110 protein-coding genes, 2 tRNA genes and 2 pseudogenes (1 of these 114 cut by a window edge) are annotated in these 111601 nt (G+C 64.1%); 49 read left to right on the top strand and 65 right to left on the bottom strand.

Annotated elements, in window-relative coordinates:
- Positions 1-357, top strand: the end of a protein-coding gene (locus U4Y90_RS25400; RefSeq protein ID WP_321798702.1) for an MFS transporter. The gene continues 885 nt to the left of window position 1, outside the view; only the last 357 of its 1242 coding nucleotides appear in the window; its start codon lies beyond the left edge, outside the window; its stop codon occupies positions 355-357.
- A 724-nt stretch (positions 358-1081) separates the two neighbouring features.
- On the opposite strand, the gene U4Y90_RS25395 is transcribed toward U4Y90_RS25400, so the two are convergent.
- The 6 genes from U4Y90_RS25395 to U4Y90_RS25370 all read right to left on the bottom strand — a co-directional run bounded on the left by U4Y90_RS25395 (position 1082) and on the right by U4Y90_RS25370 (position 7057).
- Complete coding sequence (locus tag U4Y90_RS25395; protein WP_321798701.1) at positions 1082-2074, bottom strand: asparaginase; 993 nt, start codon at positions 2072-2074, stop codon at positions 1082-1084.
- Positions 2075-2116: 42 nt separating this feature from the next.
- The gene (locus U4Y90_RS25390) at positions 2117-3043 is read right to left on the bottom strand and encodes a CysB family HTH-type transcriptional regulator (protein WP_321798699.1); all 927 of its coding nucleotides are present in this window, start codon (positions 3041-3043) and stop codon (positions 2117-2119) included.
- 33 nt (positions 3044-3076) lie between these two features.
- On the bottom strand, positions 3077-4135 hold the full coding sequence (locus tag U4Y90_RS25385; RefSeq protein ID WP_321798698.1) for a sulfate ABC transporter ATP-binding protein: 1059 nt from the start codon (positions 4133-4135) through the stop codon (positions 3077-3079).
- A gap of 15 nt (positions 4136-4150) precedes the next feature.
- Entirely contained in the window at positions 4151-5047 is an 897-nt protein-coding gene (cysW, locus tag U4Y90_RS25380; RefSeq protein ID WP_321798697.1) for a sulfate ABC transporter permease subunit CysW, read from the bottom strand.
- Positions 5044-5928: a sulfate ABC transporter permease subunit CysT gene (gene cysT / locus U4Y90_RS25375; protein ID WP_321798695.1), complete on the bottom strand. Its 885-nt coding sequence runs from the start codon at positions 5926-5928 to the stop codon at positions 5044-5046. Before cysT ends, cysW begins: the two co-directional genes overlap by 4 nt.
- A 94-nt stretch (positions 5929-6022) precedes the next feature.
- The gene (locus U4Y90_RS25370; RefSeq protein ID WP_321798694.1) at positions 6023-7057 is read right to left on the bottom strand and encodes a sulfate ABC transporter substrate-binding protein; all 1035 of its coding nucleotides are present in this window, start codon (positions 7055-7057) and stop codon (positions 6023-6025) included.
- A gap of 212 nt (positions 7058-7269) precedes the next feature.
- Between U4Y90_RS25370 and lexA the strand changes: the two are divergent.
- The 3 genes and pseudogenes from lexA to U4Y90_RS25355 all read left to right on the top strand — a co-directional run bounded on the left by lexA (position 7270) and on the right by U4Y90_RS25355 (position 9230).
- Positions 7270-7993, top strand: a pseudogene (lexA, locus tag U4Y90_RS25365) (transcriptional repressor LexA).
- 205 nt (positions 7994-8198) lie between these two features.
- Positions 8199-8525 (top strand): hypothetical protein, encoded by a 327-nt coding sequence (locus tag U4Y90_RS25360; RefSeq protein WP_321798693.1) that lies wholly within the window; start codon positions 8199-8201, stop codon positions 8523-8525.
- A 102-nt stretch (positions 8526-8627) separates the two neighbouring features.
- Positions 8628-9230, top strand: a complete 603-nt coding sequence (locus U4Y90_RS25355; RefSeq protein ID WP_321798692.1) for a DUF2939 domain-containing protein — start codon at positions 8628-8630, stop codon at positions 9228-9230.
- 18 nt (positions 9231-9248) lie between these two features.
- On the opposite strand, the gene U4Y90_RS25350 is transcribed toward U4Y90_RS25355, so the two are convergent.
- Positions 9249-9758: a universal stress protein gene (locus U4Y90_RS25350; RefSeq protein ID WP_321798687.1), complete on the bottom strand. Its 510-nt coding sequence runs from the start codon at positions 9756-9758 to the stop codon at positions 9249-9251.
- A gap of 334 nt (positions 9759-10092) precedes the next feature.
- On the opposite strand from U4Y90_RS25350, the gene nodI reads away from it, so the two are divergent.
- Positions 10093-11055 (top strand): nodulation factor ABC transporter ATP-binding protein NodI, encoded by a 963-nt coding sequence (gene nodI / locus U4Y90_RS25345; protein WP_321798685.1) that lies wholly within the window; start codon positions 10093-10095, stop codon positions 11053-11055.
- 4 nt (positions 11056-11059) lie between these two features.
- Positions 11060-11905, top strand: coding sequence for an ABC transporter permease (locus U4Y90_RS25340; protein ID WP_321798683.1), 846 nt, complete (start codon positions 11060-11062; stop codon positions 11903-11905).
- A gap of 61 nt (positions 11906-11966) precedes the next feature.
- Here the strand turns inward: U4Y90_RS25340 and gnd are convergent, their stop codons facing one another.
- From gnd to U4Y90_RS25325, 3 genes are all read right to left on the bottom strand, one after another.
- Positions 11967-12947: a phosphogluconate dehydrogenase (NAD(+)-dependent, decarboxylating) gene (gnd, locus tag U4Y90_RS25335; protein ID WP_321798682.1), complete on the bottom strand. Its 981-nt coding sequence runs from the start codon at positions 12945-12947 to the stop codon at positions 11967-11969.
- A 6-nt stretch (positions 12948-12953) separates the two neighbouring features.
- A complete protein-coding gene (tkt, locus tag U4Y90_RS25330; protein WP_321798680.1) occupies positions 12954-15047 on the bottom strand; it encodes a transketolase in 2094 nt (697 codons plus the stop codon).
- A gap of 322 nt (positions 15048-15369) precedes the next feature.
- A complete protein-coding gene (locus U4Y90_RS25325) occupies positions 15370-16422 on the bottom strand; it encodes an NADP(H)-dependent aldo-keto reductase (protein ID WP_321798678.1) in 1053 nt (350 codons plus the stop codon).
- Between the two features lie 177 nt (positions 16423-16599).
- Between U4Y90_RS25325 and U4Y90_RS25320 the strand changes: the two genes are divergently transcribed.
- The 5 genes from U4Y90_RS25320 to U4Y90_RS25300 all read left to right on the top strand — a co-directional run bounded on the left by U4Y90_RS25320 (position 16600) and on the right by U4Y90_RS25300 (position 19710).
- Positions 16600-18024 (top strand): MFS transporter, encoded by a 1425-nt coding sequence (locus U4Y90_RS25320; RefSeq protein ID WP_321798676.1) that lies wholly within the window; start codon positions 16600-16602, stop codon positions 18022-18024.
- 54 nt (positions 18025-18078) lie between these two features.
- On the top strand, positions 18079-18276 hold the full coding sequence (locus tag U4Y90_RS25315; RefSeq protein ID WP_321798674.1) for a hypothetical protein: 198 nt from the start codon (positions 18079-18081) through the stop codon (positions 18274-18276).
- 191 nt (positions 18277-18467) lie between these two features.
- Entirely contained in the window at positions 18468-18857 is a 390-nt protein-coding gene (locus tag U4Y90_RS25310) for a hypothetical protein (RefSeq protein ID WP_321798672.1), read from the top strand.
- A gap of 4 nt (positions 18858-18861) precedes the next feature.
- Entirely contained in the window at positions 18862-19212 is a 351-nt protein-coding gene (locus tag U4Y90_RS25305) for a hypothetical protein (RefSeq protein ID WP_321798670.1), read from the top strand.
- 36 nt (positions 19213-19248) lie between these two features.
- Positions 19249-19710: a lytic transglycosylase domain-containing protein gene (locus tag U4Y90_RS25300; protein WP_321798668.1), complete on the top strand. Its 462-nt coding sequence runs from the start codon at positions 19249-19251 to the stop codon at positions 19708-19710.
- 29 nt (positions 19711-19739) lie between these two features.
- On the opposite strand, the gene U4Y90_RS25295 is transcribed toward U4Y90_RS25300, so the two are convergent.
- Positions 19740-20477, bottom strand: coding sequence for an SDR family oxidoreductase (locus tag U4Y90_RS25295; protein ID WP_321798666.1), 738 nt, complete (start codon positions 20475-20477; stop codon positions 19740-19742).
- A 233-nt stretch (positions 20478-20710) separates the two neighbouring features.
- Here U4Y90_RS25295 and U4Y90_RS25290 point away from each other — a divergent pair, with 233 nt between their 5' ends.
- Positions 20711-21742, top strand: coding sequence for a methyltransferase (locus U4Y90_RS25290; RefSeq protein ID WP_321798664.1), 1032 nt, complete (start codon positions 20711-20713; stop codon positions 21740-21742).
- Between the two features lie 22 nt (positions 21743-21764).
- Here U4Y90_RS25290 and U4Y90_RS25285 read toward each other — a convergent pair whose 3' ends face one another.
- The 3 genes from U4Y90_RS25285 to U4Y90_RS25275 all read right to left on the bottom strand — a co-directional run bounded on the left by U4Y90_RS25285 (position 21765) and on the right by U4Y90_RS25275 (position 22812).
- Positions 21765-21968: a hypothetical protein gene (locus tag U4Y90_RS25285; RefSeq protein ID WP_321798719.1), complete on the bottom strand. Its 204-nt coding sequence runs from the start codon at positions 21966-21968 to the stop codon at positions 21765-21767.
- Between the two features lie 114 nt (positions 21969-22082).
- Entirely contained in the window at positions 22083-22478 is a 396-nt protein-coding gene (locus U4Y90_RS25280; RefSeq protein ID WP_321798662.1) for a DUF5594 family protein, read from the bottom strand.
- A 31-nt stretch (positions 22479-22509) separates the two neighbouring features.
- Positions 22510-22812 (bottom strand): hypothetical protein, encoded by a 303-nt coding sequence (locus U4Y90_RS25275; RefSeq protein ID WP_321798660.1) that lies wholly within the window; start codon positions 22810-22812, stop codon positions 22510-22512.
- 183 nt (positions 22813-22995) lie between these two features.
- Here U4Y90_RS25275 and dusA point away from each other — a divergent pair, with 183 nt between their 5' ends.
- The 4 genes from dusA to U4Y90_RS25255 all read left to right on the top strand — a co-directional run bounded on the left by dusA (position 22996) and on the right by U4Y90_RS25255 (position 25075).
- A complete protein-coding gene (dusA, locus tag U4Y90_RS25270) occupies positions 22996-24000 on the top strand; it encodes a tRNA dihydrouridine(20/20a) synthase DusA (protein ID WP_321798658.1) in 1005 nt (334 codons plus the stop codon).
- Positions 24001-24118: 118 nt separating this feature from the next.
- Positions 24119-24194: transfer RNA gene (locus U4Y90_RS25265), tRNA-His, on the top strand.
- 109 nt (positions 24195-24303) lie between these two features.
- Positions 24304-24540, top strand: coding sequence for a hypothetical protein (locus U4Y90_RS25260; protein ID WP_321798656.1), 237 nt, complete (start codon positions 24304-24306; stop codon positions 24538-24540).
- Positions 24541-24649: 109 nt separating this feature from the next.
- The gene (locus U4Y90_RS25255; RefSeq protein WP_321798654.1) at positions 24650-25075 is read left to right on the top strand and encodes a hypothetical protein; all 426 of its coding nucleotides are present in this window, start codon (positions 24650-24652) and stop codon (positions 25073-25075) included.
- A 49-nt stretch (positions 25076-25124) separates the two neighbouring features.
- On the opposite strand, the gene U4Y90_RS25250 is transcribed toward U4Y90_RS25255, so the two are convergent.
- The 6 genes from U4Y90_RS25250 to U4Y90_RS25225 all read right to left on the bottom strand — a co-directional run bounded on the left by U4Y90_RS25250 (position 25125) and on the right by U4Y90_RS25225 (position 28492).
- Complete coding sequence (locus tag U4Y90_RS25250) at positions 25125-26234, bottom strand: enoyl-CoA hydratase/isomerase family protein (protein ID WP_321798652.1); 1110 nt, start codon at positions 26232-26234, stop codon at positions 25125-25127.
- Complete coding sequence (locus U4Y90_RS25245) at positions 26231-26926, bottom strand: TetR/AcrR family transcriptional regulator (protein ID WP_321798717.1); 696 nt, start codon at positions 26924-26926, stop codon at positions 26231-26233. Before U4Y90_RS25245 ends, U4Y90_RS25250 begins: the two co-directional genes overlap by 4 nt.
- Positions 26927-26975: 49 nt before the next feature.
- Complete coding sequence (locus U4Y90_RS25240; protein WP_321798650.1) at positions 26976-27158, bottom strand: hypothetical protein; 183 nt, start codon at positions 27156-27158, stop codon at positions 26976-26978.
- A 217-nt stretch (positions 27159-27375) separates the two neighbouring features.
- Positions 27376-27660 carry a DUF1488 domain-containing protein gene (locus U4Y90_RS25235; protein WP_321798648.1) on the bottom strand — a complete coding sequence of 95 codons (285 nt, stop codon included), beginning with the start codon at positions 27658-27660 and terminating at the stop codon, positions 27376-27378.
- Positions 27661-27872: 212 nt separating this feature from the next.
- Complete coding sequence (locus tag U4Y90_RS25230; RefSeq protein ID WP_321798716.1) at positions 27873-28226, bottom strand: hypothetical protein; 354 nt, start codon at positions 28224-28226, stop codon at positions 27873-27875.
- Positions 28226-28492 (bottom strand): hypothetical protein, encoded by a 267-nt coding sequence (locus tag U4Y90_RS25225; protein ID WP_321798646.1) that lies wholly within the window; start codon positions 28490-28492, stop codon positions 28226-28228. Before U4Y90_RS25225 ends, U4Y90_RS25230 begins: the two co-directional genes overlap by 1 nt.
- Before the next feature lie 305 nt (positions 28493-28797).
- Between U4Y90_RS25225 and U4Y90_RS25220 the strand changes: the two genes are divergently transcribed.
- Positions 28798-29181 (top strand): hypothetical protein, encoded by a 384-nt coding sequence (locus U4Y90_RS25220; RefSeq protein WP_321798644.1) that lies wholly within the window; start codon positions 28798-28800, stop codon positions 29179-29181.
- 7 nt (positions 29182-29188) lie between these two features.
- Here the strand turns inward: U4Y90_RS25220 and U4Y90_RS25215 are convergent, their stop codons facing one another.
- From U4Y90_RS25215 to U4Y90_RS25205, 3 genes are all read right to left on the bottom strand, one after another.
- Positions 29189-29527, bottom strand: coding sequence for a DMT family transporter (locus tag U4Y90_RS25215; RefSeq protein WP_321798642.1), 339 nt, complete (start codon positions 29525-29527; stop codon positions 29189-29191).
- A gap of 41 nt (positions 29528-29568) precedes the next feature.
- Complete coding sequence (locus U4Y90_RS25210; RefSeq protein WP_321798640.1) at positions 29569-30066, bottom strand: heme-degrading domain-containing protein; 498 nt, start codon at positions 30064-30066, stop codon at positions 29569-29571.
- A 208-nt stretch (positions 30067-30274) separates the two neighbouring features.
- Positions 30275-30351 (bottom strand) — tRNA-Met (locus U4Y90_RS25205).
- Positions 30352-30546: 195 nt separating this feature from the next.
- Between U4Y90_RS25205 and U4Y90_RS25200 the strand changes: the two genes are divergently transcribed.
- From U4Y90_RS25200 to U4Y90_RS25190, 3 genes are all read left to right on the top strand, one after another.
- A complete protein-coding gene (locus tag U4Y90_RS25200; RefSeq protein WP_321798638.1) occupies positions 30547-30927 on the top strand; it encodes a DUF2946 domain-containing protein in 381 nt (126 codons plus the stop codon).
- 115 nt (positions 30928-31042) lie between these two features.
- Positions 31043-31405 carry a copper resistance protein CopC gene (locus tag U4Y90_RS25195; protein ID WP_321798636.1) on the top strand — a complete coding sequence of 121 codons (363 nt, stop codon included), beginning with the start codon at positions 31043-31045 and terminating at the stop codon, positions 31403-31405.
- Between the two features lie 7 nt (positions 31406-31412).
- The gene (locus tag U4Y90_RS25190) at positions 31413-31844 is read left to right on the top strand and encodes a copper chaperone PCu(A)C (protein WP_321798634.1); all 432 of its coding nucleotides are present in this window, start codon (positions 31413-31415) and stop codon (positions 31842-31844) included.
- An 80-nt stretch (positions 31845-31924) separates the two neighbouring features.
- Here U4Y90_RS25190 and U4Y90_RS25185 read toward each other — a convergent pair whose 3' ends face one another.
- Positions 31925-34468, bottom strand: coding sequence for a penicillin-binding protein 1A (locus tag U4Y90_RS25185; RefSeq protein ID WP_321798632.1), 2544 nt, complete (start codon positions 34466-34468; stop codon positions 31925-31927).
- A gap of 473 nt (positions 34469-34941) precedes the next feature.
- On the opposite strand from U4Y90_RS25185, the pseudogene U4Y90_RS36190 reads away from it, so the two are divergent.
- The 3 genes and pseudogenes from U4Y90_RS36190 to U4Y90_RS25170 form a co-directional block, all read left to right on the top strand.
- Positions 34942-35170: pseudogene (locus U4Y90_RS36190) on the top strand (plasmid mobilization protein); the annotation flags it as partial.
- Positions 35171-35569: 399 nt separating this feature from the next.
- The gene (locus tag U4Y90_RS25175) at positions 35570-36250 is read left to right on the top strand and encodes a PspA/IM30 family protein (RefSeq protein ID WP_321798628.1); all 681 of its coding nucleotides are present in this window, start codon (positions 35570-35572) and stop codon (positions 36248-36250) included.
- Positions 36251-36397: 147 nt separating this feature from the next.
- Positions 36398-37618, top strand: a complete 1221-nt coding sequence (locus tag U4Y90_RS25170) for a tetratricopeptide repeat protein (protein WP_321798626.1) — start codon at positions 36398-36400, stop codon at positions 37616-37618.
- A 345-nt stretch (positions 37619-37963) separates the two neighbouring features.
- Here the strand turns inward: U4Y90_RS25170 and glgX are convergent, their stop codons facing one another.
- The gene (glgX, locus tag U4Y90_RS25165; protein WP_321798624.1) at positions 37964-40174 is read right to left on the bottom strand and encodes a glycogen debranching protein GlgX; all 2211 of its coding nucleotides are present in this window, start codon (positions 40172-40174) and stop codon (positions 37964-37966) included.
- A gap of 256 nt (positions 40175-40430) precedes the next feature.
- Between glgX and U4Y90_RS25160 the strand changes: the two genes are divergently transcribed.
- The 4 genes from U4Y90_RS25160 (at position 40431) to U4Y90_RS25145 (ending at position 43728) form a co-directional block, all read left to right on the top strand.
- Positions 40431-41816 carry a DUF2252 domain-containing protein gene (locus U4Y90_RS25160; RefSeq protein ID WP_321798622.1) on the top strand — a complete coding sequence of 462 codons (1386 nt, stop codon included), beginning with the start codon at positions 40431-40433 and terminating at the stop codon, positions 41814-41816.
- A gap of 163 nt (positions 41817-41979) precedes the next feature.
- A complete protein-coding gene (gene mscL / locus U4Y90_RS25155) occupies positions 41980-42423 on the top strand; it encodes a large conductance mechanosensitive channel protein MscL (RefSeq protein ID WP_321798620.1) in 444 nt (147 codons plus the stop codon).
- Between the two features lie 321 nt (positions 42424-42744).
- A complete protein-coding gene (locus U4Y90_RS25150) occupies positions 42745-43236 on the top strand; it encodes a hypothetical protein (RefSeq protein WP_061149898.1) in 492 nt (163 codons plus the stop codon).
- 282 nt (positions 43237-43518) lie between these two features.
- Positions 43519-43728 carry a dodecin gene (locus U4Y90_RS25145; RefSeq protein ID WP_321798617.1) on the top strand — a complete coding sequence of 70 codons (210 nt, stop codon included), beginning with the start codon at positions 43519-43521 and terminating at the stop codon, positions 43726-43728.
- Between the two features lie 84 nt (positions 43729-43812).
- Here the strand turns inward: U4Y90_RS25145 and U4Y90_RS25140 are convergent, their stop codons facing one another.
- The 4 genes from U4Y90_RS25140 to U4Y90_RS25125 all read right to left on the bottom strand — a co-directional run bounded on the left by U4Y90_RS25140 (position 43813) and on the right by U4Y90_RS25125 (position 48643).
- Positions 43813-44898: a BMP family ABC transporter substrate-binding protein gene (locus tag U4Y90_RS25140; protein WP_321798616.1), complete on the bottom strand. Its 1086-nt coding sequence runs from the start codon at positions 44896-44898 to the stop codon at positions 43813-43815.
- Between the two features lie 110 nt (positions 44899-45008).
- Positions 45009-45938 carry an ABC transporter permease gene (locus U4Y90_RS25135; RefSeq protein WP_321798615.1) on the bottom strand — a complete coding sequence of 310 codons (930 nt, stop codon included), beginning with the start codon at positions 45936-45938 and terminating at the stop codon, positions 45009-45011.
- A 16-nt stretch (positions 45939-45954) separates the two neighbouring features.
- Positions 45955-47061, bottom strand: coding sequence for an ABC transporter permease (locus U4Y90_RS25130; protein WP_321798613.1), 1107 nt, complete (start codon positions 47059-47061; stop codon positions 45955-45957).
- Positions 47062-47068: 7 nt separating this feature from the next.
- Positions 47069-48643: an ABC transporter ATP-binding protein gene (locus U4Y90_RS25125; RefSeq protein ID WP_321798611.1), complete on the bottom strand. Its 1575-nt coding sequence runs from the start codon at positions 48641-48643 to the stop codon at positions 47069-47071.
- 270 nt (positions 48644-48913) lie between these two features.
- On the opposite strand from U4Y90_RS25125, the gene U4Y90_RS25120 reads away from it, so the two are divergent.
- Positions 48914-49846 carry a LysR substrate-binding domain-containing protein gene (locus U4Y90_RS25120; protein WP_008349998.1) on the top strand — a complete coding sequence of 311 codons (933 nt, stop codon included), beginning with the start codon at positions 48914-48916 and terminating at the stop codon, positions 49844-49846.
- 691 nt (positions 49847-50537) lie between these two features.
- On the opposite strand, the gene U4Y90_RS25115 is transcribed toward U4Y90_RS25120, so the two are convergent.
- Positions 50538-51920 (bottom strand): FAD-containing oxidoreductase, encoded by a 1383-nt coding sequence (locus U4Y90_RS25115; protein WP_321798608.1) that lies wholly within the window; start codon positions 51918-51920, stop codon positions 50538-50540.
- Positions 51921-52170: 250 nt separating this feature from the next.
- On the opposite strand from U4Y90_RS25115, the gene U4Y90_RS25110 reads away from it, so the two are divergent.
- Together U4Y90_RS25110 and U4Y90_RS25105 are read left to right on the top strand one after the other, a co-directional pair.
- The gene (locus U4Y90_RS25110; RefSeq protein ID WP_321798606.1) at positions 52171-53484 is read left to right on the top strand and encodes a cation:proton antiporter; all 1314 of its coding nucleotides are present in this window, start codon (positions 52171-52173) and stop codon (positions 53482-53484) included.
- 30 nt (positions 53485-53514) lie between these two features.
- On the top strand, positions 53515-54093 hold the full coding sequence (locus U4Y90_RS25105; protein WP_321798605.1) for an ATP-binding protein: 579 nt from the start codon (positions 53515-53517) through the stop codon (positions 54091-54093).
- On the opposite strand, the gene U4Y90_RS25100 is transcribed toward U4Y90_RS25105, so the two are convergent.
- From U4Y90_RS25100 to U4Y90_RS25090, 3 genes are all read right to left on the bottom strand, one after another.
- Entirely contained in the window at positions 54090-55199 is a 1110-nt protein-coding gene (locus U4Y90_RS25100; RefSeq protein ID WP_321798603.1) for a saccharopine dehydrogenase family protein, read from the bottom strand. The two genes, U4Y90_RS25105 and U4Y90_RS25100, sit on opposite strands and share 4 nt — an antisense overlap.
- Before the next feature lie 148 nt (positions 55200-55347).
- Positions 55348-55803, bottom strand: a complete 456-nt coding sequence (locus U4Y90_RS25095) for an Lrp/AsnC family transcriptional regulator (protein WP_187604671.1) — start codon at positions 55801-55803, stop codon at positions 55348-55350.
- A 112-nt stretch (positions 55804-55915) separates the two neighbouring features.
- On the bottom strand, positions 55916-56806 hold the full coding sequence (locus U4Y90_RS25090) for a LysR family transcriptional regulator (protein WP_321798601.1): 891 nt from the start codon (positions 56804-56806) through the stop codon (positions 55916-55918).
- Positions 56807-56969: 163 nt separating this feature from the next.
- Between U4Y90_RS25090 and U4Y90_RS25085 the strand changes: the two genes are divergently transcribed.
- Both U4Y90_RS25085 and U4Y90_RS25080 read left to right on the top strand, forming a co-directional pair.
- On the top strand, positions 56970-57488 hold the full coding sequence (locus U4Y90_RS25085; protein WP_321798599.1) for a Spy/CpxP family protein refolding chaperone: 519 nt from the start codon (positions 56970-56972) through the stop codon (positions 57486-57488).
- Positions 57489-57607: 119 nt separating this feature from the next.
- Positions 57608-58036, top strand: coding sequence for a PGDYG domain-containing protein (locus tag U4Y90_RS25080; RefSeq protein WP_321798598.1), 429 nt, complete (start codon positions 57608-57610; stop codon positions 58034-58036).
- 7 nt (positions 58037-58043) lie between these two features.
- Here U4Y90_RS25080 and U4Y90_RS25075 read toward each other — a convergent pair whose 3' ends face one another.
- From U4Y90_RS25075 to U4Y90_RS25040, 8 genes are all read right to left on the bottom strand, one after another.
- Positions 58044-58409 (bottom strand): DUF3022 domain-containing protein, encoded by a 366-nt coding sequence (locus U4Y90_RS25075; protein WP_321798596.1) that lies wholly within the window; start codon positions 58407-58409, stop codon positions 58044-58046.
- 42 nt (positions 58410-58451) lie between these two features.
- Complete coding sequence (locus U4Y90_RS25070) at positions 58452-59243, bottom strand: YhfC family glutamic-type intramembrane protease (protein ID WP_321798594.1); 792 nt, start codon at positions 59241-59243, stop codon at positions 58452-58454.
- A complete protein-coding gene (locus tag U4Y90_RS25065; RefSeq protein ID WP_321798592.1) occupies positions 59244-60323 on the bottom strand; it encodes a LacI family DNA-binding transcriptional regulator in 1080 nt (359 codons plus the stop codon).
- Positions 60324-60426: 103 nt separating this feature from the next.
- Positions 60427-61395, bottom strand: coding sequence for a D-glycerate dehydrogenase (locus U4Y90_RS25060; RefSeq protein WP_321798590.1), 969 nt, complete (start codon positions 61393-61395; stop codon positions 60427-60429).
- 80 nt (positions 61396-61475) lie between these two features.
- Positions 61476-62759 (bottom strand): MFS transporter, encoded by a 1284-nt coding sequence (locus U4Y90_RS25055; RefSeq protein WP_321798588.1) that lies wholly within the window; start codon positions 62757-62759, stop codon positions 61476-61478.
- Positions 62760-62803: 44 nt separating this feature from the next.
- The gene (locus tag U4Y90_RS25050) at positions 62804-63805 is read right to left on the bottom strand and encodes a sugar kinase (protein ID WP_321798587.1); all 1002 of its coding nucleotides are present in this window, start codon (positions 63803-63805) and stop codon (positions 62804-62806) included.
- 44 nt (positions 63806-63849) lie between these two features.
- Positions 63850-64671, bottom strand: a complete 822-nt coding sequence (locus U4Y90_RS25045) for a sugar phosphate isomerase/epimerase family protein (RefSeq protein ID WP_321798585.1) — start codon at positions 64669-64671, stop codon at positions 63850-63852.
- Between the two features lie 139 nt (positions 64672-64810).
- Complete coding sequence (locus U4Y90_RS25040) at positions 64811-65701, bottom strand: LysR family transcriptional regulator (RefSeq protein WP_321798584.1); 891 nt, start codon at positions 65699-65701, stop codon at positions 64811-64813.
- Positions 65702-65816: 115 nt separating this feature from the next.
- Between U4Y90_RS25040 and U4Y90_RS25035 the strand changes: the two genes are divergently transcribed.
- The 4 genes from U4Y90_RS25035 (at position 65817) to U4Y90_RS25020 (ending at position 71578) form a co-directional block, all read left to right on the top strand.
- Positions 65817-66890, top strand: coding sequence for a YeiH family protein (locus tag U4Y90_RS25035; protein ID WP_321798583.1), 1074 nt, complete (start codon positions 65817-65819; stop codon positions 66888-66890).
- A gap of 67 nt (positions 66891-66957) precedes the next feature.
- Positions 66958-69888, top strand: a complete 2931-nt coding sequence (locus U4Y90_RS25030; protein WP_321798581.1) for a molybdopterin oxidoreductase family protein — start codon at positions 66958-66960, stop codon at positions 69886-69888.
- An 11-nt stretch (positions 69889-69899) separates the two neighbouring features.
- Positions 69900-70619, top strand: a complete 720-nt coding sequence (locus U4Y90_RS25025) for a 4Fe-4S dicluster domain-containing protein (protein WP_321798580.1) — start codon at positions 69900-69902, stop codon at positions 70617-70619.
- Between the two features lie 20 nt (positions 70620-70639).
- Entirely contained in the window at positions 70640-71578 is a 939-nt protein-coding gene (locus tag U4Y90_RS25020) for a dimethyl sulfoxide reductase anchor subunit family protein (RefSeq protein ID WP_321798578.1), read from the top strand.
- Between the two features lie 38 nt (positions 71579-71616).
- Here U4Y90_RS25020 and U4Y90_RS25015 read toward each other — a convergent pair whose 3' ends face one another.
- Entirely contained in the window at positions 71617-72858 is a 1242-nt protein-coding gene (locus U4Y90_RS25015; RefSeq protein ID WP_321798577.1) for a cystathionine gamma-synthase family protein, read from the bottom strand.
- Between the two features lie 188 nt (positions 72859-73046).
- Here U4Y90_RS25015 and U4Y90_RS25010 point away from each other — a divergent pair, with 188 nt between their 5' ends.
- From U4Y90_RS25010 to U4Y90_RS24980, 7 genes are all read left to right on the top strand, one after another.
- Positions 73047-73781, top strand: coding sequence for a glutathione S-transferase (locus tag U4Y90_RS25010; protein WP_321798576.1), 735 nt, complete (start codon positions 73047-73049; stop codon positions 73779-73781).
- A gap of 26 nt (positions 73782-73807) precedes the next feature.
- Positions 73808-74611, top strand: coding sequence for an aldo/keto reductase (locus U4Y90_RS25005; RefSeq protein ID WP_321798575.1), 804 nt, complete (start codon positions 73808-73810; stop codon positions 74609-74611).
- A gap of 236 nt (positions 74612-74847) precedes the next feature.
- Positions 74848-76584 carry a ClcB-like voltage-gated chloride channel protein gene (locus tag U4Y90_RS25000; RefSeq protein WP_321798573.1) on the top strand — a complete coding sequence of 579 codons (1737 nt, stop codon included), beginning with the start codon at positions 74848-74850 and terminating at the stop codon, positions 76582-76584.
- A 228-nt stretch (positions 76585-76812) separates the two neighbouring features.
- The gene (locus U4Y90_RS24995) at positions 76813-77079 is read left to right on the top strand and encodes a hypothetical protein (RefSeq protein ID WP_321798572.1); all 267 of its coding nucleotides are present in this window, start codon (positions 76813-76815) and stop codon (positions 77077-77079) included.
- Between the two features lie 34 nt (positions 77080-77113).
- Positions 77114-77356 carry a DUF2795 domain-containing protein gene (locus U4Y90_RS24990; protein WP_321798570.1) on the top strand — a complete coding sequence of 81 codons (243 nt, stop codon included), beginning with the start codon at positions 77114-77116 and terminating at the stop codon, positions 77354-77356.
- Between the two features lie 526 nt (positions 77357-77882).
- Positions 77883-78266, top strand: coding sequence for a DUF2946 domain-containing protein (locus U4Y90_RS24985; RefSeq protein WP_321798569.1), 384 nt, complete (start codon positions 77883-77885; stop codon positions 78264-78266).
- 100 nt (positions 78267-78366) lie between these two features.
- Positions 78367-80514: a TonB-dependent receptor gene (locus U4Y90_RS24980; RefSeq protein ID WP_321798567.1), complete on the top strand. Its 2148-nt coding sequence runs from the start codon at positions 78367-78369 to the stop codon at positions 80512-80514.
- Between the two features lie 15 nt (positions 80515-80529).
- Here the strand turns inward: U4Y90_RS24980 and U4Y90_RS24975 are convergent, their stop codons facing one another.
- Positions 80530-82911: an AsmA family protein gene (locus U4Y90_RS24975; RefSeq protein WP_321798566.1), complete on the bottom strand. Its 2382-nt coding sequence runs from the start codon at positions 82909-82911 to the stop codon at positions 80530-80532.
- Positions 82912-83037: 126 nt separating this feature from the next.
- Here U4Y90_RS24975 and U4Y90_RS24970 point away from each other — a divergent pair, with 126 nt between their 5' ends.
- Together U4Y90_RS24970 and U4Y90_RS24965 are read left to right on the top strand one after the other, a co-directional pair.
- Entirely contained in the window at positions 83038-83727 is a 690-nt protein-coding gene (locus tag U4Y90_RS24970) for an ATP-binding cassette domain-containing protein (RefSeq protein WP_321798565.1), read from the top strand.
- A complete protein-coding gene (locus U4Y90_RS24965) occupies positions 83724-84539 on the top strand; it encodes an ABC transporter permease (protein WP_321798564.1) in 816 nt (271 codons plus the stop codon). The genes U4Y90_RS24970 and U4Y90_RS24965 overlap by 4 nt, the downstream gene beginning before the upstream one ends.
- Positions 84540-84549: 10 nt before the next feature.
- On the opposite strand, the gene U4Y90_RS24960 is transcribed toward U4Y90_RS24965, so the two are convergent.
- The 9 genes from U4Y90_RS24960 to U4Y90_RS24920 all read right to left on the bottom strand — a co-directional run bounded on the left by U4Y90_RS24960 (position 84550) and on the right by U4Y90_RS24920 (position 95299).
- A complete protein-coding gene (locus U4Y90_RS24960) occupies positions 84550-85023 on the bottom strand; it encodes a VOC family protein (protein ID WP_321798562.1) in 474 nt (157 codons plus the stop codon).
- 50 nt (positions 85024-85073) lie between these two features.
- The gene (locus U4Y90_RS24955; protein ID WP_321798561.1) at positions 85074-85541 is read right to left on the bottom strand and encodes a VOC family protein; all 468 of its coding nucleotides are present in this window, start codon (positions 85539-85541) and stop codon (positions 85074-85076) included.
- A gap of 131 nt (positions 85542-85672) precedes the next feature.
- Positions 85673-87610, bottom strand: coding sequence for a response regulator (locus U4Y90_RS24950; RefSeq protein WP_321798559.1), 1938 nt, complete (start codon positions 87608-87610; stop codon positions 85673-85675).
- Positions 87611-87684: 74 nt separating this feature from the next.
- Positions 87685-88149 (bottom strand): response regulator, encoded by a 465-nt coding sequence (locus U4Y90_RS24945; RefSeq protein ID WP_321798557.1) that lies wholly within the window; start codon positions 88147-88149, stop codon positions 87685-87687.
- Complete coding sequence (locus U4Y90_RS24940) at positions 88142-90514, bottom strand: ATP-binding protein (protein ID WP_321798555.1); 2373 nt, start codon at positions 90512-90514, stop codon at positions 88142-88144. Before U4Y90_RS24940 ends, U4Y90_RS24945 begins: the two co-directional genes overlap by 8 nt.
- Positions 90511-91137, bottom strand: coding sequence for a biliverdin-producing heme oxygenase (locus tag U4Y90_RS24935; protein WP_321798554.1), 627 nt, complete (start codon positions 91135-91137; stop codon positions 90511-90513). Before U4Y90_RS24935 ends, U4Y90_RS24940 begins: the two co-directional genes overlap by 4 nt.
- A gap of 203 nt (positions 91138-91340) precedes the next feature.
- Entirely contained in the window at positions 91341-91655 is a 315-nt protein-coding gene (locus tag U4Y90_RS24930) for a hypothetical protein (RefSeq protein ID WP_321798552.1), read from the bottom strand.
- 21 nt (positions 91656-91676) lie between these two features.
- Entirely contained in the window at positions 91677-94373 is a 2697-nt protein-coding gene (gene ligD / locus U4Y90_RS24925) for a DNA ligase D (protein ID WP_321798550.1), read from the bottom strand.
- A 17-nt stretch (positions 94374-94390) separates the two neighbouring features.
- Positions 94391-95299 carry a Ku protein gene (locus tag U4Y90_RS24920; RefSeq protein ID WP_321798549.1) on the bottom strand — a complete coding sequence of 303 codons (909 nt, stop codon included), beginning with the start codon at positions 95297-95299 and terminating at the stop codon, positions 94391-94393.
- 29 nt (positions 95300-95328) lie between these two features.
- Between U4Y90_RS24920 and U4Y90_RS24915 the strand changes: the two genes are divergently transcribed.
- Positions 95329-95493, top strand: coding sequence for a hypothetical protein (locus tag U4Y90_RS24915; protein ID WP_321798547.1), 165 nt, complete (start codon positions 95329-95331; stop codon positions 95491-95493).
- Between the two features lie 112 nt (positions 95494-95605).
- On the opposite strand, the gene U4Y90_RS24910 is transcribed toward U4Y90_RS24915, so the two are convergent.
- Both U4Y90_RS24910 and U4Y90_RS24905 read right to left on the bottom strand, forming a co-directional pair.
- Positions 95606-96157, bottom strand: coding sequence for a DUF6013 family protein (locus U4Y90_RS24910; RefSeq protein ID WP_321798545.1), 552 nt, complete (start codon positions 96155-96157; stop codon positions 95606-95608).
- A 155-nt stretch (positions 96158-96312) separates the two neighbouring features.
- Positions 96313-97329 carry a zinc-binding alcohol dehydrogenase family protein gene (locus tag U4Y90_RS24905; RefSeq protein WP_321798543.1) on the bottom strand — a complete coding sequence of 339 codons (1017 nt, stop codon included), beginning with the start codon at positions 97327-97329 and terminating at the stop codon, positions 96313-96315.
- 105 nt (positions 97330-97434) lie between these two features.
- On the opposite strand from U4Y90_RS24905, the gene U4Y90_RS24900 reads away from it, so the two are divergent.
- On the top strand, positions 97435-98391 hold the full coding sequence (locus U4Y90_RS24900; protein ID WP_321798541.1) for a LysR family transcriptional regulator: 957 nt from the start codon (positions 97435-97437) through the stop codon (positions 98389-98391).
- A 47-nt stretch (positions 98392-98438) separates the two neighbouring features.
- The gene (serB, locus tag U4Y90_RS24895) at positions 98439-99278 is read left to right on the top strand and encodes a phosphoserine phosphatase SerB (protein WP_321798539.1); all 840 of its coding nucleotides are present in this window, start codon (positions 98439-98441) and stop codon (positions 99276-99278) included.
- Positions 99279-99324: 46 nt separating this feature from the next.
- Here serB and U4Y90_RS24890 read toward each other — a convergent pair whose 3' ends face one another.
- The 9 genes from U4Y90_RS24890 to U4Y90_RS24850 form a co-directional block, all read right to left on the bottom strand.
- The gene (locus U4Y90_RS24890) at positions 99325-100524 is read right to left on the bottom strand and encodes a cystathionine beta-lyase (protein ID WP_321798537.1); all 1200 of its coding nucleotides are present in this window, start codon (positions 100522-100524) and stop codon (positions 99325-99327) included.
- A 69-nt stretch (positions 100525-100593) separates the two neighbouring features.
- Entirely contained in the window at positions 100594-101253 is a 660-nt protein-coding gene (locus tag U4Y90_RS24885; protein WP_415749410.1) for a hypothetical protein, read from the bottom strand.
- Positions 101254-101267: 14 nt separating this feature from the next.
- Positions 101268-102452, bottom strand: a complete 1185-nt coding sequence (bktB, locus tag U4Y90_RS24880; protein ID WP_321798533.1) for a beta-ketothiolase BktB — start codon at positions 102450-102452, stop codon at positions 101268-101270.
- 52 nt (positions 102453-102504) lie between these two features.
- Entirely contained in the window at positions 102505-103428 is a 924-nt protein-coding gene (locus U4Y90_RS24875) for a sugar kinase (protein WP_321798532.1), read from the bottom strand.
- A 3-nt stretch (positions 103429-103431) separates the two neighbouring features.
- Positions 103432-104769, bottom strand: a complete 1338-nt coding sequence (gene rimO, locus U4Y90_RS24870; RefSeq protein WP_321798531.1) for a 30S ribosomal protein S12 methylthiotransferase RimO — start codon at positions 104767-104769, stop codon at positions 103432-103434.
- Positions 104770-104992: 223 nt separating this feature from the next.
- Positions 104993-106576 (bottom strand): hypothetical protein, encoded by a 1584-nt coding sequence (locus tag U4Y90_RS24865; protein WP_321798530.1) that lies wholly within the window; start codon positions 106574-106576, stop codon positions 104993-104995.
- Positions 106577-106709: 133 nt separating this feature from the next.
- A complete protein-coding gene (locus U4Y90_RS24860; protein ID WP_321798528.1) occupies positions 106710-107099 on the bottom strand; it encodes a GtrA family protein in 390 nt (129 codons plus the stop codon).
- A complete protein-coding gene (locus U4Y90_RS24855; RefSeq protein ID WP_321798526.1) occupies positions 107099-108034 on the bottom strand; it encodes a glycosyltransferase family 2 protein in 936 nt (311 codons plus the stop codon). Before U4Y90_RS24855 ends, U4Y90_RS24860 begins: the two co-directional genes overlap by 1 nt.
- Complete coding sequence (locus tag U4Y90_RS24850) at positions 108021-108878, bottom strand: class I SAM-dependent methyltransferase (protein ID WP_321798524.1); 858 nt, start codon at positions 108876-108878, stop codon at positions 108021-108023. The genes U4Y90_RS24855 and U4Y90_RS24850 overlap by 14 nt, the downstream gene beginning before the upstream one ends.
- A 406-nt stretch (positions 108879-109284) precedes the next feature.
- On the opposite strand from U4Y90_RS24850, the gene U4Y90_RS24845 reads away from it, so the two are divergent.
- Positions 109285-109980, top strand: coding sequence for a hypothetical protein (locus U4Y90_RS24845; RefSeq protein WP_321798522.1), 696 nt, complete (start codon positions 109285-109287; stop codon positions 109978-109980).
- 77 nt (positions 109981-110057) lie between these two features.
- Here the strand turns inward: U4Y90_RS24845 and phaR are convergent, their stop codons facing one another.
- Both phaR and U4Y90_RS24835 read right to left on the bottom strand, forming a co-directional pair.
- Complete coding sequence (gene phaR, locus U4Y90_RS24840) at positions 110058-110633, bottom strand: polyhydroxyalkanoate synthesis repressor PhaR (RefSeq protein ID WP_321798520.1); 576 nt, start codon at positions 110631-110633, stop codon at positions 110058-110060.
- A gap of 153 nt (positions 110634-110786) precedes the next feature.
- Positions 110787-111527, bottom strand: coding sequence for a 3-ketoacyl-ACP reductase (locus U4Y90_RS24835; protein WP_321798518.1), 741 nt, complete (start codon positions 111525-111527; stop codon positions 110787-110789).
- Positions 111528-111601 lie beyond the last annotated feature (74 nt).

The raw sequence follows: 111601 nt of genomic DNA, 5'->3' as shown, positions 1-111601 counted from the left end.
GCGATCCTGTTCGCGGGTGTGAGCAGTCCGTATCTGCTCGTGCCGGTGCAGATGCTCGATGGCATCAGCGCGGCGGTGTTCGGCGTGATGCTGCCGCTCATCGCGGCGGATGTCGCGGGCGGGCGCGGGCATTACAACCTGACGATCGGGTTCTTCGGGCTTGCTGCGGGCGTCGGGGCGACGCTTTCGACTGCTGCGGCGGGCTTTGCCGCGGATCGGTTCGGCACTGCGATGAGCTTCTTCGGGCTTGCCGGGGCCGGGGCGCTCGCGGTGTTGATGGTGTGGCTCGCGATGCCGGAGACGCGGACCGAGCATGGGGTGAAGGAGGAAGGGACTGAACCGTCGGTGGAGGTTTAACGGGGCTGTTGCCTGTCTTGCTTCGCTTGTTTCGCGTGGGTTTTCGCCGGGTCCCGATTTCGTGTCGGTCTATTGGCACTGCCCCTGTGCGGGGCGGCAGTCACTTTCTTTGCTGCTGCAAAGAAAGTAACCAAAGAAAGCAGCTTCTCCCATCCAAAGTACTCCACACCGGCCGCGGCACAGGCGATTGGCTGAATGGGACGGCAGTAGCGAGTGCCCCCGCAAGCAGAACACGGCTTGGCTCGCGCACGGTCTGACAAGTTAGTAATTTGAGGGCGCTGGTTCAGCACAAAATGGTTTCGGCACAGCGCTACGCGCTGCCGCCGGGCCTACAAGGGAAACCAACCTTAAGCAGTTGCAGTGAGATGGAAGCGTCAGCAAGAAAGCACGCGCATCCCCGATGAACCGGTCGGCCGCGAAGCGGGCCGGAGCTATTTCGTGCTGCACCAGCAAACATCGCGGCGCGAGGTGACAGACCGTGCGCGATCCAAGCCCTGTTCTGCTTGCGGGGACACTTGCTACAGGCGGACCATTCAGCCAATCGCCTGTGCCGCGGCCGGTGTGAAGTACTTTGGATGGGAGAAGCTGCTTTCTTTGGTTACTTTCTTTGCAGCAGCAAAGAAAGTGACTGCCGCCCCGCACAGGGGCAACGCCAGTAGACCGACGCGAAAACAGATTCCACGACCGACCAACCGCACAACCAACCACAAAGCCCGCCACAAACTCAATACAAATCGAACACGCGCTGCATATCCCTCACCTGTGAAGCCAGCGCCAGCATAAGCAACACCCGCGCCTTATAGGGATTAAGCGTCCCGGCGCTGACCGTACCCAGCGCATCGTCGTTCGCGGCGCCGTTGCGCATCACATGCCCCGAACCCACGCGCGACGCGCGCACCACCGCCACGCCTTGCTTCACCGCATCGGCGAGCGCCTGCGTCAGCGTTGCGTGCATCGAGCCGTTGCCCGTGCCCGCCACGACGATGCCCTTCACGCCCGCGGCGACGAGCGCATCGACCACGACGCGCGACGCATCCGCGTAGCTCGCGACGATCTCGACCATCGGCCATTGCTCCGTCACGGAGAATTCGCTCGCCGTGGTATGCGGACGCACGACCGTGCGCTGAAACTCGACCCGTCCGTCCTGCACGAAGCCGAGCGCGCCGGTCTCGGGCGAGCGGAACGCATCGACGGCGTAGGTGCTCGTCTTGGTGACATCGCGCGCGCTGTGGATCTGATTGTTGAACGCGACGAGCACGCCCTTGCCCGCCGCGTCCTTCGACCCTGCGACGGTCACCGCGTTGAGCAGATTCAAGGGACCATCTGCGGACAGCGCGGTCGACGGGCGCATCGCCGCCGTCAGCACGACAGGCTTTGCGCTTTTCACGGTGAGATGCAGCAGGTACGCGGTTTCTTCGAGCGTATCGGTGCCGTGCGTGACAACGACGCCATCGATATCGTCCTGCGCGAGCAGTTCATCGATACGTCTCGCGAGTCGCGTCCACAGCGCGGCGCTCATGTCCTTGCTGTCGATGCTCGCGATCTGTTCCGCGTGAATGCGCGCGACAGAAGCGAGCGCGGGCACGGCATCGAGCAATTTGTCGACGCCGACGACGCCCGCCTTGTAGCCCGCCGTCTTCGATGCATCGCCCGCCGATCCGGCGATGGTGCCGCCCGTTGCCAGCACCGCGATGCGAGGTAGAGTGGAAGTAGTCATGCCGGCGATTGTAAATCAGCCGGCATGTGAATCACGCCGGAATCAAGCCGCTTCGCGAAGCTGAGCCGCGATCTGCGCCTCGTCGAGTTGCGGCGCGAACATCTCGATCAGCCGGTACGCATACGCTCGCAGGAATGCGCCCTTGCGCAGGCCGACACGCGTCGTGCTCGCTTCGAACAGGTGCTGCGTATCGAGCGCGACGAGCTCGGTGTCGCGCTTCGCGTCATAAGCCATCGCCGCCACGATGCCGATGCCCATGCCCAGTTCCACATAGGTCTTGATCACGTCGGCGTCGATCGCGGTCAGCACGATATCGGGAATCGCGCCGGCGCTCGCGAACGCCTGGTCGACGTGCGAGCGGCCGGTGAAGTCCTGATCGTAGGTGACGATCGGATATTCGGCGATCTGCTCGAGCGTGATGTTCTCGCGCCCGACAAGCGGATGATCCTTCGGCACCACGACCGTGTGATGCCACGAATAGCACGGGAACGTGACGATGTCCGGATAACGGTCCAGCGCTTCGGTCGAAATGCCGATATCCGCTTCGCCGTTGATGATCATCTGCGCGATCTGCTGCGGGCTCCCTTGACGCAGCGCGAGATGCACCTTCGGGAACACCTCGGTGAACTGGCGAATGACCTTCGGCAGCGCGTAGCGCGCCTGCGTGTGCGTCGTCGCGACGACGAGATGGCCGTTGTCCTGATCCGCGAACTGGCGCGCGACGCGCCGCAGATTCTCGGCATCGAGCAGCATGCGCTCGATCAGCTGATGCACCTCCTTGCCCGGCTCCGTGAGTCCGGTGAGACGCTTGCCGCGGCGGATGAAGATATCGACGCCGAGCTCGTCCTCGAGATCCTTGATCTGCTTCGATACGCCCGATTGCGACGTATACAGCACATTGGCGACCTCGGTCAGATTCATGTTCTGACGCACGGCCTCGCGCACGAAGCGCAATTGCTGGAAATTCATGTAAGCCTCTCCGTGATGCTATTTTTTTCTAGTTCATTGTGCCGGGAAGACGCGTAGCGCACGCGGCACGGCTGTCACGCCATCGCCGATATCGAGCTTGAGCGCGCGCCATGCCTCGCGATCCAGTTCCGCCTCGATCACGCCGCCCGCACGGCCTTCGAGCTCCACGCGCACCGAGCCGCCCAGCGTCACGACACGCCGCACGCCCACCACGATGCCATCGCGATGCGCGCCGTCGGCGGGATAGAGCGCGAGATCGTGCGGCCGCACATACGCGAGCGCCCGGCCGCTGAAATGCGCCTGCGCCGCGATCGGGCTCGTTGCGCCATCCGCGATGAAGCCGTTCGCGTCGACCTCGCCCTGCAGCCGGTTGGCCGCGCCGAGAAACTCGTAGACGAACGACGTTCTCGGATGATCGTACACGTCTTGCGGGCTGCCGACCTGCTCCACCCGCCCGTGATTCATCACGACGATGCGGTCCGCCACTTCGAGCGCCTCTTCCTGGTCGTGCGTGACGAAGAGCGTCGAGATATGCAGATCGTCGTGCAGGCGGCGCAGCCAGCTGCGCAGTTCCTTGCGCACCTTGGCATCGAGCGCGCCGAACGGCTCGTCGAGCAGGAGCACTTTCGGCTCGACGGCGAGCGCGCGCGCCAGCGCGATGCGCTGCCGCTGTCCGCCCGAGAGCTCCGACGGAAAACGTTCCGCGAGCCAGTCGAGCTGCACGAGCTTGAGCAGTTCGTGCACCTTCTCGCGGATCGCGGCTTCGCTCGGACGCTCGCGGCGCGGCTTCACGCGCAGGCCGAACGCGACGTTCTCGAACACGGTCATGTGCCGGAACAGCGCGTAATGCTGGAACACGAAACCGACCTGCCGCTCGCGCGCGCCGACCGCCGCGACATCTTCGCCGTGCAGCACGACTTGTCCCGCGTCGGCGAATTCGAGGCCCGCGATCATGCGCAGCAGCGTGGTCTTGCCGCAGCCCGAAGGTCCGAGCAGCGCGACGAGCTCGCCCGCGGGGAAATCGAGCGTGACGTTGTCGAGCGCGGTGAAATCGCCGAAGCGCTTTTGCAGATTGCGAACGATGATGCTCATGATGTTATCGGCCTCTCAATTCTGGGCGGTGGCTTTGGCTTCGGTGACGGCTTGCGACATGCGCCGCTCCGCGAGGAGCTTGAGCGCGAGCGTCACGAGCGCGAGCAGCGCGAGCAGCGACGCCACCGCGAACGCGGCCGAGAAGTTGTATTCGTTGTAGAGAATTTCGACGTGCAGCGGCATCGTGTCGGTCTGTCCGCGAATGTGGCCCGACACCACCGACACCGCGCCGAACTCGCCCATCGCGCGCGCGTTGCAGAGAATCACGCCGTAGAGCAGGCCCCACTTCACGTTGGGCAGCGTCACGCGCCGGAAAATCTGCCAGCCCGATGCGCCGAGCACGTGCGCCGCCTCCTCTTCGTCGTTGCCTTGCGCCTGCATCAGCGGAATCAGCTCGCGCGCGACGAACGGGAACGTGACGAAGATCGTCGCGAGCACGATGCCGGGCACCGCGAAGATGATCTGCACGTCGTGCGCGGCGAGCCACGGGCCGAACCAGCCCTGCGCGCCGAACATCAGCACGTAGACGAGACCCGAGATCACCGGCGACACCGAAAACGGCAGATCGATGAGCGTCGTGAGGAGCGCCTTGCCGCGAAACTCGAACTTCGCGATCGCCCACGACGCCGCCAGTCCGAACACGACATTGAGCGGCACGGCGATCGCGGCGGTGATCAGCGTGAGCTTGATCGCGGACCACGCGTCGGGATCCTTCAACGACTCGAAGTAATAGTCGATGCCTTTGGCGAACGCCTGCACGAACACCGCGACGAGCGGCACCACGAGAAAGAACGCGAGAAACGCGAGCGCGATGCCGGTCAGCAGCCAGCGCACGGCGCGCGGCTCGGTGACGGGATTGAGGCTGTGCGTCTCGCGCCGGTTCGTCGTTTGCAACGGAAGCACCTTGCTCATGCCGTTTCTCCCGCTGCCACCGCGACGTTGACCGGCGCCGCGCCCGTTCTGCTGGTGCGCCTTTGCAGGAACCACTGCAGCGTGTTGATGAAGAGCAGCATCAGGAAAGAGATGCACAGCATCACGACGGCGAGCGCGGTCGCGCCGGCATAGTCGTACTGTTCGAGCTTGGTGATGATGAGCAGCGACGTGATCTCGGACTTCATCGGCACGTTGCCGGCGATGAAGATCACCGAGCCGTACTCGCCGAGCGCACGCGCGAACGCGAGCGCGAAACCCGTCAGCAGCGCGGGAAAGAGCGAAGGCAGCACGACGCGTCGAAACGTGAGCCAGCGTGTCGCGCCGAGGCATGCGGCGGCTTCTTCCTGCTCGCGCTCGAAGTCTTCCAGCACGGGCTGCACCGTGCGCACGACGAACGGCAAGCCGATGAACGTCAGCGCGACGAGCACGCCCAGCGGCGTGAACGCGACCTTGATGCCGAGCGGCGCGAGAAATTGTCCGATCCATCCGTTGCCGGCATAGACCGCGGCGAGCGAGATGCCGGCGACCGACGTCGGCAGCGCGAACGGCAGATCGACGATCGCATCGACGATGCGCTTGAACGGAAACGTGTAGCGCACGAGCACCCACGCGACGAGAAAACCGAACACCGCGTTGATGAGGGCGCCGCCCAGCGCCGCGCCGAACGTGAGCCGATACGACGCGAGCACACGCGGCGACGTGACCGCGCGAACGAACTGCGTCCAGTCGAGCGTCGCGGTCTTCGCGAAGGTCGCGGCAAGCGGAATCAGCACCACGAGGCTCAGATAAGCCACCGTGATGCCGAGCGTCAGGCCGAACCCGGGCAGCGCGCTCGGCTTCTTGAATGTGAGGGTCGTCATCCTTGAATCATCCTGTTTGCGCGCGGGGTCGGCGCGTGTTGCTGCTTCGGTCGCGCGGCGTCATTGGCGCGCCGCGTCGTCCGCTTTTTTTCGCTTACTGCGGTTGATAGATCGAATCGAACACGCCGCCGTCCGCGAAGTGCGTCTTCTGCGCCTTCGTCCAGCCGCCGAACGTGTCGTCGATGGTGTAAAGCTTCAGCTTCGGAAACTGCTTCGTGAGTTCGGCAGGCACCTTGTCCGAGCGCGGACGATAGAAGTTGCGCGCGGCGATCTGCTGCCCTTCATCGCTGTACAGATACTTGAGATACGCTTCGGCGAGCTTGCGCGTGCCGTGCTTGTCGACGACCTTGTCGACCACGGCGACCGGCGGCTCCGCGAGAATGCTCACCGACGGCACCACGATCTCGAACTTGTCCGGCCCGAATTCCTTCAGCGAAAGGAACGCCTCGTTCTCCCACGCGATCAGCACGTCGCCCTGGCCGCGCTGCACGAAGCTGGTCGTCGCGCCCCGCGCGCCGGAATCGAGCACGCCGGCGTTCTTGTACAGCCTGGTCACGAAGTCTTTCGCGGTCTGCTCGTTGCCGCCCGGCTTGTGCTGCGCGTAGGCCCACGCCGCAAGGTAGTTCCAGCGCGCGCCACCCGATGTCTTCGGGTTCGGCGTGACGATCGACACGCCCGGCCTGGTCAGATCGTCCCAGTCCCTGATGTGCTTCGGATTGCCCTTGCGCACGAGAAACACGATCGTCGACGTGTAGGGCGATGCATTGTCGGGAAGGCGCTTCTGCCAGTCCGCGCCTACGAGTCCCTTGGACGCGAGCGCGTCGATGTCGTAGGCGAGCGCGAGGGTGACGACATCGGCCTGCAAGCCATCGAGCACGGCGCGAGCCTGGCCGCCCGAGCCGCCGTGAGACTGCTTGAAGGTCACCGCTTCGCCGGTCTCGGCCTTCCACTTCTTCGCGAACGCCTGATTGAAGTCCTGATACAGCTCGCGGGTCGGGTCGTACGAAACGTTCAGAAACGACGCCTGCGCGTAGGCCGACGCGGTCACGCCGAAGCTCGCCGCCGTCAGCGCCGCCGCCGCGAGCAGGCGCCGCGCGCCCTTGCCCAATCCCCATGTGATGCTTTGCATTCCCCGTTCTCCGTCTTATCGAATTGACGGAATCAGTCTATCGAGCCGTCTATATGATTAGAAATAATCGTTCTTCACTTTTTTATACGTAAAACTGCTAAGAACGATATTCCCTAGCGGAAAAAGCGCCGGCGGTCGCAAACCGAGGGTTCGGCGGCGTGGCGGGGACGAACTTAAAGTAAAGCTTGAAAAGCTCGAAATACTGTATAAAAATACAGTCACCTGTCCATTCATACAGTGCATCAGGGGCCCGAGCCAGTGACCAAGACATCAAAACTTACCGCGCGGCAACAGCAGGTGTTCGAACTCATCCAGCGCGCGATCGACCGCACCGGCTTTCCGCCAACGCGCGCCGAGATCGCCGCGGAACTCGGCTTCAGCTCCGCGAATTCCGCCGAGGAACACCTTCGGGCGCTGGCGCGCAAGGGCGTGATCGAACTGGCGGCGGGCTCGTCGCGCGGAATCAGGCTGCTTGGCGACGCATCGCGCATCGATCGTTCGGAGGAATTGCCGCACCAGTTCACGCTGCCGCACCAGAGCATCATGCAACTGTCGCTGCCGCTCGTCGGCCGCGTCGCGGCGGGTAGCCCGATCCTTGCGCAAGAGCACATCTCGCAGCACTACGCGTGCGATCCCGCGCTCTTTTCCAGCAAGCCGGACTATCTGTTGAAGGTGCGCGGCTTGTCGATGCGCGACGCGGGCATTCTCGACGGCGACCTGCTCGCCGTGCAGAAGCGCAGTGAAGCGAAGGACGGACAGATCGTGGTCGCGCGCCTGGGCGACGACGTCACGGTCAAGCGATGGAAGCGCCGGTCCGACGGCGTCGAGCTGATCGCCGAGAATCCGGACTATGAAAACATCTTCGTGCGCTCCGGCAGCAGCGATTTCGCGCTCGAAGGCATTGCGGTCGGGTTGATCCGCTCGGGCGAGTTCTGACGTCCGCCCTCGTCACGGATGAGCAGCGAGAGTCAAAGCAAATTTCTGATTCGCTTTCGCAACGGGACAAGAAATGTCTCGTTGACATCGCAAGATAGCCTCACCAACCGCTTTTGACGCTCAGACAGGGCGTCTCAAACACAACAAGCATGACGGCCGCCGTGCGCGGTGCGCCGCGGTGCGTCCTATCGTCTGGAGAGTCAACATGGAACGTTTTGCCCGTCTGCTGCCCTTCCGTCAATTCGGCCGCCTGCGCCATCTGCGCACGCTGATCGCGTGCGGCATGCCGCGCGCCGAAACCACGCCCGATCTCTTCGACGAAATGCCCGCGCTGCCGTCGCGTCAGCCGGCTTTCGCGCGCGTATCGCTGAGCAGCACGGTGCACGCGGAGCCCGCGCAGCGCGCGCCGGTGCGGGTGTATCGCGGGCAATCGCGCGTGATTCTGGTGGGCAAGATCGACGAAGTCTCGCGCATGATCGACCGTTGCATCGCCGAGGAGAATGCAGGGCTCGCGGGCGGGATTCTCGCCTGAATCGGGCAGACCGCACGCGAAACCGGAATTTACGGGATATATCCGGCTCGCGCGCGGTCAATGCTTGATTCACGTCTTGCAAGAAAGAGGTCTGTCCGTCGCATGTCCCGTACTACCCGCTCTGTCACGACCGCGCTCGTCGTTTTGATTCTCGTCGCCGCGCTCGGTTTCATCTACGCGTCCCCTTACATCGTGCTGAACCGCGTGAAGCGCGCAGCCGATGCGCGCGACGCGCAGACCGTCAACCAATACGTCGATTTTCCGGCGCTGCGCGCGAGCCTGAAGGAACAGGTCGCGGCGCTGCTCACGCGCCGCGTGGATATCCAGAAGAGCGGCAACCCGCTCGCGATCATCGGTGCGATGATCGGCGCGGCGCTTGTCGGTCCCCTGGTGGATTCCTATGCGACACCGGACGGCGTTGCGGCGATTCTGAACGGCATTCCGCCGCGCGGCGATCCGGGAGAGCGTCCGCCACAGGCCGGCAATGGCTCGGCGGCGGGTCCGGCGAATGGGCCTGCCTCCGACGTCACGACCGCGCAGCAGCCGCCGCCGAAAGAGCCACCGCAAACCACGGCGGGTTATCGCGGCCTGAACACGTTCGTCGTCACGTATCAGCACGGCGCCGGCGATGCGCATTACTCCGCGATCTTCCACCGCGACGGGCTCGTGTCATGGAAGCTCGTCGCGGTCGATCTCAACGGGTGACGCGCGAGGCGTCCATGTTCACGCGCCGGCTTCGGCCTTGACCGGCTTCGCTGCGTGCGCCGCTTCGTCTTCGGCCTCGGCGGATTCGCCCGCCTGGCACACGGCCACCAGAATGCTGCACTTCACGCGATCGAGCAGCGGCGTATTGCCCGCGCCCATCCACCAGCGCGCGAGACCGCTGCGACAGCGATGTCCCACGACGACGAGATCGACCTGAAGGCTCTCCGCGAGCGCCGCGATCTCGTCGATCGGATGCCCGAACGCAAAGTGACCCTGCGCCTGAAGACCCCGCTCGCGCAGCCATTCGACGCCTTCCTGCAAGATATCGCGCGCGGCCTCTTCGAAGCGTCCGCATGCCATATCGGTTAGCAGTCCGGCGCTCTGCGCGATGCTCGAGCGCATATCCACCACCGCGAGCACGTGCGTCTCCGCATTCAGATCGAGCGCGAGATTCGCGCCCTGACGCAAGGCCTTACGGCCCTCTCTGGAGCCGTCGTAGCACAGCAGGATCTTTCGGTAGCTATCCATCGTGACCTCCCTGGCCAACTTGCCCTGCGCTCCGTTCGACGCGAGCCGAAGCGCGATTTACCCGCGGCGGTGCTTCATCATCGTGCGTCGTCCAATGAGTGACAACGCTGGAAAACGCTTACCGGCGCGAAGACGCTAGCTCGCACCGTGCCAGAACTCCGAACGCGCCGGCGGACAAGGCTCTGGCTCTTTCGGCCGGAACCGGTTCAGCGCCTTGCGCACGGATTTGACACGAACGCGCTGCGCGCGGTTGCACGCGAGGCGCTGCGTTGGTGCAATGGATTACACTAGCCCGCTGCACTTCCTCATGCGGCTTTCCTTGCGGCACGAATGCATGACTGATCAAACATTGCACCAAAGCACTTCACGAGCGGCCGATGAAACGTCCGCACCGGCCATCGAGTTCAGCGAAGTAAGGAAACACTACGGTGAGCGCACGGTCGTCGACGGCCTCTCGTTCGACGTGCGTCCCGGCGAATGCTTCGGACTGCTCGGACCGAACGGCGCGGGCAAGACGACGACGCTCAAGATGCTGCTCGGCATTACGTCGCCCGATAACGGCGCGATCCGTCTGGTCGGCGAGCCGGTGCCCGCGCGCGCCCGTTTCGCGCGCGAGCGCGTAGGCGTCGTGCCGCAGTTCGACAATCTCGATCCTGATTTCACCGTCCGCGAAAACCTGACCGTGTTCGGCCGCTACTTCGGTCTGACGGGCGCGCGCATGGATGCGCTCGTGCCGTCGCTGCTGGAATTCGCGCGGCTGGAGAGCAAGGCCGATGCGCGCGTCGGCGAATTGTCGGGCGGCATGAAGCGCCGTCTCACGCTCGCGCGCGCGCTCGTCAACGATCCCGATGTCCTCGTGATGGATGAACCGACCACCGGACTCGATCCGCAAGCGCGGCATCTGATCTGGGAGCGCCTGCGCTCGCTGCTCGCGCGCGGCAAGACGATTCTCCTGACGACGCACTTCATGGAGGAAGCCGAACGTCTATGCGATCGCCTGTGCGTGATCGAGGAAGGCCGCAAGATTGCCGAGGGACGGCCGCGCGATCTCATCGAATCGGTGATCGGATCGGACGTGATCGAGATCTACGGCACCGATCCCCAAGCGCTCGCGACGGAACTGGCGCCTTTCGTCGAGCGCATGGAAGTGAGCGGCGAGACGCTCTTCTGCTACGTCGACGATCCGCAGCCCGTGCATGCGCGCGTGAAGGGCCGTGCGGACGTGCGCTATCTGCATCGTCCGGCGAATCTCGAAGATGTTTTTCTGCGTCTCACGGGACGCGAGATGGTGGACTGAGTCAATGGATACGCTCGAACGCTCTCGCATCGACAAATCACGCGAGCCGAAGCGCGCGGAAAGCTTCACGCCGCTATCCAGCGCGCTGCCGGCCAACGCGACGCACTGGATGTCGGTATGGCGGCGCAACTATCTCGTCTGGAAGAAGCTCGCGATCGCCTCGATGATCGGCAATCTCGCCGACCCGATGATCTATCTCTTCGGTCTCGGCCTCGGTCTGGGCCTGATGGTCGGGCATGTCGACGGGGTGTCGTATATCGCGTTTCTCGCGGCGGGCACGGCGGCCTCGAGCGTGATGATGTCCGCGAGCTTCGAGTCGATGTATTCCGGCTTCTCGCGCATGCACGTGCAGCGCACCTGGGAAGCGATCATGCATACACCGCTCACGCTCGGCGATATCGTGCTCGGCGAGATCGTCTGGGCCGCGAGCAAGTCGGTGCTCTCGGGCGTCGCGATCATGATCGTCGCGGGCGCGCTCGGCTATGCGAGCTTTCCGTCGATGCTGATCGCGTTGCCCGTCATCGTGCTGACGGGGCTCGCGTTCGCGAGCACGGCGATGGTCATTACCGCGCTCGCGCCGAGCTACGATTTCTTCATGTTCTATCAGACGCTCGCGCTCACGCCGATGCTGCTGCTTTCCGGCGTGTTCTTTCCGATCGCCCAACTGCCCGCGGTCGCGCAGCACGTCACGCAGGTTCTGCCGCTGTATCACGCGGTCGAACTGATTCGCCCGGCGATGCTCGGCCGCCCGTTCGACGGCTACGCGCAGCACGTGCTCGTGCTGGTCGCGTATGCGGTCGTGCCGTTTTTCCTGTGCGCATGGCTTTTCAGGCGACGCATGATGAAATGAAAAACGGCGATGGAGCCGCGAAAGCCCATCGCCGTTGTCACGTCGTCGGTATAACAGCGCGCTACTTCGCGGGAAACTCGTGATGCCCGCCGAAGCCGAAGCGCATCGCGGACAGCATGCGCTCCGGAAACGACTCGGCATCGCGCGAGCGAAAGCGCGTATAAAGCGCCGCCGACAGCACTTGCGCCGGCACGGCCTCTTCGATCGCCGCCTCGATGGTCCAGCGCCCTTCGCCGCTGTCCGCCACTTCGGCCGAATAGCGGTCGAGCGAGCCGTCGCCCGCGAGCGCGCCCGCGGTCAGATCGAGCAGCCACGACGACACCACGCTGCCGCGACGCCACACTTCCGCGATATCGGCGAGTTCGAGCGAGTAGCGCTCGTTCTCGGGCAGCTCCGTCGAATCCTTGCGCTCGAGCACGTGAAAGCCCTCGGCGTACGCCTGCATCAATCCGTATTCGATGCCGTTGTGCACCATCTTCACGAAGTGCCCCGAACCGACCGGCCCGCAGTGCATGTAGCCATTCTCGACGCGCGGATCGCGTCCTTCGCGTCCCGGCGTCGCGGGAATGTCGCCGCGACCGGGGGCGAGCGTCGCGAGAATCGGATCGATCCGCCGCACGACCGGCTCTTCGCCGCCGATCATCATGCAGTAACCGCGCGTCAGTCCCCAGACGCCGCCCGACGTGCCGACATCCACGTAATGCATGCCCTGCTCGCGCAATTGCGCGGCGCGGCGGATATCGTCCTTGTAGAAGCTGTTGCCGCCGTCGATGATCACGTCGTCCGGGCCGAGGATCTTGCGCAGATCGTTGAGCGTATCCTCCGTGATCTTGCCCGCGGGCAGCATCAGCCAGACGACGCGCGGCGCGGCGAGCTTCGCGACGAGATCGCCCAGATCCTTCGCGCCCGTCGCGCCTTCGCTCGCGAGCGCCTCGGTCGCCTGCGGATTGTGGTCATACACGACGCACGTATGCCCGCCGCGCATCAGGCGCCGCCCGATGTTGCCGCCCATGCGCCCCAGTCCCACGATGCCGATCTGCATGGTGATTTACTCCTTCCCGTTGGATTTCACGCGTTCGATCTGCTTCTTCGCGGCGTCGTAGACCGCTTCGGGCGTGAAGCCGAACTTCGTCTTCAGCGCCTTCAATGGCGCGGATGCGCCGAACGTATGCATCACGATCTGCGATCCGAGACGGCCGACATAACGATCCCAGCCGAGCGTCGCGGCCTGCTCGACGCACACGCGCGCACACACGTCGGGCGGCAGCACCGAATCCTTGTACGCCTGATCCTGCTGTTCGAAGATGTCCCATGAAGGCATCGACACGACGCGCGCCGCGATGCCTTCGGCCGTCAGCTTCTCGAACGCCTCGATGCACAGCGACACCTCGCTGCCCGTCGCGAGCAGCAGCACTTCGGGCTTCTTGCCGCCCGGGGCATCGGCGAGCACGTAGGCGCCGTGCTTCACGCCGTCGGCCGATCCGTACTTCTTGCGATCGAAGGTCGGCAGCGGCTGGCGCGTGAGCACAATGCACGACGGCTCCTTCGAATGCGACAGCGCGACACGCCACACTTCGGCGACTTCGTTCGCATCGGCGGGACGCAGCGTGCAAAGGCCGGGCACGCCGCGCAAGGAGGCCAGTTGCTCGATCGGCTGATGCGTCGGGCCATCTTCTCCGACGCCGATCGAATCGTGCGTGAACACGTAGATCACCGGCACTTCCATGATCGCGGAGAGGCGGATCGGCGGCTTCATGTAGTCGCTGAAGATCAGGAAGGTCGATCCGTACGGACGCAGTCCGGACAGCGCGAGACCGTTGCACACCGCGCCCATGCCGTGCTCGCGAATGCCGAAATGCAGGTTGCGTCCGCCGTAGCTGTCGTGCTCGAAGCTGCCAGCGCCCTCGAACTTGAGATTCGTCTTGGTCGACGGCGACAGGTCCGCCGCACCCCCGATCAGCCAGGGAACGCGCGGCGCGATCGCGTTCAGCACCTTGCCGGACGAATCGCGCGTCGCGAGGCCTTTCGCGTCCGGCTCGAAGGTCGGAATGTCGGCGTCCCAGTTGTCGGGAAGCTTCGATTCGAGCATCTGCCAGGCTTCTTTCGCGAGTTCGGGATTGGCCTTCTCATAGGCGTCGAAGCGCTGCTTCCACTCGGCATGCTGCTTCTTGCCGCGCGCGCCCATGCCATCGGCGAAATGTTGCATCACGCCGTCGGGCACGTAGAACTGTTTGTCTTCGGGCCAGCCGTAGAACTTCTTCGCGAGCTTGACCTCTTCCTCGCCGAGCGCCTCGCCGTGCGCGCTCGCCGTGTTCTGCTTGTTCGGCGCGCCCCAGCCGATGATGCTTTTCACGACGATCAGCGTCGGCTTGTCCGTGTGCGATTTCGCCTTGTTGATGGCGGCTTCGAGCGCGGCTCCGTCGTTGGCGTCGTCGACGTGCAGCGTGTGCCAGTTGTAGCCGTGAAAGCGCGCTTCCACGTCGTCGCTGTAGGCGAGCTCCGTATGGCCTTCGATCGTGATGGTGTTGCTGTCGTAGATCCAGATGAGATTCGAAAGCTGCAGGTGCCCCGCGAGCGACGCCGCTTCGTGCGACACGCCTTCCATCATGTCGCCGTCGCCGCACAGCGCGTAGACGCGGTAATCGAAGATCTTGTCATTGCCCTTGTTGAAGCGGGTTTCCTTCCAGCGCGCGGCCATCGCCATGCCGACGCTGTTGCCGAGGCCCTGCCCGAGCGGCCCGGTGGTCGTCTCGACGCCGGTCGTCATGCGGTATTCCGGATGGCCCGGCGTCTTGCTGTCGAGCTGGCGAAACTGCTTGATGTCGTCGAGCGACACCGCGGGCTTGCCGGTCGGCTTGCCGTCCTCGTCGAATTCCTTCACGCCCGCCAGATGCAGCAGCGAGTACAACAGCATCGACGCATGGCCGACCGACAGGACGAAGCGGTCCCGATTCGGCCATAGCGGCGCGTCGGGATCGTAGCGAAGATGGTTCTGCCAGAGATGGAAGGCGACGGGCGCGAGCGCCATCGGCGTGCCGGGATGGCCGGAATTGGCCTTTTGCACGGCGTCCATCGAGAGGGTGCGGATGGTGTCGATCGTGAGACGATCGAGGTCTGTGGCCTGCGGTGTTGCTTGAGACATGAGCGACGACTCCTTTGCAAAGAGCGCGCTGTGGCGAAAGGCGCCGCAGCGGGCAACCAGGACCATCGAGCAAGTGTAGTGCCTTGCAGCCGGCACCGCACTGCGCGTGCTGCGAATGTTGCGAGGGGTGCGCCGCATGCGCCGGGCGAAAGACGCTCCACGCATAACGGCGGTATTACGAAAGGATGCCGATACTGTGCGACGGCCACATCCTTCGGGCAAGATTTTCAGGCGGCAGGCCGGCCCGCGCGAACGTCAATCGTGACACATTCGCGGCCAGCCCATCCGATTCTTCGACAAATCCCTGACCAGACAGGATATTTCAGGGCGCCGGATTCGGCTGGCGTTCGTGCAGCGCATCGATTTCGGCCAGAATTTCGTCCGACAGTTCGATGTTCACGCTCTCGATGTTCTCCTTCAGTTGCGGCATCGACGTCGCGCCGATCAGCGTGCTCGTCGTGAACGGCCGCGTGTTGACGAACGCGAGCGCGAGTTGCGTCGGCGTGAGTCCGTGGCGCTTCGCCAGTTCGACATAAGCCGTGATCGCCGCGACCGATTGCGGCTTGCTGTAACGCTGAAAGCGCTCGAACAGCGTGATGCGCGCGCCCGCCGGTCGCGCCCCGCCCTCGTACTTGCCCGACAGCCAGCCGAACGCGAGCGGCGAATACGCGAGCAGCCCGACGCCTTCCTTGTGCGTGAATTCGGACAGCCCGAGTTCATACGTGCGATTCACGAGGCTGTACGGATTCTGAATGCTGACGATCTTCGGCAGCCCCGCCTTCTCGGCCGCGCGCAGGAATTGCGCGACGCCCCACGGCGTTTCGTTCGATACGCCCACATGGCGGATCTTGCCCTCCTTCACGAGATCGGCGAGCGCGGCGAGCGTTTCCTCGATGGGCACCGTGTACTCGTCGTCGAGATACGGATAGTTCGGGCGGCCGAAGGTCATCGTGCTGCGGTCGGGCCAGTGCAACTGATACAGATCGACGTAATCGGTTTGCAGGCGCTTCAGGCTGCCGTCGATGGCTTCGTTCAGGTTCTTGCGATCGAACTGATTGCCCGCGCCACGGATATGCCGCGGATTGTGCGGCTGGCGCGCGGGTCCGGCGATCTTCGTCGCGAGCACGATGCCGGCGCGCTTCGCGGGGTTCTTCGCGAGCCACGTGCCGATGTAGGCCTCGGTGCGGCCCTGCGTCTCGGGGCGCGGCGGCACCGGGTACATTTCGGCGGCATCGATCAGGTTCACGCCGTGAGACAGCGCGTAGTCGATCTGCTCGTGCGCTTCGCTTTCGGTGTTCTGCTCGCCCCAGGTCATGGTGCCGAGCCCGATCAGGCTGACGTCGACACCCGAATCACCCAGTTTCCGAAACTTCATTGCTCATTCCTCTTGTTGGCGTGGTGTTTGCGCGCTGTCGGCACATCGTAGGCGCATTGTCGGACATGCTGCCTCGCTGGTTTTTGCGGCAATCGCAAAAACTACCATAGCCGCGAAAGGTCTGCTCTCGCGGCTAGAATGGCAGGCTTCCGACAAGTCATGCAGGAGCGTAAATCGATGCCGTCCGCAAGCGATCGCGAGAACAAGGGCTCGTCGCTCATCGTCATGCTCGTCGCGGCGACCTTCTTCATGGAGAACCTCGACGGCACGATCATCGCCACCGCCTTGCCGCAGATGGCGCGCTCCTTCAACGTGCATCCCGCCGACATGAGTCTCGGCATCACGGCTTATCTGCTCACGCTCGCCGTCTTCATCCCGATCTCCGGCTGGGCCGCCGACCGCTTCGGCTTGCGCACGGTGTTCGCGAGCGCGATCGCGGTGTTCACGGCGGCGTCCGTGCTGTGCGCGACGACCTCGACCCTGCCGGCCTTCGCCGCCGCGCGCGTGCTGCAGGGCATCGGCGGCGCGATGATGGTGCCGGTCGGACGCCTCGCCGTGCTGCGCGCGACGCCCAAGGAAGGCCTGATGCGCGCCATTGCGATCATCACGTGGCCCGGGCTCGTCGCGCCGGTGATCGGCCCGCCGCTCGGCGGCTTCATCACGACGTATTCGTCGTGGCGCTGGATCTTCTATCTCAACGTGCCGCTCGGTCTGATCGGCCTCGTGCTGACGCTGCGCTACATCGGCAACGAACGCGAGGACGCGACGCGGCGCTTCGACCTGGCCGGTTTCGCGCTCTGCGGCATCGCGTGCACGACCCTGCTGTACGCGATGGAACTGGTCGGCCGCAGCGACGCGGACTGGACCTTCGTCGGCGTGCTGGTCGCGGTGGGCCTGGTCGCGGGCTTCGTGTCGTGGCGGCATCTGCGGCGTGCGGCGCATCCGGTGGTGGATTTGTCGGCGCTGAAGGTGAAAACCTTCGCGGTAGCGATGGGCGGCGGGTCGCTCTTTCGCATCGCGATCAGCGCGGCGCCGTTCCTGTTGCCGCTGATGTTCCAGGTCGGCTTCGGCATGAACGCGTTCGATTCGGGCCTGCTCACGCTCGCGGTGTTCGCCGGCAATTTGTCGATGAAACTCGTGACCACGCCTGTGATGCGCCAGTTCGGCTTTCGGCCCGTGCTGATCGTCAATGGCGTGCTCGCCGCGCTCTCGCTCGCCGCGATGAGCCTGCTCACGCCGTCGACGCCGACACTCGTGATCGTCGTCGTGCTGTTCGCGAGCGGCTTGTCGCGCTCGTTGCAGTTCACGGCGCTCAACACGCTCAGCTTCGCGGATGTGCCGAAAGCGCAGATGAGCGGCGCGTCGGCGCTATCGAGCACGCTCTTTCAGATGACGATGGGCATCGGCGTGGCGGTCGGCGCGATTGCGCTGCGCATCGGCGAATGGTTCCACGGCCACGATGCGCATTCCATCGGACCGGAGGATTTCGGCGTCGCGTTTCTGATCGTCGCGTTCGTCGGACTCATCGGCGTGCTCGATCTGTTCGGGCTCGCGAGAGATGCCGGCGCGCTCGTGTCGGGGCATCGGAAGCCGAAGGCGTGAAGGTTTTATGACGCGAGGGCTCAAGCCTTCGCGCCGGGTGCCGTAATCCGCGATATGAACTCGCACACGCTCGACGCCCTCGCCGCCCTGACCGAAACGGTCGCCGTCATCCGCCACGCGCGCGGCCTGAAAAATCCCCACGATTTCCCCGAAGGCACACTCGAGCGACAGGTTGCCGCCGACGCCTTCGCCGACGATTTCCTGCGCGCGCTCGACGCCGAGCCGATCATCGGCGCATGGTGGCCCATCTGATCGACGCGCCGCGTCATTTCACGGTCTCGTCGGCAAGGTCGCGGCGTCGATCGCCCTGATCCGCGTCAGTCGATTTCCCGAATCGACGTCTTCTGAGTCAAGTCTTGCTATTTGCGAAACGTTTGCGCGCGGCTATCAAGTCGCGCCCGCGCGCGCCGACAACTCGCATATCGCCATGACTCAATCAGGAGATGCCAGTGAAGTGGGCAGCGTCACTTTTTGCCATCGCCGTCGCCGTCGCCGTGACCGGCTGCGCGCCGATGCCCGCGGCCAGCACGGCCCAAGCCGACAAGCCATCCGCGGCGGCCGAGATCATCCGCTTCGAGATTCCCGCCGATGCGCTCGGCGCGCGCGACCCGCAGCTCACCGCGATTCTCGCGAAAGCGGGCGCGCTCGCGGCTGCCCAAAAGCAGCCGACGACCATTCTCGTCACCGCGCTCGCGCAGGACTTTCCGTATCTCAATCAGGCGATCTGGAAAGGCGTCCCCGCCCGGCATACGGTCAGGCTCAGTCTTGAAAACCTGACCGCCGGCGCGCGCCAGCCGTACAGCGTGTCCATCAAACCGATGGTGGGAGGTTGACCCGATGCGCCAGATGCCGATCCTGATCCTTGCAGCCGGAATATCGATTCCCTCGGCGAGCGCCATCGCCGGCCCACTCGACGTGAGCGCGCCCGCGTCCGTGCAAACGCTCGCGGCGCTGGGCCCGGTCGCCCAGAAGGTCTACCCGCCGTTGCCCACGCTCGCCATGCTGCCGCCGGCGGCCAGCGACGAAGACGACGCGCCCGCCAGGCCCGCCGGCAAGAAAGGCAAAAAAGCGCGCCGCGTCGTCGATTGCAAATGCAACGGACCGGAGCCGCGCCTCGTCGTGTCCGACGAATCGCGCATCTACATGAAGGACGTCGAGCGCCGCATCGACATCGCGCTCGCGCCGTAAGCGGCGCGCGTTCCATTCCCGAAGGAGGCACGCTCCATGTTCCGTCCGATTTACGCGGCCCTCGCCGTCTGCGTGCTGGCGAGCGCATCGCTTGCGCCGCGCGGCGCTCACGCCGACGACTGTTTCGAACAGGCCGGCGCCTATCAGGGCGTCAATCCGCTCGTGCTGCGCGCGGTCGCCTGGCGCGAATCGAAAGGCGATGCCGCCGCGATCAATCGCAACGCCAACGGCTCGATCGATATCGGCCAGTTGCAGATCAATTCGATCCACTTCTCCGACCTCGCGCGCCAGGGCATCCCGCATCGCGCGCTCGCCGATCCGTGCGTCAACGTGTTCGTCGCCGCGTGGCTTTTGAAGCAGAAGATGGTGAAGTACGGCAACACGTGGCGCGCGATCGGCGCGTATCACTCGGAATCGCCCAAATATCGCGATGCCTACGCGCGCAGCATCCAGCAGATCCTCGTCGGTTGGGGCGAGCTGCAGCCCACGATGCGCTGAGCGCGCCCCGCCGCCGGCTCAGAGCGGGTTCAGAGCTGGCTCATGCCGCCGTCGATCACGATTTCCGTGCCGACGATGAAGCCCGATTCCGGCGACGCCAGATGCAGCACCGTCGCCGCCACTTCGCTCGACTTGCCGAAGCGGCCGAGCGGAATCTGACTCTGGAGTTGCGCGGCGGCTTCGTCGACAAGGCCGAGCTTGCCGTGCAGCGGCGTCGAGACCGGACCGGGACTCACGACGTTCACGCGCGCGCCGCGCGGCAGCAATTCCGCCGATAGCGTCTTCGCGAGCGACACCAGCGCCGCCTTGCTCGCCGCATAGACCGACGACATCGGCATGCCGATGTGCGCGTTGATCGAACCGTTCAGCACGATCGATGCGCCGTCGTTCAGCAACGGCACGAGCGACTGAATCTGAAAATACGGCCCCTTCACATTGATCGCGAAAGTTTCGTCCCACGCTTTCTCGTCGATATCCGTGAACGGCGCGAAGGTGCCCACGCCCGCATTGACGAAGATCGCATCGAGCCGGATGTTCGCATCGGCGAGCGCTTGCGCGAGTTCGCGCGCCGCGCCGACCGTGCCCGCCACATTGCGCAGCGCGATGGCCTTCTCGCCGAGCGTTGCGCGCGCCGTCGCGAGCGCGCTTTCGTCGCGGCCCGTGATGACGACCCGCGCGCCTTCCGCCGCGAATGCCTGCGCCGCCGCGAGACCGATGCCGCTGTTGCCGCCGGTAACCAGAACTGTCTTGCCTTCGAAGCGATTCATGACGTTCTCCTTGTGAACGTTGATCAGTGTGAAGTCATTGTGGACGGACGCGCACCGCTTGCCGTACGACGAGGTTGCCGCACTCGTTCGATATCATCGAACATGTTTTCCCTGCGTGCCTTGGCCCACACTTGCGCCTTGAACCGGACGCGATCGGCTCCTAGAGTTACGCAGTCCTTTCCGGCGTGCTTACAGCTACATCATTTCGTCGTACCTTCGACAGGAGGCGAATCATGCAAGACGCGCAAGGCGGCACGAACGCGCCGGCCAGTCCGGAGCGCCTGCTCCAGATGGGGATGGCGTTCTGGGCAGCGAAGGCGTTGCTGTCGGCGGTCGAACTCGGCGTGTTCACGCAACTGGCGTCCGGTCCGCGAAACGCAGACGAACTCGCGCAGGCACTGGAACTGCATCCGCGCGGCGCGCTGGATTTTCTCGATACGCTCGTCGCGCTGAACGTGCTCAGCCGCGAAGACGGCCGATACGCGAACGCGAGCGATGCCGATCTCTTCCTCGACCGGAACAAGCCTTCGTATGTGGGCGGTTTGCTGGAAATGGCGAACGCGCGGCTCTATCCGTTCTGGGGATCGCTCACCGAGGCGCTGCGCACCGGTTTGCCGCAAAACGAATCGAAGCACGGCGGCGACATCTTCGAGACGCTCTATAGCGACCCGGCGCGTCTGCGCGGCTTTCTTCAGGCGATGAGCGGCGTGAGCATGGGCGCGGCGCAGGCGATCGCACGGCAGTTTCCGTGGAGCGAGTACCGCACATTCATCGATATCGGCGCGGCGCAGGGCGCGCTTCCGGTGCAGGTGGCGCTCGCGCATCCGCATCTGGCGGGCGGCGGCTTCGATCTGCCGGTAGTCGGGCCGGTCTTCGACGAGTACGTCGCCGCGAATGGCCTGCAGGACCGGCTGCGGTTTCATCCGGGCGATTTCTTCAGGGACCCGTGCCCGTCGGCGGACGTGCTCGTGATGGGTCACATCCTGCACGACTGGGACCTGCCGCAGAAGCTGGAACTGCTCGCGAAATGTCACGCGGCGCTGCCGCCGGGCGGAGCCCTGATCGTGTACGACGCGATCATCGACGACGATCGACGACAGAATGCCTTCGGCCTTCTGATGAGCCTGAACATGCTGATCGAAACGCCCGGAGGCTTCGACTACACCGGCGCGCAATGTTGTGCGTGGATGAAGGAAGCCGGATTCGCGACGGCTCGCGTCGAGCCTCTCGTCGGGCCGGATTCCATGGTGATCGCGACGAAGTGAAAGGCGTCTCTCCGGCCTCTCGTCAGCGGTCGTTGGACATTCCCTTCAGGCGGTCGTTGCCTGCGTCGCGGGCGGCGTCGGCGGTGGAGAAGTTTTCTTCGGAAACCAGCGCGCGCTTGACCTCGCGCGCCGCAAAATCGACCAGCGTGATGACCCAGACGAAGCCGCCCGCCTGTTCCGCGGTCTGCACGAATGCGCGCAGATCGCTTTCGTTCGACGATGCCATACCGACCTCCTCGTTCATGTTGATGCGCCCTGCCGGTGCCGCGGGACGCGTATCCACCGGCGATGCGATGCGTCGGCTGAACGGGCGCTAACGGGCGGCAGCCGGCCGCCGTGATCAGGCTTCGAAATCGAGACCGCCGAAGAGCACCATCGGTTCCGCCTGCGTGCGCGTCGCGAGATCGACATCGCGCGCGCCCTGCCAGGCATCGAGCTTGGCGCCGATCGCGTCGAGGTATCGCAGGAATCGGGCCTCGCCGCCGGGCGCCATCAGCCGCTCGATCTCTTCGTCGTCCCAGGTCAGGAATACATTCAGCGGACACGGATACCCGCGCCGATGTTCATCGCCCTCCCATGGTGCCGGACCGGCGCTGACGTGCAGACGCGTCGGCACGGCCGGACTGTCATACGGGAGGATTTCGACACGCACGCCATGATCGACGACGCGCGTCACGCGTTCGACAATGCGCGGCATGAATTCGCTCTCGAACCGGAGCGCCCGTTCTCGATTCAACACTCGTCTCCGTGAGCGCTCCGCGGCGCGTTCAGACGGCCGGCAAATCTTCGAGCGATTTCTCGATCTGACCGTCCTGCACGCGCGCCTCGATGCCGATGTGCCCGTTCGTATAGGGCAGCGCGCTGACTTTCGGACCGAGGAATGGGCGCCCGCCGAGCGTAAAGAGCGTGCGGACTTCTTTGCCGCTCTTGATGGCGTCCACGACTTGCTGGACATCCACGATGGTGGTGGGCGCGGCCCAGCCGTTCGTGGCCGGATCGAAACTGCCCCAGCGCACGCTGGTCACGCGGTCGTTGACCCAGCGCACACCGTCGATCGCCAAAGTAGCCATGTCTGCCTCCAATGTCGTCGTTGGGGGGTGGTTTGGAAATCCTAGCATGGCGGGACGAAGGCGGTCGACGTTTGCGCGGGGCGAAATGATCGGCCGGCACGAATATTCTGCCGCGCTGCGGTAAAATCTCGGATTCCCCTTGAAATTCAAGCGGTTCGCACGAAAGCGCGGCCGCCGTCGCCCATGTCAGCCGTATCGAAGATCAGCCCGCGCCGCGTTTCCGTTGCACCGATGATGGATTGGACCGACCGCCACTGCCGTTCCCTGCACCGGCTCGTGTCTCGTCATACGTGGCTCTACACGGAAATGGTGACGACGGGCGCGCTGCTTCACGGCGATGTCGCGCGGCATCTCGCATTCACGCCGGCAGAGGCGCCCGTCGCGCTGCAGCTCGGCGGCAGCGAGCCGGCCGATCTCGCAAAAAGCGCGAAGCTCGGCGAGCAATGGGGCTACGACGAGATCAACCTGAATTGCGGCTGCCCTTCCGAGCGCGTGCAGCGCGGCGCATTCGGCGCCTGCCTGATGAAGGAGCCGCGGCTCGTCGCGGATTGCGTGAAAGCGATGCGCGACGCGGTGTCGATTCCGGTGACGGTCAAGCATCGCATCGGCGTCGATGCGGTCGAGGACTACGAGTTCGTGCGCGATTTCGTCGGCACGATCGCCGATGCGGGCTGCGAAGTGTTCATCGTGCACGCGCGTAACGCGATCCTCAAAGGTCTGAGCCCGAAGGAGAATCGTGAGATTCCGCCGCTCAAGTACGAGTACGCGTATCGCTTGAAGCGCGATTTTCCGCATCTGGAGATCTCGATCAACGGCGGCATCAAGACCCTGGATGAAGTCGAGGAACATCTGAAGCATATCGATGGCGTGATGCTCGGCCGCGAGGCTTATCACAATCCTTATGTGCTCGCGGACGTCGACACGCGCTTCTACGGCGCGCATGCGCCGGCTCCTTCGCGCGAGGACATCGAGGCGGGACTCATCGACTACGCGCGCAACGAACTGGCGCGCGGCACGTATCTCGGCTCGGTGACCCGGCATGCGCTCGGGTTGTATCGCGGCGTTGCCGGCGCGCGCGGATGGCGTCGTGTGTTGTCCGACAATCGCCGTCTTGCGAAAGGCGATCTCACGATTTTCGACGAAGCGCGCAGCCATCTTCGCGAGGCCGTGGAAACGATCGAGTCCTGATGCGCGTGCGGCGGAAAAAGATGCTCAAAGGGACTAGGCAAGCGCAATCATTGTTCGTATAATCTCGCTTCTTGATTGCTGCAGCGGTTCTGAAGCAGTCAGGATCGCGGTAACAGTGGTGGCTGTAGCTCAGTTGGTAGAGTCCAGGATTGTGATTCCTGTCGTCGTGGGTTCGAGTCCCATCAGCCACCCCACCGAGAATTCATGCAAAAAGCCCGGTCGAATGACTGGGCTTTTTGCTTTCTACGTCCGCCTCGGGCACGCGTCGTGCGCGTCGAAAGTCCCCCTTCGCGGAGACCAACCATGCCCCGACATCGCCTCGCGATCGCCGCCCTCCTCTTCGTTTCGTCATTCGCGACATACGCCCAGACCGCGCGCCCGGACGACAACGCGTCGATGGTCAAGCCACCGGGCGCGGCGGCCGCGAGCGCCACGCGTCCCGACAATCCCGACAACATGCCGGTGAAGCGACCGAATCCGCCGCAAAACAGCGATCGCATGCTGCATCACAGCCCGGCGAGCGACGCGACCGCAAAATAACCCGCGACGGCCTCGCACCCGACTTGGAAGCGCGCGCGACGCCACTATAATGGCGCTCGTCCCGATAATCGGAGAGAACCGCGCCTCAAGGCTCCAAGCGGTCTAGCCAATGCAAAAAGTCATTCTGCCGTTCGTTTCTGGTTTTCTCGCCGCGCTCTTCTTTCGCGAATCGACCCTGGCGCTGCTGCACGCGGCCGGTCTAGTCGATCCGGCCGGCTTCTCCACCGCTCCGTTCATTCCGCTCGGCATCCCCGAATTCATCGCCAATGCGCTGTGGAGTTCGATCTTCGGCGTGCTGATGGCGTGGCTACTGCGCGTCGCACCCGATCGCACCGCGCCGTGGATCGGCGCACTCGTATTCGGCGGCATCGTGCTGACGGCCGTGGGCGTGTTCGTCATCGATCCGGCACGCGGCATCTGGCCGAGCGGCAACATGCTGCCGCGCCTCGCGCCGAGCTTCATCGCCAATGCGATCTGGGGCTGGGGCGCGCTCGTGTTCATGCGCGCGTTCATGGCCGGCAGCGAGCCGCGCTGACCCGCCACCGACAGCAAAGCGGCCCGCGCGGGCCGCTCGCGTTGCGGCATCAGTCCTTCAAGAGCCGCAGCGGATGCGCCGCGGGCGTCCACGCGCTCTCGAACATGCGATCCACCTCGGCGGCGTTCACGTCCTCGGCGCGCGCGATCCTCCAGCGCGGCTCGTTGTCCTTGTCGACGATGCGCGCGCGAATGCCCTCCAGCACATCGCCACGCTCGAACATCGTGCGCGTGAGATCGAGGTCGCGGCGCAGCGTCTCGGCCATCGTCGAGAACTTCGCGCGGTCGACTTGCTGCAGCGCTACATCGACGGACAGCGGCGAGCGCTCGCGCAACTCCGCCGCCGTGCGCTTCGCCCAGTCGTTGCCGATGTCCGCCTCGCGCTCCAGCGACGCAAGAATCGACGCGCCGTTGCCCGCCGCGAAATGCTTGTCGATCATCGTGCGCGCAGCGGCGAGCTCGCCCTTTTCGGGAATCGGCGCGACCTTGTACTTCGTCGTCTCGTTCTGCACGAAGCGCACGATCTCCACGCCATCGAGAAAGCGCTGGTGCCTCAGCGATTCGATGAGACCGGGCAGCGCGCCGTCGTCGAGATAAGCGTCCGCCATGCGGGCGTAGAGCGCGTCGGCCGCGGTGAGGCTCGCGCCCGTCGCCGCGAGATAACGGCCGATCGCGCCCGGCGCGCGCGCGAGAAACCAGCTCACGCCGACATCGGGAAAGAGACCGATGCGCGTCTCGGGCATCGCCATTCTGGTCGACTGCGTGACGATGCGCAGGCCGCCGGTGTGATGCGCGCCCTGCGAAATGCCCAGGCCACCGCCCATCACGACGCCGTTCACGACCGCGACATAGGGTTTCGGAAACGTGAAGATCGCGTGGTTGAGCTTGTATTCGTCGGTGAAAAATGCGTCGACCGCGGCGCGATCGCCCGCCTGCGCGGACTCGTAGAGGAAGCGGATGTCGCCGCCCGCGCAGAACGCGCGCACGTGCGGGCTATAGACGACGACAGTGCGGATCGCCTGATCGTGGCGCCACGCGCGCAAGGCCTCGCTGATCGCGCGCAGCATCGGCGGAGTCAACGCGTTGAGTGCCTTCGGACGATCGAGCGCAATGAAGCCGATGCCGTTGGCGGTGTCGATACGGATGTCTTCGGTGGTCATCGTGTTGAGGTGTCGGGTCGATTCGCTGAGCTGAATCGAGGTTCGGTTCGGTTGGCCGGCGCGAACCACGCATCGAGCGACAACTCGACGAGCGTCGCGGCCGGCGTCTCGGGCAACGCCGCGCCATTCAGTTTCAGCGCGACGATGCCATGCAGATTCGCCCACAGTCCTTCCGCGCACGCGACCGGCGCGGCGCGTGCCGGCAGCCGGTCGGCCGCGCGCAACTCGACGAACGCGTCCGCGATCAGCGAAAGCGTCGCCGCGCCGGGTTCCGCCTCGTGAGCGCCGCCGTTGCGAGGAACATCGGCGCCTGCCTCGGCGGAACCTGCGGGCTCCATGAACATCAGCCGATACGTCTCGGGCTCGGCCAGCCCGAATTCGACATAGGCGCGCCCCATCGCGTTCAGGCGCGCAGCGGGGTCCGCGATCGACGTGTGCGCGAGGAACGCGTCACGCAGACTCGCATGCCCTTCCACGCGCAACGCCCGCGCGATATCGCCACGGCTCTTGAAATGAAGATAGAGGGCCGCGGGCGAATAGTCGATCGCCTCGGCCAGTTTTCTCATCGAGAGCGAGGCGAACCCTTCGCGCCTCACGATTTCGCGTGACACTTCGAGTATGCGCTCGCGCAGCGCCTGGCGCTGCTCGCGTCTTTGCTCGGTGCGCCGCTCTTGCGGACCCATGCGAGGCATTGTCGGCACCGCCTCTTTCGAAGTCAAATCGCGGCGCGCCCGCGCGCGCTCAAATGATCATCTTGCCGTCGTCGTCCCGGCGCGACGCCGCCCGATAGAGCGGCTCGTCCGAGTCCCCAAGCAGGACCGACGCGAACACGATGCACAGCGCAAGAATCAGCACACCAACGGCTGCCCAGATGAGCCATAGCGCATTGGACTCGACAAGTGAGTGAAGAAAGGATTGAAGCATGACGACCCCGCGCGATTTTTATATTTGCTTGCTCAACCAAAGCGCATGGCGTTGAGCAAATAATGTGCCGAGCGAATCGCATCGCGTGCGGCGAATACAGCGATGGTACTCCGTTGCGCGATCCCGCGAAAGGATGCGCGGCGTATCCGGTGCCGATTAGCGAGACGGCGCGATGGAGGTCTTACATCGCGCCGTGTAAGAGCGGACGGTCAGCGGTTCACACCGTTACGCGTCCCGGCGGAAAGTGCCCGCTTTTCAGGAGCACTGGCATGCCGTTGGTCACGCGCAGATGCTCCCGCGCGACCGCTTCGATGCGCGGGCGGGCCGCATCGAATGCGTCGATCCAGCCGGCGCTGTCGTAACTCTGTGCGCCGAAATGGTCTTCCAGCGCTTCGACCGAAATGGCGCACGGCACGCGCCGGCCATCGACGAGCGCGGCGAACTCGACGGTGAGGTTCGAGTCGCGGTAATCGGGCGCGTCCGGAAGGAATCGAATATTCATGATTGTCTCGTTGCTGATGCGGCGGGGCCGGTCGATCAATGCATCGGCCGGAACCTACGCGAAGACGTTCAGGCGCTCCATCGCTGCGTTCCGTGCGAGCCCGTTTGCAATGCAGCGCCGCAAACGATCGCACGAATCGATTCGGCAGCTATGGTACTCGCGCTCGCGCCGCGCGGTCCAGCGTCGTGCCGCTCATCGGTCGCTTATGCGGCTTACGCGGTGAGCACGGCTTCGTCGACATCCACGACGAGCAGCGAGCTCGCCAAAGGATCGGCATAGTTGAAGTCGAGCAGCCGGCTCATTTCGCGCACGCGCTCGCAAACGCGTTGACGCGCGTCGTGCGACAGATGCGGATAGTCACGCAGCACTTGCGCGTCGAAGCGATAGTGCACGCCCCAAGCGATATTGCCGGGATGATTCGCGACGCCGCTCGTGCGCCAGCTCACGAAGAGCGCGGGCGTCGCCTCCAGACCCACTTCCGCGACGTCCGCGCCGCTGGGGAAAAGATCGATCAGGCAATTGGCGACGTCGTACAGCACGGTGTGTCGCAGATGAACGGGACGCATCACGTCGATTGCAGCAGGCGGTCGATGTACTCGCGCGCCGCCTGCTCCACGTGCGCGAGCGCCTCGCCTTCGGTCGCGAAGCGCCGCTCGGGCCCGAGATCGACGAGCGCTTCAAAGCGATGGACGTCGTCGGGGCCGCCGCGCGCGAGGCTCACCGAGCCGACATAGATCGGTGCGACGCCGTCGTTTTCGCCGTGCGTCTGCACGAGCCGCGCCGAAGCGCTGATGTAATACCCTCGATACGGCCCCGTGACTCTTTCCGCCATGGTTTTTGCCTCCCTTGATTCTGCCGGGCGAGTGTGCCGATACGCTTCTATGCCCGACAGGCAATTCCAACCGAAATTCCAGACGGTTAAGGCGCGCGATCCGGAAAATAGTTCATCGGCAAGTCGCAGCGGTGCGTGCCCGCCATCTGCTCTTCATTCGCAAGCATCGCGCCCGCGCGAATGCCGCTAACAACCGCTTACGTGTCGCGTAAGGCGCGTGTGGGACAATGCACATCTCAAAAAAACGCCCTGCCGCGGATTCGCGGCTTGCGGCGCGCATCGCAATTCGCTCACACGAGGTAAAGATGAAGGAACCCGGTCGGCGCATGCGCCGTATCTCCGCACGCGTCGCACATGGCGGCGCTGTCTCGCGCTTCTCGTGGCTACGCGCCACGACGCTCGGCGCGGCTGTGATTGCGAGCGCGATGCTCGGCGCATGTGCATCGTCGAACGAGGCATCGCTCATCAACCTTCCCGATGGACAGACCGGCTACGCCGTCAACTGCAGCGGCGCGGATGCCGGATCGAGCTGGGCGAGCTGCTACGTGCTCGCCGGCAAGAAATGCGGCGCGACGGGTTACGACATCGTGTCGAAGGACAACGAGGAAGGTGGCCCGACCGGCGGCGGCATCAGCAACGTGGTCTCCGCGAACGTCAAGAACCGCTCGATGATCGTGCGCTGCAAGTAAGCGCGTGTCAGTGCGCGCTCATTTTCGAGAATGCGTTGAGCACCACCACGCCCGCGACGATGAGGCCCATGCCGAACATCGCGGGCAGATCGGGTATCTGCTTGAAGAGCAGCGCCGCGACGAGCGTGATGAGCACGATGCCCGCGCCCGACCACACGGCATACACGACGCCGACGGGCAGCGCGCGCAAGGTCAGCGAGAGCAGATAGAACGACACGCCGTATCCGGCCACGACGATGGCCGCGGGCAGCGCGCGCGTGAAGCCATCGGAGGCGCGCAACGCGGACGTCGCGACGACCTCGGCGACGATGGCAATGGCGAGGAGCACATAAGCGGTTGAGCGCATCGGCGTCGAGTCTCTCCTGAACGTGTGCGTCGTCGATTGGCTCAGTCGCGCCCGAGCGACAGGTCGCCGAAATTCTCGCCGAGCACTGCGCATAGCGCTTCGACCACCAGTTGATGATCGTCGCGCTGTGGCAGACCCGACACCGCGACCGAGCCGATCACGCCCGCGCCTTGCACGCGCAGGGGAAACGCGCCACCGTGCGTCGCGAATTCTTTGGGATCGAGCGTGTACTTCTCGGCGAGGGTCGTGCCGGCCTGCTGGAGCGTGAGGCCGATAGCGTATGAGCTGCGACGGAAATGTTCGACGGTGCGCGACTTGCGCTCGACCCAGCGCGCGTTATCGGGCGTGGTGCCTTCGAGCGCGACATGGAAGAGCTTGTGTCCGAACGTGCGCACATCGATGACGACGGCCGCGTCGCGCGCGAGCGCCATCTCGCGCAACTGCGAACCGATCTGCCACGCGTGTTCGGCGTGAAATTGCGGAAACACGAGCGTGTGTTCCTGACGCGCGATAGCCTGCAGAGCGTGTGGAATGTCCATGAGCGAGCGACTCCTTTGTAGGCGGGGAATGGCCTTGCGATTTTGACATGCGCATGTGAGGCCGCGATGTGCGCGTTGGCCATGAAACGGTTCAATTGCGACTTCGCGTTTCTCACATCGACGATATGCGCGCTGAAAAGCAAAAAGCCCGGCTTGACCGGGCTTTTCTGCGTGATTCTTGACGGCACTGAACTCGCACTGCACTTAATGGTTGCGGGGGTAGGATTTGAACCTACGACCTTCGGGTTATGAGCCCGACGAGCTGCCAGACTGCTCCACCCCGCGTCCGTCGAAGAAAAGATTATAAGTCATCGCCCACTTTGTCGCAACACCCTATTCGCTCGAACCGAAGAAAAGAGAAGAAACGAAGCATCGATGCTGCGTCGAACCGTCTCGCTGCGACGCGAAGAGCGCGCTGACGCGCGTGGCATAATCCTTCGTTCATCATCGGCCTTGTATCGAAAACGGATCGAGCGCGGCATGCATCACTTGCGTCGGGGCATTATCGGAAAGATCGGCGGGTTCGTTGCGATATGCGCGATCCTGCTGCTTTCGTTCGCGCCCGTTGCATCGCAGGCGTTCGAGCATGCGCGCATCGAATCGCTGCTCGCTGCCGTGTGCGCATCCGATACGCAAGCATCGCCCGAAGCGCATCACCCGCGGCACGACGCGGCCGATCACCTGCAGGCGTGCGCTTATTGCGATCTCATCGCACACGCGCCCACGCCGCCCACATCGCTCGATCGGGCATTCTCCGCGCTTGGGCCGCGCGAAGTTTTCATCGCGGCCACATTCGCCGATGCGCCTCGCCGCGCGTGGCTCGGCGCCGCGCAACCGCGCGCCCCGCCCGCCTTCGCCTGATCGGCATCCGCACCCGGAGACTCGACGCCTCGCATGACGCGAGATGAAGTCTTCCATTCGCCCACGGCAAGCATCGTTCGAAGCGTTGGCCGCTTCGAGCACGCAAGGACACATCATGCTTTCATCATCGTTCATGCGCGGCGCGCTCGCGCTGGCGTTCATCGGCTCCGCGCAACTCGCGCTCGCACACGCGTTGCCGAAGCTGCAACAACCCGGCCCCGGCGCAACGGTCGACGCGCCGCACGAAGTTGCCATCGAGTTCGGCGAAGCGCTCGAACCGACGTTCAGCAAGCTCATCGTCACCAATGCGCAGGGCACGCAGGTCAACACCGCCAAATCCACGGTCGATGACGGCGACAAGAAGCACATGAGCGTCGCGCTTCCCGCTCTCGCGCCGGGCGTCTACAAGGTGCAATGGACGGCGGTCGCGGCCGACGGGCATCGCACGCAAGGTCACTACAACTTCACCGTCAAGTGAGGACACAATGAAAAAAATCGCTCTACTCGTGGGCGCGCTCGCCTGCGCATCGTTCGCGCAGGCCGCGACGCTCGAAGCCCGCGATTGCTGGGTTCGCGCGATGCCGCCGAATCTGCCTTCATCGGGCTACTTCACCGTCGCGAACAACGGCGACAAGCCCGCGACACTCACGGCCGCGAATACGCCCGCGTTCGGCATGACGATGATGCACAAGTCGGAAAGCAAGAACGGCACGGCCACGATGTCGCCGGTCGATTCCGTCGACGTTCCCGCGCACGGCACGCTGAGCTTCGCGCCGAAGGGCTATCACCTGATGCTGGAAGAACCGGCCACGCCGCTCAAGGTCGGCTCGACGATTCCCCTCATCCTTTCGTTCGCGGACAAGTCCACGCTCAACGTGAACTGCGAGTTGAAGTCGGCGGCGACGGTCGGCCACTGAACGCGAGCGTCTCAAACGCAAAGCGCGCCGGGTTTCGATGAAGCCCGGCGCGCTTTTTTTATCGGATGCGCAAACTCACATCACGGCCTGCTGAACATATCCATGATCTGCTTGCGCTCGTCGGTCGTGACTTGCGGCGCTGGCGGCGCCTGCATGCCCGCCGGTCCCACGCCGCCCATCGTGGTGGCGTCGCCCGCCATCGGATTGGTGTTATCCAGCCCGATGCTCGCGACGAAGCCCGCACCCGGCGTGCGATCGGCGTAGAACAGCTCGCCGTCGACAGTGGTGATGCCGTCCGGCTGCGCCATCTGCTCCTGCGGAATGCCGCGCAGCGCGCGCCCCATGTACTCGACCCAGATCGGCAATGCGAGCTGTGCGCCGAATTCGCGGCTGCCGAGCGTCTTCGGCTGGTCGTAGCCCATCCACGCGACCGCGACGAGCTGCTTCTGATAGCCCGCGAACCAGCCGTCCTTCGCGTCGTTGGTCGTGCCGGTCTTGCCTTGCAGGTCGTTGCGCTTGAGCACGTTGGTGCCCGAGCCCGTGCCTTGCGTCGCGACCGTGTGCAGCAGACTGTTCATGATGTACGCGTTGCGCGGTTCGAGCGTCTGCGGCGCGTTGCTGCCGGCCACGAGCGGATTGGCGCGCGAGATCACCGTGCCGCGCGCATCGGCGACGTCGGCGATCAGATACGGATTGATGCGATATCCGCCGTTCGCGAACACCGAGTACGCGCCGCTCAGTTGGAGCGGCGTGACGAGCCCGGCGCCGAGCGCGAGCGGCAGATACGGCGGCGTCTTGTCCTTGTCGAAACCGAACTTCTGCGTGACGAAGTCCTGCGCGTAGCCCGTGCCGATATACGACAGAATGCGGATCGACACGAGGTTCTTCGACTTCTGCAGGCCGGTGCGCATCGACATCGGGCCGTCGGGCTGGTCGTCGTCCTTCGGCTCCCATGCGTCGCCGCCGCCCGCCGCCGGGAAGTACAGCGGCGCGTCGTTGATGATGGTCGCCGGTCCGAGACCCTTGTCGAGCGCCGCGGAATAGATGAACGGCTTGAAGCTCGACCCCGGCTGGCGCCACGCCTGCGTCACGTGATTGAACTTGTTCTTGTTGAAGTCGAAACCGCCGACGAGCGCGCGGATCGCGCCGTCCTGCGGCGTCATCGAAACCAGCGCGCCTTCGACTTGCGGCAACTGCGTGATCTGCCAGTTGCCCTTGTCGTCCTTCGCGAGACGCACGATCGAGCCCGGCTTGATCGCGAGCGCCTTCGATGCATTGTTGCGCAGCCCGCCCGCGACGAAGCGCAGGCCTTCGCCCGCGATGGTCGCGGTATCGCCGCCGACGAACTGCGCCGTCACCTGCTTCGGGCTCGCGGCCGTCACGACTGCCGCGACGAGCTCACCGTTGTCCGGATGATCGACGAGCGCGTCCTCGACCGCCTCCGCGCGGTCGTCAGGGTTCGACGGCAGATTGATATTGCCCTCCGGCCCGCGATAACCGTGCCGGCGTTCATAGTCCATCACGCCCTTGCGCACGGCCTTGTAGGCGGCGTCCTGATCGGCGGAATCGATGGTCGTCGTCACGGTGAGGCCGCGCGTGTACGTCTCTTCCTTGTATTGCGCGTACATCATTTGCCGCACCATTTCCGCGACGTATTCGGCGTGCACGCCGTATTCCGTACCCGCGGACTTCGTGTGGATGTCCTCGGCGCTCGCCTGATCGAATTGCTCGCGCGTGATGAAATTCAGATCGAGCATGCGCTTGAGGATGTACTGCTGACGCACCTTCGCGCGCTTCGGATTGACGACCGGGTTATACGCCGACGGCGCTTTGGGCAGACCCGCGAGCATCGCCGCTTCCGCCAGCGTGATGTCCTTCAGGTCCTTGCCGAAGTACACGCGCGCCGCAGCCGAAAAACCGTATGCGCGCTCGCCGAGATAGATCTGGTTCATGTACAGCTCCAGAATCTGATCCTTCGTGAGCGCGCGCTCGATCTTGTACGCGAGCAACATTTCGTAGATCTTGCGGGTATAGGTCTTCTCGCTCGACAGGAAGAAGTTGCGCGCGACCTGCATCGTGATCGTGCTCGCGCCTTGCGATGCGCCGCCGTGCATCAGATCGCTCACGCCCGCGCGCAGGATGCCGATGAAGTCGACGCCGCCGTGCTCGTAGAAGCGGTAGTCCTCGATCGCGAGGACCGCCTTCTTCATCTGATCGGGGATGTCCTGGAAGCGCACGAGACTGCGGCGCTCCTCGCCGAACTCGCCGATCAGCACGTGATCGGCCGTATAGACGCGCAGCGGCACCTTCGGCCGATAATCGATGAGCGCATTGAGCGAGGGCAGATTCGGCCCCATGACGACGAGCGCATACCCGACGATGAGCGCGCCGATCACGACGCCGATGGCCGCAAAGCCCGCAAACCAGAGCGCGATGCGCGCGAGCGGAGAACGGCCCCGGCCGCCACGTTCATTGCGATCGTTTCGGCCATCGCGGCCATTGCGGCCGCCACCGCCGTTGCGGCCGCCCGAGTCGTTGCGTGAGTCGTTGCGAGAGTCGTTCCAGCGGGGTTCGCGATCGTATCGCGTGGATTTCGATGAGTCGGGTCGTTTGATGATAGGCATGACTGGGTTCGTTCGGCGCGCTGTGAAGCGCGCGCGCTGCCGCGCCGCGATGCGCCGGTACGGGCGCTACTGCAAAGACGGGACGAGCGAATGTGCGGGCCGGCTTCGACCGAGAGTAACAGCACATTTTAAAGAATCCGCGCGCGCCATCACAAAACCCGCGGGATTTTTTTGTAAGTAAATGACGCGAGCCGGTGCGAATATCGGGTTACCCACAGAAAGTGTTGAGAGCCTTGTGGACAACCCTATGAGAAAATAGCCAAGCCTTTGATCGCGTGCCGTTTTCGCGCAACGCTCGTTGCGTGTGATGCGAGGTGGCCCACACGCACGGCCGCGCGCAAACCGATATGATGGCTGAATGTATCGCGAGTTCCCGCAACACGTCTCGCGCCCGCGGTAGAGATGTCGTGCCGTTTGATGAACCGAAGCCCCGATCGTTTCATTACGATCGTCTTACTGTTTGCGAGCCGCTCATGACGACCAAACCCAGCGAACGCATCGTTGTTTTCGTGACTCCCGCGCAGAAGCTGGCCATCAGCAAGACAGCGGACACCCTCGGCATCAGCGTAAGCGAGCTCATGCGGCGTGCGGTGCTGAACTTCAACGCGACCAGCGAGCAGATCAAGGTCGCGGGCATCGTCGATCGTCTGCGCGCGCCCAAGGCACCTGATCCGCTCAACGCCGCGCTGAAGAGCGTCGCCGCGAAAGCAGCCGCGCGCGAGGCCCGCGAGGCGGCGGCGAGCGCGACCAAGCGCGCGTCGCAGGCACGCACCATTCCGCAATCTCACCCCGATCCCGCTGCGCCCGACGACGAAATGGAGCACGATACGGATCAAGGCGACGACGCCTCGCTCACCGATGACACGCGTTCCGGTCGTTAGTCGCGCACGGCCCGCTTTACGCCTCCTGGCAAGGCGCGTCGTTACACTCCTTAACCTTCCGTTAAGTCCCGATTAAGCCACGGCATGCTCTAATGAGCGGGTAAACCCGGCGTGAACGTGATGCTCACGTTGCGCTTGCATTCCCGCGCATTGCGCCTCACATTCGAGCCGCGTGGCACGCAGGTGAGCGCACGCCGCCGTCTTCATCCAGGAGAAATACATGTCGCTTTTCGATTCCATCACGCGCACGGTCAAAGGCCTCTTGAACGACGCCGCCGACACCATGCAAGACCCTTCGCGCGACGCACGCCAGATCGTGCGCGAGCTCGACGACAGCATCGCGAAGGCGGAAAACTCGCTGATCGAGATCGAAGCGCAGGTCGCCACGCAGCAGAGCAAGCGCGACGCCGCCGCCGACAAGGCAAAGAAGTACGAGGACGGCGCGAAACGCGCGTTGCAGTCAGGCGATGAAGGTCTCGCGCGCGAGGCCCTCGCGGCGCAGGCGAACGCCGAAACAGAACGCGACGCGCTCGCGGCGGAACTGAAAACGCTGGAGCCTTCCGTCGAACATCTGAAGCAGCAGATCACGGACATGCGTCAGCGCCGCAACGACCTCAACGCGCGTTCGAACATTCTTCAGGCGAAGCAGCAAATCGCGCAGGCGAAGGACACCGCGGCGACGGCGCTGGGCGGCATCGGCGGCAAGAATCTTTCAGAGGACTTTCAGAAGCTCGAAGACAAGATTCAGCTCGCCAACGCCCGCTCGGATGCACGCCTGAATTCGGCGGATCAGAAGTCCGGCAAGGCGCTCGACGACAAGCTCGCCGCGCTCAATCGCGGGCCGTCCGTCGAAGACCGTCTCGAAGCGCTGAAGAAGCAGTTGAATACGCCGGCCCAGTAAGTGCTGGCATCGGAACGTGCGCACGCGCGGCGAACTCCCGAGTCGGCCACGCGTCGCACGAATATGCGTTACCTCGAGCAATACGATTTGCAATACCCGTTCGCAGCATCGACAGGAGGCGGACGCCCAGCGCGTCCGGCCCGCATCATGAAAAAGACTTTGACGGCTCTGGCGTTGTCGCTGTCGCTCGCTTCTCCGCTCGCGTTCGCCGTGCCGACCGCGCAGCAGGTCGAGCAGTCGATGACGCAGGGCAACTGGCAGCAGGCCGACTCCCAATTGAGCGAAGTGCTCTCCGCGCATCCGAAGAACGCGCACGCGCACTACCTCTACGCCCAAGTGCTCGACCGCGAGGGCCGCTACAGCGATGCCCTTTCGCATCTGCAGCAGGCGAAGTCGCTCGATCCTTCGTTGAGTTTCACCGATCCGTCGCGCTTCGCGTCGACGCAAGCCCGCATACAGGCCGATGCGACGCGCGCGAGCATCTCCCCGCGATCGAACAATGGCGCAACCACATCGAGCGCGCAGACGCAGAACCCCTTCAGTCAGGATCAGGCCGCCGCCGCGCCGCAAAAGCACGGTATCGGCATGGGCGCGTGGATCGGTTTCGCTCTGCTGATCGCGGCGATCGCACTCGTTTTGCGCTGGGGCTTGCGCAGGGCGCGCTCACGCGACGATGGTCAGGCCGAGAACGACCGCCGCTCGCAGATCAAGCGCGCGACCGAACTGCTCAACGAGGTACGTACGCTCAAGCTCGATGTGCGTCTCTCCACCGCGCCGGGTCATGAAGCGTTGTTGAAGGACGTCGAAGGCGCGGAAACGCAGTTGCGCGAGATGGTCGAGTCGCTGTCGAACTCGAAAAATCCGGTGCCGCCGTATGCGATCGAAGATCTGGAAAATCAGGTTGCGAGCCTGAAGGCGCGCGCCGAAGGCCGCCCCGATCCGAACGCGGCCACCAATGCTCAGGCCGGCGCGCCGAATGCCTCGCCGTACGCGCAGGAAGCCGAGCGCTTCGGACGCGGCCAGCAGCAATATCCACAGCAAGCGCCTTATCCGCCGCAGCAAGGGCAGCAGCCGCCCGTGATCATTCAGCAGGGCGGCGGCGGTTTCGGCGGCGGCATGGGCGGACTGCTTACCGGCGTGCTGCTCGGCGAAGCGCTGTCGCATGGGCGCGATCGCGTGATCGAGCGCGACGTGCCGGTCGACCGGCCTCCGCAGAACGACAACGGCGGGCTGGATTTCGGCAATAACAACGGCGGCGGCCTCGATTTCGGCAACGGCTCGAACGACTGGAACGACGGCGGCGGCGGAGGCGGCGGAGGCGGAGGCCTCGACCTCGGCAGCAACGATGACAGCTGGCGCGATTCCTGATCCGGCCGCGCATTCATCGTCGAGGGCCCCGTTCGCACGGGGCCCTTTTGTTTCTGCGTGAATGGTCAGCGCTTCATCCGCCACCCAGAAAGCGCAACAGGCCCCACAGAAACTTGAAGAAGCCGACGATGAATTCCCAGATGCGTTCGAGCTGATCCCAGCTCGCGACGCGCAGGATGGCATGCAGGATCATGCCGCCGGCGCCGCGCGGCGTTCGGCGGCCGCGCGTTCATACGTGAAAGAAACGAGCATCGTGCAAAAAAGAAGGCGGCTCGCGCCGCCTCCTGCCGCTATCGCAAAAATCGCATGATAACCGGTCGCGCGCAGCGTCCGACAATCCGCGATTCAGCTCCCCGCTTTCTTCTCTTCGCCATCGGGCGGCACTTCGTCCGTCAGCGCCTCTTCCAGCCGCTTGAAAATACGCCTGGTCGCGCCGCGCGGCTGAAGCGCGAACAACAGCAGCGAGCGGCCGGTCACCTGATACACGTCGTCGGCGTCGAACTCCGGAAGCTCCTCGCGGATCGGCGCATTCGTGTCGATCAGGCAAATCCATTCGTCGGGGCCCGGAATGTCCGGCAGCGTGAAATCGACCACGTCGTGATAGGCGTTCACGATCAGCAGCAGCGTCGCATCCGATGCCGGCTTGCGGATGCCCGTCGCCTGTGCGCGCCCGTCCATGACCACGCCGAAACAGCGCATGTTCGGATCGTCCCATTGCTCCTGCGTGAGCTCGTCGCCGGTCGTGCCGAGCCATTTGACATCGGAGACCTGTAACTCGTCGTTATACTCGCCCGTGAGAAAGCGCTGGCGCCGCAGCACCGGCAGCGTGTGACGCAGCGTCGTCAGCTTGCGCACGAACTCGGTGAGCGCGCGGCCATCGTCGTCGATGTCCCAGTTCACCCAGCTGATGTCGTCGTCCTGACAGTACGCGTTGTTGTTGCCATTTTGCGTGCGGCCGAACTCGTCGCCCGCGAGCAGCATCGGCGTGCCCTGCGAGAAGAGCAGCGTCGCGAGCATGTTGCGCTTCTGGCGCTCGCGCAGCGCGCGGATCTCCGCGTCGTCGGTCGGGCCTTCGACGCCGCAGTTCCACGACTTGTTGTCCGAGTGGCCATCCTTGTTGTCCTCGCCGTTCGCCTCGTTGTGCTTCTCGTTGTACGAGACGAGATCGTTGAGCGTGAAGCCGTCGTGCGCCGTGATGAAGTTCACGCTCGCCCAGGGCCGGCGTCCGCGCTTGTTGAACTTGTCGCCCGATGCGGTGATGCGCGTCGCGAGTTCCGGCGACACGCCCTCGTCGCCCTTCCAGAACTCGCGCACCGTATCGCGATAGCGGTCGTTCCATTCCGCCCAGCCCGGCGGAAAGCCGCCGACCTGATAGCCGCCCGGACCGCAATCCCACGGCTCGGCGATGAGCTTCACGCTCGAGAGAATCGGATCCTGCCGGCAACTGTCGAGAAAGCCGCCGCCTTCGTCGAAGCCGTAAGGCTCGCGTCCGAGAATCGTCGCGAGGTCGAAGCGAAAGCCGTCGACGTTCATCTCGGTCACCCAGTAGCGCAGGCTGTCGGTGACCATCTGCAGCACGCGCGGATGCGAGAGATTGAGCGTATTGCCCGTGCCGGTATCGTTGATGTAATAGCGCGCCTCTTCCGGCATCAGGCGATAGTACGACGCATTGTCGATGCCGCGGAACGACAGCGTCGGCCCGCGCTCGTTGCCTTCGGCCGTGTGGTTGTACACGACGTCGAGAATCACTTCGAGCCCTGCTTCGTGCAGCCGGTCGACCATCTCCTTGAACTCGGCGACGACGCCCGGCCCGCGCGCGAAGTAGCGCGGATCGGCGGCGAAGAAGCCGATCGTGTTGTAACCCCAGTAGTTCGTGAGGCCCTTGTCGAGCAGGTAACTGTCGTTGACGAACGCGTGGATCGGCAAAAGCTCGACCGACGTCACGCCCAGGCTCTTGATGTACTCGACCACCTCCTTCTGACCGAGCCCTTCGAAGGTGCCGCGCATGTGCTCGGGAATCGCCGGATGCAGCTTCGTGTACCCGCGCACGTGCGTCTCGTAGAAGATCGTGTGTTCCCACGGCACGCGCACGCGCGTCGCGTGCGTCCACGTGAAGGACTGGTCGACGACCTGGCACTTCTGCATGAAGGGCGCGCTGTCGCGTTCGTCGAAGGTGAGATCGTCGCCTTCGGCATTGAGCGTATAGCCGAACACGGCCGGATCCCACTTCAGCGTGCCGACATGCGCCTTCGCATACGGATCGAGCAGCAGCTTGTTCGGATTGAAGCGATGTCCCGCTTCCGGCGCATACGGGCCATGCACCCGGTAACCGTAGACCGCGCCCGGTTCGAGCCCATGCACGTAGACGTGCCAGACTTCGTCGGTGTATTCGGGCAGTTCGATGCGCTGCGTTTCCTTTTCGCCCTTTTCGTCGAAGAGGCACAACTCGACTTTGGTCGCGTTCGCGGAAAACAGCGCGAAATTGACGCCCTTTCCGTCCCAGGTCGCGCCGAGCGGAAATGGGGAGCCTTCGGCAATGCGGAGTTCGTTCGGCATGAGATGATGTGTTCGGATGGTTGACGCGCGAGGCGTCGGGATCGTGCGCTGGCATTGCAGGGCTTAAGGCGGATCGTTAGGAGCATTTCACGTGCCCGTGCGATGCCTCGGCGCGCGGCTTGCTTCGTGCGGTTCGCGCCGTTGCCAGGCATACGCCTGAGGCTCGGCGCGTGTAAAACCTTCCTGTCAGGCGCGCCGCGCATACCTTGCGTTCGACGAACGCTGGACACCCCTCATCGCCGAAGGAGAGCACGCCTTGTCTACACGCCCTGGTTCCGCCTCGACGAATACGCAGAACACCGGCACGGCTGACGGAAGCCGCGCCAGCGGACGCGCGCTGCGCGACGCCGTCCCGTTCGACGCCCACGGCGCCTGGTCGCCCGAGCCCGACCGGCCCGATCCCGTCGAGCGCGTGCTCGCGGGCAACGCCGGCCGGCAGGAGCGGCTCATTCCGCTGCGCATGCAGCGCATGGCCGAATCGCCGTTCGCGTTCCTGCGCGGTTCCGCGACCGTGATGGCGTGGGATCTGGCGAAGTCGCCGTCGATCGGGCATAACGTGATCATCGACGGTGACGCGCATATCAATAATTTCGGCCTTTTTCGCACGCCGCGCCAGGACGTCGTGTTCGATCTGAACGATTTCGACGAAACGCTCGTCGGCCCGTGGGAGTGGGATCTGAAGCGCCTGACTGCGAGCATCAACGTCGCGGCGCGCGAGAACGGCGTCGACGCACCCGGGCGCGAGCGCGCGGTGCGCTCGGCATGCGCCGCGTATCGCACGACCATGGGCGGGCTCTGGCAAGTGAGCCCCTACGATCTCTGGCAGATGCGCTCGTATGCGAGCGCGCTGCACATGGACGCTCCGATGAAGCTCGACGCCGACGAAAAGGCGACCATCGAAAAGACCGTCGAGCGTGCAATGAAGCGATCGCACGCAACGATGCTCGCGAAAGTCGCGGAACCTGTGGGCAACAGCTACCGCTTCAAGGTCGATCCGCCGATCCTCACGAAGCTCGACGCCGCCGAAAAAAATCATGTGATCGATGGCCTGAAGGCGTATCTGCAGACCATCGCTGGCGAATGGCGCATGATGCTGGAACGCTACGACGTCGCCGATGTAGCGCATCGCGTTGTCGGCGTGGGCAGCGTCGGCACGCGCGCGTATCTCGTGCTGATGCAGGGCCGCGCGCTCGGCGACCCGCTTTTCATTCAGGTGAAGGAAGGCATCGTGCCCGCAGCCGCGCCCTTCGTACCGCCGCCGGAAGAGGCGTTTCGCCATCAGGGACGGCGTGTCGTGCATGGCCAGCGGCTCATGCAGAGTTCCTCGGATGCGCTGCTCGGCTGGACGACCATCTCCGGCCGCGATTTCTACGTACGACAGATGAAGCAGATCCGCGGCTCCATTCCCGTCGACTGGCTGCACGGCGCCACCTTCGATTTCTATGCGTGGTGTCTCGGCCTGCTGCTCGCCCGCGCCCACGCGCGCACCGGCGACGCCGCGCTCATCGCGGGATACTGCGGCAACTCGGACCGGCTCGACGCGGCCTATGCGATGTGGGCCGAGCGCTACGGCGCGCAAACGGTCGCGGACCACGCGGCCTTCTGCGCGGCGATCAGCGTGGGGCGCGTGCCGGCAGCCTGAGCGAATTTCGGCGCCCGCGCGATCCACAATCGAATTGACTATCATTGACGGTGCCCGCAATGAAACGCGACTCGCGTTGCGTTTCGCGGGCGTATCAATGGCATAGCCCTTGCTGCCGCTTTGGCCCGCACAACCGTCTAATTCAAACTGGAGGAAGCCGCGCATGAGCATGATTGAAGAATTCAAGAACTTCGCCCTGAAGGGCAACGTCATGGACCTCGCGGTCGGCGTGATCATCGGCGGCGCATTCTCGACGATCGTGAACTCCGTCGTGAAGGATCTGATCATGCCGGTGGTCGGTCTCGCCACGGGCGGCCTCGATTTTTCCAATCTCTTCGTACGGCTCGGGCACATACCCCCGACCTTCAAGGGCAATCCCGACTCGTATAAGGATCTCCAGACCGCCGGCGTCGCCGTGTTCGGTTACGGCTCGTTCATCACCGCGGTGATCAATTTCGCCATCCTCGCATTCATCATCTTTCTGATGGTCAAGTTCATCAACAATCTGCGCAAGCCGGCCGAAGCCACGCCGCCGCCCGCGACGCCGGAAGACGTGCTGCTGCTGCGCGAGATTCGCGACGAACTCAAGAAATCGCCGCGCGTCTAGACGGGCAAACCCGTTCGCCCAAGGCGGAACCCGCGCGGCGCACGCGGGTCTGCCCGAATGGCCACCCAATCCGCTTGGTGCGCCCACCCGCTTTTTTCTTTACGAAAGCTGTTCGAGCGGGTAGCAGCAGGACTATTATTGAGATAGATGCTCAGAGGGATGCCAAGCGGGCCGCCAAACGGTCATCGGCACGAATCGTGCGCCAGGAACGTGCATCGGCTCACCGCCGGTTGCAACATGAGTGGCCCGATTCACCGTGACCTGATCACATCGATGCGCTATAAAAGATCGACGTGCGGCGCGCAAGACGGGAGTGGCCGCATGAGGACGCTGCGTTTCTTGCAATTCTTTTTCAGGCGAGTTTTTATGTCCTTCCCGAAAAAGCGTAAGCGCGTGAAGGCCGACGGCGACGAGTCTTTTCTCGCCGTGCTGCGGCATTTCAAGCCATTTGGTCAGCTGGACACGAAGATTGCCCGGGCACGCGCACAGGATGAACCGGTGCTGTACGCGCACGTTCTGCCAGGTCTCGATGTCCTTCTGTGCAGCGTGCGGGGCGCCCAGCCGCCGTACCCGGCCATCGACGAGCTGCACAGGCGTTGCGTCGAATCGATCACCAATGCACTTGAGCAACCGCTCGACGGACTCGAGAACGGCGGCTACTGGTACGAGGCGAACGGTTTCGGTTTCCTCGTGTTCGCAAGCCGTGCCCGCGCGCAGATTCTCAGCGAATTCGGTGCGACGGTATCGGCGCGCAGGCGTCGCGGCACGCGCCGCCAGGACGCGGGCGATGCCGCCTCGCGACCGCTGCGTTGATCCTGCTTTAACTTTTCCTGTGTGTTCCTGTGACACGCCGGGCCTCGTGATCGAGGCCCGGCGTGTGGTCGCTCGCGCGTTGCAGGCGCTTCGCCGGCGCTTCGCACAAACCCCGACTACTCCCTCGCGCTTTCCTGTCCTTTAATGAAAGCCACGCGCGACAGCATGATGGCGCGTGCCTTGCTGCATCGGTATTGCAAGTTTCCTGCGACTCGACGAGTCACCCGAGCCGATCCACCATGCCCCGAAGGACACGCCTTTGGGGACTACAAGGAGAACACCATGTCGGAACACGTCTACAAGCAGATCGAACTGACCGGCTCCTCGCCGCAATCGAGCGATGACGCCGTGCGCGTCGCGCTTTCCAAGGCGTCGAAAACGTTGCGCAACATCCACTGGTTCGAAGTGACGGAAACGCGCGGCCACGTTGAGGACGGCAAGGTCGCGCACTGGCAGGTGACGCTCAAGGTGGGACTGCGCATCGAAGATTGATGCGCCGCTTCATCGCATGAAAAAACCGCGCTTCGTTTCGCAACGAAGCGCGGTTTTTTGTTCGAGCGGGCGAAAGCCGCGTACTTACTTCGGCAGCGAGCCGTCGACGCCTTCGACGTACCAGTTGATGCGCTGCAGTTCCGGGTCCGACAGCGTCTTGCCGGCCGGCACCTTCTCCGCGCCCGACTGGTCCTTGATCGGGCCGCTGAACACATCCCACTTGCCCGCGTGCAGTTCGTCACGCTTGGCTGCGACCGCCTGCACGGCCTTCGCGGGAATCGCGCCGGTGTTCAGGTCTTCGAGATCCACGGCCTTCTGCGGAATGCCGAGCCACACCGGATCGTTCTTCCACTTGTTGTCGAGCACCTGCTGGATCACCTCGTTGTAGTACACGCCCCAGTGCGCGACCACCGAGCCGAGATGTGCATTCGGGCCGAACTTCTTCATGTTCGAGTCCCAGCCGAACGCGTATACATGCTTCTCGTTCGCGGTGTTGAGCGTCGCGTTCGAGTCCGTGTTTTGCAAGAGCACGTCCGCGCCCTGCCCGATCAGCGTTTCGGCCGCCTGCTTCTCCTTGCCCGGATCGAACCAGCTGTTGATCCAGATGACCTTCGTGTGAACCTTCGGATTCACGGAGCGCGCGCCCATCGTGTAGGCGTTGATGTTGCGCACCACTTCCGGAATCGGCACCGACGCGACGAAGCCGAGCGTGTTGGTCTTCGTCACATAGCCCGCCGCGACGCCCGCGAGATACGCGCCCTGATACATGCGCACGTCATAGGTGCCGAAGTTCTTGGCTTTCTTGAAGCCCGTCGCCGTCAGGAAGATGGTGTCGGGGAAATCCTTCGCGACCTTCAGCGCGAAATCCTGATAGCCGAAGCTCGTGGCGAAGATGACCTTGTTGCCCTTGTTGGCGAGATCGCGGAACACGCGCTCCGAGTCCGCCGATTCCGGCACGTTCTCCACGCGCGTGATCTTGATCTTGCTGCCGAACTTCGCTTCGGCCTCCTTGCTGCCCGCGTCGTGCGCGAAGGTCCAGCCCGCATCGCCCGGATTGCCGAGATAGACGAACGCGACGCCCGGCGCGTCCGCTGCCTGCGCGCTCAACGCCGCGACGGTCGCGGACAGTGCGACCGTCGCGGTGATCGCCTTCAGCCATGGTTTATTCATTGTGATTCTCCTGGTCGATGTTGTGTGTGAAACGGGCATTGGCGGGCCCGCATCAGTGTGGTCGGTCAAAATTGAGAACGGAACCGCGATGCTGCGCGAGAACAACAGCCTCAGCTCGCCGCGAAAAACGGCTTGCCGAGCGATGCGGGCGCGTTCAGCTTGATCGTGTTCGGGTTGCGCGAGATGAGCACGAGCACGACGATCGTCGCGATATACGGCAGCATTGCGAGAAACTGCGTCGGCACCGGCACGCCGATCGCCTGCGCATAGAACTGCAGCGCCATCACCGCGCCGAAGAGCAGCGCGCCGATGAGAAGCCGCCCGGGGCGCCACGTCGCGAACACGACGAGCGCGAGCGCGATCCAGCCGCGGCCCGACGTCAGTTGCTCCTGCCAGACATGCAGATAGACGATCGAGTAGTAACCGCCCGCGATGCCGGCCATCGCGCCGCCGAAGAGCGTCGCGCCATAGCGCACGCCGACCACCGGAAAGCCCACCGAATGCGCCACGGCGGGCGATTCGCCGACCGAGCGCAGCACGAGCCCCGCGCGCGTCTTGTAGAGGAACCAGCCGATCACGCCGAACATGATGAACGCGAGGTAGCCGAGCGGCGTGAGCGAGAAGACCGCGGGGCCGAGCACGGGAACGGCGGAGAGGCCGGGAATCGGCATCACGTCGATGGTCGAGCGCACCGCCGCCGACGTGTAGGGCTTGCCGACATACGCCGAAAAACCGATCCCGAAGATGGTCAGCGACAGGCCGGTCGCGACCTGATTCGCGAGCATCGTGATGGTGAGAAAGCCGAAGAGCAGCGCCATCGCGAGCCCGGCGAACACCGACGCGACGATGCCGAGCCACGGACTGCCGGTGATCGCGGTGACGGCGTAGCCGGCGACGGCGCCCATCAGCATCATCCCTTCGACGCCCAGATTCAGGACGCCGGATTTTTCCGCGACGAGTTCGCCCGCGCCCGCGTACATCAGCGGGATCGCGGCGATCACGGCGCTCGAGGCGAGATTGCTGGCTTGATTGATGTCCATATTCTTTTGAGCCTCGTCAGACGGCGTGATGCGCGGGCGTTCTGCGCTTGATGCGGTAATTCACGAACAGATCGCAGCCGAGCAGGCAGAACAGCAGCAAGCCCTGGAACACGCCCGCGAGCGCTTGCGGCAGTTGCAGCGACGTTTGCACCGCTTCGCCGCCGAGATAGAGCAGCGCCATCAGCAGGCTCGCGAGCACGATGCCCACCGGATGCAGCCGCCCGACGAACACCACGATGATCGCCGTGAAGCCGTAGCCCGGGGACCATCCTGCCTGAAGCTGACCGATCGGCCCGGCCACTTCGCCCATCCCCGCGAGGCCCGCGAGACCGCCCGACAGGAGCAGCGAGGTCCAGATCGTTTTCTTGTCGGAGAAACCGGCGTAGCGAGCGGCGAGCGGCGCGAGACCGCCGACGTTCATCCGGAAGCCCGCGAAGCTCTTGCGCATGAAGAGCCACACGCAGGGAATCGCGATCACGGTCAGAAACACCGACGCGTTGATGCGCGTGCCCTTCAGCCACGTCCAGTGCCAGTCGCCGTAGAGGCGCGGGAACAGCGCGTCGTCGCCGAACATCGCCGAGATCGGGAAGTTCATGCCTTCCGGATCGCGCCACGGGCCGCTCACGAGATAAATGAGCAATTGCGTCGCGACGTAGGTGAGCATCAGGCTCGTCAGGATTTCATTCGTGTTGAAACGGCTCTTGAGCAGCGCGGGAATCGCTGCCCAGATCATGCCGCCAGCGATGCCGCCCAGCATCATCAACGGCAGCGTCCACCAGCCGGAGGCGTCGCCGACATGGATCGCGATGCCGCCCGCGACGATGCCGCCGAGCAGCATCTGCCCTTCCGCGCCGATGTTCCATACGTTGGCGCGATAGCCGACCGCGAGCCCGAGCCCGATCAGGCACAGCGGCGATGCCTTGAGCACGAGCTCCGACCAGCCGTTGACGCTCGACAGCGGCTCGATGAAGAACGCGTGCATCGCGCGCAGCGGGTCCTGGCCGACGAGACTGAAAATCAGAAAGCCGATGACGAGCGTCGCGACGGCGGCGACCACCGGCACCGCGAGCTGCATGACGCGCGAGGGCGTCGGGCGCGCTTCGAGTCGATAGGGGAAGATCATCGTTCTGTCAATGCTTCAGGAGAGAGTCGGGAACGGCTGCGGGCGCGGCTTTGCCTTCGAAAAGGCCGGCCATGAAGAGGCCGACTTCCTCCGCGTTGGTTTCGCTCGTCTTGCGCACCGGCGAGAGCTTGCCGCGCGCGATGACGGCGAGCCGGTCGCAGATGTCGAAGAGTTCTTCCAGCTCCTCCGAGATCACGAGAATCGCGACGCCGCGCGCCGACAGATCGAGCAGTTGCTGGCGGATGAACCCCGCCGCGCCGACATCGACGCCCCAGGTCGGCTGCGCGACCACGAGCACCTTCGGCTCCTGAAGGATCTCGCGCCCGACGATGAACTTCTGCAAGTTGCCGCCCGACAGGCTTTGCGCGAGCGCGTCGCTGCCGCCGCACCGCACGTCGAACGACTTGATGCAGCGTTCCGCGAACGCCTTCACCGTGCCCGATCTGATCCAGCCGCCACGCACCATGTTTTCGCGATGCGCGGTGAGCAGGCCGTTGTCGGCAAGCGACATCGCCGGGACCGCGCCGCGTCCGAGCCGCTCTTCCGGCACGAATGCGAAGCCGCGCCGGCGGCGGCCGCCCGCGCTCAGATGCGCGGCGGGCTTGCCGCAGATCGACACGGCATCGGCTGCGACGTGCCTGTCGCGGATTTCGCCCGACAGCGCCGCGAGCAACTCTGCCTGCCCGTTCCCCGACACGCCCGCGATGCCGAAGATTTCGCCCGCGTGCACCGCGAACGACACGTTCTCGAGCGAGGTCCCGAACGGATCCGGGCTCGCCACCGACAGATTCTTCACCGCGAGCCGCACGTCGCCCGGCTTGTGCTCGCGGCGCGTGTAATCCGGCAGCGAATGGCCGACCATTAGTTGCGCGAGCGACGCCTGCGTTTCCTTGCGCGGGTCGACGTTGCCGGTCACGCGCCCGCCGCGCATCACGGTGGCGTTCTCGCACAGCGACTGGATTTCGTCGAGCTTGTGGCTGATGTAGAGAATGCTGCAGCCCTCCGATGCGAGGCGGCGCAGCACCTTGAAGAGCTTCTGGACGGCTTGCGGCGTGAGCACCGAGGTCGGCTCGTCCATGATCAGAAGACGCGGATTCTGCAGCAGGCACCGCACGATTTCGACGCGCTGGCGCTCGCCCACGGTCAGGCTGTGGACGTGGCGCTGCGGATCGACGTCGAGGCCGTAATCCTTCGACACTTCGCGAACGCGTTTGCCGAGCGCCTTCATGTCGAACTTTTCGTCGAGCGCGAGCGCGATGTTTTCACCGACCGTCAGCGTCTCGAAGAGCGAAAAATGCTGAAACACCATGCCGATGCCGAGCTTGCGCGCGGCGGCCGGGCTGCCGATCTCGACCGTCTCGCCCTGCCAGCGGATCTCGCCTTCATCCGGCCGCACCGCGCCGTAGATGATCTTCATCAGCGTGGACTTGCCCGCACCGTTCTCGCCGAGCACGGCATGAATCTCGCCGGGCATGACGACGAGATTCACGCCGTCGTTCGCCTTGACGGACGGATACTGCTTGCTGATACCCGACAACGCCAGGCGCGGTGGCATCGTCGACGTTGAGATGGCGTCGCCCATTGAGATCCAGGAATGCGCCCGGCCACCGAGCAGGCCAGGCTGGAAAAGTTACCGCTCGAGCACGCGAGACAGGAACATGTCGCGCGAACTCATGTCGCGGGCAGAATTTACAGAATTCGAGACGCTAAGTCGATAACTCAAAATTATGTGTTGCAGCCCGCCCAGCCAATGTTTGCGGGTAACCCACACCTTGACGAAACTTTCCCGTCATATTAAAAATGATATGTCACACCCCTGCGTCGATCAGGCAGAACATATAGTGGAGATAACATGAGTCAGCAACGCGAGGCGATCGATACGTACTTATTGCGCGTCTTGCATACCCTCCTGATGGAACGCAGCGTGACGCGTGCGGCCGTCAAGCTCAATCAGTCGCAACCCGCCATCAGCGCTGCCTTGCGGCGCCTGCGCGACATCACCGGAGATCCGTTGCTCGTGCGCGGCAAGTCTGGCATGGTGCCGACCGAATACGGTTTGCGCCTGCTCGAGCCCACGCAGAACGCGCTGCGGGAAATCGAGCGCATCAAGGTCCAGCAGCACAACTTCGATCCGTCGACGTCCGTGCGGTGCTATCGCATCGGCTGTCCGGACTATCTGAACGTGTTGTTCGTGCCGACCGTCGTCGAACGATTCCGGCAGGCCGCGCCCAACGCCACGCTCGAGTTTCATTCGCTCGGCCCCGCGTTCGATTACGAGCTCGCGCTCGAGGACGGCAAGCTCGATATCGTCGTCGGCAATTGGCCGGAGCCGCCGGAACAACTGCACCTCTCCAATCTGTTCGTCGACAAGATCGTGTGTCTTGTCAGCAACACGCATCCGTTTGCGAAGCGCGGCGGCCTCACGCTCGATCAGTACCTCAACGCGCCGCATCTCGCGCCGACGCCCTATTCCGTCGGCCAGCGTGGCGCGATCGACGTGCATCTCGCGCGCGAGCGTCTGAAGCGTCATGTGGTCGTTACGCTGCCTTACTTCAATCTCGCGCCTTATGTGCTGATCAAGTCCGATCTCGTGTTCACGACGACGCGGCTGTTCGCGGACCACTATGCGCGATTCCTGCCGCTCGCCGTCGTGCCGGCGCCGCTCGATTTTCCGCCTATGCAGTATTACCAGCTTTGGCATGAGCGCTGCCACTACTCGGACGAAGTCCGCTGGCTGCGGGGGCTCGTCGCCGAAGCGACGCGCTCGCTGATCGATCAGCCTTGATCTTGCTTCTTTGTTTGTGCGTGAAACCTTGTTTCGTGTCGGTCTATTAGCGTTGCCCCTGTGCGGGGCGGCACCTACTTTCTTTGCTGCTGCAAAGAAAGTAGGCAAAGAAAGCAGCTTTCCCCATCCAAAGTACTTCACACCGGCCCCGGCACAGGCGATTGGCTGAATGGAACGGCACTAGCGAGTGCCCTCGCAAGCAGAACACAGCTTGGCTCGCGCACGGTCCGCCCCATCGCACCGCGATGCTTGCGGGTTCAGCACAAAATAGCGCCGGCCCGCTTCGCGGCCGACCGGTTAATTGGGTCCGCGCGTGCTTCTCCACTAACGCCTCCATCTCACCGCAATTGCCTAAGGTCGGTTTCCCTTGTGGACTCGGCGGCAGCGCGTAGCGCTGTGCCGATGCTCTTTTGTGCTGAACCAGTGTCCTTGAACGACTGGCTTGTCAGACCGTGCGCGATCCAAGCCCGGTTCGGTTTTGGGGGCACTCGCTACTGGCGGACCATCAGGCCAATCGCCTGTGCCGCGGCCGGTGTGAAGTACTTTGGATGGGAGAAGCTGCTTTCTTTGGTTACTTTCTTTGCAGCAGCAAAGAAAGTAACTGCCGCCCCGCACAGGGGCAACGCCAATAGACCGACGCGAATACGGGATCCGGCGAAAACCAAAACCAAAGCAAACCAAAACCCAAACCTCACCGCAACGGTTTCAACCCCTCCAACAACGTAGGGATCAACTCGCTCACCGTCGGATGAATATGCATAGCCCGCTGCAACGTAGCATACGGCGCATCAGCATTCATGATATCGATGAACGTATGAATCGCCTCATCCCCTTCGATTCCATAAATCGCCGCGCCTAAGAAGCGCAGTGTGCGCGCATCGACGAGCGCCTTCATGAAACCATCTGTCTCACCGCGCTCCCGAGCGCGCCCCACCCGCGACATCGGCATCGTCGCAATGAGCGCCTCACGTCCGTCCCGACGAACCTCTTCCTCGCTCATCCCCACACGGGCGAACGGCGGATCGACGAATACCGCATAAGCCATGATGCGGGTGTCGACGCTGCGCGACTCCCCGTCGAGCAGATTCGAAGCGATGATCTCGTAATCGTTCCACGATGTATGCGTGAACGCGCCGCGCCCGTTCACATCGCCCAACGCGTAGATGCCTTGAACTTCGGTACGCAACTGCCCATCGACATCGATCATGCCGTGCCTGTTCACCGCGATGCCCGCATGCTCCAGGCCGAGATCGTCGGTGTTCGGCGTGCGGCCCGTCGCGAACAGCAAGTGCGACGCGTCGATGACTTCGTCGCCACTAAAGATGCGCACGCCGCTCGTAGAAGGCTCCACGCGCGAGATCTGCGCGCCGAAACGGAATTCGACGCCCTCGCGCGCGAACACATCCTGCATCGCACGGGCAACGTCCTCGTCCTCGCGCGTCAGGATGCGCTCGCCGCGCACGAGCACCGTAACGCGGCTGCCGAAGCGGCGGAACATCTGGCCGAATTCGAGCGCGATATAGCTCGCCCCGACGATCACCAGATGCGCAGGCACCTCGGTCAATTCGAGAACCGTCGAGTTGGTCAGATACGGCACGCGCTCGAGCCCATCGACCCTCGGCACCACCGCGCGCGTGCCCGTGTTGATGACGATGAGATCGGCGTCGATCGCCTGCATCGAACCGTCGTTCGTTTCGATGGACAGCGCGTGCGGCCCCGTGAAGCGCCCGTGCCCCTTGAACACGGTCAGGTTCTCCGTCTCACGCAGCCACTTCTCGATGCCCGTGCGCGAGCCCTCGATCACCTCGTCCTTGCGCGCCTTTACGCGCGCCATGTCGATGGTGATATCGCCACCGATCATGACGCCGTATTGCGCCGCCGTACGCGCGACATGCGCGGCCCGCGCGCTCGCGACATAGGTCTTCGTCGGCGTGCAGCCGACATTCACGCAGGTGCCGCCGAACAGATGCCGCTCGATCACGGCAGTGCGCCTGCCGCTTTGCGCGAGCCTCACGGCAAGCGGCGAACCGCCCTGCCCCGTGCCGATGACGACCGCATCGAAGTGCTGTGACATGCTGAATTCTCCCCGGTCTTTTGCATGCGTAACGCAAAAGACCGTGCGAATGAAGCGGATGACGAATGGCGTTGCACGAATCGAAATGCATATTACGCGCAAGTCGGCCAGCAGGCAGGCACCTTGCCGGAAGCGCGCCCGGAGGACACGGGCACGGCGCGTGCTGTCCCCGTGCTGTCCCTATTCGAACGCTCCGCGCATTGCGGCGCGCGGTCCGCTCATCATCCGCATACGAAGCCTGAAGGCATTCATGACCGAGACGATCTGGTTTCTCGTCGTCGGCGGCGTGCTCATTTTCATGGGCCTCGCCAGTTCGGCGTTCAAGCGCCTGCCGATCAGCACCGCAATGTGTTATCTGGCGATCGGCTTCGCGATGGGTCCGGCGGCGACCAATCTGCTGACGCTCGACCTCGCGACCGACGCCACGGTGCTCAGGCGCATCACCGAAGTCGCGATGCTCGTGTCGCTGTTCGCGATCGGTCTGAGGCTGCGCGTGCCGCCCACCGACCGCATCTGGATTCTGCCCATTCGCCTCGGCCTCGTCGCGATGGTCCTCACCGTCGCCGTGCTCACGCTCTTTGCCGCCTACGTGCTCGGGCTCGGTTGGGGACCGGCGCTGCTGCTCGCCTCAATGCTCGCGCCGACCGATCCCGTGCTCGCGCATGACGTGCAGGTGGAAGCGCCCGGCGACATCGATTTGCTGCGCTTTTCGCTGACGGGCGAAGGCGGACTCAACGACGGCATCGCGCTGCCCTTCGCGCTGCTCGGCATCGCGGTGTGCCGCTTCGAGGCGACGCCGAGCGAAGCATTGCACTGGAATTTCGCACTGCAGGCGATGTGGGGCATCGCGGGCGCACTCGCGAGCGGCTGGTTGCTCGGCGCCCTGTCGGTGCGGCTCGTCGCCTGGCTGCGCACGCGCCATGGGCAGGCGCTCGGACCGGAAGGCTTCTATGCGCTCGGGGTCATCGCGTTGTCATACGGCGTCGCCGAATTGCTGCACACCTACGCGTTTCTTGCGGTGTTCGCAGCCGGTCTCGCGATGCGCCGCGTCGAGCAAAAGGAAAGCGGCGACAAGTCCGCGCTACAGGCGGTCGGAACGATCGACGCGGACGACCTCGGCGCGGCAGCGGCCGATCCGGAGCGCGCGCACGCATTCATGGCCGAGCGCGTGCACGGCTTCACGATCGAGCTGGAACGCATCGCCGAAGTGGCGATCATGTTGACGGTGGGCGCCGTGCTCGCGACGATGTGGCGCGATCTGTTCACCTGGCGGGCGGCCGCGCTGATCGTCGCGCTCTTTCTGGTGTTGCGGCCCGCGGCGGTGGAGGCATCGCTCATCGGCTCGCATGCGACGGGCACGCAGCGGCGGCTCATGAGCTGGTTCGGCATACGCGGCGTCGGCTCGTTCTATTATTTGCTCTATGCACTCGAACATGCGCCGCACGACGTGACCGCGCCGCTCGTGCCGCTCGTCGTCGCGACCATCGCTGCTTCGGTGATCGTGCACGGCATCACCGCGACGCCGCTCATGAATCGCTATCAGCGCGCGCGAACGGACGAATGAACCGCGCGATTTCTCCAAGGACGATCAGGCGTGAAGCATCTGATTTTCTTCTGCGGCCATGCCGGCACCGGCAAGACGACGCTCGCCAGGCGGCTCTTCGCGCCGCTCATGCAAGCGACCGGCGCGCCCTTTTGCCTGCTCGACAAGGACACGCTCTACGGCGCCTACAGCGCGGCGGCGATCGGCGCGCTGACCGGCGATCCGCACGATCGCGACAGCCCGCTTTTCATCGAGCATTTCCGCGATCCGGAATATCGCTGTCTCGTCGATACGGCCGCTGAAAATCTCGCGCTCGGCGTGAGCGTCGTGATCGTCGCGCCGCTGACGCGCGAGGTGCGCAACGCGCGTCTCTTCGATCGCGCGTGGCTCGGCATCGGTGACGATGTCGCCATTCGCGTCGTGTGGGTGCATGTGGATGAGGAGGTGGCGCGCGAGCGCATCGTCGCGCGTGGCGATCCGAACGATGCGTACAAGCTCGCGCATTGGGAGGAATATCGTCAGCGCCTCTTCGTCCCCGATGAGGCGCTCGCCCGGTCGCTCGTGATGTTCAACAACACCGCGCCGTCCGATGAGGCGCGCGACGACCTGCTCGCGCGCCTGATCCGTTAGGCCGCCGCGAGCTGGCGAGCCGTCGCCACCGCGTTCGCGCCTTCGTACAGCTTGCCGAAGCGGTTGTTCAGGAACGCGGCGAGCGGCACCTGCTCCTGACGCACGAAACCGCTCTGCGGCAGCACGCCTTCGCGGAAAAGATCGAGCTCCGCGCAGATCGCACCGGCGGTCGTGATCTGGATCGCGCTCATCGGCGTGCCGCACACGTCCTTCGCGAAGATCTTGCGCGTGAACACGTCCTGCACGAGCTGTCCGCGCCGCATGCCCGTCACCGTGACGAAAATCAGCACGACGTCCTGTGCCGTCGACGGCACCGCGCGCTTCAACATCGTCTTGAGACCGTCGCGGTCGGTGGACATGCGCAGATCGTCGAGCAGGAACTTCATCAGATCCCGATGCCCCGGATAACGCACGGACTTGTAGTCGAGCGTCTCGACCTTGCCCGCGAGCGTTTCGCACAACGTGCCCAGTCCGCCGGACGTATTGAACGCCTCGTACTCGATGCCATCGAGCGAAAAGTGCTCGACGCCTTCGAGCGGCTGCACCCATTGCGTGCGCCCTTCGCGAATCGCCTCGCACGGCTGACAATACTCGTTGATAAGGCCGTCGATGCTCCACGTGAGGTTGTACTTCAGCGCGTTGGTCGGGAACTCGGGCAGCGCGCCGACGCGCATCTTCACTTCGCGCACGTCGTCGAGACGCTTCGCCAGATCGTGCGCGACGATGCCGATGAAGCCCGGCGCGAGACCGCATTGCGGCATGAACGCCAGTTCGGAATCGTCGGCGATGGCGCGGATCGCATGCGTCGCGCGCACGTCTTCGGTCAGATCGAAATAGTGCACGCCGGCCGCTTTCGCCGCCGACGCGACGTTGATCGCGAGGTAATACGGCAGCGCGTTGATGAGCGCGTCAAAGCCGGTCAATGCCTGGCGCAGCGCGGGGGTATCGGCGGAATCGACGCGGCGCGTCGGAATGCCCTGCGCATCGAGAAGCGCGAGCGCGTGTTCGTCGCGATCGAACGCGACGACGTCGAAATCCCCCGTTTCACGCAGCAAATGGGCAATGCTTTGACCGATCAGACCGGCGCCGACGAGGGCCACTTTCATGTTCATCTCCTTTGTATGTGAGTTTTGGCCGATACACCTCTTCATACAGTTTAGGAGCGCGCGAATACTGATCCTAGATGCAAAATGATGCGCTTCGACGATGCTTTTCGTCGTTTTGACGATCGAACGATGCGATTTGCATTCCCGCCTAGCCCACGCGATCGATCTTGCGCGCGAGGATGATGGACGTCGTCGTTCGCTCGACGCCTTCCAGCGCGCCGATCTCGTCGAGCAGATCGTTGAGGCGATCCGGAGAATCGGCGCGCAGCCACGCGACGTAATCGAACTCTCCGCTCACCGCGCAGAGCAGTTGAATCTCCGGCATGCGGGCGAAGCGCTTCTGCAAATCGCGGCCGTACTTCGGCGTGAGCTTGATGCCGACATATGCCTGAATGCTCGCATCGAGCACGTCCTGACCGAGCCGCACGCCGTAGCCCGCGATCACATTGTTCTTCTCGAGCCGCGCGATGCGCGCGATCACCGTCGTGCGCGCGACGCCCAGTTGTCGCGCGAGATTCGCGACGCTCTCCCGCGCATTCATCTGCAGGAGCGCGACGAGATTGCGATCGATGTCGTCGAGCTGATCGAGGCGCGGCGGTCTCATGTGGGCGTTATCCTTGGCATTTTGTGTTTTGCGTTATGCGTTTTGAATGCCAAGCGGCATTCGGCGTTTTGTGTTTTGCATTATCACCGAGACGCTGCGCGACGAACGCCGGTCAGACGCCGAGCCTCGTCACCATGAAGTCGACGAAGCGCGCGAGCTTGGGCGTCGCCCGGGTATCACGCGGATAGATGAGATGCACGGGCGAAGGCTTCGGCAGGAAGTCCTGCAGCACGGCGACGAGCGCACCGCTCTTCAGTTCGTCTTCGACGAGCGCGTGCGGCTGAAGCACGAGGCCGAAGCCGGCGAGCGCCGCCTTCTTGAGCGCCTGACCATTGTTCGCCCGAAAGCGCGCGGACTGCGTGCGGCGCGCGTGCATCGCCTCGTCCTCGCCTTCGAGCCGCCAGCCGGCTTCGCGGCCCAGGTGCACGAAGCCCAGGCACTCGTGGCTCGCGAGATCGGCCGGCGTCGCGGGCGTGCCCGCGCGCGCGAGATAGGCCGGCGATGCGCATACCGTCATCGCATACGGTTTGAGCGGACGCGCGACGAAGCTCGATTCGGCGAGCGTGCCGATGCGCACGGCGGCGTCGAACCCTTCCTCGACGATATCGACCATGCGGTTCGTCAGATCGAGCTCGACGCTGATCTGCGCGAACATCGCGAGAAACTCGGTCACGGCGGGCGTGACGAACTGCACGCCGTAAGTGAGCGGCACGGTGACGCGCAATACGCCGCGCGGCGTCGCGCTCATCGACTCGGCGAGCGACTCCGCCGAATCGACTTCAGCGAGAATGCGACGGCAGCGTTCGTAATATTCGCGGCCGATTTCGGTCAGGCTCTGACGACGCGTGGTGCGTACGATCAACCGTGCATCGAGCCGCGCTTCCAGCGCCTGCAAATGCTTGCCCGCCATCGGCGCGGAGATCGAAAATCGCTCGGCCGCGGCGCTCAGGCTGCCCGCTTCGACGATCGCGACGAAAACCCGCATGCTCAACAAGGTATCCACTGCATTTTTTCCAGAGACGTTTCGAATGTAAGCAGTTGTGGCAATGCGGACGAATCCGCATGCAATCGTGATACTAATATCCGCCGATGGCGTGATCGTCGCGCTGCCTTTCAGCGCAGCTTACGAAGCACGCTGCTTTCCATATCGATCGAAGGTAACCCGAATGAAAAGAACACTCGTAGCATTGGCCGCTTTCTGCGCACTCAGCCCGGTTTTCGCGCAGTCTTCGGCGCCCGCTGCGGCGTCGGCGCCGGCCGCACAGGCCGCGGCATCCGCACCGGGCGCCAGCAAGCGCGAGGCGCGCGTCGAGGAGCGTATCGCGGAACTGCACTCGAGTCTCAAGATCACGCCGCAGCAGGAAGAGCAGTGGTCCAGGTTCGCCGACGTGATGCGCGAGAACGGCCGCACGATGGGCGACCTCTACCGCCAGCGCATCGCGCAGCGCGAGACGATGTCCGCGCTCGACGATATGAAGCAATACGAGCAGATCACGCAGGCGAACGCCGACGGCACGAAGCGCCTCGTCGAAGCCTTCGAGCCGCTTTACACGAGCCTTTCGCCGGAGCAAAAAAAGCTGGCCGATACCAGCTTCCGCTCGGAGCATGGCAAGCCGCGTCACGGCACGACGCATCGTCGTTCGCATGCGGCGGGCGCGGATGCGGCATCGGCGACGAAGCCCTGAGTCGTCTTCGACACCGGAAAGCCCGTATCGCGCGATGCGGGCTTTTTTTCGTTCGCCGGATGCAAAATGACGCGAATGCCGCTACGATCCCGCTGCCCAACGTCATTTCCTATCGCACCATGCTCCATCTTTCGCAACTCGATCTCGCCACCGATCCCGCCGCACGCCGCGTCGTGAAAGACGAAGCCGTGGCCGTCGAATTCGCGGCCGCCGCCGGCGAACTCATGAGCCTCGAAGGACCGAACCGTTTTGCGAGCGGCGACGCGATCGTCACGGGCAACGGCGGCGAACGCTGGGTCGTGTCGCGTGAGCGCTTCGATGCGAAGTACGTGCCCGAAGGCGGCATTGCGCACGGCGAGCCGGGAACTTATCGCAACCGTCCGAGCGTCGTGCTCGCGAAAGAAATGCACGGGCCCTTCTCGATCGCGCGATCCGCGGCCGGCGACATCCTCACCGGCGAAGCGGGCGACTGGGTCATGCAGTACGCGCCGGGCGATTATGGCGTCGTGAAAGCGACGCGCTTCGCGAAGGTTTATCGCAGCGTCTGAGCGAAGCTCAGGCGAAGTCCTCGCCCATCTCGATGTCCACCTCGCGCGGCACGCTCTGGCCGTCCGCGTACATTTCTTCGAGCGACCCGAGCGTCGCTTCCACATATGCACGCAGTACCGCATAGCTGCGCGCGTGCATGCGCGGTGGCAACGCGCGATAACGCGCGAGCGCGGCCGGATCGAATCGCACGTCGATCGTGATGCGCCGCGCGCTCGAACCGAAGCGCATCGCCACGTAGTGAATCACGAGCGAGGTCCGGCCCGCATCGTCGCGGCGCTCGGCAAACTGCGTCTGCTCGGGAAAGAGATCGCAGACCACGTGCGCGAGCATGTCGATGTCCGCGCTCGGGCAGTCGTATTGATAGTCGTCCATTCGATGTCGATATTCGGTTTGAAGCGGCGGCTCACATGCAATCTATGCGCCCTGCGCCGCAGCACGCCGATAGTAGCGCACGAGCGCAACCGCGACGATCACGCCGAGCACGAGATACACGGCATCGGCGGCGATGAGCGGCGCGAGCCCCGCCTGAAAGAGCGCGGCGGGCAAGCCAACGAGCGCATGCGCGGCGATGAGCAACGCGAGCGCATGACGCGAGCGTTCGCGCAACATGTGCCACATCAGCGCGGAAAAGCCGAGTTGCAGCACGAACGCACTCGCACGCTCGACAAGAAAAATGCCCGCCGACACCGGCGACAGGGTCATCAGCACCAGATGAATGCGCGCGAGGGCTTCGAGCGGCGCGCTCGCGAAATGCGAATCGAGGGTGCCGCGATTCGCGAGCACCGCATAGACGATCCATTGCGTCTGCACGAGCACGCCGACGATCCACGCTTCCGCCCCGCCGTGGCCGATGCCGTAACCGAGCCCCGGCCCGTGCCGGTCGAGCGCGCCCGGCTCGCGTGAAATGAGCCATTTCATCGCGAGAAAGCGCCCGACTTCTTCGCACAGGCCCGCTGCGATCGCGCCATAGATGACGAAGATCGCGGGATATCTGAGCCACGGCGCCGTGACCGGATTGCTCAGCATGAAGCCGTGCAACGCGCGTTCGATGACCATGGCGAAGAGCGCGAACACCGCGATGCCGAGAATCGCCTCGCGCGGCACGAGCGCAAAGCGCGGCCGCAGAGTTCTGTACAGCACGATGGGCATCGCGGCGATGAGGAGCGTCGCGAGCGCGAGGCTCAGCAACGTCGTGACACTGACCATTCAAATTCCTTGTGATGCGTGATGTGTTTCGCGTGTCGTGGACGCGCGCACGACGAGTTCGCCCGGCAGCAGGCATTCGCGCGCGGGCATCGCGGCGCCGCCGAGACGTTCGTGAAGAAATTCGACCGCGCGCCGGCCGATATCGTACGTCGGCTGGCGGACCGTCGTCATGCCGGCAAGTTGAGCCCATTCGGAATCGTCGATCGACATCAGCGCGACGCTCGCCTGCCAGTCCGCGCCGTGACGCTCCTTCAGATGCACCGCGACGCGCAGCGCGACCGGCCCGTTTGCCGCGAACAGCGCGACGCGCTTGCCCGCCACTTTCGCCGCCGCGACGCGCGTATCGAGCTCCGCGAGCGCGGGCGATGCATCGGCGAGATCGATGACGAGCGTCGAGCCGCTCGCGTGGAGCGCCGCGACAGTCTCGCGAAACGCGGCCTCGCGCAGGCGCCGCGAACTCACGTGCGTGACGGGCTGCACGATGAACAGCAGCTCGTCGAAACCTTGTGCGGCGAGATGACGTGTCGCGAGTTGCACGGCGGCGGGATTGTCGAGCCCGACCATGTCGGTGATGAACCCTTCGACCGAGCGATCGACGAGCACGACCGGGATGCCCCCGCGCGCGAAGCCTTGCAGGAGCTCTTCCTTCACGCCGAGCGCGTTGACGATGACGCCCTCGACGCGATACGTCGTCAGCAGTTGCAGATAGCGCCGCTCCATGTCGATTTCATTGGCCGCGTGACAGATGAGCGGCATGTAGCCGAGCGCGTGGCACGCTGCTTCGACGCCTTGCAGCACTTCGACGGAATAGGGATTGGTGAGGTCGGCGAGCAGCATGCCGATCAGGCGATTACGGCCGCGCTTCAAACCGCGCGCCATCTGATTCGGGCGATAGTCGAGCTTCGCGATGGCCGCCTCGATACGTTCGCGTAGATCGGGCGACAGCACGCCTGTCTCGCCGTTCAGATAGCGCGAGATGCTGGTCTTGCCCGTGCCGGCTTCGCGGGCGACGTCGGTGATGGTCGCGCGGCGCGCGCCGAATGCGGGCGGGCGGTTCGTCAAAGTGGGATCGTCGGACATAGTGGTCGTGGGCGCGCGTTTCGCCGTGAAGCGGGACGCGATGCCTTCATTATCGTTCTCCTCGCATCGCGCATGTTAGCGCATGCCCGCGCGACCCACGCTTTCAGCGCACGAGCACGTCGCGATTGACGATGTTCTGCTCGAGCGTGCCGTCCAGTGCGGCGATGAGATTTTCGGCGGCGTTGCGCGCCATCGCGTGACGCGTTTCCTGCGTAGCCGAGCCGATGTGCGGCAGCGCGACGACGTTCTTCATCGCGAGCAGCGGCGAGTCGACGGGCAGCGGCTCCTGCTCGAACACGTCGAGGCCGGCACCGCGAATCGTGCCGTTCTTCAGCGCCTCGATGAGCGCGGCTTCGTCGACGGTCGGTCCGCGTGATGCGTTAATCAGGATCGCGCCCTGCTTCATCTTCTTCAACTCGTTCGCGCCGATGAGACCGCGCGTCTCGGACGTGAGCGGCACCTGCAGGCAAACGAAGTCGGACTGGGCGAGCAGTTCATCGAGCTCGACGCGCTTCGCGCCGTATTCCTTTTCTGCCTGTTCGTTCGGGCTACGGTTCGTATAGAGCACATTCATGCGAAAACCGAGCGCCGCCCGCCGCGCGACTGCACCGCCGATACGTCCCAGACCGACGATACCGAGCGTCTTGCCTTGCACCTCGACGCCGAAGCACGACTCGCCGATGCTTGCCTGCCAGTGGCCGTCCTTGACCCATTCGGCAAGCTCGACGACACGGCGCGCGCTCGCGAGGATCAGCGCGAAAACGGTGTCGGCGGTGGATTCGGTGAGCACATCGGGCGTGTGCGTGAGCACGATGCCGCGGCGCGTGAGGTCTGCCACGTCGAACTGATCGAAGCCGACGGAGATGGTCGAGAGGACTTTGAGCTTCGTGGCGCCGTCGATCATGTCGGAGGAAACTTTCACGCTCGCGCCGATAGCGCCGTCGGCGTCTTTCAGCGCCGCGACGAAGGCGGCGCGGTCTTGCGGGTCGACGTTCATCACGTCCGCGTGGCTGCGGAGGTAGGCTTCGATGTCGCTTGGCAGGGCTTTGTAGGCTACGATTTTTCGGGGCATGGTGGGGGGTGTTGGATTGTATTCGGTTTGGTTGGTTAGCGCTTCTGCAGGATCCGACCACGGGATCCAGCGATAAAACGTCAAGACCGCACAACCCCCCCCGCACGAACCACAGCCTGCGGTTTAACCGCCAACGTAAGCCACACAGACAACAACAATGCCACGCTCATGAATACATAAGAAGCAGCCGGCGATCCGGTAGCCCCATTCAGATACCCGACAAAATACGACCCGACGAACGACCCCAACGCGCCCATGCTATTGATAAGCGCCATCGCCCCACCCGCAACGTTCTTCGGCAGCAACTCAGGCACGATCGCGAAAAACGGCCCATAAGGCGCATACATCGCGGCGCCCGCGACCACCAGCAACGCATACGACGCCCAGAAATTCGTCGAACCCAGCAGATACGATCCCGCGAACGCGACCGCACCGATCAACAGGAACGGCCACACGAAAGCCTTGCGCGCCTGAAGTTTGTCGGAAGCCCACGAAGCCAGCAGCATCGCGATGGTCGCGGCAAGATACGGCACTGCGGAGAGCCAGCCCGTCTCGACCATGCCGAGCGTCGAACCGCTCTTCAGAATTGAAGGCAGCCACAGCACGAACCCATACACCCCGATGCTCCAGCAGAAATACTGCGCGCACAGCTTGATCACCGCCGGCGACCTGAACGCCTCGCGATAGTTCTTCACCGGCTTGATCGCGGCCTGCTCGGCGCGCAGCGTCGCGTCGAGATCGTTCTTTTCCTGGTCCGTGAGCCAGCTCACCTGCGCGGGCTTGTCCTTCACGATGAACCACCAGATCACCGCCCACACCACTGCAGGCAGACCTTCCGCGATGAACATGTGGCGCCAGCCGAACGAGTTCACGAGATAGCCCGACACGACCGACATCCACAGCACCGTCACCGGATTGCCGAGAATCAAAAACGTGTTGGCACGCGAACGCTCGGACTTCGTGAACCAGTTCGAAATGAAGACGAGCATCGCCGGCATCACCGCGGCCTCGACGACGCCGAGCACGAAACGGATCGCCATCAAGGACGGAATGTTGCTCACCATGCCCGTGAGCGTCGCGCATCCGCCCCACAGGACGAGGCTCCAGAACACCAGCTTCTTCACGCTGCGGCGCTCGGCGTAGATCGCGCCCGGAATCTGGAAGAAAAAATAGCCGAGGAAAAACAGCGCGCCGATCAGCGACGACAATCCCTTGCTGATGCCGAGATCCTGATTGATGCCCGCAGCCGCGGCGAAGCCGTAGTTGGCGCGGTCGAGATACGCGAGGCTGTACGTGATGAAAACGATCGGCATGATCGCCCACCAGCGGCGCACGGCCAGCGCGGGAGTAGAAGAACTTTGCATGGTTGTCTCCGAACGCAATTCGGTTGAGTCTCGGTGGATGGCGCTCAGGCCAGATCGAATGCGGCTTTGGCCGTCTTGTCGTTGGAATCTCGCGCTTCGAGCAGATCGAGCGTGGCGCGCGTCGGCAGCCCTTCGCTGTCGCCGATCACCTGAATCGCCAGCGCGCCGATGCGGTTGCCGCGCGCGATCGCGTGCCTGACGTCGCGCCCCTCGAGCAGCGCGCTCACGACACCGACCGCGAAGCCATCGCCGGCGCCGACCGTATCGACGACACGTTCGACCGGCACGCCCTGCACGATGCCCTGCTCGCCGTCCGCCGTGCGGAAATATGCACCCTGCGCGCCGAGCTTGACGACCACGCCCTTCGCGCCCCGGTCGAGATAAAACGCGGCGATGTCTTCGGGTTTCGTGTAGCCCGTCAGCGTCAGCCCTTCCGACACGCCCGGCAACACCCAGTCGGCCAGCGCGGCCAGTGCGTTGAGCGACTCGGCCATCGCTTCGCGCGACGGCCATAGCGTCGGCCGCAGGTTCGGGTCGAACGAGATCGTCTTGCCTGCTGCACGCATTTCGCGGGCCATGTGGAACGCAAGTTCGCGCGAGCTCGCCGAAATCGCGGGCGCGACACCCGTCAGATGCAGATGACGCGCGCCCAGCACGTAATCGGCGGCGTAGTCGTCGAGCGAAAGATGGCTCGCCGCCGAGCCCTTGCGAAAATATTCGACCGCCGGATCGCTGCCGTCGTCGCACTTGCCCTTGAGCTGGAAACCGGTCGGATAGCGCTCGTCGATCGTCACGCGGCGCGCGTCGATGCCTTCGGAGGCGAGCACGTCGAGCACGTAGCGGCCGAACGAATCGTTGCCGACGCGGCTCATCCAGCCCACCTTGAAGCCGAGGCGCGACAGGCCGATCGCGACGTTCAGGTCCGCACCCGCGACGCGCTTCGTGAATTGACCGGCCTTCGCGAGATCGCCGGTGACGGCCGCGACGAACATCGTCATCGCTTCGCCGTAGGTGACGACGTCGAGGGCTTCAGGCTTGGCTTGCATGGTCGAGTCCTTTGCAGATGAATGCTGAATGCGAAATGCGTAATTCAAAATGCCGCCCGAAATTCCACAATACGCGCGACCTGCCGCGCTGCGTCGGCGTCGAGCGAAACGTCCGCGCCGGGGATGAACGGATATTCGATGCCGCGCGGCACGCCGGCCGGCAAATGCGCGAGGAGCGTCGCGAAACGCGCGTCGCCGTTGGCGGGCGCGGCGGCGAAACGGCGTGCGCCTTCGCCCATCACGGCCTTGCAATGCACATAGCCGACGTAAGGCGCGAGGCGCCTGGCGGCGTCGAGGGGGTCTTGCTCCGCCCAGAGCCAATTGCCCGTGTCGAAGGTCATCGTGAGGCCACTGTTGGCAGGCAGCGCCGTGAAGAGCGCCTCGAATGCGGCGATCGTGCCGCCCGCCTTCAGCTGCCCGTTCTCGACGACGACACGCGCCTTCGATGCCGCGATGCCCGTCAGCATGCGGTCGAGCGTGGCGACGTCGGTCGCGACGCCGTGCTCCGTGCCGCCGAGCTGCAACTTGACGATGCGCGCTTCCAGCGCCGCCGCCTCGTCGATGGCGAGCCGGAGCGCGTCGAGATCGAGCGAGCCGTCGTCGCGGAAAAGCGTCGCCGGCGTCGAATAGACGGACCACACGCCCTGCGCGCGGATTCGCTCGCCGAGTTGCGCGAGCGCTTCGGGCTGGGCATCCGCTTCGCTCGCGAACAGTTCGCGGCGCACTTCGAAACCATCCGCGCCCGCGCGCGCCGCGGCCGCCGCCCAGACGGCGTGGCCGTCGCGACGAATCGGATCGGCGCCGAACGCGCTGGCGACGATCACGACTTCAGTGCGGTCTCGGTCGGTCCGTGAAATCTGGCTCACTGGCTTCTCACCTTTGGTTTCGGCCCCGAAATTTCTTTTGGAACCGGTTCCATAAACGATTTTCAAAAAAGACGCCGTGGCGCCCTGTTGAGAACGAATGGTGCGCCAGGGCGCCGTCGACGCGCCATAGTGGAATTCCCTAGCCGAGCAGGCCCGGCTCCTCGCACAACTCCAGAAAACGCGCGGCGACGCGCGACGGCGTCGCCGCGTGCGGCAGCAAGATCGAAAATCGCCGCGTGAGCGGCTGCGGCGCGATGCGCACGCGTCGCAACGCGCTGTCCTCGTGGCGGATCGACATCGCCGACACGAAACCGATGCCCATGCCCGCGCGCACCGCTTCCTTCACGCCCTCCACACCCGCGATTTCCAGCGCGACGCGCATCGGCGCGTCGCAATCCGCGAATGCACGCTCGATGATCTGCCGCACGCCCGAGCCGGGCTCGCGCAGCACAAGCGGATGCTCGCTCAACGCATCGAGCGTGACGGCGTCGCGACCGTCGGCAAGCGGATGGCCGTTCGGCAGGATCGCGACGATCTCGTCCTCGCGCCATGACGTGACCGTCGTGCCGAGCGGCAGTTCGTGCCCGGGCGCGCCTTCGACCAGCGCGATATCGAGCGAGCCGAGCGCGGCGACGATTTCCGCCGTATTGCCGTCGATGGTCGTCACGACGACATCTGGAAAGCGCTTGTGAAACGCCGCGATCAGATACGGCAGCAGATAGCTCGCGGGCGTCGTGCTAGCGCCGATGCGCAGCGTTCCGCGCTCGAGCCCGCGCAATGCGTCGCGCAGCGCGTGCGCCGCGCGAAAAGTCTCGCGCAGGCGCTCGGCGTGGCCGAGCAACTGTTCGCCGGCGGCGGTCAGACGGACACCGCGCCCGTCGCGCTGATACAGCGGCTCGCCGAATTCGTCCTGCAGCAGCCGCAACTGGCCGGACACGGCCGGCTGCGACAGATGCAGCGCCACCGCTGCGCGACTGATGTTGCCGTGCTCCGCGACTGTTGCAAAAGTTATCAGTTGTTCCGGGGTCATTTGTCGAAAATATCAGCTAATCCGATATTTGCCATTCTAAATCACGATTTTTCATATTGATATATCGAGAATAGGATTAACCCATCGCATCATCCATCTCATCACGGGTCCATCCATGTCCACGCTTCAGTCCGCTCAACCCTTGGCGCCAGCCGCGTCCTCCACGCGCGGGCAGCTCAACGGCATTCTCTTCGTCGCGCTGTTCGCCGCTGCCGTCACGCGCCTCGCTTCCCTGCCCGCCATTTCTGGCCTCGGGATCAGCCCGCTGATCGTCGGCATCGTCGCGGGTGCGATCTACGGCAATGCACTGCGTCACGGCATGCCCGACAGCTGGGCCGCCGGCGTCAACTTCTCCGCGCGCAAGCTGCTGCGCATCGCGGTCGCGTTCTTCGGACTGCGCGTGAGTCTTCAGGAAATCGCGCAAGTAGGCGTGTCGGGATTCACCGTGTCGGTGCTGGTCGTCGTCAGCACGCTCGTCATCGGCACCTGGGCTGGCATGAAGCTGATGAAGCTCGATCGCGATACCGCGCTGCTGACGGCAGCCGGCAGCGCGATCTGCGGCGCGGCCGCAGTGCTCGCGTTCGAATCGACCCTGCAATCGAAGCCGCACAAGAGCGCGATGGCCGTCGGCAGCGTCGTGCTGTTCGGCACGCTCTCGATGTTCCTCTATCCGCTCGCGCTCAATGCCGGCTGGCTGCATCTCGATACGCTCGGCGCGGGCCTGTTCTTCGGCGGCACGATCCACGAAGTGGCGCAGGTCGTCGGCGCGGCGAGCAACGTCAGCCCGGAAGCGACGCATATCGCGACCATCGTGAAGATGACGCGCGTGATGCTCCTCGTGCCGGTGCTGCTCGTGGTCGGCTTCTGGATCAGCCGCTCGCGCAGTGCGTCGGCAGACGGCTCGGCGCAGGGCAAAGGCAAGATCGCGGTGCCCTGGTTCGCGCTCGGCTTTCTCGCGCTCGTCATCGTGAACTCGCTGCACGTGCTGCCGGATGCCGCGACCAGCACGATCAACATGCTCGATACCTTCGCGCTCACGATGGCCATGACGGCGCTCGGCATGGAGACGCGCATCGCGCAGATCCGCCAGGCTGGTCCGCGTGCCCTCGCCACCGGTGCGATCCTGTATGTGTGGCTTGTCGGCGGCGGCCTCTTGATCACGCTCGGCGTCGAACGTCTCTTCGGTTGACGCTTCATTGAAGTACCCGTCGCGCGAGCATCCCCCTCGCGCGACATCGCTTTTTGAAGGAGCACTCATGGAACACGGCGCTCGCACCCAGAACGAGAAGCTCGATGTCAAGACCACGACGTGCTACATGTGCGCATGCCGCTGCGGCATCCGCGTACATCTGCGCGACGGCGAAGTCCGGTACATCGACGGCAATCCGAACCATCCGCTCAATCAAGGCGTGATCTGCGCGAAAGGCGCGTCGGGCATCATGAAGCAGTATTCGCCCGCGCGCCTCACGCAGCCGCTGATGCGAAAACCCGACGCATTGCGCGGCGAAGCGCAGTTCGAGCCGGTCTCGTGGGAGGTCGCGCTCGATACGCTCGAAAAACGGCTCGCGCACCTTCGCGCCACCGATCCGAAAAAGTTCGCGCTCTTCACGGGCCGCGACCAGATGCAGGCGCTGACCGGCCTCTTCGCAAAGAACTTCGGCACGCCCAACTACGCGGCGCACGGCGGCTTCTGCTCGGCGAACATGGCCGCGGGCATGATCTATACGATCGGCGGCTCGTTCTGGGAGTTCGGCGGGCCGGATCTCGATCGCGCGAAACTCTTCTTCATGATCGGCACGGCGGAGGATCATCACTCGAATCCGCTCAAGATCGCCCTATCGAAGTTCAAGCGCGCGGGCGGCCGCTTCATCGCGATCAATCCGATCCGCACGGGCTACGCGGCCATCGCCGACGAATGGGTGCCGATCCGCCCCGGCACCGACGGCGCGCTCTTCATGGCGCTGATCCACGAATTGATCGCCGCCGATGCGTACGACCACGAGTTCGTCACGCGCTATACGAACGCGGCCGAACTGCTCGACATGAACGAAGCGAGCGACACGTTCGGCCTTTTCGTGAAAGACGGCGACGCGCCCGAGCGCAACGCGCTCTTTCCGCAAAATCATCTGTGGTGGGACACGAAGAGCAATCGCGCGGTCGCGCATCATGCCGACGACGCCGAGCCCGCGCTCGATGGCCGCTACACGCTCGACGACGGCACGCCCGTCGCGCCCTCCTTCGCGCTGCTGCGCGAGCAGGCGGCGTCGTGCACGCCCGAATGGGCCGCCGACATCACCGGCATTCCCGCCGCGACGATCAGGCGCCTCGCCGCCGAAATGATTCAGGCGAGCCGCGATCACAAGATCACGCTGCCGATCGAATGGACCGACTGCTGGGGCAAAAAGCACGACTCGGTGACGGGCAATCCCATCGCCTTTCACGCCATGCGCGGGCTCGCCGCGCACTCGAACGGCTTTCAGTCGATCCGCGCGCTCGCGGTGCTGATGTCGCTGCTCGGCACGATCGATCGCCCGGGCGGCTTCCGTCACAAGTCGCCGTTTCCGCGCGCGGTGCCGCCGTCCGCGAAACCGCCGAATCATCCCGATCAGGTCAAGCCGAACACGCCGCTCGCGAGCGGACCGCTCGGCTGGCCCGCCGCGCCCGAGGACCTCTTCATCCACGACGACGGCACGCCCGTGCGCATCGACAAGGCATTCTCGTGGGAGTATCCGCTCGCGGTGCACGGCGTGATGCACAGCGTCATCACGAACGCGTGGCGCGGCGATCCGTATCCCATCGACACATTGATGATCTTCATGGCCAACATGGCATGGAACTCGTCGATGAACACGATGGAAGTGCGCAAGATGCTCGCCGACAGGCACGAAAGCGGCGAGTACAAGATCCCGTTCATCGTCGTGTGCGATGCGTTCCAGTCGGAGATGACTGCGTTCGCCGATCTCATTCTGCCGGACACGACGTATCTCGAACGCCACGACGCGATGTCGATGCTCGATCGCCCGATCTCCGAGTTCGACGGTCCTGTCGATTCGGTGCGCGTGCCGGTCGTGCCGCGCACGGGCGAATGCCGGCCGTTTCAGGAAGTGCTCGTCGAATTGGGCAGCCGGCTCAAGCTGCCCGCGTTCACGACGCCCGAAGGCAAGCGCAAGTATCGGGACTATCCGGATTTCATCGTCAATCATCAGACGGCGCCGGGCTCCGGCGTGGGCTTTCTGATCGGCTGGCGCGGCAAGGACGGAAAGGATGCGCTCGTCGGCGAGCCGAATCCGAATCAATGGGAAGAGTACGCGAAGCACGACTGCGTCTATCACTACACGCTGCCGGAGTCGCTGCAGTACATGCGCAACTGCAACGGACCGTATCTGCAGTTCGCGGTCGACAAGGGTTTTCGCAAGTTCGCCGAGCCGATCCTGATTCAGCTCTATTCCGACGTGATGCAGAAATTCCGCCTCGCCGCGCAGGGACGCACGAAAGGCCGGCAGCCGCCGGAACATCTGCGTGCGCGCATCGAGCAATATTTCGATCCGCTGCCGTTCTGGTACGCGCCGCTCGAACTCGATACGACCGATCTCGCGCAGTATCCGCTCGCGGCCGTCACGCAGCGGCCGATGGCGATGTATCACTCGTGGGACTCGCAAAACGCGTGGCTGCGGCAGATTCACGGCGAGAACCTGCTGTACATGAATCCGCGCATGGCGAAGGCGAACGGCATCGAGGACGGCGGCTGGATCTACGTCGAATCGCAATGGGGCAAGGTGCGCTGCATGGCGCGTTACAGCGAGGCGGTCGAACCGGGAACGGTGTGGACGTGGAACGCGATCGGCAAGGCCGCGGGCGCGTGGAGTCTCGGTCCCGATGCGAACGAATCGCAGCGCGGCTTCCTGCTCAATCACCTCATCACCGACGAGCTTCCGGCCCCGGAACGTGAAGGCATGCGCTTTTCCAACTCCGATCCGATCACCGGACAAGCCGCGTGGTACGACGTGCGCGTGCGCGTCTATCCCGCCGAGGCCGACGCGAACCACACGCTGCCGCAATTCGCGCCAATGCGTCCATCGCCCGGCATGACCGGTTCGATTCAGCGCGTCGTGCAGACATACTTCGCCGGTCGCGGCGAGTTCGCGGCGCGTCTGCGCAACGCCGTCAAGCGCAATACGAACGACTGAAGGAGACCGACATGACCCAAATGGCCCTCGTGATCGATTTGAACGTCTGCGTCGGATGCCACGCTTGCGTGACGAGCTGCAAAGAGTGGAACACGTCCGGCGAAGCAGGCAGTCTCGCGGATCAGCGCCCCTACGACGCCGATCCGTCCGGCACCTTCTTCAACCGCGTGCAGACCTATGAAGCGGGCGAGTTCCCGCTCGCCGAAACGATCCACTTTCCGAAGTCGTGCCTGCACTGCGAGGATCCGCCGTGCGTGCCTGTCTGTCCGACCGGCGCGAGCTACAAGCGCAAGGAAGACGGGCTCGTGCTCGTGGACTTCGACAAGTGCATCGGCTGCAAGTACTGCGCGTGGGCGTGTCCATACGGCGCGCGCGAGCTCGACGAAGAACGCAAGGAGATGACGAAGTGCACGCTGTGCGCCGATCGCATCTACAACGAGGCGTTGCCCGAGCGTGATCGCAAGCCGGCGTGCGTGCTCGCGTGTCCGACCTCGGCGCGGCTCTTCGGCGATATCCACGATCCGGAGTCGGTCGTGTCGAAGGCGATCGAAGAGCGCGGCGGCTATCAGCTGATGCCCGAATGGGACACGAAGCCCGCGAATCACTATTTGCCGCGACGTCCCGTGAATTCTTGCGGCAGTGGCGGCGCGTGCGGCTGCCAGTCCGACGATGCCGCCGCAGCCGACTCGCACGGCGAACTGAATCTCGCGGCGATGGCCGTGCGCGTCTGATTTTCCATCGGAGCTCAAACATGAAACCCGCGTTTTCCGTCGTATTTCTCACGACATTGAGCGGCGCCGCGCAAGGCTTGCTGATCGCGCTGGTCGCCGTCGAGGCGATCGCGAAGCTCGGTTTGATCGCGATGCCTTCGCCGATGCTGTTCATCGTCGGGGCGGCGTTGTCGGTCTTGCTCGGCGGCCTAGGGCTGATCGCCTCGTTCTTTCATCTCGGGCATCCGGAGCGCGCGTGGCGCGCCATCGCGATGTGGCGCACGTCGTGGCTATCGCGCGAATGCCTGTGTCTGCCCGCGTTTCTCGCGTGCGGAGCGCTGTATGGCATCGCGCACTGGCTGGGCGCGCCGTGGACGCTTGCCGTCGGTCTGATCGGTGTGATCGCGTCGGCGGCGCTCTTCGTCTGCACCGCGATGATCTACGCGTGCCTGCGCTTCCTCCAGGAATGGGCGACCCCGCTCACGATGGTCAACTTCGTGCTGCTCGGCTGCGCATCCGGATTCACGCTCGCCACCGCGTGCGCCGCGTGGCTTGCGCCGTCGCTCGCGGCAGGCCTCGCCGCGTGTGCGTGCACGTTGACGCTCGCCGGATGCGCTACGCGCGTCGCCGCATTGAAGCGCAATGCGAAGCTGCGGCCGAAGTCGACCGTGCAGAGCGCGACGGGCATCAAGGGGTCGAACGTCGTGCAGAAATCGCGCGGCTTCACGGCGGGCGCGTTCAACCTGCGCGAGTTCTTTCATGGACGATCGGCACAAGCGATCGCACGCATCAAGTGGACGTTCCTTGCCGGCGCGTTCGGCGTGCCGTTCGTGCTGATGCTGCTCGGGATCAGCGCGCAGTCGGTCGCGCTGTTTTGCCTCGCGGCCGTGACGCAGTATCTGGGGCTCGTCGCCGAGCGATGGTTCTTCTTCGCCGAAGCGCGGCATCCGCAGAACATCTATTACGCGCGGGCGTCGTGATCCGCGACGGACGCGTGCCGCCCGGCACGCGTCTGTCCTTACACCGCACGCTCGAGCGCCTGCGCAAAATCCGCGATCAGATCGTCGATATCTTCGATGCCCGCCGAAAGCCGCAGCATGCCGTCCGAGATGCCCATCGACTTGCGCACTTCCGGGCCGGCTTCGTAGAAGATCGTCGGCGCGACGGGAATGATCAGCGTGCGCGTGTCGCCGAGGCCCGTCGCCTTGACCGGCAGTTGCAGCGCGTTGACGACCTCGATCATGCGATCGGCGTTGCGCAATTCGAACGACAACAGCCACGACGCGCCCTTGAACAGCGCCTGCGCGATCTCGTATTGCGGATGACTCTTCAGCCCCGGATAAAACACGCGCCCGATAGCCTCGTGCTTCTCCAGATACTGCGCGAGCGCGAGCGCATTCTCGCTGCATTTGGCGACGCGCAGCGCGAGCGTTTCCGCGCCCATCGCGATCGAATGCGCCTGCTCCGACGACAGCGATGCGCCCATGTCGCGCTGCCCCTTCTTGCGGATCTGCAGCAAGCCTTGCTCTTTCGACGGCGACTTGCGGTATTCGTCGGCGATGTTCGGATACGCGCTCCAGTCGAACAGCCCCGTATCGGTCACCGCACCGCCGAGCGCCGCGCCATGCCCCGCGATAGTCTTCGTCAGCGAATTGACGACGAGACTCGCGCCGACCGCCTTGGGCCGGAACAGCGCCGGCGACGTGATCGTGTTGTCGACGACATACGCGAGGCCACGCTCGCGGCACAACGCGCCGATGCCTTCGAGATCGGGAATCTGCGTGCCCGGATTCGCGATGGTTTCGACGAACACCATGCGCGTATTCGGCTTGATCGCGTTCGCGACATTATCGGCGGACGTGGCGTCGACCATCGTCACTTCGATGCCGAGCGTGCGCAGCGTGCCGAACAGGCTGTTGGTGTTGCCGAACACGTAGCGGCTCGACACGAGATGATCGCCCGCGCGCAGCAGGGTCAGGAAGACCGCCGTGAGCCCCGCCATGCCGGTGCTGAAGCAGATCGATCCGACGCCCTCTTCGAGACCCGTGATCTTGCGCTCGAGCGCGGCGGTCGTCGGCGTGCCCTGGCGTGCATAGTTGAAGCCGCCTTTCTTCGTGCCCTGAAAGACGCCGATCAGATCCTCCACGCGCTCGAAACCGTACTGCACCGATGTATGGATCGGCTGGCGCACGCCGCCGTGCTCCGTACCCGTGCTTCTGTCGCCGTGAACGATGCCTGTGGTGAAGCCTTGCTTGTCCATCCTTTCTCCGCTGCGTCGAATCGCAAAACATCGATTTTGCACGATTCACGGCGATTCATGGCGCCGTCGCGATACGGGAACGCGTGTTGCTCGGCCGATTCTTCGTCCGCGCGTTTCGTCGCAGGCGGAAAACGCGCACACTCATCTGTCGCCGCCCATGCGGCATGCTCGACGAGGAGCCCTTTCTCATGCCTTACGAACTCCACTACTGGGACGGATTGCAGGGCCGCGGCGAATTCGTGCGGCTCGCGCTGGAAGATGCCGGCGCGCAATACATCGATGTCGCGCGCGAGTCGAAGAAAAGCGGCTACGGCACGGCCGCGATGATGAACGTGCTGAACAGCAAGACGGAACCGCACATCCCTTTTGCCCCGCCGTTCCTGAAAGACGGCGAGCTGATCGTGCCGCACGTCGCGAACATTCTTTTGTATCTCGGGCCGAAGCTGAAGCTCGCGCCGATGGAGGAAGGCCTGCGCTACGTCGCGCATGGCCTGCAACTGACGATCGCCGATTTCGTCACCGAAGTGCATGACACGCATCATCCGCTCGCGACCGATCTGTACTACGAGGACCAGAAGGACGCGGCGAAGATCCGCGCGCAGCGTTTCCTCGACAAGCGCGTGCCCAAGTTCATGAACTACTTCGAGCGCGTGCTGAAGCAGAACCCGCACGGCGACACGCAGATGGTCGGCGACGCGACGACTTACGTCGATCTGTCGATCTTTCAGATCGTCGATGGCCTGCATTACGCCTTTCCGCGCGCGATGAAGAAGTTCGGCGCGCAGTATCCGCGCGTCGCGGCGATTCACGATGCGGTGCTGCAACGGCCGAACATCGCGGCTTATGTCGATTCGGAGCGGCGCATCGCGTTCAACGAATCGGGCATTTTCAGGCACTATCCCGAACTCGATCAGGACGCTTGAACCCTCAACGCAAACCAGGAGCCAGCATGGTAGAAACGATTCCTTCATTCGGTCTCGGCACGTTTCGCGTCGATGCCGCGAAGACCACGAACGCCGTGAAAAGCGCGTTGCAGATCGGCTATCGTCATATCGACACCGCGCAGTTCTACAACAACGAGGCCGCCGTCGGCCAGGGCGTGCGCGAATCGGGCGTGCCGCGCGAGGACATCTGGGTGACCACAAAAGTGTGGTGGGAGCGGCTCTCCCGCGACGCGCTCATCGCGAGCCTCAAGGACAGTCACGCGAAGCTGGATATCGGCACGATCGATCTCGCGCTCGTGCACTGGCCATCGCCCGACGGCGCGGTGCCCATCGCGGAAACGCTCGCGGCGATGCAGGAAGCGCGGCAACTCGGCCTGATCCGGCATTACGGTGTGTCGAACTTCACGGCTGCGTTGCTGGAAGAAGCGCTTAAGGCGCCGGGCGGAAAAGAGATCGTCACCAACCAGTTCGAAGTGAGCCCGTTTCTCGCGAACCGCAAGCTCGTCGACGCGACGCAGCAACTCGGCGTCAAGGTGACCGCCTACATGCCGCTCGGCGAAGGCCGCGCGCACACGGACGCGACGCTCAAGGCGATTGCCGAAAAGCACCACGCGACGCCCGCGCAAGTGACCTTCGCGTGGCTCTTGTCGCGCGATATCGTCGTGCTGTCGGCATCGACGAATCCGGAGCATCAGAAGGCCAACTGGGACGCGCAGAAGCTCAGGCTCGACGCCGACGACATCGCGAAGATCGACGCGCTCGACGAAGGCAAGCGCAACGCGAATCCGCCGTTCGCGCCGAAGTGGTGATGCTTCGCTGATCCTCGATTGACATGCATCAACGGCCGCCGGGCATCGTGAATTTCGATGCCCGGCGGCCTCTTCCCGCAGCAGTGACGGCGTTCATCGCCGCGGCCGCCTCCGCCGGCGACCGCGTCGCACGGCCGCCACTCCGACGAACGGACAGACGCGTCCTGCGTCCTGCAATGCTATTCTTGCGAGTCCCTTATTCCATTTGCTTCTAAGCTTTCCACGATTTCGCAAAAGTGCTCTCATTCCTGCTCAAGCTCCGTACACGCGCGCAACGGCTCTTCCGTCTGTCGGACTCGCATACGATGCTCGTCTGGGCGGTCGTCGTCGGCGTGGCCGGAGCTTTCGCCACCTCCGTCTTTCGCGAAGGCATCGAGATACTCCAGCGTCTGCTGGGCAATCATTCGGAAGGTCTCGTCGCGCTCGCCCGCGGCCTGCCCTGGCCGGTGCGCGTCCTGCTGCCGGCCGTGGGCGGCCTCATCGCGGGCGTCTGTCTGCTGATCGCGCGCAAGCACGCCAGCAAGAATTCGAGCACGGATTACATGGAGGCCGTCACCATCGGCGATGGCGTCGTGCCCGTCTGGCAGAGCGTATGGCGCAGCCTGTCCTCGCTCATCACGATTTCGAGCGGCGGCTCCATCGGCCGCGAGGGATCGATGGTGCAACTGGCCGCGCTCGCGTCGTCGCTGATCGGCCGCTGGGTGCACTTCGATCCGCCGCGCCTGCGTCTGCTCGTCGCGTGCGGCGCGGCGGCGGGGATCACGTCGGCGTACAACGCGCCCATCGCGGGCGCGTTCTTCGTCACCGAACTCGTGCTCGGCTCGATGGCGATGGAAAGCTTCGGGCCGATCGTCGTTTCGTCGGTCGTCGCCAATATCACGATGCGCGAGTTCGCCGGCTACAAGCCACCGTACGAGATGCCGGTGTTCCCGACCGTGACCGGCATCGAAGTGCTGCTTTTCGTCGTGCTCGGGCTGTTGTCGGGCGTGCTCGCGCCGCACTTTCTGCGGCTGCTAGGGGCATCGAAAAAGCGCTTCTCGACCTTGCCGCTGCCCTTGCCCGTGCGTCTCGCCCTTGGCGGCCTGATCGTCGGCGTGATATCGATCTGGTGGCCCGAGGTCTGGGGCAACGGCTACGAAGTCGTGAACTCGCTGCTGCACGAGCCGTGGACCTGGACGGCGCTGCTGACCGTGCTCGTCTTCAAGATCATCGCGACCGCGGCCACGGCCGGCTCGGGCGCGGTGGGCGGTATCTTCACGCCGACACTCTTCGTCGGCGCGGTGCTCGGGTGTCTCTTCGGCATCGGCGTGCACACGATCTGGCCGGACTCCACCTCCGCGCCCTTCGCCTATGCCATGGTCGGCATGGGCGCGTTTCTCGCCGCCGCGACGCACGCGCCGCTCATGGCTATTTTGATGATCTTCGAGATGACGCTCTCGTATCAGGTCATGCTGCCGCTGATGGTCTCGTGCGTGATCGCGTACTTCATCGCGCGCACGTCCGAGCAGACCTCGATGTACGAAGTCACGCTGCGGCGCAATCGTGAGGAGAAAGAGCGTCTGCGTCTCGCCGCAACGCAAATGCGCGAGCTCGTCAAACCCGCCGACACGGTCGTTCCGCTCAGCGCGAACATCAAGGACATGACGCGCGTGTTCCTCGAATATCCCGTGAAGTACCTGTACGTGGTCGATGAAGCCGGGCGCTTCCAGGGCGTGGTCGCGCTGAAGAACATCACCTCCGATCTGCTCGACGACAAGACCTGTGCGTCCAAAACCGCCGCCGATTATCTTCAGCCGCAATTCGACGTGCTCACCCCCGACATGTCGCTCGGCGAAGCGCTGCAGCACTTTCTCGCGTTCCAGGGCGAACGGCTGCCGGTGATCGAGAAAAAGACGCAGCCTCTTTTGCTCGGCGTCGTGTACAAAACCTCGCTTCTGGACGCATACTTCCGTTTGAATCCGACTTCGCGCTGAAAGTGCGCAGCCGTGCAATTTCGCGGCGCGCGACGCGGCGTGCGCGCGTGCTTCGCGCGAGTCGGACCGACTTCACAATTCACTCGAAGTATGTCCGCGCGACGCCCACCCGTCGCGCCCGTGCGCAGAACGCTCCGGCGGACCGCGTGCACGGCGGGCAGCGTAGAGGCTCATCGGCATAGGCTTTGCTTTGAGCTTTTCGCCGCCTACGTGAGGAGGGGTTGCCCGATGAAGACCTCAACGTTGTTGTCGATGGCCCTGGTTTCGGTCTCGTGCTACGCAGCGCCGCTGCACACGAGCTCGACGGATGAGCCCGCCGCAGCCGTTGCCGCGACGCGCGCCGCGTTGCGCGTGAACGCCGCACCCGTCGCGCCGCCCGCGCCGGAAATTTCCGCACAGGATCTCGATCACGCGCGCTGGCGCCACGTGCCGCTGCCGAAGTCGCGCACACCCAGTCACGGCATGGCAAGTCAGGCGATCCAGGTGCAGACCTGACGCCCTTTTCACCGACTCGACACCGGACCTCGTAATGACCGACACGCACGCAAAACACGCCTTGAACGACGAGCCGATCGACGACGAGATCGCCCAGGTATTGCGTCTCGTGAAGTATCCCGCCAACAAGGACGCGATCGTCGATGCGGCGCGCGCCGCGGGCGTTTCCAATGACGTGATCACCGTGTTCGACGGCCTGCCCGAGCAGGACTACACGGATGCGGATTCGGTCGAGCGGCTGCTGGGCAGCAACGGCGGCCCCGGAATCTCGATCTGAAACTGCCGGATCGTGAGCGCGATGCAGGCGCTCGCGGGCAACGTCGCCCAGTTCCGATCAGGTCATACAAATCGTTATTCATCAAAGGCTTAACGCGCAAGCACGCGCCTTTTCAACACTGCTATCCACAGAAATTGTGGATAAGTCGGGCATCGCCTCGACGCGCCTCGCGAGCGCGAAACAGTGGCGCGATCCGCGCCGCACGGGGATTGCCGCGCGAAATCAACAAACTAGGTGAGTCGCCAAGCGGTTTTCCACAGCCCTCTCCCCGTGTGCTGGGGATAAGTTATGCAAAGCCCCGCACGCGTTGATGCAATGTGAAGCGCGCATGACTTTTCCTTGGGCATCAGTCATTTAGCGGACTTCTCGGCGCGTTTTCAACAGAGTGCTCCCCAGTTGACGGGGACAACTCGGGACGACATGCGCGCTCGCTGATTCCGGGAATTCGTGTCCGCTTTGCTTTGTAATACAAAGTAACCCGAGGCATAATCCCCGCACTCGGAATTTGCAAATCTTCGTCGTCGTCATGCGCAGTCGCTTCCACCAACGAACGGGTTCACTGCTGGCATTGCTCGCAATGCTGCTGATCACGTTCGCGCCGGTGGTTTCGCAACTGCTCGCGTCGAACGCGGCTGCGGATGCGTTCACCGCCGAACTTTGCTCGACGCACGCATCGACGATCGAGCGCACCGCCGGCCACCACGCGCCCGAGACGCTCGCTCACTTCGACGATCAGGCGTGCGGCTATTGCCACTTCTTCGCGCACGCGCCCGCGATCTCCGGCACACGCGCATCCGCGACGCTCGAGGTTCCGGCAGGCCGCGCCGTTGTACTCGCGCGGATTCGCGGCGCGCGTCCCGCCCCTCCGTTCACCACGGCGCAGCCACGCGCGCCCCCGGTTCTCATCTGACTTCGTCCGGACGGATCGATGCCTTCGCGGCATCGAACGGCGTCGCACGTCGAAACGCATCGTGCGTCGCCCCACTTCATCACGAATTCGAAGAAGAACCATGCTCACTTTCGCAGCAAGGGGCGGCTTTGCGCCGTCCGTACACCTTCACGCGGGGAAGCGGCTCGCCCGGCAAAGCGCCCTCGTGACCGGCATCACCGCGCTGTTTGCAACGCGCGCATTCGCTCAAGCCGCGCAAGCCGCCGAACCCGCGACGCTTCCCGCCGTGGTCGTGCAGGGGCAAGCGGAACGTTCGCTGACCTCGCAGAACGTCGCCGATCAGAAGCGCGCGCTCGATGCGACGGTCGGCTCCGTCGGCTTCGTCGACAGCGCCGATTATCAGAGCACCTACGCCTTCACGCTGCGCGACGTTCTCAAGAACGTGCCGGGCGTATTCGTGCAGAACCGCTACGGGCAGGAATTGCGCGTGTCCATTCGCGGCTCGGGGCTCGCGCGCGGCTACCATACGCGCGGGCTCGAAATTCTGCAGGACGGCATCCCGACCAATCTCGCGGATGGCAGCGGCGACTACTATCAGATCGACCCGCTCGCACTGCAGTCCGTCGATGTCTACAAGGGCGGCAACGGCCTCGCGTACGGATCGTCGATGATGGGCGGCGCGATCGATTTCGTGACGCCCTCCGCCTACACCGCCGATGCGCCGAACCTGCTGCGTCTCGAAGGCGGCAGCTTCGGCACGGTGAGAGGCAGCGCGCAGTTTTCGCGCGTGATGGGTCCGCTGGATTTCATCGGCACGTTTTCCGTGAATCATGCGGACGGCTATCGCGATCACGAGCGCGGTCAGTACGAGCAGTTCAATGCGAATATCGGCTATCGCTTTTCACCGGATGTCGAGACGCGCTTCTATCTCGGCGCATATGTCGTCGATCAGCAGCTTCCTGGCACGCTGACCCTGAGCGATGCACTGAACGATCCGACCAAGGCATCCGCGAGCGCGCTGTCCGGCGATCAGGCGCGCGATACGCGCACCGAGCGCATCGCCAACAAGACGACGGTCAGGCTCGACGTCGGCCAGCTCGATGTCGTCACCTGGGCGATCCACAAGAGCCTGTATCACCCGATCTTTCAGGTCATCGATCAGGACGGCTGGACCTACGGCTTCGCACCGCGCTATACGGCGACGTTGAACGTGAGCGGGATGCGCAACGACGTCATCGCGGGCGCGCGCTTCTTCGGCGGCAACACGCAGGCGCGCCAGTACGTCAACGTGTCGGGCAACGAAGGCGCGCAAACGCTCGACTCGACGCAAAGCGCCTACAACTACGAGGCGTATGTCGAAGACCGTCTCTTCGTCCTGCCGACCGTCGCGCTGATGGCCGGCTTCAAGGCCCTGCGCGACGTGCGCAAGTATGTCGATCATGGCGGGCTCGCGGCCGATCCGAACTACAAGTCGGCGAGCGAAACCTTCAGCGGCGTGAATCCGAAGCTCGGCGTGCTGTGGCAGCCGAACCGCGAGATCCAGGCCTATGTCGACATCACGCGAAGCCAGGATGTGCCGGACTTCGGCGATCTCACCCAGACCTTCTCGACCACCACGCGCTTCACGCCGCTCACGTCGCAGCACGCTTGGACGCTCGAACTCGGCACACGTGGCACGCGCGATCGCGTGAGCTGGGATCTGACCGCGTATCGCTCGCTCGTGCGCGACCAGTTGCTTCAGTACACGACGAACCCCGACATACCCGCATCCACTTTCAACGCGAACAAGACGGTGCTGCAGGGTATCGAGGCGGGCGTATCGGTCGATGTGTGGCGCGACATCGCGCACGCGGGCGACAAGATCACGCTATCGGGCTTGTGGAACCTGAGCGACTTCCGCTTCAAGGACGATCCGCAGTACGGCAACAACCGCATCGCGGGCGTGCCGGTCAACGTGATGCGCGCGGTGCTCGGCTACTCGCGGCCCAACGGTTTTCATGTGTCCGCTTCGGTCGACTGGGTGCCGGCGGGCGCGTGGGCGGACGACGCCAACACGCTGCGCGTGCCGGGCTATACACTCATCGGCGTTCAGGCGGGGATGGATTTTCGCAATGGCCTCTCGGTGTTTCTGGACGCGCGCAATCTGACCAACAAGCGCTATGTGAGCGACATCAGCACCATCGCGGATGCGCGGACCGCGTCGTCGACCGCGATCTTCTATCCGGGCGAAGGCCGCAGCATCTTCGCGGGCGTGCGCTACGCGTTCTAGCCGCGCGACGATCGGTCAACTGCCGCGATACTGCGCGGCGCTCGCGGGCGCGGGCGCCGCCGGCTTCTTCGCGCCCTTGTCCGTCTTGTCCGTGCTGGCGCCGCTCGCGGCCGCACCCGACGACATATAAGCCGGCGCCGCCTTCGCCTGTTGCTTCTGCCCCGGAGGCGGCGCGCTCGGCGCGCGGCCTATGTCGGCGAGCATCTGCTGGCAAGGCAGAGGCTTGTTGTTGCTCGGCGCGATGAGCGGAATCAGCGCCGCAAACGGATTGATCAGGCCGAGACCGACAGCGGCGGCGCCACGCAGCGCGAGCACCGGACTCACACCGACGTGCGGATCCTTGAAGGTGCCCTTCACGTACAACGGCGAGCGCAGCGAGAAAATGCGCAAGCCCTTCGTATGCGGATGGATGCCGAGATCCATGTCCTCCGTCTTCAGGTTGACCGTGCCATCGACGTTGATGACCGCGTCATCGGTATCGAGTGCGAAGACGCGCGAATCGAGCACGCCGTCGGTCACGACGAAATCGGCCGCCGCGCAGTTGATGTTCACGTCGCGCTTGCCGAAGAGCTTCTCGTACACCACGTTAGCTACGTTCAAGCCCGCGGCCTCCATGTACAGACGGCTGACGGTGCCCTCGGTGATGAGCGCCTTCACCTCGCCGTTGGATGTCGCCGCGAGCGCCGCCGGCGAATTGCCGGTTGCGGAGAGCGCTGCGTCGCCGTTGATCTCGCCGAGCGCTGATTGCATCGTCTTCACGGTCGGGAAAAGCTGCCTGAGCTTCAGATGCCGCGCCTGCGCCGACACACGGCCCTTGAGCGGCGCGGCGCTGCCGTCCAGATGAATGTTCGACGCGAGCGAGCCGCCCGCCACGCCGAACTTGAGCGGCTCGAACGAGAGCACGCCGTCCGTCATCAGCACGTGCGTGTACAGATCGGTGATCGGCAGATCCGGATCCTTGATGATGCGCTGGCCGGTGAACTTCACGTCGGCGTCGATGGCCTTCCATCGATCGGTCTTGAACTCTTCCGTCGGCAGTGCCCTGGAGGACGGCTGCTTCTCCGTTTCGCCGCGCTTCGCCTTGCTCGCGTTCGAATCGGCGCCGATGATCGGCGCGAGATCCTTGAACTGCAACAGATGCGATACGAGCTCGCCTTGCAGCAGCGGACGCGGCTTCCGGCCCACATAGACGAGCGAGCCGTTGATGTCGCTGCCGCCCACGCGTCCGGTGAAGTTCTCGTAATGGAACACGTTGCCGTCTTCGCGGAACTGGCCGGTGAGGCGCCCTTCCGTCGCGAACGGCGGCGTCTCGGGCAAGGTCACGCCGGTGAACGGATAGAGATGCGCCATGCTCACGGCCTGAATCCACAGGCGCAGATCGAGCGCGGCGAGATGCGCCGGATCGGTCACCGTGCCGACGAACGCGATATGCGTGTCGCCGAGCCGCACATCGGCCTGCACGGGGAACGGGCGCTTCGCGTCCTGCACGGCGAGCACGCCGCCGAGCTTGCCGTTGCCCGACACCTTGCCGCCGTTGTAGGTGCCCTTCACGGTCCAGCCGAACGCGTAAGGCGGAATCGACGGCTTGGCCCCGTCCTTGGTCGTGATGCTGGTATTGGCCGACGTGCTCGCCGGGTTGGGCGTCGATGCGTTCGCCGCAGCCGCCGCCGAGGCAGCCGATGCCGCGGACGCTTCGGACGCCGCGGCCGCATCGGCCTGTTTGTCGAGCTTGGCCGCGCCGCTCTTGCCGACCATCTCCGCCGACGACTTCGCCGACGCCGCTTCCTGCTGCTTCATCACGTCGCCGATCGGCACGGGTTGTCCGAGCGTATCCACGACGACGTGCATGTCGGCCTTGGTGACTTCATCGCGCACATCGACGGTGCCCTTCGCGAGCGAGATGTCGCCGAGCTTCAGATTCCACGTCGAAGGCTCGGTCGACTGCTTGAACTTGAAGGTCCAGTTGTTCCGATTGTCCTTGAGCCGTTCGATATCGATCGACGGATTCACGAGATTGATGGTCGGGACCACGATGTCGTGCGCGAGCAGCGGCAGCACGGCCACCTGGAAGTCGATTTCGTCGAGCGTCGCGAAGAATCTCTGGCGCGACCAGTCCGGATTCGCGATGGTGATCTTTTCGGCGGAAAAGCGCGGCCACGGCACCCAGCGCTTCCACCCGGTCTCGTTCGGCGGACGGCGCCAGCCGACCTTCAGGTCGCCCGTAATCTCGAAGCGGCGTCCGATCGCTTCCGATACCTTGTCATCCACCCAGGGCCGCAGCCGGTTCCAGTCGAACGTCAGAAAGATGACCACCAATATTGCAATCAGAACCGCAAGAACGGCAAAAAACCATGCGACGATCTTTCCGATTTTTCCGGTCGTTCGGGCCTGCGCCATGACGGCTCCATCCGTTTTTTCTGATTATGAGTGCGGCAGCACATAGTGTGCCCGCGCATTCGTGCGTCCGCCCGACGCCGAATGTCCGTAAGATGTTCGCTCCAAGAACGAGACCCCACATTCACGATGCCTGATGCGACATCGCCCGAACTCGTCGCGACGCACGGCGCGGTGCGCCGCGACGCGGTGCGCGGCACGGTGCTGCTGCATCCCGCCGATTTCGCGCTGCTTGCGGGCCAGCGCGCGGCGATCACCGGGCCTTCGGGCTCGGGCAAGAGCGTCTTTCTGCGCACGCTCGCGCTTCTCGATGCATGCGATGCCGGCTATGTCACGTGGCGCGCCGAGCGCATCGAACGCTCGCGCATTCCGGCCTATCGGCGGCGCGTCGCGTATATCGCGCAGCGCCCCGCGATGCTCGACGGCACCGTCGAAGACAATCTGCGCTATCCGTTCTCGCTCAGAGCCTATCGCGATACGCATTTCGATCGCGATATCGCAATGCGGCTCGCGCAGGCCGCCGGACGCGGCGCGGACTTTCTCGACAAATTCGCAAGCGATCTGTCCGGCGGCGAAGCGCAGATCGCCGCGCTCGTGCGCGTGCTGCAACTCGCGCCCGATGTGCTGCTGCTCGACGAACCGACCGCATCGCTCGATCCGGCATCGGCCCGCTCGATCGAAGCGCTCGTCTCGGCATGGTTCGACGCCGATGCGGCGCGCGCGTGCATCTGGGTATCGCACGATCCGGATCAGGCGCGGCGCGTCGCCACGCGTCACCTGACGATGCACGCGGGCGTGCTCGGCGAGGATACGCGATGAACAGCTATCAGAACCTCAGCCTCTTCGATATCGGTTTGGCGGCGGCGCTGATCGTCGTCAACGGGGCGCTCTCGGTGGCGCTCGAACTCGGACTCGAGCGCAAGCTCTTCGTCGCCGCGATCCGGACCATCGTGCAACTGCTGCTGATCGGTTATGTGCTCGGCTGGGTTTTCGCGTTCGATCGCTGGTATGTCGTGCTGCCGCTGATGGCGCTGATGACGGTCATCGCCGGTCTCGCCGCATCGAATCGCGGGCGGCGCACCTACGCCGGGCAGCGCGCGGACAGCATCCTGTCGATCTGGGGCAGTTCGTGGCTGATCGGCGCGTTCGGGCTCTTTGCCGTGATCCGGATTCATCCGTGGTACGAGCCGCAATACGCGATACCGATTCTCGGCATGATCCTCGGCAACTGTCTGACGGGCGTGTCGCTGGGCATCGAGCGCATGACCGAAGAGCTCACCTCGGGACGCGCGGCGGTCGAAATGTCGCTCGCGCTCGGCGCCTCGCGTTGGGAAGCGGCGCAAGGGCCCGCGCGCCAGGCCGTGCGCGCGGGCATGATTCCCACCTTGAACCAGATGGCCGTGGTCGGCCTCGTCAGCCTGCCCGGGATGATGACAGGTCAGGTTCTCGCCGGGCAATCGCCGTTGCAGGCGGTGCGGTATCAGATCGTCATCATGTTTTTGATCGCGGCGGCGTCGGGGCTCGGCGTGGTCGGGGCCGTCGTGCTGACTTATCGACGGCTGTTTTCGAGCGACCATCGGTTCATGGCGTCGAAGCTGATCGAGCGAAAGCCCCGCAAGCGCGCCGCGTGACGCGCGCGTTTCACGCGCCGTCGTACGCCCGATCCAGCGCCGCGAGATCCAGCTTGATCATTCCCATCATCGCTTTCATCGTGCGATCGGCCTTCACCGGATCGGGGTCCTGCAGCATCTTGAGCAGGCGCGTCGGCGCGATCTGCCACGTCACGCCGAAGCGGTCCGTGAGCCAGCCGCACGCCATCGACTGGCCGCCGTCCATCAGCTTGTCCCAGTAGTGGTCGATTTCGGCTTGCGAATCGCATTTGATGAACATCGAAATGGCCGGCGTGAACGTGTACTCCGGGCCGCCGTTCAGCGCCATGAAGTCCTCGCCTTCCAGCTCGAACAGCACGGCGAGGACCGTGCCGGCCGGTCCCGGGCTGGATTCGGTATGGCGCATGATCTCCTTGATGCGCGCGCTCTTGAACACACCGAGATAGAAATTCGCGGCCTCCTCGGCCTGGCCGTCGAACCATAGACAGGGCGAAATCTTTTGCATGTGCGTGCCTCCGTGCTCCTGTTGCGTCATTCAATGGATCGGCGCGCGAATCACTGGCGCGGCGCCGAGATCGCGGCTTTCATCTCCTCGGGGCTCACGTCGCGCACGTGCGTCGCGACCGACCATTGATGCCCGAACGGGTCTTCCACACGGCCATAGCGGTCGCCCCAGAACATCTCCTGGACGGGCATGGTCACTTTCGCGCCGGCGTCGGCGGCCTTCTTCTGGGTGGCGTCGGCGTCCTGAACGTACAGATGGATCGTGACCGGCGAGGCGCTGCCCGCTTTCGGGCCGACCATGCCGCAGGACGTGTCTTCGTCGACGAGCATGAGCATGGAATCGCCGATCTTCACCATCGCGTGCATGAGCTTGCCGTTCGGCCCGGGCATGCGGCCCAGCTCGACGGCGTCGAACGCGCGCTTGTAGAACTCGATGGCGTCGGCGGCGCCCGCGCAGACGAGGTGCGGGGTCAGAGAATGCATGCCTTCGGGGATCGGCTTGACGGCGGATTGGGACATGTTTGCTCCGTTGAGTGAACGAGGTGCGCCGGGTTTGGCGCAGCCCTCATACCCTACAACGAACGAAGCGCCCGTCAATTGACATGACTACGCAGGCGGTCGTCAAATTTTTGCACGGGCGCGCAGATAGCTTATTTCGAATGCTGATCGGCAAGCGATTGAATCAGCGCCTCGAGCCGCGAGAAATTGACGGGCTTGGTCAGATGGTCGCGAAAGCCGGCTTCGCGGCAACGGCGAATGTCCTCGTCCATGCCGTAGCCCGTGATCGCCACCGAAGGCTTGTCGGGCTGCAGCTTCTGCCACGCGCGCGCGATATCGAGCCCGCTGCCGTCCGGCAAGCCGATGTCGCTGACGAGCAGATCGAACGGCCCGCTCGTCGCGCGTTCGAGCGCCTCTTCGACGGACACCGCGACCGTCACTTCGTGGCCGAGCATTTCGAGCACTTCGGCCATCGCCGAAGACGTCTGCTCGTTGTCCTCGACGAGCAGCACCTTCAGCGCGCGCCCCTGCGCCTGAGTCGCGGCTTCGACGCGCGGTTCGTCTTCGTGCGCGGGCTGCAGCTTCGCGAGCGGCAGTGTGAGCGTAAAGCGCGCGCCCGTGTCACGGCCTTCGCTGTAGGCGGAAAGCGTGCCGCCGTGCTTCTGCGCCAGCGTGCTCGCGATCGCGAGGCCGAGGCCCAGGCCGCCGAACGAGCGCGTGATCGAATCGTCGGCCTGTTCGAACGCCGAGAAGATGCGCGGCAACGCCTCCGCGCTGATGCCGATGCCGCTGTCCGTCACCGACACGGCGATCGTCGTCGCATCCGGATTCCACGTGTGCACGTCGATGCGCCCGCCCGCCGGCGTGAACTTCACCGCGTTCTTCATCAGATTCCAGACGATCTGCTGAAGCCGCGCGGCATCGCCGAGCACGACGAACTGGCCCGCATCGAAATGCGTGTCGAGCGTCAGACCCTTCGCGCGCAGATCGGCCTCGGACATGTCGAGCGCGCTCGTGAGCAAGGTATCGAACGCGACGCTCGCGAAATTGAGCGACAGCTTGCCGCGCGCGATGCTCGTGAGATCGAGCAGATCGTCGATCAGGCGCGCTTCGAGCTCGACATTGCGGCGGATCAGATCGAGCATCGGATGCGCCTCGCGCGGCAGCGAGTGCTTCATTTCGAGCAAACGCACGGCCGCGAGAATCGGCGTGAGCGGCGTGCGCAATTCATGCGACAGCACCGCCAGGAAGTGGTCTTTCGCGCGATTCGCGGATTCCGCCTGATCCTTCGCGAGCCGCAACGCGTCGGCGGCCATGTGGGCGTCGGTCGCGTCGCGCACGATCTTCGAAAAGCCGATCAGCTCGTTGTGCTCGCTGCGAATCGCCGTCGTCACGCCGGACGCGAAGAACGAATGGCCGTCCTTGCGCCAGAGCCAGCGGTCGTCGCTCGCGCTGCCTTCGCGCCGCGCCGTCTCCAGCTCCGCCTCGAACACGCCCGCCTCGCGGTCTTCCTGCGCATAGAAAATGTTCGCGGACTGGCCGAGCACGTCCGGCGCGGGAAAGCCCAGAATGCGCTCGGAGGCCGCGTTCCACGTACGGATGCGCCCTTCGGGATCGAGCGTGATGACGGCGTAATCCTTCAGCGCGTCGATGAGCAGGCGAAAATGCGTCTCCGTTTCGCGCAACGCACGCTCGACCGCGATGCGTTGCGCACGCTCCGCGCTCTCGCGCATCGCACGGCGCACGACCGCGGGCAGGCGTTGCAGACGCTGCTTCAGCACGTAGTCGGTCGCGCCGCGCTTCAGCATGTCGACGGCATGCTCTTCGCCGAGCAAACCCGACACGAAGATGAACGGCGTATCCGGCGAGCGCTCGCTCGCGATCGTGAGCGCCTCGATGCCCGAGAAGGTCGGCATCACGAAATCGGCGAGGATCACGTCGAAGCGCTTCTTCTCCAGCTCGGCGATGAAAGCCGCGGAGTCGTACACGATCGACGCATCGACCGCATAGTCGGCACGCTCCAACTGGGCGATCGTCAGCTCCGCATCGAGCGCGTTGTCTTCGACGAGAAGCAGATGCAGGGGCTGCATGATCTAGGCGTCCTCTTCAAAGGACGCTTGCGGGCGCAGCGGATCGAGCGGGTTCGTGAACATGGGCGAGGCGCTCATGGCGCGGGCGGCGGGCGGCGAAAGCGCGTGGATCCTGGCGGCGGCTCGTTGAGGACGGCCCAGAACACACCGAGATCGCTGATGGCCTCGACGAACTCGGCGAATTCCACCGGCTTCACCACGTAGGCGTTGACGCCGAGCTCGTAGCTGCGCACGAGATCCTGCTCCTCGCGCGAGGACGTCAGCATGACCACCGGAACGCTCTTCAACGATGTATTCGAGCGAATCATGTCGAGCACTTCGAGGCCGTCGATCTTCGGCAGCTTGAGGTCGAGCAGAATCACCGCCGGATTGCCGGGCGTACGCTCCTTCCACTCGCCTTCGCAAGTGAGATAGTCGATGGCTTCCTGACCGTCGCGCGCCACGATCACCTCGTTCGCGAGCTGGCTCTTGTCGAGCGCGACGAGTGTGAGCTCGAGGTCGTTCGGATTGTCTTCGACGAGCAGTATCGGTTTAAGCATGGTCTTTTCTTGACTTTGTACCTGGCGCGCTTTGCGTTCCATTCGCATTGCGGAATACAACCGGCAGGGAGAAATAGAATACCGCGCCCTCTCCCAGCCGCCCCTCGGCCCACGTGCGCCCTTCGTGACGCTCGACGATGCGCCGCACGTTGGCGAGCCCGATGCCCGTGCCCTCGAACTCTTCCGCGCGATGCAGCCGCTGGAACACGCCGAACAGCTTCGCCCCGTATTTCATGTCGAAGCCGACGCCGTTGTCGCGCACGCCGATCACGTATTCGTCGCCGCGCCGGGTCGCGAATATCTCGATTTTCGCCGATTCCCGCGTTCGCGTATATTTCACCGCGTTCGAAATCAGGTTGCGCAGCGCGAGCTGGAGGAACGTGGCATCGCCGGTCACGCGCGGCAGCGCGCCGATAACCCACTCGATGTCCCGTCCTGAGCCTTCCACCTCGAACTCCTGCACCACGGCACGCACGAGCGGGCCGAGATCGACCGCCGCGGGTCTGAGCGCGGCGCGGCCCATCTGCGAGAAGGTCAGCAGATCGTCGACGAGCGTGCCCGCGAAGCGCGCCGAATCCAGCATGTTGTTCAGAAAGCGCCGGCTCTTGTCCGACATGCGCTCGCCTTCCTGCTCGCGCAGGAGATCGCCATATCCGGCGATATGGCGCAGCGGCGCGCGCAGATCGTGCGACACCGAATACGAGAACGCCTCGAGTTCCTTGTTCGCGCGCGCAAGCTCGGTCGCGAGTTCGGCGCGCTCTTCCGCGCGGCGCAACACGATGTTGAGCAGCGCGCCACGCAATTCGCCGGCGATTTCGAGTTCGCCCTGACGCCACATCGCGGAATGACCGCGCACCGTTTCGAGCCACGGCGAAAAGTTCGTGCGCGGGGCGCTCGCGCCATCCGCGCCTTCTATCTTGACCGGCTCGCCCGCCCACTTGATGGTCTGCATCAGTTCGGGCCTGAACCACAGCAGATAGTTGCGGAAGATTTGCGAGACCGGCACCGCGAGCACGCCGCATGCCTTGTCCGCATGCGCCGCCGCCCGAGGCCATTCGCGCGCGAGCGAATCCGTCGCCCACACGCCCGACGTATTCTCCGCGAGCCAGTGCGTGAGCGCGCGCACGGTGTCCTCATCGGGAGTGGCACCGAGCAGCGTGACCTGATCGTCGAAAACGATCGCCGCGCCCGCCGAGCGCGCGAAGCCGAGCACATCTTGCGGCACGGCCCGCAAACCGGCGACGAAGTTCTCGTGCTCGCCCATCGCCGAAATCAGACGGCCCATCGTGCGACGCAGCGCGGTCAGATATTCGCCTTCGGCGCGCTCTTCCTTCGCTTCGATCTGCAAGGACAGCATATGCCCGAGATGCTCGACCGCGACACGCATATTGAACGGCACGAGACGCGCGTCGTGATCGTGACACGAGACGAGGCCCCACAGCTGCCCGCGCACGACGATCGACACGGACATGGACGCGTGCGTGCCCATGTTGCGCATGTACTCCAGATGCACCGGCGAAAAGCTGCGCAGCGTGGCGTAAGTGAGATCGGTGGGACGGCCGGTGACAGGGTTCAGGGCCGGCACGAGCCGCGCGGGCTGGTAGTCGACATCGGCGACGAGACGGATGCGATTCTTCAGATACAACGCGCGCGCCTGCCGCGGAATGTCCGAAGCCGGGAAAAACTGATGCAGGAACGACGGATAACTTTCGTCGCGGTCTTCCGCGAGCACATGGCTGCGGCCTTCTTCGTCGAAGCTATAGAGCATCACGCGGCCGAAGCCCGTGATCGCGCGCACTTCGCGCACCGCGAGCTCGGTGAGCGCCTGCACCGTCTGCGCTTCCTGCAATCCGCGCGCGAACGTGCGCACGAGCGGATACATCGAGGCGAACACATCGCCCGTCGCGGCAGCGGCTTCCAGTTCGACGACGAACACGCCGTCATGACGATGCAGCGTGACATCGAAGCGCATCGATCGCGCGGACGACGACGGCGTCACGTCGATCGGGCCGATATATAGCGGCGCATCTTCGAGCGCGGACGTGGCGGCCGTCTGCGCGATGCGTTGCGCGGCCGCCGCGCCGAGCGCCACGTCGAGCGGTTCGCCGAGCACAGCATCGACGCCCGCGCCCGTCAGCGAAGCCAGGTTCTCGCTCGCCTGCAGGATGCGCAAATCGTCGGACAGCACGAGCAGAAATCCATGCGGCTGGATGCCGCCGGGAATGTGGATCGGCTCGGCATCGCAGTCCTTGCTCGCGACGCCCGAACTGAGCGTGAGCCGGCGCGCTTCGGCATCGGGCGGTCCTTGCGATGCTTCATGCAAAGCCCTCGCACCGATCGGCGGCTCGCTCGCGGATTCGCTCATGAAGCCGCTCCCGGCGCCGGTTGCGCGTGCGCATCGACCGCTTCGGGGCACAGCCAGGCGTGCAGACTGTCGAACGTGGCGATGGCGGCCTTCACCGCATCGTCGTACTGAGGCTGCGGCACGTTCGCCGTGACCGTCGCGCGAAACGCATTCCACATGCTGCCCGTGCGTGGGCCGTAGCCGTCGAAATAGGCATTGCCGATACCGGGCGTGAGCGCGAGACGCTCGGCGACATGCGGCGCGATGAAACGGCCGCCGAGCGTGCTGCCTTCCATCACGTACATCGAGCCGAACGCTTCGCCGATGGTATGCATGCGCGGAAGGTCATCGTGCGAATCCGCTTGCGGCACCGACGCGACGCAATGCGGCTCGCCCGTCAACGCAGCGAGGTCGGCTGCGAGCAGCGACGCCTTGCGGCGCTCGTCGAAAAAGCCGGCGAGCGAGGCCGGCATGCAAGCGGCGGCCGCATGTTCCCATGGCGCGACGTAGCCGTAGAATCGTTCGAGCAGCACGATGTATTCGTCGCGCTGCAAGTCGTCCCGCATCAGGTCGAGCGCATTCTCGAGCCGCGCATGACACGCGGCGGTTTCGCTTTTCAGGCGGGACAAAAGGTCGAGTGGCATGTTCCGTGGTGTTGGCGTCAGGCCGCAAAGCGGGCGCAGGGTACAGGCATCGGAAGGGCTTACCGGATGACGCGCGCTTCAAATGTGCGCATCGGTAGAAAAAACGCGGCAAACGTTGCCTTCCAAACCCGCTCGTGATCAACGACTCATTTTACGCAAGCGGCTCGCGCGGTGCTATTCGCAAAGGCTATTCACCAGTCAGTTCATCGCTCGCGCGAGCGGCCTTCGCCGCTGCTCTCGTCACTGTTCACGTTCACGTGCTCATCGCGCTGCGTATCGCGTTGATAGTCGTCGCCGCCTCTTCTGTCCGTGTCCACGAGACCGCGCTCGATATCCTCGTGCGCCTGCTTGCCGACATCGCGTGCTTCATGCTCGTGCTGCGATTCGACGTTCTGATCCGCCTCGTGCGGCAGCGGCGCGTTCGACGCATCGTCGTGCATCTGCCGCTCGCGGTCCTTGCTCGCCATTTCGCGTCCGCGCTCGGGCGCGCTCTCCGGCGCCGTGTTCGCCTGCTTCATGATCGTCTCCCTGATAAAGGCTCACTTGCGCGACCCGTTGATGCCGAGCCGCTTTTTCATCTCCGCGCTGAGCCGTTGACGCGTCTCGTCATAGCCTGCCCACGGATCCTGCTTCAGCGCGTCGAGCCGCTCGCGCACGTTGCCGATGTTCCATTGATCGCCGCTCGTGACGGTATCGAGTTCGTGCCATGAAAGCGGCATCGATGCGCCGAGCCCGGGCCGCGCCCGCAGCGAAAACGCCGCCACCGTGCTCGACCCGCGGTTGTTGCGCAGATAGTCGATGAAGATCTTCCCTTTGCGATTCTGCATGCCCATCTTCGCGGAGAAAAGCTTCGGCAGCGCGCTCGCCATGTGCTGCGCGACCGCCTGCGAAAAGTCCTTCATGTCGTCCCAGCTCGCGTGCTTCGCAAGCGGCACGACCACATGAAAGCCCTTGCCGCCGCTCGTCTTGCAGAACGACGTCAGGCCGAGCTCGGTGAGCAGGTCCTTCGTGAGCTTCGCGGCCTCGATCATCCGCTCCCAGCCGACGCCTTCGCCCGGATCGAGATCGAAGACCATGCGGTCCGGCTTTTCGATGTTCGATGCCACCGCGTTCCATGTGTGCAACTCGATCGTGCCCATCTGCGCCGTGCCGACGAGCGCCTGCGACGATTCGATCGTCAGCAATGGCGGATGGCCCGGGTCGATATCCGGATGTTGCGTGATGTGGGGGATCGCGAGCTTCGCACTGTGCTTCTGAAAGAACAGCTCGCCGCCGATGTCTTCCGGGGCGCGCACGAGCGACACCGGCCGGTCTTTCAGATGCGGCAGCATCCAGTCGGCGACCGATGCGTAGTACTCGACGACATCGAGCTTGGTCAGTCCCGTCGATTTGTCGATCACGCGATCAGGATGACTGATCTTCACGCCTTCGATGTCGGCTGAACCTGCTTTTGCCTTCGTCGACGTCTTCTTCGCCACTTTCTTCGACGCCGCCTTCTTCGCCGACGCCGGCTCTTCCTTCACGATCTGACGCGCGGGTTTGTCGTCGCGCAGACTGACGAACGAGGCTTGTCGCACGATGCGCTCCTTGGTCCATTCCGCGAAATTGCACTCGGCCACGAGTTCGGGCTTCACCCAGTGCACCGGCGTTCGGCTGCGTTCCTGCGGCTCGCTCGCAAAGGGCATGCGAGCGGTCTCGCGCTTGTCGAGCTCCTTCTTTACCGCGACCAGCGTCGCGTGACCGAAGCCGCTGCCGACACGCCCGGCGTACTGCAATTTGCCGTGCGCGTCGTACACGCCGAGCAGCAGCGCGCCGAATTGCGCGCGGCTTCCCGATGGCTCCGAATAGCCGCCGATCACGAACTCCTGTCTGCGGCGGCACTTGAGCTTGATCCACGAAGTGCTGCGCCCCGACACATAGCCGCCGTCGATGCGCTTGCCGATGATGCCTTCGAGCGCCATGTCGCAGGCGCTTTTCAGAAGGTCGTCGGCGTGAAAGGCGAAGTCCTGCGAATAGCGCAACACTGGATCGTCGATCGGCTCGATGAGCGCCTTCAGGATCGCGCGGCGCTGCACGAGCGGCACGTTGCGCAAGTCGTAGCCGTTCAGATACGGCACGTCGAAGAAATACACGACGATATCCTGCGGCCGCCCGGCATCGAACGCGTTCTGCAGCGCCTGAAAGTCAGGCAGGCCGCGTTCGTCGAGCACGACGGCTTCGCCGTCGAGCCAGCCGCTTTCGATATCGAGCGCGTCGAGCGCCTTCACCTGCTTCGAGAACTTCGCGGTCCAGTCGTTGCCGTTGCGGGTATCGATGCGGATCTGGCGCCTGCCTTTCACCGTTTCGATGCGCGCGAGCACGCGATAGCCATCGAATTTTATTTCGTATGCCCAATCATCTCCGGGCGGCGCGGCATCGACGAGCGTCGCGAGTTGCGGCCTGAAGGTCGCGGGCAGCTTCGCCTTGACCGCTCCTTCGATCGCGGGCTCGTGCGACAGCGTGCGCAATGACTCGGCGCTGCGATTCGCGACGATATCCGGATGCGCGTGACCGTTCGCCTTCTTCGCCGTCGTCTTGCGCGCCGTGGCTTTTTTCGCGGCCGTCTTGCGTTCGGCGCGCTCGCGCACGGCGCCGCGCTTGTCGCGCGCGCCGAGCGATGCCGACATCACGCTGCCGGGTTTCTTCAGCAGGATGTCGTACTCGGCTTCGGGCCGCGCTTCGTCGTCACGCTCCTTGATGAGCAGCCACTGCTCCTTGTCGCCGCTACCGCGCATGTGGCTCTTCACGAGCGTCCAGCCGCCGCGCAGCTTTTCGCCGTCGAGCGTGAACTTGAGTTTGCCTTTTTCGTATTCGCGCGCCGCTTCTTCGATGCTGCCCGACTGCGGCGCCCATGTCCCGCGATCCCACACGATGACGCTGCCGGCGCCGTAGTTGCCCTCGGGAATCTCGCCTTCGAACGAGCCGTAGTCGAGTGGATGATCTTCGACATGCACCGCCAGCCTCTTCACCGACGGATCGAGGCTCGGCCCTTTGGGCACGGCCCACGATTTGAGCGTGCCGTCGAGTTCGAGCCGGAAGTCGTAATGCAGACGCCGCGCGTCGTGTTCCTGGATCACGAAAGACAGCGCGTGAGCCGCGGACTTTTTTGCGCGCGCACTCCGCTTGGCGCCACCGTTCGGCTCCGGCGTCTCGTCGAAACGCCGCATCCGTCGATAGGTTTCGAGTTTCTCGGCCATCGTCGTCTGGCCCTGGCTCAGGCGCGTTTGCGCCGTGTCGTCTTGCGCGCGGGACGCGCGGCTTCCTCGCCCGCTTCATCGCCCGAATCGTCGTCGGACGGTGCGGCCTTGCCGCCTCGTTTCGCCGCGCCGCCTTTCTTCAGACTGCGTTTGAGCAGTTCGGACAAGTCGAGGATGTCGGCCGATGCCTTCTCCTCGCCGCTCTCGTCGATCTTCATCACCTCGGCGACCTTGCCTTCCTTCACCTTCTTGTCGACGAGCGCCATGATGTCGTCCCTGAAGGTGTCGTGATACTTCGTCGGGTCCCACGTGTCGCTCATGTCGTCGATGAGGCGCTTCGCCATCTCAAGTTCCTTGGGCGTGACGCCGGCCTTTTTCGTATCTTCGTCGGGAAACTTGAACTGACTGAAGTCGCGCACTTCGTCGCCCCAGCGCAGCGTGTTGAGCGCGAGCGCGGGACCGACGGGAATCAATGCCGCGAGATGCTGCTTGTTGTGCAGCACGACGCTCGCGATGCCGACCTTGCCGGTATCCTTCAGCGCGTCGCGCAGCAACGCGTAGACTTTTTCGCCCTTGCGATCGGGCGCGAGGTAGTACGGCGTATCGAGCGAGAGGAAGGAGATTTCAGGGGCATCGACGAAGGCGAGAATGTCGACCGTCTGCGTCGATTCGGGATTGGCCGCGCGGATTTCGGCGTCGGTCATCACGACGTACTTGCCCTTCTCGTATTCGAAACCGCGCACGATGTTCTCGCGCGTGACTTCCTTGCCCGTATTCTTGTTGATCTGCTTGTAGCCGATCGGGTCCATCGAGCGCTTGTCGAGCAGATTGAAGCCGACCTTCTCCGACTGCGTCGCCGGGTAGAGTTGCACGGGCACGTGGACCAGCCCGAAGCTGATCGCGCCTTTCCAGATCATGTGCGGCATCGCGGCACCTTCGCTGTCCGATCGAATCGATGAGCACGCTCGAGTCTTGCGTCGAAGCGTTTTTCGCGCGCGGATTCCAGCGCGGCATCGACAGGTGTCGCACGAAGCGTGCCAAAACGAGCGGGCGCGCCGATGCCTTTCCTGCCTGGTGGACCGTGTTTACCGGCGAAGCCCGCCACGCTGATCATCTGTAAGTTTTACTGATGCCGCGTGAAAACGGGAAGTTTGCGTGGATGTCGCATAAAGACCGTTAGTTGCGGATAACAAACAAAAAAAGCGCCGATCGATGTCGGCGCGATCGAGCGATTATTTCCGGCTCGCGGTGACGGTCAGTTGCGTACCGTCATCGAGCGTGACGGTTTTCTTCGAACCTGTGGAGGTCGGCATCGAGAACCGCACGATCTGACTGAAGCGATTATCGACCGGACATTGCAGGGTCTTGCCGCCCACGGTCACCTTGCTCGTGCCCTTCGGCGCGTAGGCGCGAAAGCTGATCTGCACGTTCGCCGAACCGTTGTCCGCGACGACCGGCGCGAAGCGGATCTGCACCTGCCGTATCGCCTGCCCGTCCGCGCTCTTCGGCACCGATGCCGCCTGCGGACAACCGTCCGGCACGGCCTGCGCGCCGCTCGGTGCCGAGCCCTGCCAGGTGAAGTCATCGGTCTGGCCCGAGCGGATGGTACGCGTTTCCTGCTCGTTGCCGAAATTCTTCGACGCCATCTTCACCGTGTACTTGATGGGGCCGTCATTGGGCGCTTCGGAGAGAACCTTGATGCCTGGCGTCGCGTGCGCGGTCGATGCGAACATCGCGAGCGCGGCGACGGAAACGATGCGACGAACGATCAAACGACGATTCATGCCGCCACCTCCGTATCGAGCGCTTTGAAGGAAGGCCGGCGCCGCGAAGCGCCGGCGTGCTGTGAGGCGGAATCAGTCTAGCGCCCCGCATGACGGCTCATCCTAGTGGAAAACCCGGTCACGCGGCAACGTCGATGACGTTTGTCAAGCCGCGATCAGAAGCCTGTCAACACGAGCTTGCCGACCGTGCGCCCTTCTTCCAGCAGGCGATGCGCCTCGCGCAGATTCGCGGCGTTGATCGTGCCGATGTTCCTGCCGAGCGTCGTGCGGATCGTGCCTGCGTCGATCAGCCGCGCCACTTCGGAAAGCAGCTTGTGCTGCTCGATCATGTCTGGGGTCTTGAACATCGCGCGCGTGAACATGAACTCCCAGTGAAACGCCGCGCTCTTCGATTTCAGCATTTCGACCGCGACGGGTTTCGCATTCTCGACGATCGTGCAGATGCCGCCTTGCGGCTTGATGACTTCGGCGGCGGCGGGAAAATGCTTGTCGGTGTCGTTGAAGATCAGCACGTAATCGACTTGCGCAAAACCGATGTTTTTCATCTGCGCAGGAATGTCGTCGAAGTGATTGACGATGTGATCCGCGCCGAGATCCTCCGCCCATTTCGCCGATTCGGGCCGCGAGGCCGTCGCGATCACCTGAAGCTTCGCGACACGCTTGGCGAGCTGAATGCCGATCGAACCGACGCCGCCCGCCCCGCCGATGATCAGCACCGACTTACCCGCGTCCTTGCCCTCGGCCGACACGCCCAGCCGCTCGAACAACGCTTCCCACGCGGTGATCGTCGTGAGCGGCAGCGCGGCGGCGCAGGTGAAATCGAGCGATTTCGGTTTTGCGCCGACGATGCGCTCGTCGATCAGATGGAATTCGCTGTTCACGCCCTGACGGGTGATGTCGCCCGCGTAATAGACCGGATCGCCGATCTTGAAGAGCGTGACCTCCGGTCCGACCGCTTCCACCACGCCCGCGGCGTCCCAGCCGAGCACGCGCGGCGTGTCCTCGATTTTATCCTTGGGCGCGCGCACTTTCGTGTCGACCGGATTGACGGCGATCGCCTCGATCCTCACGAGCAGATCGCGGCCGGCGGGCGTCGGCTTGTCGAGTTCGATGTCGATCAGCGATTCGGGATTGGAAATCGGAAGGTAACGCGTCAGACCGATGGCTTTCATGTTTTTGCTCCGTCGAATTGGATTTGCGTGGCTTCGATCTTAGTGCGCGAGCGCCATCCGGAAAACCGTCATAATCGCTGAAACATTTTTCGGGAAATCCATCGAATGGCGAGCGATCCTCTGGCGGACGGCGCAACGCGCGAGCGCCTCGATCTCCTCGATGTCGGCCTTTTCGTGCGCGCGGCGGCGCTGGCGAACCTGTCGGCGGCGGCGCGGGAGTTCGGGCTGTCGCCGGCGGTGGCGAGCGCGCGCATCGCCGGGCTGGAGCGCATGCTCGGCGCACGGCTTCTGCACCGCACGACGCGGCGCGTCTCCGTCACGCAGGAAGGCGAGATTTTCGCGACCCACGCCCGCGAACTGCTCGACGCCGCCGACGCCGCGCGCGCGTCGGTCGGCCGCGCGCGAGAACGCCCGCACGGGCGGTTGCGCGTGACGATGCCCTCCTCGCTCGGCCGCCAGCACATCTCGCCGCTGATTCCCGCGTTCTTGCGTCAATATCCCGGCGTGAGCATCGATTTGCGCATGACCGATCAGATCGTCGATCTCGTCGATGAAGGCATCGACCTCGCCGTGCGCATCGGCGCGCTGAAGGATTCGACGCTCATCGCGAAGAAGCTCGCGAGCAACCGGCGCGTGCTGTGCGCGTCGCCCGGCTATCTTGCCGCGCACGGCACGCCGCGCCATCCCGCGGATCTCGTGGACCATGAATGCGCGATCCTCGCCGATCAGCGCGACTGGAGTTTCGTCACGCCGACCGGCGCGATCGACGTGCGCGTGTCGGGACGGCTCGTGACCGACAACGGCGAAGTGATCCGCGATGCGCTCGCGGCGGGCATCGGCATCGGGCTGAAATCGACGTGGAGCGTCGCGCCGCTGCTCGCGAGCGGCGAGCTCGTCACCGTGCTCGACGACTATCCGCTCGCGCAGACCGTCGCGATCTGGGCGGTGTATCCGAGCCGCGCGTTCGTGCCGCCGAAGACGCTCGCGTTCATCGAGTTTCTCTCGGCGCAATTCGGCGAGCCGCCGTATTGGGATGTCGATCCGGCGCGCGTGCAGCGCTGAAGGTTCTTTACAATGGCGGTTTCCGCCTTTACGCGCTTTCGCCTCCGATGAATCTCGTCATTCAAAGCCCCGCCCCGATTTCCGATTCGCATCTGCGGCCGCTCGCGGCGCTCGCACGCTCGAAAGAGACCCGGCGCGCCGACGACACGCTGCTGCGTCTGATCGACGCCGATCCGCTGCAGCGCCCCGATATCGACGCGTATTGCGGCGCGCATGCGCTCGATTACGCCTATGTCGCACCGGCCGCGACGCTCGCCGATTTCGGTCTCGTGGCAATGGACATGGATTCGACGCTCATCACGATCGAATGCATCGACGAAATCGCGGATTTCTGCGGGCTGAAGGCCGAAGTCGCGGCGATCACCGAAGCGTCGATGCGCGGCGAGATCAAGGACTTCAACGAGAGCCTCACGCGGCGCGTCGCGCTCCTGAAGGGTCTAGACGCGAGCGCGCTCGAACGCGTGTACGAAGAGCGTCTGCGCCTTTCGCCGGGCGCGGAGCGCATGCTCGAAGGCGCGCGCGCGGCGGGCCTGAAAACACTGCTCGTGTCGGGCGGCTTCACGTTCTTCACCGAGCGGCTGAAAGCGCGTCTCGGCCTCGACTACACGCGCGCGAACACGCTCGAAATCGTCGATGGCAAGCTGACCGGCAAGGTCGTCGGGGAAATCGTGAACGCGGACGTGAAGGCGCGCACGCTGATCGAGACCTGCGCGAAGATCGGCATCGAGCCGAAGCGCGCGATCGCGATGGGCGACGGATCGAACGACCTGAAAATGATGGCCGAAGCGGGCTTGTCGGTGGCGTTTCGCGCGAAGCCGGTCGTGCGGCAGTCGGCGAGTATCGCGTTCAACTTCGTCGGGCTCGACGGCTTGCTGCGCCTCTTCTGATCGGCGCGAAAACGGCGCGCGGGCGTTTTCAGCGCGCCGTATCAAGTCAGGCGAACGCCTTGGCGAGCGCCGACTGCACATCCGCGCGCAAGTCCGCTTCCGCTTCGAGGCCGACGTAGAAGCGCACCAGCACGCCCTCATGCGGCCATTGTGACGCCGTGCGCATCGAGCGGATGTCGTAGGGCATCGCGAGGCTGTGCGCGCCGCCCCAGCTCCAGCCGATCGAGAACAGTTCGAGCGCCTCGACGAACGCATCGACTTGCGCGGACGTGTAACGGCCGTCGAACACGATCGAGAACAGGCCGCCCGCGCCGCCCGTGAAATCGCGCTCGTAGAATGCGTGACCCGGACAATCCGCGAGCGCCGGATGCAGCACCGCCGTCACTTCGGGACGCGTCTTCAGCCATTGCGCGAGCGCGTAGGCGGTGCGATCGTGCGCTTCGTAACGCGCTTTCATCGACGGCAGGCTGCGCAGCACGAGCGACGCGTCGTCCGCCGACACGCCGACGCCCATACGCATGCGCGCGCGCTTCAACTTCTTGTGCAGATCCGGATCGCACGTGATGGTCGCGCCCATCAGGATGTCGCTGCCGCCCGACTGATATTTCGTCAGCGCCTGCACGGAAATATCGACGCCGTGCTCGAAGGGCTTGAACGCGAGACCCGCGGAAAAAGTATTGTCGATCGCGGTGACGATGCCCTTCGCGCGCGCGACCGCGACGATCGCCGGCACGTCCTGCACTTCCATCGTCACCGAGCCGGGCGCTTCCAGCCAGATCAGCTTCGTGTTCGGACGGATCGAATCGGCGATGCCCGCACCGGTCATCGGATCGTAGTACGTCACTTCGAGGCCGAAATCGGCGGCGAGCCAGTCGGCGTGATCGCGATTCGGGCCGTACGCGTTGTCGGGCACCAGCACGTGATCGCCTGCCTTCACCAGACCGAAGTAGACGTTGGAAATCGCGGCGAGCCCCGACGGCTGCAAGAGCGCGTATTCGCCGCCTTCGATCGCGGCGAGACGCTGCGCGAGTGCGATGGTCGTCGGTGTGCCGTGCAGGCCGTAGCGCCACTTCGAATCGTCGCTCCAGACGAGCGAGCGCATCGTCGCGAGATCGGGAAACACGACTGTCGATGCGCGCGCCACCGGCACCGAGAACGACTCGAAGCCGGGCGTGATGCGATCCTCGGGCTGAACGATGCGGGTTTGCAGATTACGGTCGGGAGCGTTGTTCCTGGAATCGGTCATGACGTCGGGATGAATCGAAGTAAAGAAGGCCGCCGCCGGTGACGCCCGGCGGCGCAAAGATGAGACAGGCTATTCGCCGATGATGACGTTGCTCGTGCCGCCCACGGCATTCTTCGGCGGCGCGGGCGGCGCGGGTTCCAGCGACGGCGCGGGTGGCGCCTTGGCCGTGCCCGTCGCGGGCAACTGGACGCCCGCCACGGCCGGGCGCAGATCGAAAGGCAACGCGTTCGAATCGTCCGGGTCCATGCGTTCGCCCGAAACGCTGCCGTCCGCCGCGAACTTGCCGATCCAGTTGCCCGTGATGTGCGTGCCGTCGTTCGATTCCTCGATTTCGAGCGTGTCGCCGTCGCGATCGCCCGCGACCAGAATCACGTTCGGGCTGCCGGCGAACTTGTATTCGCCGTGCACGCCGGACGGTTCGTCGGTTTTCGCGCCGAGCTTCATCTCGATCTGCCTGTCGCCGAGCGTGCCGACATAGCGCGGAAAACGCGCGTACTCCGGATTCGGCGCGAGCGGTTTGCTCGGCGGCAGCGCGAGTGCCTTGATGGCGGCCTGCGCGCCATACGCGCCGGCGCCCGACGGCTCGCGCTGATTGGCCGGCAGCACGCCTGAGGCGCCGGTCGAGCCCGGCGGCATCGGCGAATTGCAAGCCGCCAGCGCCAACGGCACCACCAGCGCCGCGGTCATCGACAAGGCCGCGGCTATCCGTGGCCCTTTCATGCTTTGCATCATCCGTCAGTCCTTCAAATGCGCTCGAAGATCGCCGCGATGCCCTGCCCGCCGCCGATGCACATCGTCACGAGCGCGTAACGCCCGCCGATGCGCTGAAGTTCGTACAGCGCCTTCACGGTGATGAGCGCGCCGGTCGCGCCGATCGGATGCCCGAGCGAAATGCCCGAGCCGTTCGGATTGACCTTCGCGGGATCGAGCTTCAGTTCCTGCGACACGGCGCACGCCTGCGCGGCGAAGGCTTCGTTTGCTTCGATGACGTCGAGATCGTCGACGGTCAGGCCCGCGCGCTCCAGCACCTTCTGCGTCGCGGGCACCGGACCGATGCCCATGATCTTCGGATCGACGCCCGCGTGCGCGTAAGCGACGAGGCGCGCGAGCGGCGCCGCGCCGCGCTTCTCGGCGACGGACCGCTCCATGAGCACGACGGCCGCCGCCGCGTCGTTGATGCCCGACGCGTTGCCCGCCGTGACCGTGCCGTTTTCCTTCGCGAACACGGGCCTGAGCTTGGCGAAGTCTTCTGCTGTCGCGTTCATGCGCACGTGCTCGTCGCGATCGAACACCGTGTCGCCCTTCTTCGACGCAAGCGTGATCGGCAGAATCTGGTCCTTGAAGTAGCCGGCTTCGATCGCCTTCGCCGCCCGACGATGCGATTCGAGCGCGAGCGCGTCCTGCATTTCGCGCGTGATGCCGAACTTCGCGGCGACGTTTTCGGCGGTCACGCCCATATGGATCTTGTCGAACGGATCGTTCAGCGCGCCGACCATCATGTCGACGATGCGCGTGTCGCCCATGCGCTGACCGAAGCGCGCGGCGGGCATGACGTACGCCGCGCGGCTCATGCTTTCCGCGCCGCCGCCGATCGCGACATCGGCATCGCCGAGCAAAATGGACTGCGACGCCGACACGATCGCCTGCAGGCCCGAGCCGCACAAGCGGTTCACCGTGAGCGCGGGCGCGTGCTGCGTGACGCCGCCGTCGAGCGCCGCGACGCGCGCGAGATACATGTCGCGCGGCTCGGTATGCACGACATTGCCGAACACGACGTGGCCGACTTCGTCGCCGGCGACGTGCGCGCGGGACAGCGCCTCGCGCACCACGCGCGCGCCGAGATCGGTCGGGCTGAAGTCCTTCAGCGAGCCGCCGAAATCGCCGATCGCCGTGCGCACGCCGCTTACCACCACCACTTCACGTTGCATGTTCTCGTCTCCGCTGGTTGTGTTCGCTTATGTCCGTTGATCCGTCGACGCGCTATTCCGCGAGCGCGCGCTCGACCGTCGCCTTGTCCGGAATCGGCGCGACGGCGCCGAAGCCTTGCGTCGACAAAGCCGCCGCGACGTTCGCGTAGCGCGCGGCCGCGAAGGGATCGTCACCGGCGACGATGCGCGCGATGAACGCGCCGCCGAAGCAGTCGCCCGCGCCGGTCGCATCGACCGCCTGCACGACGCGGCCCGGCACCACGCGCCGCTCGTCGGGCGTCGCGATATACGCGCCTTCCTTGCCGAGCTTCAGCGCGACGACCTTCGGACCGAGTTTGAGCAGCGCATCGACGATCGCGTCCTTGTCTTCGTGGCCCGTCAGCAGCGTGACGTCGTCCCAGCTCGGCAGACAGATGTCCGTCGCGCGAATCGCTTCGAGCATCACGGCGCGGGCGCGCGCGAGCGGCCACAGCTTCAGGCGCAGGTTCGTGTCGAAACTGACTTTGACGCCATGCGTGCGCGCATGATCGATCGCGGCGAGCGCGGCATCGCACGCGGATACGCCGATCGCGAGACTGATGCCCGACAGATGCACGACTTTTGCGGCGGCGATCGCGTCGAGCGGCAGATCGGACGGCGCGTACCGGCTCGCGGCCGAACCCGCGCGCAGATAGTCGAAGCGATGCCCGTTCTCGCCGTGCGACACGAAGTAGACGCCCGTGGGCGCATCGTGGTCGACGCGGACCGTCGACGTATCGACGTTTTCCGCGCGCCACAGATCGAGCAGCAATTGCCCGAAGTGATCGTTGCCGACCGCGGACACGAAGCCCGTCGCCGCGCCTTGGCGCGAAGCCGCGATCAGGAAATTGGACACGTCGCCGCCGAAGCCTTGCAGATAGTTCGGCTGATCGCGCGTCGACTGATTGAACTCGATCATGGCCTCGCCGAGCGCGAGGACCTGCGGCGTCTGTGGCATGGGTTACACCTCGCCCCAAAGATCGTGGCCATCGGCGCCGGTGATCTTCACCGACACGAAGTCGCCGGCCTTGTAGCGCTTCGATGCCTTCGTCGATGGCGCGATATAGACGACGCCGTCGATTTCCGGCGCATCCGCCGCAGTTCGGCCGATGCCGCCTTCCGCGCCGACTTCGTCGACGAGCACCTTCAGCGTCTTGCCGACCTTCTTCTTCATGCGCTTCGCCGACAGTTCTTCCGCCAGCTCCATGAAACGCGCGCGGCGCTCCTCGCGGACTTCGTCGGGCAACGCGCCGTCGAGCTCATTGGCGCTCGCACCTTCGACCGGCGAGTACGCGAAACAGCCGACGCGATCAAGATCCGCCTCCTCGAGGAAATCCAGCAGCGTCTGAAACTGCTCTTCCGTTTCGCCCGGAAAGCCCGCGATGAACGTGCTGCGGATCGTCAGGTCGGGACAGATTTCGCGCCACGTCTTCACGCGCTCGAGCACCTTCTCGGCGTTGGCCGGCCGCTTCATACGCTTCAGCACCTCGGGATGCGCGTGCTGGAACGGCACGTCGAGATACGGCAGCACGTGGCCGCGCAGCGGGCCTTCGGCCATCATCGGGATGACGTCGTCGACGCTCGGATACGGATAGACATAATGCAGGCGCACCCACGCGCCGTACTGCGCGGCGAGCTCGCCGAGCGCGCCGACGAGATCGGTCATGCGCGTCTTGAGCGGCTTGCCGTTCCAGAAGCCCGTGCGGTATTTCACGTCGACGCCGTAGGCGCTCGTGTCCTGCGAGATCACGAGCAGTTCCTTCACGCCGGACTTGAAGAGGTTTTCGGCTTCCAGCATGACTTCCGCGACTGGGCGCGACACGAGATCGCCGCGCATCGACGGAATGATGCAGAACGTGCAACGATGATTGCAGCCTTCCGAAATCTTCAGGTACGCGTAGTGGCGCGGCGTGAGCTTGATGCCCGCGGGCGGCACGAGATCGGTGAACGGATCGTGCGGCTTCGGCAGGTGCGTGTGCACCGCGTTCATCACTTCGTTGGTCGCGTGCGGGCCGGTGACGGCGAGCACTTTCGGATGCACTTCCTCGATGAGGCCCGAGCCGCTCGCGCTCTTTTTCGCGCCGAGGCAGCCGGTGACGATGACCTTGCCGTTCTCGGAGAGCGCCTCGCCGATGGCGTCGAGACTTTCCTGCACGGCCTCGTCGATGAAACCGCAGGTGTTGACGACGACGAGATCCGCGCCGTCATAGGTGCCGGAGATTTCGTAACCCTCGGCGCGAAGCTGGGTCATGATCTGCTCGGAATCGACGAGCGCTTTCGGGCAGCCAAGTGAAACCATGCCGATTTTCGGCGCGGGCGTCGTGTTGACGGTTGAATCTAAAGAGTTTTTCACGGTGACGGTGTCTTGGGGGAGCGCACGAGGCCAATCCGCTATTTTACCCCGGCGCGTCGAAAATCCGGCCAGGCGTGCCCTGAGCGACCAAGGATGGCTCCGCAGGCTTCTTGCCCTGGTCCGGTTTCCTCCGCGACGCCAGTCTGTCCCGGGCCGTTTCGCCGGTCTGCTACTGCCTTCGGAACACGCTCACCGGATACCCGTAGCGACCTGGAATCGTCGCAGTCACGTGAACGAGCACGTAATCGCGGCCGGTCAGCGCCTTGAGGCGTTCCGCGGTCATCGGAGCCTCCACGAGGCCCTGGTTCTCCGGGTAGTGTTCGTCCATGGCAATGACGACATCCGGAGCGTCAGCGAGCGTCCGCTTGAGCAGATTCCATCTCGCCTCCTCCGGGAGCGCCGTCATGATGTAGGGCCAGTTCATGTTCAGCGGATATGCGCTCGGTTTGCCAAGGGCGATCAGCACATTGGGCAGCCCGCTGTAGTTGAATACTTTGTCGCCTGGCCTCAGGTAGCGCAGGACTTCTTCCGACGATCGATTGATCGGCGCCTGCTGACCCGCAGCGATGTTTGCCTCATGCATGTCTCGATAACTGTGCACGAGGAATACGGTCAGCAATGCCGCGACCGCCGCGGCAGTCATGCGCGTGGCAGGACGCCGACGCGCGATCACGATTCCTGCGACGGCGCACACCGGCGCCAGCGATGCAAGGAAATAATGCGGGAAGAACGTCAGGCCCAACACCGCTTGCAACCAGGCGCCGACCATCCAGCACACGCTCAAGAGCAGTGAGACACGCCCGGCAGACCATTTTTCCGAACGCGAGCGCCACAGATCGATGGCCGCGAGCGGAATCAGCACAAGCATCGCGATCGTGGTCCAGACTCGATGCGCCGCCAGAAAAGGGCCGAGCGGCAGCCTCCAGAGGGGTACGGCGAAACTATGCTTCGCGTTCAGGAAAAACTCTGTGACCAGACGCGGCGACAATCCCGCTCGATAAATCACCGCGCCCAGAAGATAGTTCGACGTAGTGCCCGTCAACTTCAGGTGTAACCAGAACGCGCCCGCGCCGGCAAGTGCCCCGACGCCCATGCCCACCAGCCACCCGATTGCCCTGCGCTCAAGCGCAGTGAGAAGCCACGCGGCGATCACCAGCGCATCCGGCAACAAGGACGATTGCTTGATAAACCAGCCGAGAAAAACGAATACTCCCGCGAGCAATCCGTGTGCGAACCATCGGTTCACCGGCCGACACACCAGATGGAGCACCAGCGCCAATTCCGGCAAAGATTGATACAACGCGATGTTGAGACCGTCGTCGGTCGCCCTCACGTCGGACGCCAGCACGAAATAAACGAGCGGGGCCGCCACGGCGACTGGCATCGCAGTCGCCGCCCGCTTGATGTCGCTCCGCGCTACCCCGGCGATGGCGAAGAAGAGCGCCAGCGCTGTCGTCGCCAACCACAACGCTTCACCCACGCGCGCCGCTTCCACCAAACCGTAACGCATCCCGAGAAAATGCAGGAACGGGCTCCAGTAGAGTTCGACGAGAGGATTCTTGGTTTCGAAAGACGCCCAGTAGGGTGGCTGGCCGTTGGCAATATTGTTTGCCATGAACACGAAGTGCGCACCATCGCGCTGCATCGGCGCATGCAAATTGGCACGAAGATAGAAAATCGTCAGGAGCCCGATCAGCATGGCCGCCACGCACGCCCACCGCAACAGCGCGGAGCCTGTCAGTCGCTGTGTCACCGACGCTCGTGCCATACGTTCGCGCAACGCTCGATTGTCAAATTCCAAACAAACTCCCTCGAATCGTCGAGATGCAGAACTTCAGTTCGATCAAAGGCGATCGCACGACCGAAACAATCCACACGAATCAGAATCACGCGGTTCGCTGCGCGGCGTTGAACGTCCAATATCGATTGAGCAGGAAATTGCAGACCGGCACGACGGCGATCACATAAAGCTGGGCATGAAAATAATCGCAACGCGCATATTTGATGAGCCCCATCATCATGCCGGTATTGAGCGCCAGTCCGCCCAGCGAAACGGCTGTATAGCGCCAGAACCCGGCGAGGCGCGATCGCCGGGACTGGAAAGTCCAACCCCGGTTGAGCACGTATGAAATCAGCAGCGCGACCGAAAATCCCGCCACCGCGCCGGCGGCCGGCGGCCATCCGAACCACTCGACGCATGCGTAGAGGACGCCGAGATGGGCCAGTGTACCGATGCCCCCGACGAGAATGTAACGACCAAACTGGCGCACGACCATCAGACCGTCCACTCGGCGATTACGTAGCGAGGTCGGCGTTTGACCTCTTCGTAGATTCGCGCTACGTAAATACCAATCAGCCCCATACCGAGCATCAACGCACATCCGAGAATCAGCAGCAGCAGAATGATCGTCGTGAATCCGTCGACCGCGCTGCCGGTTAGCTTTCGAAACAGCGTCTGCAGTCCGAGAATCACGGCGAAGACGAAGAATCCCAGTCCGGTCCCGATCAACAAGTAAAGCGGTGCAGACGAAAAAGACGCAACCGCCGTCACGGCGAGCCGCAGAAGCTGCAATGTCGACCACCCGCTCTGGCCACCCGCGCGTTCGTCGACGTCGTACAGGATTTGTTGGCGCTCGAAGCCCAGCCACGCGTTCATACCCCGGAAGAACAAATTGCGCTCGTCCATCGCACGCCACGCGTCGACGACGCGTTTGTCCATCAGTTTGAAGTCGGACGCTCCGTGGAGATCGAGACCCGTCAATTTGGAAAAAATGGTGTAAAACGCGCGACTATTGATGCGCGCAAAAAGACTTTCCTTTGCGCGCTGCCGCTTCACCGCTTCGACGACATCAGCACCGTTTCGCCACTGCGCGACCATTTCAGGAATCAGGCTCGGCGGATGTTGCAGATCGCCGTCCATGACGATGACTGCGTCACCGCGCGCATGTTCGATTCCTGCTGCAAGCGCCGCTTCCTTACCGAAGTTGCGGCTGAGACGCGCGGCTTTCACCTGCGCGAATTCCGCGCACTGCGCCTCGATGACTTCCCATGTATTGTCCGGCGACCCATCGTCGATCAGAACCAGTTCGTACGGCATGGCGAGTCCATCCAGGATGCGCACGATCTCCTTGAGTGACTCCGCAAAGTGACTCGCCTCCCGATAGAGAGGAATCACGAGCGACAGCAAGGCGGCACTGTCACGCGCTCGCATGATTCACACCCACGCATGCGATGGTCGTAGCCGGCAGCCACAAGCTATGCCGGCCCAGAGAACTCGGAAGTTCGATTCCGAACTTCGCCGCAATCAACGGCAGTGGAAAAGCATGGGCATACGGGACAACCTGCACGGATGAAAGCCCGCTCTCCTCCATGAGCCTCGACAAGCTGGTGCCATCGAAGTACAGGACATGCTCCGGGAATTTGAACGACGGCCACCGATTGCCCATCAGCTTGCGCCAGAAACTGCCGAAATCCGGTGCAGCGACCAGCATGCTGCCGCCGGGCTTCAGACGGCGCGCAAGCGACTCGATAAACGCGCGCGGATGATAAACGTGCTCGACCACGTGGGTCGCGATCACGCAGTCGAATTGCTCGGACTCCGGCACCGAGTCGACCCCGCCCTGCCAGACTTTGGTCGCCATTTGCCGCGCGCTTCGAACTGCATTGGCGGAATAGTCCGTTCCGCATCGACGCGTGAAGTACGGACGCGCTTCGTCGAGCAGATAACCGAATCCGCAACCGATTTCGAGCAGCGAACCGCCCGTGCGCCCTTGCGCCGCGAGGTGCGCGAGAACGCGCCGGAACGTGCGCCGCAGTGCGTCCTCCTGCTCCGAGTAATTCGTGTAGCCTTCACCGTCGTCGCGTCCGAAATAATCATCGTCCTGATACAGCGAGAGCATCTCCTGCTCCGGCAAGCGCGGCGCGAGATAGGCCAGGCCGCATTGCTCACACGCGCAGACGCCGAACGGCTTGCCGTTGCTCGGCGGATACAGTTGCTTTCGCTCGGGGCATCCACAGAGCGGACAGTCGGGCGTTTCCAGATTCAGCTCAGTCATTGGTACGAAGGGTCGATACGAACATCCGGACGGCATTCGTCGGCACGGGGGGTCAGCTCCGCGTGTGAAATGATGTAACACCGAAGCGGGATTATAAGGCACCGCCGTAGCGCGAACCACGCACCCGAAATCTCGAAAACCTCCGCCGGTTCGTCTTGTTCGCGATTTCAGTATGGCCGGGCGCCAGATTTGCCCGGTCTGAGTTCTTCTTTCCGTCTTTGTCCCATTCCTCTTCCGGACGGCGCGCAGCAAACTCGGCCGAATGCGCGGATTCCACGCGCCCCTCAATCGCTTTCGACTCACACATCGCCGATTCATGCTCGACGCCTCTGCCCTCCGCCATTTCAACCCGCTCTTCATTACCCCCTGCTATTCCGGACAGGTCACCTCAGGCTACGCCACCAGCATGCTCGCGCTCACCAACGAGCTCTGGCATCTCGGCGTGCAAGGCTCGGTGCGCATTCGTTCCGGCGAAAGTCTCGTCACGCGGGCGCGCAACGAAGCCGTCGCGCATTTCCTCGCGCAGAAGCAGCACACGCATCTTTTCTGGATCGACGCCGATATCGGTTTCACGCCGGACCAGGCGCTGCGCCTGCTGCTCGCGGATCGCGATATCGTTGCCGGGGTGTATCCGCTCAAGCGCTTCGACTGGACCGGCGACATTCCCGCCGGGCTCACGCAGGAGCAATTTCTCTCGCGCGCATTGCGCTACCCGGTGAACTTGCACCAAGGCGCGCAAGCTGCCGTCGACAGCGACGGTTTCATGGAAGTGGACGAAGCGCCGACGGGCTTCATGTGCATCCGCCGCTCGGTGCTCGAAACGATGATCGCGCGCATGCCCGAGCTACAGTACGTGCCCGACGCGCCGCCCGATTCGCCGTTGCGCGGATACTGCCATCGTTTCTTCGATGTGATGGTCGAGCACGAAACCGGACGCTATCTCTCCGAGGACTACGCGTTTTGCCGCCGCTGGCGCGATCTGGGCGGAAAGGTCTATGTGGATGCGCGTTCGAAGCTCGCGCACCACGGCTCACACACGTATCGAGGGGATTTCGGCGCGGCCTGGGCCCAGGATCCGACGCGGGCCGTAGGTGGGCTATAGGCGGCCTTCGAGCCACCGACGCGCGCGCCCACGCCGGGCGCGGCAACCCCGGCGCCCGAACGCGCGCGTGAAATGGATTACTTCTTTTCCGTCGACGGAGGCGTGGGCGTCGGGAACGGGAACGTGTTGAACATCGACTTCGCCTGCGACTGCATCTGCTCCTGCATCTGCACGAACATGTTCTTCGACTGCTCGATATAGCTCGTCATCATGCCCTGCATCATCGGCGCCTGCATGTTCATGAACTGCGACCAGACTTCCGGATTGAGCGCGTTGCCGTCGTAGATACCCTTGCTCTGCTCGGTCAGCTTCTGCTGGATGTCGATGAACGCCTGGATGTTCTTCTCCAGATACGTGCCCATCATGCCCTGCATCGCATGGCCGTAGAAGCGGATGATCTGCGAGAGCATCACCGACGAGAACATCGGCAGGCCGCCGCTCTCTTCTTCCAGAATGATCTGCAGAAGGATGCTGCGCGTGAGATCGTCATTGCTCTTCGCGTCCAGCACCTTGAAGTCTTCCTGATCGAGCACGAGTTGCTTCACATCCGACAACGTGATGTAGGTGCTCGTTTCCGTGTCGTACAGCCGACGGTTTGGATATTTTTTGATGAGTCGTTCGGCGGGTTTCTTTGTAGTAGTAGTGGTGGTCATTTAACGCCTTTAAACGCAAAACTTTACTGCGATGGCAGCAAGCAGGTCTTGCGTTGTCGCAAAAAAGCGCTGCTGCATGTTCGCCGCATCGTTGATAAATCCGGCGAGTGGCGGCTTCCCGCGCGCGGGTGGCGCGCGGGAAACCGCCGCCCGTCAGCCCATATGCAAGCCGCCGTTCAGCGAGAAATCGGCGCCGGTCGAGAAGCCCGACTCCTCGGACGCGAGCCACGCGCAGATCGAACCGATTTCATCGGGCGTGCCCAGACGCCGCACGGGAATCGTCGCGACGATCTTCTCCAGCACTTCCGGACGGATCGCCTTCACCATGTCCGTGCCGATATAGCCCGGCGACACGGTGTTGACGGTCACGCCCTTGGTCGCCACTTCCTGCGCGAGCGCCATCGTGAAGCCGTGGATGCCGGCCTTCGCGGTCGAGTAGTTCGTCTGCCCGAACTGGCCCTTCTGGCCGTTCACCGACGAGATGTTGATGATGCGGCCCCAGCCGCGCTCGACCATGCCGTCGATGACCTGCTTCGTCACGTTGAAGAGGCTCGTCAGGTTCGTGTCGATGACGGCCGTCCAGTCTTCGTGCGTCATCTTGCGGAACACGACGTCGCGCGTGATGCCCGCGTTGTTCACGAGGACATCGACCTCGCCGACTTCGGCCTTGACCTTGTCGAACGCGTTCTTGGTCGATTCCCAGTCGCCGACGTTGCCTTCCGAGGCGACGAAGTCGAAGCCGAGCGCCTTCTGGTCTTCCAGCCATTTCACCCGGCGCGGCGAATTCGGGCCGCAGCCCACGACGACCGTGAAGCCGTCCTTGAGCAGGCGCTGGCTGATGCTCGTGCCGATGCCGCCCATCCCACCGGTTACATACGCTATGCGCTTCGTCATTCCTCACTCCATTTTCGTTATGCGGACGGCGATCTCCATGTCGCCCGCTGGTCCTTCCCAATCCCGCCAGTGAC

This window comes from Caballeronia sp. J97, from assembly GCF_905220305.1.
Classification (GTDB): Bacteria; Pseudomonadota; Gammaproteobacteria; order Burkholderiales; family Burkholderiaceae; genus Caballeronia.
The sequence above is the reverse complement of the archived record's forward strand: the minus strand, read 5'-3'. Positions and strand labels throughout refer to the sequence as shown.

Coding starts and splice junctions, on each gene's coding strand:
- U4Y90_RS25395 (WP_321798701.1), bottom strand. CDS start 2,074: ATGACTACTTCCACTCTACCTCGCATCGCGGTGCTGGCAACGGGCGGC.
- U4Y90_RS25390 (WP_321798699.1), bottom strand. CDS start 3,043: ATGAATTTCCAGCAATTGCGCTTCGTGCGCGAGGCCGTGCGTCAGAAC.
- U4Y90_RS25385 (WP_321798698.1), bottom strand. CDS start 4,135: ATGAGCATCATCGTTCGCAATCTGCAAAAGCGCTTCGGCGATTTCACC.
- cysW (WP_321798697.1), bottom strand. CDS start 5,047: ATGAGCAAGGTGCTTCCGTTGCAAACGACGAACCGGCGCGAGACGCAC.
- cysT (WP_321798695.1), bottom strand. CDS start 5,928: ATGACGACCCTCACATTCAAGAAGCCGAGCGCGCTGCCCGGGTTCGGC.
- U4Y90_RS25370 (WP_321798694.1), bottom strand. CDS start 7,057: ATGCAAAGCATCACATGGGGATTGGGCAAGGGCGCGCGGCGCCTGCTC.
- U4Y90_RS25360 (WP_321798693.1), top strand. CDS start 8,199: ATGGAACGTTTTGCCCGTCTGCTGCCCTTCCGTCAATTCGGCCGCCTG.
- U4Y90_RS25355 (WP_321798692.1), top strand. CDS start 8,628: ATGTCCCGTACTACCCGCTCTGTCACGACCGCGCTCGTCGTTTTGATT.
- U4Y90_RS25350 (WP_321798687.1), bottom strand. CDS start 9,758: ATGGATAGCTACCGAAAGATCCTGCTGTGCTACGACGGCTCCAGAGAG.
- nodI (WP_321798685.1), top strand. CDS start 10,093: ATGACTGATCAAACATTGCACCAAAGCACTTCACGAGCGGCCGATGAA.
- U4Y90_RS25340 (WP_321798683.1), top strand. CDS start 11,060: ATGGATACGCTCGAACGCTCTCGCATCGACAAATCACGCGAGCCGAAG.
- gnd (WP_321798682.1), bottom strand. CDS start 12,947: ATGCAGATCGGCATCGTGGGACTGGGGCGCATGGGCGGCAACATCGGG.
- tkt (WP_321798680.1), bottom strand. CDS start 15,047: ATGTCTCAAGCAACACCGCAGGCCACAGACCTCGATCGTCTCACGATC.
- U4Y90_RS25325 (WP_321798678.1), bottom strand. CDS start 16,422: ATGAAGTTTCGGAAACTGGGTGATTCGGGTGTCGACGTCAGCCTGATC.
- U4Y90_RS25320 (WP_321798676.1), top strand. CDS start 16,600: ATGCCGTCCGCAAGCGATCGCGAGAACAAGGGCTCGTCGCTCATCGTC.
- U4Y90_RS25315 (WP_321798674.1), top strand. CDS start 18,079: ATGAACTCGCACACGCTCGACGCCCTCGCCGCCCTGACCGAAACGGTC.
- U4Y90_RS25310 (WP_321798672.1), top strand. CDS start 18,468: ATGCCAGTGAAGTGGGCAGCGTCACTTTTTGCCATCGCCGTCGCCGTC.
- U4Y90_RS25305 (WP_321798670.1), top strand. CDS start 18,862: ATGCGCCAGATGCCGATCCTGATCCTTGCAGCCGGAATATCGATTCCC.
- U4Y90_RS25300 (WP_321798668.1), top strand. CDS start 19,249: ATGTTCCGTCCGATTTACGCGGCCCTCGCCGTCTGCGTGCTGGCGAGC.
- U4Y90_RS25295 (WP_321798666.1), bottom strand. CDS start 20,477: ATGAATCGCTTCGAAGGCAAGACAGTTCTGGTTACCGGCGGCAACAGC.
- U4Y90_RS25290 (WP_321798664.1), top strand. CDS start 20,711: ATGCAAGACGCGCAAGGCGGCACGAACGCGCCGGCCAGTCCGGAGCGC.
- U4Y90_RS25285 (WP_321798719.1), bottom strand. CDS start 21,968: ATGGCATCGTCGAACGAAAGCGATCTGCGCGCATTCGTGCAGACCGCG.
- U4Y90_RS25275 (WP_321798660.1), bottom strand. CDS start 22,812: ATGGCTACTTTGGCGATCGACGGTGTGCGCTGGGTCAACGACCGCGTG.
- dusA (WP_321798658.1), top strand. CDS start 22,996: ATGTCAGCCGTATCGAAGATCAGCCCGCGCCGCGTTTCCGTTGCACCG.
- U4Y90_RS25260 (WP_321798656.1), top strand. CDS start 24,304: ATGCCCCGACATCGCCTCGCGATCGCCGCCCTCCTCTTCGTTTCGTCA.
- U4Y90_RS25255 (WP_321798654.1), top strand. CDS start 24,650: ATGCAAAAAGTCATTCTGCCGTTCGTTTCTGGTTTTCTCGCCGCGCTC.
- U4Y90_RS25250 (WP_321798652.1), bottom strand. CDS start 26,234: ATGACCACCGAAGACATCCGTATCGACACCGCCAACGGCATCGGCTTC.
- U4Y90_RS25245 (WP_321798717.1), bottom strand. CDS start 26,926: ATGCCTCGCATGGGTCCGCAAGAGCGGCGCACCGAGCAAAGACGCGAG.
- U4Y90_RS25240 (WP_321798650.1), bottom strand. CDS start 27,158: ATGCTTCAATCCTTTCTTCACTCACTTGTCGAGTCCAATGCGCTATGG.
- U4Y90_RS25235 (WP_321798648.1), bottom strand. CDS start 27,660: ATGAATATTCGATTCCTTCCGGACGCGCCCGATTACCGCGACTCGAAC.
- U4Y90_RS25230 (WP_321798716.1), bottom strand. CDS start 28,226: ATGCGTCCCGTTCATCTGCGACACACCGTGCTGTACGACGTCGCCAAT.
- U4Y90_RS25225 (WP_321798646.1), bottom strand. CDS start 28,492: ATGGCGGAAAGAGTCACGGGGCCGTATCGAGGGTATTACATCAGCGCT.
- U4Y90_RS25220 (WP_321798644.1), top strand. CDS start 28,798: ATGAAGGAACCCGGTCGGCGCATGCGCCGTATCTCCGCACGCGTCGCA.
- U4Y90_RS25215 (WP_321798642.1), bottom strand. CDS start 29,527: ATGCGCTCAACCGCTTATGTGCTCCTCGCCATTGCCATCGTCGCCGAG.
- U4Y90_RS25210 (WP_321798640.1), bottom strand. CDS start 30,066: ATGGACATTCCACACGCTCTGCAGGCTATCGCGCGTCAGGAACACACG.
- U4Y90_RS25200 (WP_321798638.1), top strand. CDS start 30,547: ATGCATCACTTGCGTCGGGGCATTATCGGAAAGATCGGCGGGTTCGTT.
- U4Y90_RS25195 (WP_321798636.1), top strand. CDS start 31,043: ATGCTTTCATCATCGTTCATGCGCGGCGCGCTCGCGCTGGCGTTCATC.
- U4Y90_RS25190 (WP_321798634.1), top strand. CDS start 31,413: ATGAAAAAAATCGCTCTACTCGTGGGCGCGCTCGCCTGCGCATCGTTC.
- U4Y90_RS25185 (WP_321798632.1), bottom strand. CDS start 34,468: ATGCCTATCATCAAACGACCCGACTCATCGAAATCCACGCGATACGAT.
- U4Y90_RS25175 (WP_321798628.1), top strand. CDS start 35,570: ATGTCGCTTTTCGATTCCATCACGCGCACGGTCAAAGGCCTCTTGAAC.
- U4Y90_RS25170 (WP_321798626.1), top strand. CDS start 36,398: ATGAAAAAGACTTTGACGGCTCTGGCGTTGTCGCTGTCGCTCGCTTCT.
- glgX (WP_321798624.1), bottom strand. CDS start 40,174: ATGCCGAACGAACTCCGCATTGCCGAAGGCTCCCCATTTCCGCTCGGC.
- mscL (WP_321798620.1), top strand. CDS start 41,980: ATGAGCATGATTGAAGAATTCAAGAACTTCGCCCTGAAGGGCAACGTC.
- U4Y90_RS25150 (WP_061149898.1), top strand. CDS start 42,745: ATGAGGACGCTGCGTTTCTTGCAATTCTTTTTCAGGCGAGTTTTTATG.
- U4Y90_RS25145 (WP_321798617.1), top strand. CDS start 43,519: ATGTCGGAACACGTCTACAAGCAGATCGAACTGACCGGCTCCTCGCCG.
- U4Y90_RS25140 (WP_321798616.1), bottom strand. CDS start 44,898: ATGAATAAACCATGGCTGAAGGCGATCACCGCGACGGTCGCACTGTCC.
- U4Y90_RS25135 (WP_321798615.1), bottom strand. CDS start 45,938: ATGGACATCAATCAAGCCAGCAATCTCGCCTCGAGCGCCGTGATCGCC.
- U4Y90_RS25130 (WP_321798613.1), bottom strand. CDS start 47,061: ATGATCTTCCCCTATCGACTCGAAGCGCGCCCGACGCCCTCGCGCGTC.
- U4Y90_RS25125 (WP_321798611.1), bottom strand. CDS start 48,643: ATGGGCGACGCCATCTCAACGTCGACGATGCCACCGCGCCTGGCGTTG.
- U4Y90_RS25120 (WP_008349998.1), top strand. CDS start 48,914: ATGAGTCAGCAACGCGAGGCGATCGATACGTACTTATTGCGCGTCTTG.
- U4Y90_RS25115 (WP_321798608.1), bottom strand. CDS start 51,920: ATGTCACAGCACTTCGATGCGGTCGTCATCGGCACGGGGCAGGGCGGT.
- U4Y90_RS25110 (WP_321798606.1), top strand. CDS start 52,171: ATGACCGAGACGATCTGGTTTCTCGTCGTCGGCGGCGTGCTCATTTTC.
- U4Y90_RS25100 (WP_321798603.1), bottom strand. CDS start 55,199: ATGAAAGTGGCCCTCGTCGGCGCCGGTCTGATCGGTCAAAGCATTGCC.
- U4Y90_RS25095 (WP_187604671.1), bottom strand. CDS start 55,803: ATGAGACCGCCGCGCCTCGATCAGCTCGACGACATCGATCGCAATCTC.
- U4Y90_RS25085 (WP_321798599.1), top strand. CDS start 56,970: ATGAAAAGAACACTCGTAGCATTGGCCGCTTTCTGCGCACTCAGCCCG.
- U4Y90_RS25080 (WP_321798598.1), top strand. CDS start 57,608: ATGCTCCATCTTTCGCAACTCGATCTCGCCACCGATCCCGCCGCACGC.
- U4Y90_RS25075 (WP_321798596.1), bottom strand. CDS start 58,409: ATGGACGACTATCAATACGACTGCCCGAGCGCGGACATCGACATGCTC.
- U4Y90_RS25070 (WP_321798594.1), bottom strand. CDS start 59,243: ATGGTCAGTGTCACGACGTTGCTGAGCCTCGCGCTCGCGACGCTCCTC.
- U4Y90_RS25065 (WP_321798592.1), bottom strand. CDS start 60,323: ATGTCCGACGATCCCACTTTGACGAACCGCCCGCCCGCATTCGGCGCG.
- U4Y90_RS25060 (WP_321798590.1), bottom strand. CDS start 61,395: ATGCCCCGAAAAATCGTAGCCTACAAAGCCCTGCCAAGCGACATCGAA.
- U4Y90_RS25055 (WP_321798588.1), bottom strand. CDS start 62,759: ATGCAAAGTTCTTCTACTCCCGCGCTGGCCGTGCGCCGCTGGTGGGCG.
- U4Y90_RS25050 (WP_321798587.1), bottom strand. CDS start 63,805: ATGCAAGCCAAGCCTGAAGCCCTCGACGTCGTCACCTACGGCGAAGCG.
- U4Y90_RS25040 (WP_321798584.1), bottom strand. CDS start 65,701: ATGACCCCGGAACAACTGATAACTTTTGCAACAGTCGCGGAGCACGGC.
- U4Y90_RS25035 (WP_321798583.1), top strand. CDS start 65,817: ATGTCCACGCTTCAGTCCGCTCAACCCTTGGCGCCAGCCGCGTCCTCC.
- U4Y90_RS25030 (WP_321798581.1), top strand. CDS start 66,958: ATGGAACACGGCGCTCGCACCCAGAACGAGAAGCTCGATGTCAAGACC.
- U4Y90_RS25025 (WP_321798580.1), top strand. CDS start 69,900: ATGACCCAAATGGCCCTCGTGATCGATTTGAACGTCTGCGTCGGATGC.
- U4Y90_RS25020 (WP_321798578.1), top strand. CDS start 70,640: ATGAAACCCGCGTTTTCCGTCGTATTTCTCACGACATTGAGCGGCGCC.
- U4Y90_RS25015 (WP_321798577.1), bottom strand. CDS start 72,858: ATGGACAAGCAAGGCTTCACCACAGGCATCGTTCACGGCGACAGAAGC.
- U4Y90_RS25010 (WP_321798576.1), top strand. CDS start 73,047: ATGCCTTACGAACTCCACTACTGGGACGGATTGCAGGGCCGCGGCGAA.
- U4Y90_RS25005 (WP_321798575.1), top strand. CDS start 73,808: ATGGTAGAAACGATTCCTTCATTCGGTCTCGGCACGTTTCGCGTCGAT.
- U4Y90_RS24995 (WP_321798572.1), top strand. CDS start 76,813: ATGAAGACCTCAACGTTGTTGTCGATGGCCCTGGTTTCGGTCTCGTGC.
- U4Y90_RS24990 (WP_321798570.1), top strand. CDS start 77,114: ATGACCGACACGCACGCAAAACACGCCTTGAACGACGAGCCGATCGAC.
- U4Y90_RS24985 (WP_321798569.1), top strand. CDS start 77,883: ATGCGCAGTCGCTTCCACCAACGAACGGGTTCACTGCTGGCATTGCTC.
- U4Y90_RS24980 (WP_321798567.1), top strand. CDS start 78,367: ATGCTCACTTTCGCAGCAAGGGGCGGCTTTGCGCCGTCCGTACACCTT.
- U4Y90_RS24975 (WP_321798566.1), bottom strand. CDS start 82,911: ATGGCGCAGGCCCGAACGACCGGAAAAATCGGAAAGATCGTCGCATGG.
- U4Y90_RS24970 (WP_321798565.1), top strand. CDS start 83,038: ATGCCTGATGCGACATCGCCCGAACTCGTCGCGACGCACGGCGCGGTG.
- U4Y90_RS24965 (WP_321798564.1), top strand. CDS start 83,724: ATGAACAGCTATCAGAACCTCAGCCTCTTCGATATCGGTTTGGCGGCG.
- U4Y90_RS24960 (WP_321798562.1), bottom strand. CDS start 85,023: ATGCAAAAGATTTCGCCCTGTCTATGGTTCGACGGCCAGGCCGAGGAG.
- U4Y90_RS24955 (WP_321798561.1), bottom strand. CDS start 85,541: ATGTCCCAATCCGCCGTCAAGCCGATCCCCGAAGGCATGCATTCTCTG.
- U4Y90_RS24950 (WP_321798559.1), bottom strand. CDS start 87,610: ATGCAGCCCCTGCATCTGCTTCTCGTCGAAGACAACGCGCTCGATGCG.
- U4Y90_RS24945 (WP_321798557.1), bottom strand. CDS start 88,149: ATGCTTAAACCGATACTGCTCGTCGAAGACAATCCGAACGACCTCGAG.
- U4Y90_RS24940 (WP_321798555.1), bottom strand. CDS start 90,514: ATGAGCGAATCCGCGAGCGAGCCGCCGATCGGTGCGAGGGCTTTGCAT.
- U4Y90_RS24935 (WP_321798554.1), bottom strand. CDS start 91,137: ATGCCACTCGACCTTTTGTCCCGCCTGAAAAGCGAAACCGCCGCGTGT.
- U4Y90_RS24930 (WP_321798552.1), bottom strand. CDS start 91,655: ATGAAGCAGGCGAACACGGCGCCGGAGAGCGCGCCCGAGCGCGGACGC.
- ligD (WP_321798550.1), bottom strand. CDS start 94,373: ATGGCCGAGAAACTCGAAACCTATCGACGGATGCGGCGTTTCGACGAG.
- U4Y90_RS24920 (WP_321798549.1), bottom strand. CDS start 95,299: ATGCCGCACATGATCTGGAAAGGCGCGATCAGCTTCGGGCTGGTCCAC.
- U4Y90_RS24915 (WP_321798547.1), top strand. CDS start 95,329: ATGAGCACGCTCGAGTCTTGCGTCGAAGCGTTTTTCGCGCGCGGATTC.
- U4Y90_RS24910 (WP_321798545.1), bottom strand. CDS start 96,157: ATGAATCGTCGTTTGATCGTTCGTCGCATCGTTTCCGTCGCCGCGCTC.
- U4Y90_RS24905 (WP_321798543.1), bottom strand. CDS start 97,329: ATGAAAGCCATCGGTCTGACGCGTTACCTTCCGATTTCCAATCCCGAA.
- U4Y90_RS24900 (WP_321798541.1), top strand. CDS start 97,435: ATGGCGAGCGATCCTCTGGCGGACGGCGCAACGCGCGAGCGCCTCGAT.
- serB (WP_321798539.1), top strand. CDS start 98,439: ATGAATCTCGTCATTCAAAGCCCCGCCCCGATTTCCGATTCGCATCTG.
- U4Y90_RS24890 (WP_321798537.1), bottom strand. CDS start 100,524: ATGACCGATTCCAGGAACAACGCTCCCGACCGTAATCTGCAAACCCGC.
- U4Y90_RS24885 (WP_415749410.1), bottom strand. CDS start 101,253: ATGCAAAGCATGAAAGGGCCACGGATAGCCGCGGCCTTGTCGATGACC.
- bktB (WP_321798533.1), bottom strand. CDS start 102,452: ATGCAACGTGAAGTGGTGGTGGTAAGCGGCGTGCGCACGGCGATCGGC.
- U4Y90_RS24875 (WP_321798532.1), bottom strand. CDS start 103,428: ATGCCACAGACGCCGCAGGTCCTCGCGCTCGGCGAGGCCATGATCGAG.
- rimO (WP_321798531.1), bottom strand. CDS start 104,769: ATGGTTTCACTTGGCTGCCCGAAAGCGCTCGTCGATTCCGAGCAGATC.
- U4Y90_RS24860 (WP_321798528.1), bottom strand. CDS start 107,099: ATGGTCGTGCGCCAGTTTGGTCGTTACATTCTCGTCGGGGGCATCGGT.
- U4Y90_RS24855 (WP_321798526.1), bottom strand. CDS start 108,034: ATGCGAGCGCGTGACAGTGCCGCCTTGCTGTCGCTCGTGATTCCTCTC.
- U4Y90_RS24850 (WP_321798524.1), bottom strand. CDS start 108,878: ATGACTGAGCTGAATCTGGAAACGCCCGACTGTCCGCTCTGTGGATGC.
- U4Y90_RS24845 (WP_321798522.1), top strand. CDS start 109,285: ATGCTCGCGCTCACCAACGAGCTCTGGCATCTCGGCGTGCAAGGCTCG.
- phaR (WP_321798520.1), bottom strand. CDS start 110,633: ATGACCACCACTACTACTACAAAGAAACCCGCCGAACGACTCATCAAA.
- U4Y90_RS24835 (WP_321798518.1), bottom strand. CDS start 111,527: ATGACGAAGCGCATAGCGTATGTAACCGGTGGGATGGGCGGCATCGGC.